This window comes from Trinickia sp. HAY1-2D (assembly GCF_056754935.1).
In genome coordinates, this window is sequence record NZ_JBPGWX010000002.1 from 451,398 (window position 1) to 564,726 (window position 113,329).

General features: G+C 62.9%; 98 protein-coding genes, 3 tRNA genes, 3 rRNA genes and 3 pseudogenes (1 of these 107 running past the window's edge). 59 read left to right on the plus strand and 48 right to left on the minus strand.

Annotation, left to right across the window (positions count from 1 at the left end; all coding sequences use genetic code 11):
- Positions 1-74, plus strand: partial view of an APC family permease gene (locus ACR9ZC_RS09105; RefSeq protein ID WP_331571707.1) — the end only. The gene continues 1,516 nt to the left of window position 1, outside the view; only the last 74 of its 1,590 coding nucleotides appear in the window; its start codon lies beyond the left edge, outside the window; the stop codon is at positions 72-74.
- A gap of 85 nt (positions 75-159) precedes the next feature.
- On the opposite strand, the gene ACR9ZC_RS09110 is transcribed toward ACR9ZC_RS09105, so the two are convergent.
- The 6 genes from ACR9ZC_RS09110 to hemA form a co-directional block, all read right to left on the minus strand.
- A complete protein-coding gene (locus ACR9ZC_RS09110) occupies positions 160-951 on the minus strand; it encodes a DODA-type extradiol aromatic ring-opening family dioxygenase (RefSeq protein ID WP_481580034.1) in 792 nt (263 codons plus the stop codon).
- A gap of 139 nt (positions 952-1,090) precedes the next feature.
- Positions 1,091-1,693 (minus strand): UbiX family flavin prenyltransferase, encoded by a 603-nt coding sequence (locus ACR9ZC_RS09115; protein WP_481580035.1) that lies wholly within the window; start codon positions 1,691-1,693, stop codon positions 1,091-1,093.
- 42 nt (positions 1,694-1,735) lie between these two features.
- Positions 1,736-2,047 carry a Grx4 family monothiol glutaredoxin gene (gene grxD / locus ACR9ZC_RS09120; protein ID WP_331571713.1) on the minus strand — a complete coding sequence of 104 codons (312 nt, stop codon included), beginning with the start codon at positions 2,045-2,047 and terminating at the stop codon, positions 1,736-1,738.
- Positions 2,048-2,169: 122 nt separating this feature from the next.
- On the minus strand, positions 2,170-3,060 hold the full coding sequence (gene prmC, locus ACR9ZC_RS09125; protein ID WP_481580036.1) for a peptide chain release factor N(5)-glutamine methyltransferase: 891 nt from the start codon (positions 3,058-3,060) through the stop codon (positions 2,170-2,172).
- A gap of 46 nt (positions 3,061-3,106) precedes the next feature.
- Complete coding sequence (gene prfA, locus ACR9ZC_RS09130) at positions 3,107-4,189, minus strand: peptide chain release factor 1 (protein ID WP_481580037.1); 1,083 nt, start codon at positions 4,187-4,189, stop codon at positions 3,107-3,109.
- Positions 4,190-4,277: 88 nt separating this feature from the next.
- A complete protein-coding gene (gene hemA / locus ACR9ZC_RS09135) occupies positions 4,278-5,564 on the minus strand; it encodes a glutamyl-tRNA reductase (protein ID WP_481580038.1) in 1,287 nt (428 codons plus the stop codon).
- A gap of 223 nt (positions 5,565-5,787) precedes the next feature.
- Between hemA and ACR9ZC_RS09140 the strand changes: the two genes are divergently transcribed.
- From ACR9ZC_RS09140 to ACR9ZC_RS09150, 3 genes are read left to right on the plus strand one after another with little or no spacing between them, the layout of a single operon-like run.
- Entirely contained in the window at positions 5,788-6,042 is a 255-nt protein-coding gene (locus tag ACR9ZC_RS09140; protein ID WP_331571721.1) for a hypothetical protein, read from the plus strand.
- Between the two features lie 14 nt (positions 6,043-6,056).
- On the plus strand, positions 6,057-7,883 hold the full coding sequence (locus ACR9ZC_RS09145; RefSeq protein WP_481580039.1) for an aminopeptidase P family protein: 1,827 nt from the start codon (positions 6,057-6,059) through the stop codon (positions 7,881-7,883).
- Between the two features lie 27 nt (positions 7,884-7,910).
- The gene (locus tag ACR9ZC_RS09150; protein WP_481580040.1) at positions 7,911-8,540 is read left to right on the plus strand and encodes an HAD family hydrolase; all 630 of its coding nucleotides are present in this window, start codon (positions 7,911-7,913) and stop codon (positions 8,538-8,540) included.
- 55 nt (positions 8,541-8,595) lie between these two features.
- Here ACR9ZC_RS09150 and ettA read toward each other — a convergent pair whose 3' ends face one another.
- A complete protein-coding gene (ettA, locus tag ACR9ZC_RS09155) occupies positions 8,596-10,263 on the minus strand; it encodes an energy-dependent translational throttle protein EttA (RefSeq protein WP_481580041.1) in 1,668 nt (555 codons plus the stop codon).
- A 183-nt stretch (positions 10,264-10,446) separates the two neighbouring features.
- Here ettA and ACR9ZC_RS09160 point away from each other — a divergent pair, with 183 nt between their 5' ends.
- Positions 10,447-11,715 carry a glycosyltransferase gene (locus ACR9ZC_RS09160; RefSeq protein ID WP_481580042.1) on the plus strand — a complete coding sequence of 423 codons (1,269 nt, stop codon included), beginning with the start codon at positions 10,447-10,449 and terminating at the stop codon, positions 11,713-11,715.
- Positions 11,716-11,740: 25 nt separating this feature from the next.
- On the opposite strand, the gene ACR9ZC_RS09165 is transcribed toward ACR9ZC_RS09160, so the two are convergent.
- The 3 genes from ACR9ZC_RS09165 to ychF form a co-directional block, all read right to left on the minus strand.
- Positions 11,741-12,661 (minus strand): hypothetical protein, encoded by a 921-nt coding sequence (locus tag ACR9ZC_RS09165; RefSeq protein WP_481580043.1) that lies wholly within the window; start codon positions 12,659-12,661, stop codon positions 11,741-11,743.
- A 107-nt stretch (positions 12,662-12,768) separates the two neighbouring features.
- A complete protein-coding gene (locus ACR9ZC_RS09170) occupies positions 12,769-13,068 on the minus strand; it encodes a hypothetical protein (RefSeq protein WP_481580044.1) in 300 nt (99 codons plus the stop codon).
- Positions 13,069-13,502: 434 nt separating this feature from the next.
- Entirely contained in the window at positions 13,503-14,597 is a 1,095-nt protein-coding gene (gene ychF, locus ACR9ZC_RS09175; protein WP_331570972.1) for a redox-regulated ATPase YchF, read from the minus strand.
- A gap of 775 nt (positions 14,598-15,372) precedes the next feature.
- Here ychF and ACR9ZC_RS09180 point away from each other — a divergent pair.
- The 8 genes and pseudogenes from ACR9ZC_RS09180 to ACR9ZC_RS09215 all read left to right on the plus strand — a co-directional run bounded on the left by ACR9ZC_RS09180 (position 15,373) and on the right by ACR9ZC_RS09215 (position 23,872).
- Positions 15,373-16,308 carry a hypothetical protein gene (locus ACR9ZC_RS09180; protein ID WP_481580045.1) on the plus strand — a complete coding sequence of 312 codons (936 nt, stop codon included), beginning with the start codon at positions 15,373-15,375 and terminating at the stop codon, positions 16,306-16,308.
- The gene (locus ACR9ZC_RS09185) at positions 16,305-17,570 is read left to right on the plus strand and encodes an MFS transporter (RefSeq protein ID WP_481580046.1); all 1,266 of its coding nucleotides are present in this window, start codon (positions 16,305-16,307) and stop codon (positions 17,568-17,570) included. Before ACR9ZC_RS09180 ends, ACR9ZC_RS09185 begins: the two co-directional genes overlap by 4 nt.
- A gap of 153 nt (positions 17,571-17,723) precedes the next feature.
- Positions 17,724-18,608, plus strand: a complete 885-nt coding sequence (locus tag ACR9ZC_RS09190) for a metal-dependent hydrolase (protein ID WP_481580047.1) — start codon at positions 17,724-17,726, stop codon at positions 18,606-18,608.
- Positions 18,605-19,084, plus strand: a complete 480-nt coding sequence (locus tag ACR9ZC_RS09195) for a YbgC/FadM family acyl-CoA thioesterase (RefSeq protein WP_481580048.1) — start codon at positions 18,605-18,607, stop codon at positions 19,082-19,084. The genes ACR9ZC_RS09190 and ACR9ZC_RS09195 overlap by 4 nt, the downstream gene beginning before the upstream one ends.
- A gap of 144 nt (positions 19,085-19,228) precedes the next feature.
- Positions 19,229-20,404, plus strand: a complete 1,176-nt coding sequence (locus tag ACR9ZC_RS09200) for a UbiH/UbiF family hydroxylase (RefSeq protein WP_481580049.1) — start codon at positions 19,229-19,231, stop codon at positions 20,402-20,404.
- A gap of 75 nt (positions 20,405-20,479) precedes the next feature.
- A complete protein-coding gene (locus tag ACR9ZC_RS09205; protein ID WP_481580050.1) occupies positions 20,480-21,205 on the plus strand; it encodes a DsbC family protein in 726 nt (241 codons plus the stop codon).
- Positions 21,206-21,274: 69 nt separating this feature from the next.
- Positions 21,275-23,094: pseudogene (locus ACR9ZC_RS09210) on the plus strand (M61 family metallopeptidase).
- Between the two features lie 178 nt (positions 23,095-23,272).
- Positions 23,273-23,872, plus strand: a complete 600-nt coding sequence (locus tag ACR9ZC_RS09215) for an FMN-dependent NADH-azoreductase (RefSeq protein WP_481580051.1) — start codon at positions 23,273-23,275, stop codon at positions 23,870-23,872.
- Positions 23,873-23,976: 104 nt separating this feature from the next.
- Here the strand turns inward: ACR9ZC_RS09215 and ACR9ZC_RS09220 are convergent, their stop codons facing one another.
- The 8 genes from ACR9ZC_RS09220 to rpe form a co-directional block, all read right to left on the minus strand.
- Entirely contained in the window at positions 23,977-24,780 is an 804-nt protein-coding gene (locus ACR9ZC_RS09220) for a uracil-DNA glycosylase (RefSeq protein ID WP_481580052.1), read from the minus strand.
- Positions 24,781-24,786: 6 nt separating this feature from the next.
- Positions 24,787-25,416: a CYTH domain-containing protein gene (locus ACR9ZC_RS09225; RefSeq protein ID WP_481580053.1), complete on the minus strand. Its 630-nt coding sequence runs from the start codon at positions 25,414-25,416 to the stop codon at positions 24,787-24,789.
- Between the two features lie 40 nt (positions 25,417-25,456).
- On the minus strand, positions 25,457-26,242 hold the full coding sequence (gene trpC / locus ACR9ZC_RS09230) for an indole-3-glycerol phosphate synthase TrpC (RefSeq protein WP_481580054.1): 786 nt from the start codon (positions 26,240-26,242) through the stop codon (positions 25,457-25,459).
- 47 nt (positions 26,243-26,289) lie between these two features.
- Entirely contained in the window at positions 26,290-27,321 is a 1,032-nt protein-coding gene (gene trpD / locus ACR9ZC_RS09235) for an anthranilate phosphoribosyltransferase (RefSeq protein ID WP_440560701.1), read from the minus strand.
- A gap of 50 nt (positions 27,322-27,371) precedes the next feature.
- Positions 27,372-27,962 (minus strand): aminodeoxychorismate/anthranilate synthase component II, encoded by a 591-nt coding sequence (locus tag ACR9ZC_RS09240; RefSeq protein WP_481580055.1) that lies wholly within the window; start codon positions 27,960-27,962, stop codon positions 27,372-27,374.
- Between the two features lie 13 nt (positions 27,963-27,975).
- The gene (trpE, locus tag ACR9ZC_RS09245; protein ID WP_331573430.1) at positions 27,976-29,469 is read right to left on the minus strand and encodes an anthranilate synthase component I; all 1,494 of its coding nucleotides are present in this window, start codon (positions 29,467-29,469) and stop codon (positions 27,976-27,978) included.
- A 292-nt stretch (positions 29,470-29,761) separates the two neighbouring features.
- Positions 29,762-30,517: a phosphoglycolate phosphatase gene (locus ACR9ZC_RS09250; RefSeq protein WP_481580056.1), complete on the minus strand. Its 756-nt coding sequence runs from the start codon at positions 30,515-30,517 to the stop codon at positions 29,762-29,764.
- Positions 30,514-31,206, minus strand: coding sequence for a ribulose-phosphate 3-epimerase (gene rpe, locus ACR9ZC_RS09255; protein ID WP_173261014.1), 693 nt, complete (start codon positions 31,204-31,206; stop codon positions 30,514-30,516). Before rpe ends, ACR9ZC_RS09250 begins: the two co-directional genes overlap by 4 nt.
- Between rpe and ACR9ZC_RS09260 the strand changes: the two genes are divergently transcribed.
- The 3 genes from ACR9ZC_RS09260 to mltA all read left to right on the plus strand — a co-directional run bounded on the left by ACR9ZC_RS09260 (position 31,205) and on the right by mltA (position 33,013).
- Positions 31,205-31,357: a hypothetical protein gene (locus tag ACR9ZC_RS09260; protein WP_481580057.1), complete on the plus strand. Its 153-nt coding sequence runs from the start codon at positions 31,205-31,207 to the stop codon at positions 31,355-31,357. The two genes, rpe and ACR9ZC_RS09260, sit on opposite strands and share 2 nt — an antisense overlap.
- A gap of 55 nt (positions 31,358-31,412) precedes the next feature.
- Positions 31,413-31,787 carry a Co2+/Mg2+ efflux protein ApaG gene (gene apaG / locus ACR9ZC_RS09265; protein ID WP_481580058.1) on the plus strand — a complete coding sequence of 125 codons (375 nt, stop codon included), beginning with the start codon at positions 31,413-31,415 and terminating at the stop codon, positions 31,785-31,787.
- Positions 31,788-31,888: 101 nt separating this feature from the next.
- Positions 31,889-33,013, plus strand: coding sequence for a murein transglycosylase A (gene mltA, locus ACR9ZC_RS09270; protein ID WP_481580059.1), 1,125 nt, complete (start codon positions 31,889-31,891; stop codon positions 33,011-33,013).
- 33 nt (positions 33,014-33,046) lie between these two features.
- Here mltA and paaK read toward each other — a convergent pair whose 3' ends face one another.
- The 5 genes from paaK to paaN all read right to left on the minus strand — a co-directional run bounded on the left by paaK (position 33,047) and on the right by paaN (position 38,806).
- Complete coding sequence (paaK, locus tag ACR9ZC_RS09275; protein ID WP_481580060.1) at positions 33,047-34,351, minus strand: phenylacetate--CoA ligase PaaK; 1,305 nt, start codon at positions 34,349-34,351, stop codon at positions 33,047-33,049.
- A 90-nt stretch (positions 34,352-34,441) separates the two neighbouring features.
- A complete protein-coding gene (paaI, locus tag ACR9ZC_RS09280) occupies positions 34,442-34,831 on the minus strand; it encodes a hydroxyphenylacetyl-CoA thioesterase PaaI (RefSeq protein ID WP_481580061.1) in 390 nt (129 codons plus the stop codon).
- A gap of 75 nt (positions 34,832-34,906) precedes the next feature.
- Positions 34,907-35,698, minus strand: coding sequence for a 2-(1,2-epoxy-1,2-dihydrophenyl)acetyl-CoA isomerase PaaG (paaG, locus tag ACR9ZC_RS09285; RefSeq protein WP_481580062.1), 792 nt, complete (start codon positions 35,696-35,698; stop codon positions 34,907-34,909).
- A gap of 85 nt (positions 35,699-35,783) precedes the next feature.
- Positions 35,784-36,995 carry a 3-oxoadipyl-CoA thiolase gene (gene pcaF, locus ACR9ZC_RS09290; protein ID WP_481580063.1) on the minus strand — a complete coding sequence of 404 codons (1,212 nt, stop codon included), beginning with the start codon at positions 36,993-36,995 and terminating at the stop codon, positions 35,784-35,786.
- A gap of 101 nt (positions 36,996-37,096) precedes the next feature.
- Positions 37,097-38,806: a phenylacetic acid degradation protein PaaN gene (gene paaN, locus ACR9ZC_RS09295; protein ID WP_481580064.1), complete on the minus strand. Its 1,710-nt coding sequence runs from the start codon at positions 38,804-38,806 to the stop codon at positions 37,097-37,099.
- Positions 38,807-38,949: 143 nt separating this feature from the next.
- On the opposite strand from paaN, the gene ACR9ZC_RS09300 reads away from it, so the two are divergent.
- The 6 genes from ACR9ZC_RS09300 (at position 38,950) to rrf (ending at position 45,641) form a co-directional block, all read left to right on the plus strand.
- Positions 38,950-39,726 (plus strand): enoyl-CoA hydratase, encoded by a 777-nt coding sequence (locus ACR9ZC_RS09300; RefSeq protein ID WP_481580065.1) that lies wholly within the window; start codon positions 38,950-38,952, stop codon positions 39,724-39,726.
- 470 nt (positions 39,727-40,196) lie between these two features.
- Positions 40,197-41,729, plus strand: a 16S ribosomal RNA gene (locus ACR9ZC_RS09305).
- A gap of 63 nt (positions 41,730-41,792) precedes the next feature.
- Positions 41,793-41,869: transfer RNA gene (locus ACR9ZC_RS09310), tRNA-Ile, on the plus strand.
- A gap of 107 nt (positions 41,870-41,976) precedes the next feature.
- A tRNA-Ala gene (locus tag ACR9ZC_RS09315) sits at positions 41,977-42,052 on the plus strand.
- A gap of 354 nt (positions 42,053-42,406) precedes the next feature.
- Positions 42,407-45,381: ribosomal RNA gene (locus tag ACR9ZC_RS09320) — 23S ribosomal RNA — on the plus strand.
- Positions 45,382-45,527: 146 nt separating this feature from the next.
- Positions 45,528-45,641 (plus strand): 5S ribosomal RNA (rrf, locus tag ACR9ZC_RS09325).
- The 16S, 23S and 5S rRNA genes sit together here with 2 tRNA genes alongside, the layout of an rRNA operon.
- 100 nt (positions 45,642-45,741) lie before the next feature.
- Here the strand turns inward: rrf and ACR9ZC_RS09330 are convergent.
- On the minus strand, positions 45,742-46,944 hold the full coding sequence (locus ACR9ZC_RS09330; RefSeq protein ID WP_481580066.1) for a M20 aminoacylase family protein: 1,203 nt from the start codon (positions 46,942-46,944) through the stop codon (positions 45,742-45,744).
- 155 nt (positions 46,945-47,099) lie between these two features.
- Here ACR9ZC_RS09330 and ACR9ZC_RS09335 point away from each other — a divergent pair, with 155 nt between their 5' ends.
- The 19 genes and pseudogenes from ACR9ZC_RS09335 (at position 47,100) to lpxC (ending at position 71,461) form a co-directional block, all read left to right on the plus strand.
- Positions 47,100-49,184, plus strand: a complete 2,085-nt coding sequence (locus ACR9ZC_RS09335; protein WP_481580067.1) for a molybdopterin-containing oxidoreductase family protein — start codon at positions 47,100-47,102, stop codon at positions 49,182-49,184.
- Positions 49,185-49,299: 115 nt separating this feature from the next.
- Positions 49,300-51,024, plus strand: coding sequence for a long-chain-fatty-acid--CoA ligase (locus ACR9ZC_RS09340; RefSeq protein WP_481580068.1), 1,725 nt, complete (start codon positions 49,300-49,302; stop codon positions 51,022-51,024).
- 146 nt (positions 51,025-51,170) lie between these two features.
- Positions 51,171-51,791 (plus strand): 2-polyprenyl-3-methyl-6-methoxy-1,4-benzoquinone monooxygenase, encoded by a 621-nt coding sequence (gene coq7, locus ACR9ZC_RS09345; RefSeq protein ID WP_481580069.1) that lies wholly within the window; start codon positions 51,171-51,173, stop codon positions 51,789-51,791.
- Positions 51,792-52,201: 410 nt separating this feature from the next.
- On the plus strand, positions 52,202-52,630 hold the full coding sequence (gene mraZ / locus ACR9ZC_RS09350) for a division/cell wall cluster transcriptional repressor MraZ (protein WP_173258026.1): 429 nt from the start codon (positions 52,202-52,204) through the stop codon (positions 52,628-52,630).
- A 131-nt stretch (positions 52,631-52,761) separates the two neighbouring features.
- Complete coding sequence (gene rsmH, locus ACR9ZC_RS09355) at positions 52,762-53,703, plus strand: 16S rRNA (cytosine(1402)-N(4))-methyltransferase RsmH (protein WP_481580070.1); 942 nt, start codon at positions 52,762-52,764, stop codon at positions 53,701-53,703.
- Positions 53,700-54,077: a cell division protein FtsL gene (gene ftsL / locus ACR9ZC_RS09360; RefSeq protein WP_481580071.1), complete on the plus strand. Its 378-nt coding sequence runs from the start codon at positions 53,700-53,702 to the stop codon at positions 54,075-54,077. The genes rsmH and ftsL overlap by 4 nt, the downstream gene beginning before the upstream one ends.
- Positions 54,074-55,813, plus strand: a pseudogene (locus tag ACR9ZC_RS09365) (peptidoglycan D,D-transpeptidase FtsI family protein); the annotation flags it as partial. The gene ftsL and the pseudogene ACR9ZC_RS09365, both read left to right, overlap by 4 nt.
- Before the next feature lie 80 nt (positions 55,814-55,893).
- The gene (locus ACR9ZC_RS09370; protein ID WP_481580072.1) at positions 55,894-57,420 is read left to right on the plus strand and encodes a UDP-N-acetylmuramoyl-L-alanyl-D-glutamate--2,6-diaminopimelate ligase; all 1,527 of its coding nucleotides are present in this window, start codon (positions 55,894-55,896) and stop codon (positions 57,418-57,420) included.
- Positions 57,417-58,901: a UDP-N-acetylmuramoyl-tripeptide--D-alanyl-D-alanine ligase gene (locus tag ACR9ZC_RS09375; protein WP_481580073.1), complete on the plus strand. Its 1,485-nt coding sequence runs from the start codon at positions 57,417-57,419 to the stop codon at positions 58,899-58,901. Before ACR9ZC_RS09370 ends, ACR9ZC_RS09375 begins: the two co-directional genes overlap by 4 nt.
- A 15-nt stretch (positions 58,902-58,916) precedes the next feature.
- On the plus strand, positions 58,917-60,086 hold the full coding sequence (mraY, locus tag ACR9ZC_RS09380; protein WP_173258015.1) for a phospho-N-acetylmuramoyl-pentapeptide-transferase: 1,170 nt from the start codon (positions 58,917-58,919) through the stop codon (positions 60,084-60,086).
- Between the two features lie 31 nt (positions 60,087-60,117).
- Positions 60,118-61,635, plus strand: a complete 1,518-nt coding sequence (gene murD, locus ACR9ZC_RS09385; RefSeq protein WP_481582630.1) for a UDP-N-acetylmuramoyl-L-alanine--D-glutamate ligase — start codon at positions 60,118-60,120, stop codon at positions 61,633-61,635.
- Positions 61,632-62,906 (plus strand): putative lipid II flippase FtsW, encoded by a 1,275-nt coding sequence (gene ftsW / locus ACR9ZC_RS09390; protein WP_331571461.1) that lies wholly within the window; start codon positions 61,632-61,634, stop codon positions 62,904-62,906. The genes murD and ftsW overlap by 4 nt, the downstream gene beginning before the upstream one ends.
- Complete coding sequence (murG, locus tag ACR9ZC_RS09395; RefSeq protein WP_481580074.1) at positions 62,903-64,009, plus strand: undecaprenyldiphospho-muramoylpentapeptide beta-N-acetylglucosaminyltransferase; 1,107 nt, start codon at positions 62,903-62,905, stop codon at positions 64,007-64,009. The genes ftsW and murG overlap by 4 nt, the downstream gene beginning before the upstream one ends.
- The gene (gene murC, locus ACR9ZC_RS09400) at positions 64,006-65,397 is read left to right on the plus strand and encodes a UDP-N-acetylmuramate--L-alanine ligase (protein ID WP_481580075.1); all 1,392 of its coding nucleotides are present in this window, start codon (positions 64,006-64,008) and stop codon (positions 65,395-65,397) included. The genes murG and murC overlap by 4 nt, the downstream gene beginning before the upstream one ends.
- 43 nt (positions 65,398-65,440) lie before the next feature.
- On the plus strand, positions 65,441-66,391 hold the full coding sequence (locus ACR9ZC_RS09405; RefSeq protein ID WP_481580076.1) for a D-alanine--D-alanine ligase: 951 nt from the start codon (positions 65,441-65,443) through the stop codon (positions 66,389-66,391).
- Positions 66,392-66,401: 10 nt separating this feature from the next.
- Complete coding sequence (locus ACR9ZC_RS09410; RefSeq protein ID WP_173258006.1) at positions 66,402-67,163, plus strand: cell division protein FtsQ/DivIB; 762 nt, start codon at positions 66,402-66,404, stop codon at positions 67,161-67,163.
- Between the two features lie 40 nt (positions 67,164-67,203).
- Entirely contained in the window at positions 67,204-68,436 is a 1,233-nt protein-coding gene (gene ftsA / locus ACR9ZC_RS09415) for a cell division protein FtsA (protein ID WP_173258004.1), read from the plus strand.
- 110 nt (positions 68,437-68,546) lie between these two features.
- Positions 68,547-69,752, plus strand: a complete 1,206-nt coding sequence (ftsZ, locus tag ACR9ZC_RS09420) for a cell division protein FtsZ (RefSeq protein ID WP_481580077.1) — start codon at positions 68,547-68,549, stop codon at positions 69,750-69,752.
- A 791-nt stretch (positions 69,753-70,543) separates the two neighbouring features.
- Positions 70,544-71,461: a UDP-3-O-acyl-N-acetylglucosamine deacetylase gene (gene lpxC, locus ACR9ZC_RS09425; RefSeq protein WP_440562239.1), complete on the plus strand. Its 918-nt coding sequence runs from the start codon at positions 70,544-70,546 to the stop codon at positions 71,459-71,461.
- A gap of 67 nt (positions 71,462-71,528) precedes the next feature.
- On the opposite strand, the gene ACR9ZC_RS09430 is transcribed toward lpxC, so the two are convergent.
- Positions 71,529-72,068, minus strand: a complete 540-nt coding sequence (locus ACR9ZC_RS09430) for a DciA family protein (RefSeq protein ID WP_481580078.1) — start codon at positions 72,066-72,068, stop codon at positions 71,529-71,531.
- A 255-nt stretch (positions 72,069-72,323) separates the two neighbouring features.
- Here ACR9ZC_RS09430 and secA point away from each other — a divergent pair, with 255 nt between their 5' ends.
- Genes secA through mutT form a run of 4 tightly spaced genes read left to right on the plus strand, consistent with a single transcriptional unit; the run spans position 72,324 to position 77,791 of the window.
- Entirely contained in the window at positions 72,324-75,137 is a 2,814-nt protein-coding gene (gene secA, locus ACR9ZC_RS09435) for a preprotein translocase subunit SecA (protein WP_481580079.1), read from the plus strand.
- 59 nt (positions 75,138-75,196) lie between these two features.
- Positions 75,197-76,426 carry a bifunctional glutamate N-acetyltransferase/amino-acid acetyltransferase ArgJ gene (gene argJ / locus ACR9ZC_RS09440; protein WP_481580080.1) on the plus strand — a complete coding sequence of 410 codons (1,230 nt, stop codon included), beginning with the start codon at positions 75,197-75,199 and terminating at the stop codon, positions 76,424-76,426.
- A gap of 52 nt (positions 76,427-76,478) precedes the next feature.
- Entirely contained in the window at positions 76,479-77,348 is an 870-nt protein-coding gene (locus ACR9ZC_RS09445) for an ATP-binding protein (RefSeq protein ID WP_481580081.1), read from the plus strand.
- Positions 77,345-77,791, plus strand: a complete 447-nt coding sequence (gene mutT, locus ACR9ZC_RS09450; RefSeq protein ID WP_440560829.1) for an 8-oxo-dGTP diphosphatase MutT — start codon at positions 77,345-77,347, stop codon at positions 77,789-77,791. The genes ACR9ZC_RS09445 and mutT overlap by 4 nt, the downstream gene beginning before the upstream one ends.
- Positions 77,792-77,810: 19 nt before the next feature.
- Here the strand turns inward: mutT and ACR9ZC_RS09455 are convergent, their stop codons facing one another.
- The 9 genes from ACR9ZC_RS09455 to ACR9ZC_RS09495 form a co-directional block, all read right to left on the minus strand.
- The gene (locus tag ACR9ZC_RS09455; RefSeq protein WP_481580082.1) at positions 77,811-78,005 is read right to left on the minus strand and encodes a DNA gyrase inhibitor YacG; all 195 of its coding nucleotides are present in this window, start codon (positions 78,003-78,005) and stop codon (positions 77,811-77,813) included.
- A gap of 58 nt (positions 78,006-78,063) precedes the next feature.
- Positions 78,064-78,819 carry a cell division protein ZapD gene (gene zapD, locus ACR9ZC_RS09460; RefSeq protein ID WP_173257988.1) on the minus strand — a complete coding sequence of 252 codons (756 nt, stop codon included), beginning with the start codon at positions 78,817-78,819 and terminating at the stop codon, positions 78,064-78,066.
- A 169-nt stretch (positions 78,820-78,988) separates the two neighbouring features.
- Positions 78,989-79,606, minus strand: a complete 618-nt coding sequence (coaE, locus tag ACR9ZC_RS09465; RefSeq protein ID WP_481580083.1) for a dephospho-CoA kinase — start codon at positions 79,604-79,606, stop codon at positions 78,989-78,991.
- 3 nt (positions 79,607-79,609) lie between these two features.
- Positions 79,610-80,485 carry a prepilin peptidase gene (locus tag ACR9ZC_RS09470; protein ID WP_481582631.1) on the minus strand — a complete coding sequence of 292 codons (876 nt, stop codon included), beginning with the start codon at positions 80,483-80,485 and terminating at the stop codon, positions 79,610-79,612.
- Between the two features lie 83 nt (positions 80,486-80,568).
- A complete protein-coding gene (locus tag ACR9ZC_RS09475; RefSeq protein ID WP_481580084.1) occupies positions 80,569-81,810 on the minus strand; it encodes a type II secretion system F family protein in 1,242 nt (413 codons plus the stop codon).
- Entirely contained in the window at positions 81,807-83,033 is a 1,227-nt protein-coding gene (locus tag ACR9ZC_RS09480) for a GspE/PulE family protein (RefSeq protein WP_481580085.1), read from the minus strand. Before ACR9ZC_RS09480 ends, ACR9ZC_RS09475 begins: the two co-directional genes overlap by 4 nt.
- A 122-nt stretch (positions 83,034-83,155) precedes the next feature.
- Positions 83,156-84,451, minus strand: a complete 1,296-nt coding sequence (locus ACR9ZC_RS09485; protein ID WP_481580086.1) for an HlyC/CorC family transporter — start codon at positions 84,449-84,451, stop codon at positions 83,156-83,158.
- A gap of 187 nt (positions 84,452-84,638) precedes the next feature.
- Positions 84,639-84,715: transfer RNA gene (locus ACR9ZC_RS09490), tRNA-Pro, on the minus strand.
- A 30-nt stretch (positions 84,716-84,745) separates the two neighbouring features.
- The gene (locus ACR9ZC_RS09495; protein WP_481580087.1) at positions 84,746-85,738 is read right to left on the minus strand and encodes a polyprenyl synthetase family protein; all 993 of its coding nucleotides are present in this window, start codon (positions 85,736-85,738) and stop codon (positions 84,746-84,748) included.
- A gap of 342 nt (positions 85,739-86,080) precedes the next feature.
- On the opposite strand from ACR9ZC_RS09495, the gene rplU reads away from it, so the two are divergent.
- From rplU to proB, 4 genes are all read left to right on the plus strand, one after another.
- Positions 86,081-86,392 carry a 50S ribosomal protein L21 gene (gene rplU, locus ACR9ZC_RS09500; protein WP_331571428.1) on the plus strand — a complete coding sequence of 104 codons (312 nt, stop codon included), beginning with the start codon at positions 86,081-86,083 and terminating at the stop codon, positions 86,390-86,392.
- A 24-nt stretch (positions 86,393-86,416) separates the two neighbouring features.
- The gene (gene rpmA / locus ACR9ZC_RS09505) at positions 86,417-86,680 is read left to right on the plus strand and encodes a 50S ribosomal protein L27 (protein ID WP_173257976.1); all 264 of its coding nucleotides are present in this window, start codon (positions 86,417-86,419) and stop codon (positions 86,678-86,680) included.
- A 205-nt stretch (positions 86,681-86,885) separates the two neighbouring features.
- Positions 86,886-87,998 carry an Obg family GTPase CgtA gene (gene cgtA / locus ACR9ZC_RS09510; protein ID WP_481580088.1) on the plus strand — a complete coding sequence of 371 codons (1,113 nt, stop codon included), beginning with the start codon at positions 86,886-86,888 and terminating at the stop codon, positions 87,996-87,998.
- Between the two features lie 101 nt (positions 87,999-88,099).
- Positions 88,100-89,218: a glutamate 5-kinase gene (proB, locus tag ACR9ZC_RS09515; RefSeq protein ID WP_331571424.1), complete on the plus strand. Its 1,119-nt coding sequence runs from the start codon at positions 88,100-88,102 to the stop codon at positions 89,216-89,218.
- A 50-nt stretch (positions 89,219-89,268) separates the two neighbouring features.
- Here the strand turns inward: proB and ACR9ZC_RS09520 are convergent, their stop codons facing one another.
- Together ACR9ZC_RS09520 and ACR9ZC_RS09525 are read right to left on the minus strand one after the other, a co-directional pair.
- Positions 89,269-89,838 carry a CNP1-like family protein gene (locus tag ACR9ZC_RS09520; RefSeq protein ID WP_481580089.1) on the minus strand — a complete coding sequence of 190 codons (570 nt, stop codon included), beginning with the start codon at positions 89,836-89,838 and terminating at the stop codon, positions 89,269-89,271.
- A 92-nt stretch (positions 89,839-89,930) separates the two neighbouring features.
- Positions 89,931-90,596: an RNA pyrophosphohydrolase gene (locus ACR9ZC_RS09525; RefSeq protein ID WP_331571481.1), complete on the minus strand. Its 666-nt coding sequence runs from the start codon at positions 90,594-90,596 to the stop codon at positions 89,931-89,933.
- A 255-nt stretch (positions 90,597-90,851) separates the two neighbouring features.
- On the opposite strand from ACR9ZC_RS09525, the gene ACR9ZC_RS09530 reads away from it, so the two are divergent.
- Positions 90,852-92,591, plus strand: a complete 1,740-nt coding sequence (locus ACR9ZC_RS09530) for a proline--tRNA ligase (protein ID WP_481580090.1) — start codon at positions 90,852-90,854, stop codon at positions 92,589-92,591.
- A 57-nt stretch (positions 92,592-92,648) separates the two neighbouring features.
- On the opposite strand, the gene ACR9ZC_RS09535 is transcribed toward ACR9ZC_RS09530, so the two are convergent.
- Together ACR9ZC_RS09535 and ffh are read right to left on the minus strand one after the other, a co-directional pair.
- Complete coding sequence (locus ACR9ZC_RS09535; RefSeq protein WP_481580091.1) at positions 92,649-93,200, minus strand: hypoxanthine-guanine phosphoribosyltransferase; 552 nt, start codon at positions 93,198-93,200, stop codon at positions 92,649-92,651.
- An 84-nt stretch (positions 93,201-93,284) separates the two neighbouring features.
- Positions 93,285-94,652, minus strand: coding sequence for a signal recognition particle protein (gene ffh / locus ACR9ZC_RS09540; RefSeq protein WP_331571416.1), 1,368 nt, complete (start codon positions 94,650-94,652; stop codon positions 93,285-93,287).
- A gap of 74 nt (positions 94,653-94,726) precedes the next feature.
- Here ffh and ACR9ZC_RS09545 point away from each other — a divergent pair, with 74 nt between their 5' ends.
- The 7 genes and pseudogenes from ACR9ZC_RS09545 to ACR9ZC_RS09575 all read left to right on the plus strand — a co-directional run bounded on the left by ACR9ZC_RS09545 (position 94,727) and on the right by ACR9ZC_RS09575 (position 102,541).
- Entirely contained in the window at positions 94,727-95,650 is a 924-nt protein-coding gene (locus tag ACR9ZC_RS09545; RefSeq protein ID WP_331571414.1) for a cytochrome C assembly family protein, read from the plus strand.
- Positions 95,651-95,653: 3 nt separating this feature from the next.
- The gene (locus tag ACR9ZC_RS09550; RefSeq protein WP_331571412.1) at positions 95,654-95,947 is read left to right on the plus strand and encodes a PP0621 family protein; all 294 of its coding nucleotides are present in this window, start codon (positions 95,654-95,656) and stop codon (positions 95,945-95,947) included.
- A 6-nt stretch (positions 95,948-95,953) separates the two neighbouring features.
- Complete coding sequence (ampD, locus tag ACR9ZC_RS09555) at positions 95,954-96,541, plus strand: 1,6-anhydro-N-acetylmuramyl-L-alanine amidase AmpD (protein WP_481580092.1); 588 nt, start codon at positions 95,954-95,956, stop codon at positions 96,539-96,541.
- Between the two features lie 478 nt (positions 96,542-97,019).
- Positions 97,020-100,013 (plus strand): ribonucleoside-diphosphate reductase subunit alpha, encoded by a 2,994-nt coding sequence (locus ACR9ZC_RS09560; protein WP_481580093.1) that lies wholly within the window; start codon positions 97,020-97,022, stop codon positions 100,011-100,013.
- A gap of 276 nt (positions 100,014-100,289) precedes the next feature.
- Entirely contained in the window at positions 100,290-101,516 is a 1,227-nt protein-coding gene (locus ACR9ZC_RS09565) for a ribonucleotide-diphosphate reductase subunit beta (RefSeq protein ID WP_481580094.1), read from the plus strand.
- A gap of 80 nt (positions 101,517-101,596) precedes the next feature.
- Positions 101,597-101,915, plus strand: a pseudogene (locus tag ACR9ZC_RS09570) (hypothetical protein).
- A 35-nt stretch (positions 101,916-101,950) separates the two neighbouring features.
- Positions 101,951-102,541 (plus strand): histone H1-like DNA-binding protein, encoded by a 591-nt coding sequence (locus tag ACR9ZC_RS09575; RefSeq protein ID WP_481580095.1) that lies wholly within the window; start codon positions 101,951-101,953, stop codon positions 102,539-102,541.
- Positions 102,542-102,702: 161 nt separating this feature from the next.
- On the opposite strand, the gene ACR9ZC_RS09580 is transcribed toward ACR9ZC_RS09575, so the two are convergent.
- From ACR9ZC_RS09580 to ACR9ZC_RS09625, 10 genes are all read right to left on the minus strand, one after another.
- The gene (locus ACR9ZC_RS09580) at positions 102,703-103,179 is read right to left on the minus strand and encodes an outer membrane lipoprotein (protein ID WP_481580096.1); all 477 of its coding nucleotides are present in this window, start codon (positions 103,177-103,179) and stop codon (positions 102,703-102,705) included.
- Positions 103,180-103,200: 21 nt separating this feature from the next.
- Positions 103,201-104,139 carry a carbohydrate kinase family protein gene (locus ACR9ZC_RS09585; protein WP_481580097.1) on the minus strand — a complete coding sequence of 313 codons (939 nt, stop codon included), beginning with the start codon at positions 104,137-104,139 and terminating at the stop codon, positions 103,201-103,203.
- 106 nt (positions 104,140-104,245) lie between these two features.
- Positions 104,246-104,746 (minus strand): thiol peroxidase, encoded by a 501-nt coding sequence (tpx, locus tag ACR9ZC_RS09590; RefSeq protein ID WP_481580098.1) that lies wholly within the window; start codon positions 104,744-104,746, stop codon positions 104,246-104,248.
- A gap of 87 nt (positions 104,747-104,833) precedes the next feature.
- Complete coding sequence (locus tag ACR9ZC_RS09595; protein WP_481580099.1) at positions 104,834-106,096, minus strand: DUF3426 domain-containing protein; 1,263 nt, start codon at positions 106,094-106,096, stop codon at positions 104,834-104,836.
- A 50-nt stretch (positions 106,097-106,146) separates the two neighbouring features.
- Positions 106,147-107,067 (minus strand): 50S ribosomal protein L11 methyltransferase, encoded by a 921-nt coding sequence (prmA, locus tag ACR9ZC_RS09600; RefSeq protein WP_481580100.1) that lies wholly within the window; start codon positions 107,065-107,067, stop codon positions 106,147-106,149.
- Between the two features lie 32 nt (positions 107,068-107,099).
- Positions 107,100-108,467 carry an acetyl-CoA carboxylase biotin carboxylase subunit gene (accC, locus tag ACR9ZC_RS09605; protein ID WP_481580101.1) on the minus strand — a complete coding sequence of 456 codons (1,368 nt, stop codon included), beginning with the start codon at positions 108,465-108,467 and terminating at the stop codon, positions 107,100-107,102.
- 124 nt (positions 108,468-108,591) lie between these two features.
- A complete protein-coding gene (accB, locus tag ACR9ZC_RS09610; RefSeq protein ID WP_481580102.1) occupies positions 108,592-109,053 on the minus strand; it encodes an acetyl-CoA carboxylase biotin carboxyl carrier protein in 462 nt (153 codons plus the stop codon).
- 67 nt (positions 109,054-109,120) lie between these two features.
- The gene (gene aroQ, locus ACR9ZC_RS09615; RefSeq protein ID WP_481580103.1) at positions 109,121-109,573 is read right to left on the minus strand and encodes a type II 3-dehydroquinate dehydratase; all 453 of its coding nucleotides are present in this window, start codon (positions 109,571-109,573) and stop codon (positions 109,121-109,123) included.
- Positions 109,574-109,768: 195 nt separating this feature from the next.
- A complete protein-coding gene (locus ACR9ZC_RS09620; protein ID WP_481580104.1) occupies positions 109,769-110,353 on the minus strand; it encodes a TlpA family protein disulfide reductase in 585 nt (194 codons plus the stop codon).
- A 21-nt stretch (positions 110,354-110,374) separates the two neighbouring features.
- Positions 110,375-111,037, minus strand: coding sequence for a UDP-N-acetylmuramate--alanine ligase (locus ACR9ZC_RS09625; RefSeq protein ID WP_481580105.1), 663 nt, complete (start codon positions 111,035-111,037; stop codon positions 110,375-110,377).
- A 132-nt stretch (positions 111,038-111,169) separates the two neighbouring features.
- On the opposite strand from ACR9ZC_RS09625, the gene mpl reads away from it, so the two are divergent.
- A complete protein-coding gene (gene mpl, locus ACR9ZC_RS09630; RefSeq protein WP_481582632.1) occupies positions 111,170-112,642 on the plus strand; it encodes a UDP-N-acetylmuramate:L-alanyl-gamma-D-glutamyl-meso-diaminopimelate ligase in 1,473 nt (490 codons plus the stop codon).
- Positions 112,639-113,217, plus strand: coding sequence for a YqiA/YcfP family alpha/beta fold hydrolase (locus ACR9ZC_RS09635; RefSeq protein WP_481580106.1), 579 nt, complete (start codon positions 112,639-112,641; stop codon positions 113,215-113,217). The genes mpl and ACR9ZC_RS09635 overlap by 4 nt, the downstream gene beginning before the upstream one ends.
- Positions 113,218-113,329: the final 112 nt, after the last annotated feature.

Sequence of the window (113,329 nt, forward strand, 5' to 3'; positions counted from 1 at the left end):
ATACCGGGTATCGCACGCACTACCTGGATGAGCGCGAGCCCGAAGAGGAAATCATGCAAGGCGTGGGCGTGTGAGCGCCGCGAGGCTTGAGCTTTCGATCGGTAACGCGTTCGATGCGCCTCCGCCCGGCCTTCCCGGGCCGGGCGGGGCGCGCTGACTTTACGGAGCCGGCGTGTCGAACACGTAGTTCGTCATCGCGAGCGCGCGTTGATAGGTGCCCAACGAGTCGATCTCGAGCGAGTAATCGTCGGGCGCCGCACCGAGCGCCGCGTAAACCGGGAGCAAATGCTCGTCGCTCGGATGCATCAGCGCCGCGTACGGTGCCTGCCGCCGGTAGTCGAGCAGCGCATCGATATCGTGCGAGGCAAGCCTCGCCTCGAACCAATCCGTGAACTCCGCCACGCGCGGATCGACATCGTCCGGCCCGGCGTGGAAATCCGCTGCCCGCAGGTTGTGGGTGATCTGGCCCGAGCCCACGATCATCACACCGCCGTCCGCAAGCGGACGCAACGCACGTCCCATCTGAAAGTGATGCATCGGGTCGCGGTGCGGCTGGATCGACAGTTGTGCGACCGGCACATCGGCTTGCGGAAACATCAATAGCATCGGCACCCACGCGCCGTGATCGAGCCCGTGCTCGATGGTCGCGGCATCGATGCCTTGCGCCTCGAGCAACGCGACGGCCTCGCGCGCAACGTCGGGCGCACCCGGCGCCGGGTAGTCGATCTCGTAGAGCGCACGCGGAAACCCGTGAAAATCGTGGATTGTCGCCGGCGAGGCTGCGGTACTGGCCAGAGGCTTGGCCGTACCCCAGTGCGCCGAGAGCATCAGAATCGCACGCGGGCGCGGCAGTCGGGCCGCCAGCGTGCCGAATGCCGCCGAGGGTAGGGTGGGATCGATCGGCAGCGTGGGCGCGCCGTGGGACAAATAAAGCGAGGGTAGACGGGACATGATCGGAGCGCCGCGCAATGCGGCAAAAGAGGATTTGCCTCGACTATAGGCGCACCCGTCGCCGCGATAAATCCGTCTTCATGAAACGCATCGTATCGCGCTGGTTGGCAATGGACGCCGATACGTGCCCGACAGACGACTAGTCGGTCGATTCGCCGCGCAACCCGGGCCACGCCGCTGCGAGTGGGTGGCCCAAGCCGAACAGGTCGAGCACGCGTGCTACGGTGTCGTCGACGATCTCATCGATCGAAGCGGGCCGATTGTAGAACGCGGGCAGCGGCGGAAAGACGATCCCGCCCATTTCGGTGACGGCCGTCATATTGCGCAGATGCGCGAGGTTCAGCGGCGTTTCCCGCACGAGCAGCACGAGCCGGCGCCGTTCCTTGAGCGTGACGTCCGCGGCGCGTGTAATGAGGTTATCGGCGAAGCCATGGGCAATGCTCGCGAGCGTCTTCATCGAGCAGGGTGCGACGATCATGCCGTCGGTCGCGAACGATCCCGATGCGATGCTGGCGCCGACGTCGCGCACGGAATGCACGACGTCGGCGAGCGGATGTACGTCGTCTTTGGTCAACTGCAGCTCGTGCTGCAGATTGAGCCAGCCGGCGCTCGAAATGAGCAAATGCGACTCGATCCCGCCTAGGCGGCGCAGCGTTTCGAGCAGCCGCACGCCGTAGATCGAACCGGTCGCTCCGGTGATGGCGACAATGAGCCGGCGCGGCGGCGCGCTGGGCGATGGCATGGCACGCAGTCGATCAGGCGGCGCGACGCAGCGCGCGCGGCGTCAAGCGGCCGTGAAGAGCTGTTGGAGTTCGCCCGATTCGTACATCTCCATCATGATGTCCGAGCCGCCGACGAATTCGCCCTTCACATAAAGCTGCGGAATGGTGGGCCAGTTCGAATATTCCTTGATGCCCTGGCGAATTTCGTCGTCTTCGAGAACGTTGACCGTCTTGAACTCGCCGACGCCGCATGCTTTCAGAATCTGCACGGCGCGCCCGGAAAAGCCGCACATCGGGAATTGCGCATTGCCCTTCATGAAGAGCACGACCGGGTTTTCGTCGACGATTTGCTTGATGCGTTGTTGCGTGTCCATGACTGACCTTGAATCCGTGACAGGCACGGAATGTGGGAGAGATAGAGCGAAATGATAACGGATTTCGCACTCGGCGGCCGGGGCCGCCTCGCGCCGTAGGGGCCGCGACGCTGCGGCGGGGGTTACGCCGGCGCGGCGCCGCCACTCGCTCGCTCGATGCCGGCCAGATCGGCCAGCGAGCGGACGTTCTCGAAACCATGCTTCGCAAAGAGTGCACGGACGGCTTCCGCTTGATCGTAGCCGTGCTCGACCCAAACCTGGCCGCCTCGTGCGACGAATCGGCGCGCCCCGTCCACGATGGTCCGGATCGCCGCGAGTCCGTCGGCTTCGTCAGTCAACGCGTCGCGCGGCTCGAAGCGCAAATCGCCCTGCGCGAGATGCGGATCGCCAGCGGCGATGTAGGGTGGGTTGCCGACAATGATATCGAATGCGAGCGCCGGGTCGAGCGCGGCGTACCAATCGCTTTTGACGAGTGTCGGCGCACCGCCCGGGCGGCGAGCATCGAGCAGCTTCGCAGCGTTGCGCGCGGTGACGGCGAGCGCCGCGGCCGAGCGATCGAGCGCCCAGATGCGAGCGTCGGGCCGCGTCGCGGCGATGGCCACGGCGATGGCGCCGCTGCCTGTACCGAGGTCCAGCACGCGCGGCATGGCAATGCCGACGATAGCCGCGAGCGCCGTTTCAACGAGCAGCTCGGTTTCGGGGCGCGGGATCAATACGTCCGGCGTGATCTCGAACTGAAGGCCGAAAAACTCGCGGCTGCCCGTCAGTTGTGCGACCGGCTCGCCATTCATGCGGCGCGCTTCGAGCGCGCGATAGCGGTGAAGCGCCTCGTTGTCGAGCTGCTCGTCGCCGCGCGTGATGAGCTCCGTGCGCCGCCAGCCTAGCGCGTGAGCGAGCAGAATGCGCGCTTCGAGTGCGGGCAAGCGCGTCGCGCGCAGCAGCGCGGCGGGGGTGGCCGGTAGGGGCGGCTCGGCTGCGCGATCGGGCGCTGCGGCGGGGCTTCGGGTCGTCATGGTGGCGGATCGGTCGTACCGTGCGGAAAAAAGGGCGCGGGCGTGCTCATTCTGCATCGCCGAGCGAGGCGAGCAGCTCGGCCTGATGTTCGCTCACGAGCGCGGCGATCAGATCGTCCAGATCGCCGTCCATGATGGCTTCGAGCTTGTAGAGTGTCAGGTTGATGCGGTGATCGGTGAGCCGGCCTTGCGGGAAGTTGTAGGTCCGGATGCGTTCCGAGCGGTCTCCCGAACCGATCAGGCTTTTGCGCGTGGCGGCTTCCTTCGCGTGTTGCTCGTGGTACTGCTTGTCTTTGATGCGTGCTGCGAGGACCTTGAGCGCGCGGTCCTTGTTCTTGTGCTGCGACCGATCGTCCTGGCATTCGACGACGATGCCCGTCGGCAAGTGCGTGATGCGCACGGCCGAATCGGTCTTGTTGATGTGCTGACCGCCCGCGCCCGACGCCCGGAACGTATCGATGCGCAAATCGGCCGGATTGATCTCGACTTCGCCGATCTCATCGGCCTCCGGCATGACCGCGACCGTACATGCCGAAGTGTGGATGCGGCCCTGGGTTTCCGTGGCCGGTACCCGCTGCACGCGATGACCGCCCGACTCGAACTTGAGCCGCGAGTAGGCACCCTGACCCGCAATCCGGACGATCACTTCCTTGTATCCGCCGAGATCCGAGACGCTTTCCGAAATCATTTCGACCTGCCAACGCTGGCGCTCGGCGTAGCGCAGGTACATGCGCAGCAGGTCGCCGGCGAACAGCGCGGATTCGTCGCCGCCTGTCCCGGCGCGGATTTCGAGGAAGATGTTGCGCTCGTCGTTCGGATCTCTCGGCAGCAGCATCGTGCGCAGCTCCGATTCGAGGCGACCCATGCGTTCTCGCGCGGCGCGCGCTTCTTCTTCGGCGAACTCACGCATCGACGCGTCGGCCAGCAGCTCCTGCGCCGTTGCCGCGTCGGTGCGCGCCTGGCGCCATTGGCCGTAATGCTCGACGACTGGCCCGATCTCCGCATGTTCGCGCGTGAGCTTGCGATATTGGTCCAGATTGGCCGTCACGTCGCCACGGCTCAGCAAATCGTTGAGTTCGGCCAGCCGGGTGGTCAACTGGTCGAGCTTCTGTTGCATGCTCGTTTTCATGGTCTGGAGCGGGGCTCCTGAAAGGAAGAGGAATCGGGGACAGTGCTCGGGTGGGGGTGCCCGCGCCGGCGCGGCGTTTGCCGCGACGCTAACGATCGGAGGGCTTCGCGTGCCGGTATACGCCGCCGAGCAACTCGACGAGCGCGGCCCGGTCTTCGCTGCTCGCGCGGTTGAGCGCGTGCGTCGGGCCGTGGATCAGCTTGTTGGTGAGCGATTGCGACAAGGCTTCGAGCACCGCTGCCGGGTCGTCACCGCGCGCGAGCATCTTTTGCGCGCGCTCGAGTTCGGCGCGCCGCAGCACGTCGGCCTGCATGTGCATGTGGCGGATCACCGGCACGGCGCTGCGTGCGTCGAGCCACTGCATGAAGTGCTGTACGCGCGTCTCGATGATCGCTTCCGCCTGGGCCACCGCCGCTTGTCTGGAAGCGTTGCCTTCGCGAACGATCGCACCGAGATCGTCGACGGTATAGAGGAAAACGTCTTGCAGCTCGGCCACTTCGGGTTCGATGTCGCGCGGCACCGCGAGATCGACCATGAAGATCGGCCGGCGCCGCCGCGCCTTGACAGCCCGTTCGACGGCGCCGAGTCCGATGATCGGCAGCGTCGACGCCGTGCACGAAACGATGATGTCGAACTCGTGCATCCGCGTGGGCAGCTCGGCGAGTGCCATCGAACGTCCGCGAAAGCGTTCGGCCAGCTTCGCGCCGCGCTCCACGGTACGGTTCGCGATGACCAACTCGCGCGGTTCCTGTGCGGCGAAGTGCGCGGCGCAGAGTTCGATCATCTCTCCCGCGCCGATGAAAAGCACGCGCTGGTTCGAGATTTTGTCGAAGATGCGCTGGGCGAGGCGGACCGCCGCGGCGGCCATCGAGACCGACTGGGCCCCCACGGCCGTCGTGCCGCGCACTTCCTTCGCGACCGAGAACGTGCGCTGGAAAAGCTGATTGAGGTAGGTGCCGAGCGCCCCCGCGTCGGAAGCGGCACGCACGGCGTGCTTCATTTGTCCGAGGATTTGTGTTTCGCCGAGCACCATCGAATCGAGCCCCGAGGCAACGCGAAAAGCGTGGCGCACGGCTTCCGACTGCGGCAGCGCATAGACGTGCGGAGCGAGATCGGCAGCGTCCATGCCGTGATAGTGCGCAAGCCATTCGATGGCGGCTTCGCGCGGCGCGCGGTCGTCAGTCGCGCAATAGAGCTCGGTCCGGTTGCAAGTCGACAGGATCGCCGCCTCGGGAGCCCCGAGCGCCGGCCGCCCCAGCCACAGCGATCTGAGCGCGGCGAGCGCCGGCTTGATCTCTTCGAGCGGAAACGCCACACGTTCGCGCAGTGCGACGGGCGCCGTGTGGTGATTGATTCCGATCGTTAGCAGTTGCATATGCGGGGTGCATTGCCGCCAGGTTGACAGGGCGGCGCTAGGATTTCAGCCGGGTATTATAACGGTTCCATGCTTTGGGCACGTCCGCGTCAATCCCGGGCGCGGGCCCCGGAGCGTCCCTTTTCCAACCCTCTCCGTCATCGAAAAAGACCGCCATGCGATCGACAGGTTCATACCATTTCCGCGTGTTTCGACCGGTACGGTCGACGGCGGGGCGCGGCTGATGGGGTGGCCCGGACTCGTCGTGCTCGGCATCGTGGTCGGGCTGGCCGGCTGGCGCTTGCACCCGCTCTATCGCGCGAGCCGCGTGCGCTGGTTCATTGCCGTTGGCGTCGGCATCGTGGCCGCCGCGGCCGCGAAGATGGCCGGCAACGTGTCCGGGCTTTTCTACGATGGCGGGGTGTTCGAGTGGCCGGTCTGCACGGCCGTCGCGTTCATCGCCGTGGCGGTGACCGTCGGTCTGGCGACTCGACGATAAATGAGGCCTGATTCATGAACGACCGACCTACCGAGACCGCCGACCCCACCCTCGACATTGCCGCACGCATCGCGCGCTTGCGCGATGCCATGGCGCGCGAGCGGCTGGACGCCTACGTCGTGCCGTCCTCCGATCCGCATCTGTCCGAATATCTGCCCGCACGCTGGCAAGCCCGGCAGTGGCTCTCGGGCTTCACGGGTTCCGCTGGCACGCTCGTCGTCACAGCGGACTTCGCTGGCGTGTGGACCGATAGCCGCTATTGGGTGCAAGCCGCCGCCGAACTCGAGGGCAGCGGGGTCGAGCTCATGAAGATGACGGCGGGGCAGCAATCGCAGCCGCATGTCGATTGGCTCGCGCAGCGGCTGGCCTCCGGGTCGAACGTGGGTGTCGACGGTGCCGTGCTGGCGCTCGCAGCCGCACGTGCATTGGCCGATGCGCTGAGCGCGCGAGGCATCGGGCTGCGGACCGACCTCGATCTGTTGGACGCGGTGTGGGCAGACCGTCCGGAACTGCCCTCAGCGCCCGTTTACGAGCATCGAGAGCCGCACGCGTGCGTCGCGCGGGTTGAAAAGCTCGAAGCCGTGCGGCGGGCGATGCGCGAACAGGGCGCGCAGTGGCATTTCGTCTCGACGCTCGACGATCTCGCCTGGCTCACGAATCTGCGCGGTGCCGATGTCAATTTCAATCCCGTCTTCGTCGGCCATGCGCTGATCGGTCTCGAGTCGGCCACGCTGTTCGTCGGCGCAGGCAAGGTGCCGCCCGATGTCGCCGCCAGCCTTGCGCGCGACGGCGTGGCGATCGAAGCGTACGAGCGGGCGTCTGCCGCGCTTGCGGCGCTGCCGGCCGGCGCGACATTGCTCGTCGATCCGCGGCGCATCACCTACGGCTTGCGCGAGGCGGTCCCGCAGTCGGTCGACGTGGTCGAGGCGGTCAACCCGTCCACGTTCGCGAAGTCGCGCAAGACTGCCGCCGAGGCCGAGCACGTGCGCGCGACGATGGAACAGGACGGCGCCGCGCTGGCCGAGTTCTTCGCCTGGTTCGAAAACGCGCTTGGGCGGCAAACGCTGACCGAGCTCATCGTCGACGAACGGCTCACCGCCGCGCGAGCGCGCAGGCCCGGCTACATCTGCCAGAGCTTTGCCACCATTGCCGGCTTCAACGCGAACGGCGCGATGCCGCACTATCGTGCGACCGAGGCATCGCATGCGCACATCGCGGGCGATGGATTGCTGTTGATCGACTCGGGCGGACAGTATCTGGGCGGCACGACCGACATTACGCGGGTGATGCCGATCGGCTCGATCACCGACCCGCAACGACGCGACTTCACGCTTGTGCTCAAGGGCATGATCGCGCTCTCGCGCGCCCGTTTTCCGCGCGGTATCCGTTCGCCGATGCTCGATGCCATCGCGCGTGCGCCGATCTGGGAGGCGGGTGTCGACTACGGGCATGGCACAGGGCATGGCGTCGGCTACTTCCTCAACGTGCATGAAGGTCCGCAGGTGATCTCGCACTATGCGCCGGCGGAGCCTTATACGGCGATGCAGGCGGGGATGATCACGTCCGTCGAGCCCGGTATCTATCGACCGGGGCAGTGGGGCGTGCGAATCGAGAATCTCGTTCTGAGCCGAGCGGCGGGCGAGACGGAGTTCGGCGCGTTCCTCGACTTCGAGACGCTGACTCTGTGCCCGATCGATACACGCGCCATAGCGCCGGCGCTGTTGCGCGACGACGAGCGCGCATGGCTCAACGGCTATCACGAGACAGTGCGTGAACGCATTTCACCGCATGTGACGGGTGAGGCCCGAGCCTGGCTCGAGGCCCGCACGCGAGCGATCTGATCTTTGCACGACGAGGGAGAGCGTTGCATGGCAGCGAAGGTGGTGGTCTTCGATTTCGGCGGGGTGCTCATCGACTGGAACCCCGAGTATTTATACCGTCGGTTGATTCCCGATGAAGGAGAGCGCCGCCGCTTCCTGACCGAGGTGTGCTCGATGGACTGGGTCGTGCAGCAAGATGGCGGTCAGTTGATCGAGACGGGGACCGCGGAGCTTGTCGCGCGTTTTCCGCAGCACGAATCGTTGATTCGTGCGTTCTATGCGCGCTGGCACGAGATGATCGGTGGAGTGATTGCCGACGGTGCTGCGCTCGTCGAAAAGCTCGAGGCTGCGGGGGTGCCGCTCTTTGGGCTCACGAATTGGTCGGCTGAGACGTTCCCATATGCCTGGGATCGTTTCGACGTGCTGCGGCGCTTTCGCGACATCGTCGTATCGGGCCGCGTAAAGCTCGTGAAGCCCGATCCGGCGATTTATGCCGAGATGTTTTCCCGCATCGAGCGGCATGTGCCCGGCGTGGCGGCCCATGAGCTCGTCTTCATCGACGACAACATCAAGAACGCGCACGCCGCGGCAGCGCTCGGATGGCACGGCGTGCACCACACGAGCGCGGCCGCCACCGAGGCACGGCTGCGGGAGCTGGGCCTCGCGCTGGGCACCTGAATGAGCGCGCCCGGTTGACCGGGCGCTTGCCGCTTCCCGCGCGCGTATCAGCGCATCAGCGCGTGATCGGCTTATAGCGGATGCGTTTGGGCTTGGCCGCTTCTTCGCCCAGGCGCTTGCGCTTGTCCGCTTCGTACTCCTGATAGTTGCCGTCGAAGAACACCACCTGCGAGTCGCCCTCGAACGCGAGGATGTGGGTGGCGATGCGATCGAGGAACCAGCGATCGTGCGAGATCACCATGACCGACCCTGCGAATTCGAGCAGTGCGTCTTCGAGCGCGCGCAGTGTCTCGACGTCGAGGTCGTTCGACGGTTCGTCGAGGAGCAGCATGTTGCCGCCGGCGATGAGCGTCTTCGCCAGATGCAGGCGCCCGCGCTCGCCGCCGGAGAGATTGCCGACGTTCTTTTGCTGATCGGCGCCCTTGAAGTTGAAACGGCCGATGTAGGCGCGCGAGGGCGTTTCGTATCTGCCGACCGTCAGGACATCGGCGCCGCCGGAGATTTCCTCGAAGACGGTCTTCGAGCCGTCGAGCGCGTCGCGGCTCTGATCGACATAGGCGAGCTTGACCGTCGGTCCGATATCGATGGTGCCCGAATCGGGCGTTTCGCGGCCCGTCAGCATGCGAAAGAGGGTGGACTTGCCGGCGCCGTTCGGGCCGATGATGCCAACGATCGCGCCGGGCGGCACCTTGAAGCTCAGATTGTCGATGAGCAGCCGGTCGCCATAGGCCTTGGTGACGTTCTTGAATTCGACCACTTCGTTGCCCAGCCGGTCGCCGACGGGAATGAAGATTTCCTGCGTCTCGTTGCGCTTTTGGTAGTCCTGGCTGCTCAATTCCTCGAAGCGGGCAATACGCGCCTTCGATTTCGCCTGACGGCCCTTCGGGTTCTGGCGCACCCACTCGAGCTCTTTCTTGATCGCCTTTTGGCGCGCCGATTCAGCCGTTTCTTCCTGTTTCAGGCGCGTTTCCTTCTGATCGAGCCAACTGCTGTAGTTGCCCTTCCACGGAATGCCGTAGCCACGGTCGAGCTCGAGAATCCACTCGGCCGCGTTATCGAGGAAGTAGCGATCGTGGGTGACGGCTACGACCGTACCCGGGAAGCGCGTGAGGAACTGTTCGAGCCATTCGACGGATTCGGCGTCGAGGTGGTTGGTGGGCTCGTCGAGCAGCAGCATGTCGGGCTTTTCGAGGAGCAGCTTGCACAGTGCCACGCGGCGCTTTTCACCGCCCGACAGATTCGCGATTTTCGCGTCCCACGGCGGCAGGCGCAGCGCGTCCGCGGCGACTTCGAGTTGCTGCTCGGGGCTGCCGCCGTCGCTTGCGGCGAGGATCGCTTCATACTTCGCCTGCTCGGCAGCGAGTGCGTCGAAGTCGGCATCGGGTTCGGCGTAGGCCGCGTAGATTTCGTCGAGCTTCTTTTGCGCGCTGAAGATATCGCCGAGGCCTTCTTCGACGGCCTCGCGCACGGTTTTTTCCGGATCGAGCTGCGGCTCTTGGGGCAGGTAGCCGATGTTCAGATTCGGCATGGGCGTCGCTTCGCCTTCGATGTCCCGGTCGACGCCGGCCATGATGCGAATGAGCGTCGATTTGCCCGAGCCGTTCAGGCCGAGCACGCCGATTTTCGCGCCGGGGAAGAACGAGAGCGAGATGTCCTTCAGGATTTGACGCTTGGGCGGCACGATTTTGCCGACCCGGTTCATGGTGTAGACGTATTGGGCCATGTGCGGGGAAACGGAAATTGAGAGAAAACGCTAGTCTTACACGTTACCGGGTGGGCGCGCAAAGAAGCGTGCGTTTCGGTGGGGGCGTGGCCGAGTGCTCAGGGGCAAAGGATGGACCGGATCGCAGGCCGCGCCGGCGTCATAACGAAAAGCCGGCGCCAGCCGGCATTGGAAGAGCACACGATGAAATTTGCCGTGGTGACTTATGGAACCGAGGGGGATACGCGGCCGCTCGCCGCACTGTGCCGCGCGCTGATCGATGCGGGTCATGAAGCGCGTATTTTGGCCGATGCATCGACGCTGACGAGTGCGGCGGCGCTTGGCGTACCCGCATCGCCGCTGATGGGCGACATCAAGCGAGCCTTGATGCCGGGCGAGGCGTTGTCGAATGTCGTTGGCGGTAAAACGAATTTTTCGAACACGGCCCGCGCCCTGGCGGAAATCGCGAACGCGAATACGATGGTCTGGGTGCGCGAGACCCTGGACGCGGCGCGTGGCTGTGATGCGCTGATCGTATCGGCGCTGGCGTCGTTTGTCGGGCTGTCTGTAGCCGAGTGCCTGGGCATCCCCGCTATCGGCGCCGGTATGATCCCGATTACGCCGACCGCTGATTTCGCGTCACCGTTTTTGCCGCCCGGCAAGCTGCCGGGCTGGCTCAACCGCGCGAGCCATCGTTTCGTCAATGCGATGCTCTGGCGTGCGTTTCGCAAAGCGACGAACGCGGCGCGAGCGAGCGTTTGTGGGCTCCCCGCACGCGAGCGCGTGTGGACTGAACACCCGATTCTTTACGGTGTGTCGCCGAGCCTTTTGCCACAGCCTCACGATTGGCCGCCGCAGGCGCGTATTTGTGGGCAATGGAGACCGCCGGGTGCGCGCGAATGGTCCGCTCCGAAGCCCCTCGCCGATTTCCTAGCGGCGGGGGAGGCACCGATCTATATCGGGTTTGGCAGCATGGCGGGCTTTAATCGGCGCAAACTTGGCGAAGCGTTGATCGGGGCCGTCGGGGGGCGCCGCGCCCTCTTTTACCCGGGGTGGAGCGGCATAGATGGTAACGCGCTGCCTTCGAATTTCCATGTGGTTGGAGATACGCCGCATGAGTGGCTCTTTCCGCGCACCTCGATGGTCGTTCACCATGGGGGAGCCGGTACATCTCACTCCGCGGCGCGTGCGGGGGTGCCTTCCGTCGTCGTTCCCTTTGCGGCCGATCAATTCTTTTGGGCCGATCGACTCGCTAAGCGCGGCATCGCACCGGCAGCCGTGCCAGGAAAGCGGGTATCGGCGGCGGCGCTGGCACACGCCATCGACTTCGCGTCGCGTGCGCAAGTGCGCACGCGCGCGGCCGCAATCGGTGCGGCGATGGCGCAAGAAGACGGCCTCGGCGAGGCCGTGCGGACGATCGAGTCGATTGCGCGTGCGGGGAGTCGGGCCGGGTTGGCGGAGCTCAGATGTTGAAGTGGCACCCCGCGGTGTTGGTCTTTCATGACGATTGCGCGCCTGGAGATATTTCAGCCGCAGGTCTGGGTGCAGCAGCGTAGAACACGCGGAACCACATTCGGTGAGCCACGCCAATTCCGGCGAGAAGTGTAACGATCAGCATGCCGGACATCGGATTAACCGTGCCAGGCACGTCGCCCAATACGCGCAGAGCCCCATAAGCCAGCAGCGAAACAGATGCCATCGCCGCAAGCGACGCCCCCAGTAGACGCCAGCCGTGCAGTCGGCTGAGATCACGCGGCAGGCCGAGCATCGCGCCCGCGAAGACCAAGGCTGTCGGAACGGCAACCGTGCCAATGTAGTCAAACATCACGAGCTTGAGATCATCGTCAAAGTAGTCGAGCAACATAGGCGTCGCTTGTGTCATAAACGACAGTAGTACGGTAGCGAACATCCAAGCCGCGAGGCCGGCAATGCGCCGCCGTGCGTTAGCGGGCGGTGCCAGCGGTAATGCATCTTTGCGCAGCATGTGTGTAATGAATCGCCACGTCAGCCAAGCCACGAGCGCGTACAGAACGACATTCAGCAAGCTGATGATCGTCACGATGAAATTCAGCATGGCGGAGCCGTCGTTCAAATGTCGAATCAGCGCTTCGAACATCAATCTTTGCGCGATCTCCCAACCCACCAGGCATGATGCGTAGATCGTCAGCAGCAACGCCGGGCGACGGAATGCAAGCTGACCCCGCTGTTCCCCGTGCCATAGAACAATCAGGAAAACCAAACCGGTTCGATACACCAGGCTACTAATAAGATTGGTCAGGTTCACGGCCAATACGTCCGCGGACAGAAAAGATGCCTTCGCCAGGCCGTAGTAGCCATATAGAAACGGCGCAGCGGCGATGGCCGCCGCGATGACTGCGGCTGTACGGGGCAACGAGCCGGGGCGGGATTGTGAATTCATGTTGACTCCGGTGGCAAGCGAGGTCTCGCGTTCGCACTCGTTTCATAAGGCATCTCGTCGAACGACAAAAGCGGGTCGCTTTCGTCCTTCATCGCATTTTTTCAGTTCTAGAGGTTCGATAGCGCTTGCATAGCAGTGGTCTTGCCATGCAAGCGGATCACGCCGACAGCCAGCTTCATCCGCCGATCGTGTATCGACATTACCCCGCGGGAGTGCGGATTGCGTATAACTCTGCTCTCCGGTGCTGAACCTGCATCGTGCGATAGGTATTCATCGCCTTCGATGCAGTTCGCCAACAAGATGTTGCACGACGCATCACTTTGCGGAAACACCAACCTTAATAGCCGGTTGTTCCGCATCCCGGTGGCGATTTTCCGAAGGTCTTGAGCAGACAAGTCGGTATTCATTGGCAAGCCTGACGGATAAGCCGGAATTCGGAGTCGGGCGATTTTACACGGAATTACTTCATGGCAAAACAGGCTCAATCATTATTGGCATCGGCTGCTATTTTTAGAAAAAATTGCCGATTTATTTGAGATTGCGGTAGTTATTGCTAATTCATGCTTGCCGTTCTCATGGCAGCGGACCCACGCCTCTTACCGGCTCGCCCCGCTACAGATCAGGTCCGTCGGGGCGAACTGTTACGGCTTCGCGTTCGGCTTGGCATGCCGGCACTGCCTATCATTGAGCACGTCTGCCACCACTGTGGCAGGCGTACCCGGTTTGATTCGTTACTTCAATGCGCCACTTGATACCCCGTGCAAGGATGGGACTTAAGTGGCGTAGGCATTTGATGGGGATTTTGGGGCGTCGTGATGCCCCGTGAAAGAGCAGGTTTTGCTTAGACGTTGAACAGGAAGTTCATGACGTCGCCATCGTGCACGACGTACTCTTTGCCCTCGGCGCGCATCTTGCCGGCTTCCTTTGCGCCTTGTTCGCCTTTATAGGCAACGAAGTCATCGAACGAAATCGTCTGTGCGCGGATGAAGCCGCGCTCGAAGTCTGTATGAATGACGCCGGCCGCTTGCGGCGCTGTATTGCCGATATGGATCGTCCAGGCGCGTACTTCCTTCACGCCTGCGGTGAAGTACGTCTGCAGACCCAGCAGCTTGAAACCGGCACGGATGACACGGTTCAGGCCCGGCTCGTCCATTCCCATATCGGCGAGGAACACTTCCTTGTCCTCGTCGGCCAGATCCGCAATCTCCGCTTCGATCGCCGCGCACACCGCGACGACGGGCGATTTCTCGGCATCGGCATGCCGGCGCACGGCATCGAGGTAGGGGTTGTTCTCGAAGCCGTCGTCTTTCACGTTGGCCACATACATCGTCGGTTTCGCGGTGATGAGGCAAAACGGCTTGATGAGCGCGGCCTCGTCGTCGGACAACTCGAGCGCGCGGATCGGCTTGGCCATATCGAGCTGCGCGCGGGCCTTCTCGAGTACCGCGGCGAGTTTGACGGCTTCCTTGTCGTTGCCCGATTTCGCGGCTTTCGAATAGCGGGCGAGCGCTTTCTCGACAGTGGCGAGATCGGCGAGCGCCAGTTCCGTGTTGATGACTTCGATGTCGGAGAGCGGATCGACCTTGCCGGCCACGTGAATCACGTTTTCGTCTTCGAAGCAGCGCACCACATGCGTGATCGCATCGGTTTCGCGGATGTTGGCGAGGAACTGGTTACCGAGGCCTTCGCCCTTGCTCGCTCCGGCGACGAGGCCCGCGATATCGACGAATTCGACGACGGCCGGCACGACGCGCTCAGGCTTGACGATCTCGGCGAGTGCTTTCAGCCGCGCATCCGGCACTTCCACGACACCGACGTTCGGCTCGATCGTGCAGAACGGATAGTTCTCGGCGGCGATGCCGGCCTTCGTCAGTGCATTGAAGAGGGTGGACTTGCCGACGTTCGGCAGGCCGACGATGCCGCATTTGAGACTCATGGAAGACCTTTCTGGATCGATCTGTTGCGGTTGCTCGCCGCTTCTTCCGTTGTCCGGCAATGGACCGAAGCGCGACAGCCGCAAGGTGAATTCGGGTACGAGACGGAACGGGCACGGATCGGGCGCTTGCCGTCCATGGTTCGTGCTCGTCTTCGACTCGTGAAACGGCAATTGTAACGCTTTCGGGGGCTTCGACCGGCTGGCGATGAGATGACTTGGAGCTAACAGTGAGCGCTGAGCGAATGAGGTGCCTACAGACTCGTGGGGCGCGAAGGGCGTCGGTTCCATCCACCGTTCAGGTGGATAGGTATCATTACATTTTGTTTACATGGTAATTCAATTTCATTACATTTGAATCGACAGCAGCTCTGCTGTCACCCGTCCAATAAATTTTTGAGGGCCTAAATCATGCAAGGGAAATCGATTTTCGACGCAGCGAAGCTCCCCCGTCAGGCGTCGCCGGAGCTTGCAAAATTGCAAACGACAACCGCGGAGCCCGCGTTCGAGCGTCTTCTCGGCTCACTTCGTTTGAATTTCACTCAGCCAGAATGCACAGATGGTAATCGAAACGGATAAGCATAAAAGTGGTTGATGATTTTAAATAAAACTACGGGCGGGTCGAATTAATCATCGTTGTTGACCCGCCATCTGTCAAATTGATCTAAAGGGGCATGTCGTCATGATCGCGTGTGATTCCGGCTTGGTTGATACGGGAGCTAGTAGTTCGCTTACACCGAAGATCCACATTATTGGATTAAATTTGTATGAATTATACATGGAGTTGGCCGTCGAGCTTGCCCGCGCGTCACCAGATATTTCCCGGCTGACAAGCGAACTGATAAGCGAGAAATCAAAACCAATCGCAGGTCGATTGTTTGCATCTTTGCTGGATGAGTTTAGGTCCGATCTCGCGAATCCGGGAATTGGAATGGCGGTTGTCGACATACCAGAGAGCCGAGCTTGCGATACCACTCAGAACGCCTTCTGGGGCGTAGCGTTAGCACTAGGTCTTGGTTCAAACATCTTTTCGTTAGGTCGAGATCGCATCAATGACACTCCGTACACGGTCTATGCAGCGTCATACCGAAAATCAAAACATTTGGCGGATCTTGGGCTACAACCTATCGCTCCAGAGACAAAACTTGGCTTCCACACTGATGGGTTGCTGGCTGAAGACAAGGTATCGATGCCGCACAATATTATGCTTTATAACATCGATATCGCATATCGCAAGCCAGGAAATTTTCACTGGGTTCCATTCTCTATGTGGGGCGAGAAGGACCTTTATATGAGGCGTATCGGGGTAGGCAGGCCGTATAACATCAAGGTCACTCCAAGCGTTTACGAGGGGGATGATGGCAATCTCGAAATAGTGTCCCCGCGACACGTGATCGCACCGATTTTCATTGAAACAGAATCCGTCGGTACTACCCTCTACTTGAATGGCGATGTTACCTCGGCCGCTGGAGATCCGGATTTTGATTTGGCCGCGATAGATGGCTTACGGAGCTCGCTCGCAGCTAACGCCGTGCGATTTTCGGTGCCGCAAAAGTCGCGTCGTCTGATTTTTGTACGTAACGTATTGGGCGCCCATGCGCGCGACGTTTTCGATGAGCCCAGTCCGGACGCATTGTACACGCGAGTTTTTTTGCGCTCCGTCGATGACAATTGCATCGAGCTTGTAGGCGGGAAGGAAGAGCCGCGCCCATGATCAATGATGCGGTCGATGTCGAATGTCCGCGCCGGGCGTCCGCCTTGGCGCGCAGCCCGTCCATCAAACTATTCGCGGCACTGGCCGCGATCAACTTCTTGCGAATCGGCTATCAATTGGTCGTGGTCGCATGGTCGGCGGTGCAGAGCACAGGGCGTGCTGATGCTGCCGGAAAGATTCTGTTGATCTCGACGGTGGCCAGCCTGGTTCTCTCGCCGATTCTGGGCGCAACGGTCGACTACTTCGCCAGAAAAAAAGCAATGCTGCTGTGCGGTCATCTAGGCATCGTCGTTTCGGGCGGGATCCCGCTTCTTACGCAAGCGACGCTGACCGACGAGACGATGTTCGAGGCCATCGCTGTCGCCGTAGTCCTGGCTACTGCCTCCAGTTCTGTCCTAGGCGGCGCAATGGATTACTTCCTGAAGACTCATCTTCAGCACTCCGAACGACCTCGGCACTTGGCGACCCTCAATTCCACCGCTCAAATCGCGCTGATTTTCGGGACGGCGTTGGGCGGCCTGGTTGTTTCTCAAGCCAACCTCGTTCACGCTTTCCTCTTCATTTCTGCCTGTGGTGCGCTTCTGGCCGGAATCAACTGGTGGTTGCTGCCTGCCTTGTATGTGGAGCGCGATAGCGCTTCGCCCACGTGGAAACGGGGAGCATTTTCCGCAGGGCCGATGCTCTACCTTCGGCACCGCCGATTGTTCGCGATAGCAACCTGCGCGGCACTGGCGTTTTCGATCGGGCAGATCACGAATACATTGCTACCGGCGCTTATCGCCTTTTATTTCCGCGGCACGAGCGCGGACTATTCGATGATAGAAGCAGCGTGGTCGATCGGCGCACTCCTTGTCGGCGTGTGGCTAGCAAAGTTTGCGGCGAATTCGCCGGGTACCGTGCGCCTCGATTTCATCGTAGTTGGAACAATGGCGATCGCTCTCGCGGCGATCCCGCTTCTTTCCGCTTTTCCGGCTCTGCTGACAACGCATTTCTTTCTCGGCGCCGGTTTCTCCCTGGTACGCATACGAAGCGAGACCCGGTTCCTGGCGGAGTGTCCGAGACACTTGCTAGGTCGTTTTCGCGCCAACAGCGTGCTGATGACGAGCGGCATTGGATTGCTGATCTTTTCCGCGCCGACCGTGTACGGCGGGGCTTCGGTTGCCGGCCTCTACGTTGCGATGGCCAGCGTCGTCGCTGTTTCGGCGCTCGGCTTGCTGCTCGTGACGAAGCCGAGCGGTCGCCCGCCCGGGTCCCCGGCTTAGCAGCAAACGTCACCTGAGAACCGCTCCTTCGCACTGCGCGCGTCCGTTCGGGGTGTTCGCTACGAAAGCGCGTACTCAGCACCCGATGCGCAATATCTAATATGGATATCCCTACGCTACGCGCTTTGCCGCATATACAACGTCGGAGACGCCATGTTACGACGCGATATCGCAACTGTTGCGATGGTTGTGGAAACAACAAAATGCGCAGATCATCGCGATCAGATATCACTGCGAGACATATCGTTCGACCTCGCTCGCGGCGACGTTTGCAACTGGCACTCAGCCGGAAGTGCTGTGTCGCGCTTCTACAATGCAATGTCGCTGTTTTTCCCTAAAGGGGAAAAATTCTTCATCAACAGCGTGCGTGAACACCGCAAGCATGTGAAAGAAGAGCGCCTGCTCTCGGATGTCAGCGGCTTCATGCAACAGGAGGCCGCTCATAGCCGGGAACATCGCGAGTATATCGGTGCGATGGTCGCAAGCGGTTATGAAGTCGACACGCTCGACATCAGGATGTTTTCCAAGCCGCTCGAAAAGGTTGCGCCGCGGCGGAGGCTTGCGATGACGGTCGCGATGGAACATTTCACGGCGTCGCTGGCGCATCAGATTCTGTCGAGCGCCGCCATCATGCGAGGCGATAGCGAGTTTGGCGCGTTGTGGCGCTGGCACGCCGTCGAGGAAATCGAACACAAATCGGTGGCGTTCGACGTCTTCACCTCGGCATACGGTCGGGGAGTGGGGGCATACTTTCTTCGTTGTTCCGCGGCGATACAGGTGACGATGGGCTTTATGCGAAGGCTGTTCGTCAACGTTGCTCGTCTGGCGGAGCAGGACGGCGCTTCATGGAGAAGCTGGCTCGCGTTGTTGCGCTACCTGTGGGTGGCGCCGGGCTTGTTTCGCCGTATGACGCCGGCTTTTTTTGTCTACTTTCACCCGAAGTTTCACCCTTCCAATACGGACGACCGTCGCCTGATCGCCGCATGGCGTGACGCGGCCGCAAGTTCCGCTTCGCACGAGTGGGGCGGCTGCTCATGAGTGTCGCGTCGACCATCGAGCTGCCCGTGTACGCCGTCCGTGTCTACTATGCGGACACGGACGCGGGCGGAGTGGCTCATCACACCGCCTATTTAAGGTGGTTCGAGGCAGCCCGCTCAGAATGGCAGTGTGCAGTCGGGTGCTCGGCTCGCGAGCTTCAGGACATCTATGGCGTTGCACTCGCGGTAGTGGATGCAACTCTTCACTATCTAAAGCCCGCGGCGCTGGACGAGCGGCTGTTGGCGCGCGGAAATGTCTCCGCGGCCAGCCGCTGCAGCCTGCTCGTCAGTCAGACGCTGATGCGAAACGAGACTCCGTTGGCAGCTGCCGAGTTCAGACTCGCCTGCGTCAATGTCGCGACGCAACGTCCCGCGCCATTGCCCGATGCTTTGAAGGCCGCGCTTTCACACGAGACTTGCCGCACCCGTTGCGACATGAAAACCGGCATCGTCGCGGGCCGCGCGTTCACGGCCTGAATCGCCGGTAGGCTCTGGCGTCGACGGGTTAGTTGCAGCCTGTCCCGAGCAGCCAGCCTCCGCGCCGGCAGAACTGTGACCTGCCGCACGTCCTAATTTCCCGCCGCGCCAAGCTGCACGGTCCAGCGCAGATATAATGCGCTAATGACCGCCCATCATCAGACGTTTCACGTCGCCGTCGTCGGCGGCGGCCTCGTCGGCAAATGCGCCGCGCTTGCGCTCGCACAACACGGACTGCGTATCGCCCTGATCGCGCAGCCTGCCGCGCCGCGTCCGGCCGACGTGCTTTTCGATGCACGCATCTACGCGCTCTCAGCGAGTTCTCAGGCACTGCTGGAACGTCTGCGGGTCTGGCAGGCGCTCGACCACGATCGTCTGTCGCCCGTCTACGACATGCGGGTCTATGGCGACGCGCAAGCGGAACTCCATTTCTCGGCGTTCCAGGCGGCTGTGCCGCAGCTCGCCTGGATCGTCGAATCGTCGCTGGTCGAACATTCGCTCGATGCCGCCTTACGCTTCCAGCCGCACGTGACCTGGTTCGACACGCGGGCGCAAGGGCTCGATGTGAAAACCGATGCCGCCATGCTCGCACTGGCCAACGGCGTCGTGATCGAAGCCGATCTCATCGTCGGTGCGGACGGTGCGCATTCGTGGGTGCGCGCCCAGATGGGGGCCGAGGTGACGCGGCGCGACTACCGGCAAACCGGTGTCGTGGCGAACTTCAAAGCATCGAAGCCGCACGGCGAAACCGCCTACCAGTGGTTCACGGAAGATCGCGAGATCGTCGCGCTGCTGCCACTGCCGGGCGGCCATGTGTCGCTCGTCTGGTCGGCTCGCGCCGACCATGCGCGCGAGCTCGTCGCGCTTGCGCCGGCACAGCTCGCAGCCGCGGTCGACCGGGCAACGCATGGCCGGCTCGGAGAGCTCGAATGTGTCGGCGCCGCGCACGGTTTCCCGCTTTCGCTGCAGCGTGTCGATCGCCTCGTCGCGCCGCGCGTGGCGCTCGTCGGCGATGCCGCGCATCTCATTCACCCGCTCGCCGGGCAGGGGATGAACCTGGGCCTGCGCGATGTGGCATCGCTCGCGGACGTCCTCGCCAAAAAGGAGCCGTTTCGCGATCTCGGCGATCCGGTATTACTGCGTCGCTACGAGCGCTCGCGCCGTGAAGACATCGGCGCGCTCACCGCTGCGACCGACGGGCTGCAGCGCCTCTTTTCCTTTCCAGGCTTTTTCGCCCGTACGTTGCGCAACGCCGGCATGTCGCTGGTCGGCGCGCAGCCGCTCGTGAAGCGCTGGCTGGTTTCCGCGGCGCTCGGCTAGGCGGGACGGACCGACACGAATTCATGCACCGCGCCGGAACCCCGCGCGGCGAACGATCAGAAGGACTTGTAAACCATGGCTACTTTCCTGCGCGGCGCCCTGAGCGCTGCCCTTATCGCCGCGATGGCACTTGGATGCTCCGCCCACGCCGACCAGACGACGGACAAGCTCAAGGCGACGCTGCAGGCCCGCCTGCCCGATCTCCAGATCAAAAGCATCACCAAGGCACCGGTCGCCGGGCTTTACGAAGTGAACGTCGGCGCACAGCTGATTTATAGCGATGCCAATGGCGATTATGTTTTCGTCGGCGATCTGCTCGACACGAAAGCACACGCGAATCTCACCGAGGCGCGCCTCGCCGAAATCAACAAGGTCGATTTCGCAAGCCTGCCGCTCGCCAACGCAGTCAAAGTCGTGAAGGGCAACGGCAGCCGCAAGATCGCCGTGTTCTCGGATCCCAACTGCCCGTACTGCAAGCAGCTCGAGGCATCGCTCAAATCGATCGATAACGTCACCGTCTATACCTTCCTTTACCCGGTGCTGTCGGACGATTCGACCGCGAAAGCCAAGGCCATCTGGTGCTCGGCCGATCGGGCCAAGACGTGGGAAGCCTGGATGCTCGAACGTCGTGCTCCGTCGGGTACCGGTAGCTGCGACACGAGCGCGATCGACAAGAATCTCGCGCTCGGCCGCGGCATGAATGTGACCGGCACGCCGACGATCATCCTGGCGGACGGTCGCCGTCTGCCGGGTGCCGTATCGGCCGATGCGCTCGAGCGTGCGCTCGGCAAAGCGCGTTGAACCGGTTGCGCCAGCGTTGAGCAAACCGCCCGCATTCATTCTCTTCCCGCCAATTTCGCTTAGCTGCCGATGAAGCCGATCCGCTACGTCATCGTTCCCAAGCAACCTGCCGCGCATATCTTCGAAGTAACGCTGACGCTGGCCGATCCCGATCCCGCCGGCCAGCGTTTTTCGTTGCCGACCTGGATACCGGGCAGCTACATGGTGCGGGAGTTCGCGCGCAACATCGTTTCACTGCGGGCTTTCAGCGAAAACGGGCGCAAGGTCCGGATCGACAAGCTCGACAAGCAAACATGGCAGGCCGCGCCGCTAAAAGGCGGCGCGCTCACGCTGCGTTACGAGGTCTACGCATGGGACCTGTCGGTGCGGGCAGCCCATCTCGACGATACAACGGGCTTTTTCAACGGCACGAGTGTCTTTCTGGCAGCGTTGGGCCATGAAGCAGCACCGTGCCGCGTCGAAATCCGCAAGCCCGCCGGTGCGGGCTATCGGAACTGGCGCGTGGCGACGGCGCTCACCGAAGCGCGCGGCACCAAGCGGTACGGTTTTGGCGAATATCAGGCGCAGAACTATGATGAGCTCGTCGACCATCCGGTCACGCTGGGTGAATTCGAGCTTGCCACGTTCACGGCGCATGGCGTACCGCACGACATCGTTATTTCCGGTCACACGACGCGTGTCGACATGGAGCGGCTCTCGGCCGATCTGAAGCGTATTTGCGAGGCTCAGATCGCGCTTTTCGAGCCGCGCTCGAAAAAGGCACCGGTATCGCGCTATGTCTTCATGACGCTGGCGGTGACCGACGGCTACGGGGGCTCGAGCACCGCGCCTCGACGGCGCTCATCTGCAATCGCACCGATTTGCCGGTGGCGGGCCGCACCGAAATGACCGATGGCTATCGCACCTACCTGGGCCTGTGCAGCCACGAATACTTCCATACGTGGAACGTCAAGCGCATCAAGCCAGCCGCTTTTGTACCCTACGACCTCTCGCGCGAGAACTACACCTCGCTGCTGTGGCTTTTCGAGGGCGTGACGTCCTACTACGACGATCTGATGCTCGTACGCAGCGGCGCGATGTCGCCCAACGAGTACTTTGCCCAACTCGGCAAGACGATCGGCGGCGTGCTGCGGGGCAGCGGACGGCTCAAGCAAAGCGTGGCGGAAAGCTCGTTCGACGCCTGGATCAAGTACTACCGCCAGGACGAAAACGCACCGAACGCAATCGTCAGCTACTACCAGAAGGGTTCGCTCGTCGCATTGGCCTTCGATCTGGCCATCCGCGAACGCACGAATCACCGCAAGTCGCTCGACGACGTCATGCGGCTGCTCTGGCAACGCTACGGTCGCGACTTTTACCGGAACGGGCACGAGGCGCAAGGCGTCGGCGAGGATGAGGTGAGGGCACTGATCGAGGAGGCGACGGGCGTCGATCTCGGGTCGTTTTTCGACGAAGCCGTTTATGGCACGCGCGATCTGCCGCTCGAGGCGCTCCTCGCGCCGTTCGGCGTCGAGCTGCGCCCCGATTTCGGTAACGGGGACGCAGGGCGGCTCGGCAAGCCGTCACTGGGCGCTCGCGTACGAGCGGCGGGCACCGATTGCGCTGTTGCGGCCATTCATGACGGCGGCGCGGCGCAAAAGGCGGGGCTGTCGGCGGGCGATATTCTTGTCGCACTCGATGGCTTGCGTATCACCGGCTCCAATCTCGACACGCTGCTCATGCGCTACCTGCCGGGTGCAACGGTCGACATCCACGCATTTCGCCGCGATGAACTGCGGGTGGTGCGGGCAAAGCTCGACGGTCCCGAGGTCACGCGCTATAAGCTCGTGGCCGATGACAAGGCGCGCGCGCCGGTGCGCCGAGCACGCGAGCGCTGGCTGCTCGGTTGAGCCGCGCCGGACGGCACGGCAGGCTCGGCACGCATCGCGGCGAGCTTCCGCCGCGATGCGTCGATTGTCCCGCTGGTGCAACAATGCGTCGCCGCGGCCCTACTTTCTGAGGCGCCGCAAAGTAAACACAATGGCTCCACTCGCGCGGCAAACGCGCAACCCTATAGACGGAGCCAAGATGACCACGATCCTGCAACTGAATTCGGCCGCTCGTTCGCAAGGCGCGAACTCGACGCTGCTCGCCACCGAACTGACGGAAAAACTGCGCAGCGCCAACCCGGGAGCGAAGGTCGTCGTGCGCGACTTGCTCGCCAACGCATTGCCGCACCTCGACGATTCGGTTCTCGGCGCCTTTTTCACGCCGGTCGAGCAGCGCACGCCCGAGCAGGCCGCGATCATCGCGCGCAGCGATGCGCTGATCGCCGAGCTGCAGGCCGCCGACATCATCGTCATCGGCGCTCCGATGTACAACTTCGGTGTGTCGTCGCAGCTCAAGGCTTATTTCGACTGGATTGCGCGCGCCGGCGTGACCTTCCGCTATACAGAGAACGGTCCCGAGGGTCTCGTGAAAGGAAAGCGTGCGTTTATCGTCTCGGCTCGCGGCGGCAAGTACGCCGGTACGCCGGCCGACAGCCAGGCGCCGCACATTCAGACATTTCTCGGTTTCATCGGTATCACCGATGTGAGCTTCATCTATGCCGAAGGGATGAACATGGGCCCCGATGCGGCAAACGCCGGACTGGCCAGCGCCCGGGAAGCGATTGCTGCAGCAGCCTGAGGCCGTAAAAACGCGGGGGGTCGCGGCGCAAGTTCGCCGCCCCGCCGTGCGACGGCCGCGCAATCCCCGTCGACCGGGCAAACAAGCGTGAGTGCGGGACGGTGTTACGCCTCGTCGCGAAGCTGCCAGTCGATCGGCTGGCGGCCGTGTGCCGCCAGATATTCGTTCGCAAGCGAAAAGTGGCGGCAGCCGAGAAAGCCGCGATGCGCCGAAAGCGGCGAGGGATGCGGCGCTTCGAGTACGCAATGCGGTCTCGCGTCGAGCAGCGCACGTTTGGCCTGCGCATGGGCGCCCCACAGCATGAACACTAGCCCCTCGTGCCGATGCGCGAGTTCATGAATCAGCGTATCGGTGCATTGCTCCCAGCCACGTTTGGCATGGCTGGCGGCTTTTCCGCGCTCGACGGTCAGCACCGTGTTCAACAGCAGCACGCCTTGCCTGGCCCATGCGTCGAGGCACCCCCGCCGCGGCATTTCGCAACTGAGATCGGCCGCGATCTCCTTGAAGATGTTGCGCAATGAAGGCGGCGGCCGCACCGGTTCCGGCACGGAGAAGGCAAGCCCGTGGGCTTGCGGGTGCCCGCCGTCGTCGCCGTGATAAGGGTCCTGTCCGACGATCACAACTTTGACGGCGTCGGGGCGGGTGAGGCGTAATGCTCTAAATACATCAGCTGGATAGACCGTTTTGCCCGAGGCGAGTTGAGCGTCGACGAAGCGGCAGAGCGGCCCATAGGCTTCGCTTTCAAGGAAAGGCCTGAGATGTTCGCGCCACTCGGTCGGTAGCGTATCGAACTGCGCCTCGAGCGGCGCGCTTAGACCGGGCTGCGAAATCGCGGGCGGTGCGGCGGGGACGTCGAAGAGCGACGCTTGCGCCGAATCCGAACTCTGGGGGGGGCGTGCGCGGGCCATCGCGAATCAGCCGCCCGCTCGCAAAGCGTACCCGCGCTGCGCCTTGTTGACATTCTCGGGCACGAGGCCCGGCACGTTCGCGGATAGCTTGGCAGCGAACGAAGCAAGCGCGGATTCCTCGCCGTCGATCAGTTCGAGTTCGATCTCGCTGATGGGGGCACGGCGGACAACGCCGTCCACTTCCGCGGTGACTTCTCCGCGATCGATGGCCGCCTCGATCACCGCGCCGGCCACGACCATGCGCCACAGACGCCGGACGAACGTCGTACGGAAGAGTGCGACGAGTTCCGGCTCGGCGCGTCGCAACACGGCGAGCGCTTGCGCGTCGTCGCAGACCTCGGCGAGCACATCGGTTTCGAGCGAGGCACCGGCCACGGGCGTTTCCCATTCATGGCGGCTATGCAGGCCTTCCTTCGCTGTGCCGGCGGCTTTGAGCGTCTGCAGCCAGCCACTCGGCGTCTTGCGCAGCCTGAGCGCAATCCTTGCCTGGGTCAGCGCGAGCGCGGGCGTGTCGAAATAGATGTTTTCGAGCGGCAGGTCGCGGCCAGCCTCTCCGGTCTGCTCGACGAGGTAGCACTCGGCTGTCGGGGCTTGATCGGGTGGCAGTGCCAGCTTGATTTCGCGTTCTATAGCCATAGCGATCGGATGGCCGCGGGCGGTGCGGCGTAGCAATACATCAGAAGAACATGCGCGCGAGTTCCGCGCCCGGGTCTTCGGCGCGCATGAACGCCTCGCCGACGAGGAACGTATGGACCGAACGTTCACGCATGCGCTCGACGTCCGCGCGCCCGAGGATACCCGACTCGGTGACGACGATGCGGTCGTCGGGCACCCTCTCGAGCATATTCAGCGTCGTGTCGATGGACGTCTCGAACGTGCGCAGATTGCGGTTGTTGATGCCGATGAGCGGCGTCTTCAATGTCAGCGCCTCGGCGAGTTCGGCCTCGTCGTGCACTTCGACGAGCACCGCGAGGCCCAGCGAATGGGCGAGTGCTTCAAGGTCCTGCATTTGCGGTGTCGACAGTGCCGCGGCGATCAACAGGATGGCGTCGGCGCCCATCGCGCGCGCTTCGACGATCTGATAGGGATCGACGATGAAGTCCTTGCGCAGCACGGGCAGCTCGCAAGCGGCGCGCGCCTGTTCGAGGTAAGCGACGCTGCCCTGAAAAAAGCGCACGTCGGTCAGCACGGACAGGCACGCGGCGCCGCCGCGCTCGTACGAACGCGCGATATCGGCGGGCACGAAGTGCTCGCGCAGCACGCCTTTCGAGGGACTTGCCTTTTTCACTTCGGCGATGACCGCGGGCTGCCCGGCCGCATGCTTGGCGCGCAAGGCGCCGACGAAATCGCGCAGGTCGCGGGCCGATGCGTCGAGCCGCAGCGCTTCGAGCGGGGCGCTCAGTTGCGCGGCAGCCACCTCTTCATGCTTGACCGCGATGATGCGTTGGAGAATATCGCTCATGGCAAATGTAGATGTCTGGTGTTCTTCGTTCGATTCGCGCTCGAACCTCAGCGCGCAAATTGCTGTGTGAAGCGAGCCAGTTCGTCCACTTTGGCGCGGGCGCGGCCCGATGCAATCGCTTCGCGCGCAAGCTGAATACCGTCGGCAATCGAGGCGGCAACGTTCGCGGCATATAGGGCGGTGCCGGCGTTGAGCGTGACGATCTCGCGCGCGACGCCCGGGCGGTTCTCGAGCGCTTCGATCAGCAGTTTCTTCGACTCGGCCGCATCGCTCACCTTCAGCGTCCGGTTGGACACCATCTGCATGCCGAAGTCCTCGGGGTGGATCTCGTACTCGTGGATTTCGCCGTTGCGCAATTCGCCGACGAGCGTGGCCGCACCGAGCGAGACTTCGTCCATGCCGTCCTTGCCATAGACGACGAGCACGTGACTCGCGCCGAGCCGCTGCATGACGCGGACCTGGATACCGACGAGATCGGGATGGAAGACGCCCATCAGTTGGTTCGGTGCGCCGGCAGGATTGGTGAGCGGGCCGAGAATGTTGAAGATCGTTCTCACACCGAGTTCGCGTCGTACCGGAGCGATATTTTTCATCGCCGGATGATGGTTCGGCGCGAACATGAATCCCATGCCGGTCTCCTCGATCGAGGCGGCGACTTCTTCGGGCTGCAGGTCGATGTTGACGCCGAGCGCTTCGAGCACGTCGGCACTGCCCGACTTGCTCGATACGCTGCGCCCGCCATGCTTGGCGACCTTGGCACCGGCGCCCGCCGCGACGAACATGGTGGCCGTCGAGATATTGAAGGTGTTCGCGCCGTCGCCACCCGTGCCGACGATATCGACGAAATTCGAGTTGTCCGCCACATCCACGTGCTTCGCGAACTCGCGCATGACCGTTGCCGCCGCCGCGATTTCGCCGATCGTTTCCTTCTTCACGCGCAGACCTGTGATGATCGCCGCCGCCATGACGGGCGACAGATCGCCCCGCATGATGAGCCGCATCAGATGCAGCATTTCGTCATGAAAGATTTCGCGGTGCTCGATCGTGCGCTGCAGCGCTTCTTGCGGGGTGATCGTCATGATCTCGTCCTTGTTTTCGCCGGCGTAACGGGTTCCGAGGTCGTACACGGCTAGACGGCGACCGTCCGTCCGGCCTGCGCCATCTTGAGGAAGTTCTCGAGCAACGCGTGGCCGTGCTCGGAAAGGATCGATTCGGGATGAAACTGTACGCCTTCGACGAGCAGCTCCTTGTGACGGACACCCATGATCTCGCCATCGTCGGTCCACGCCGACACCTCGAGGCAATCGGGCAGCGTATCGCGCTCGATCGCGAGCGAGTGATAGCGCGTTACCGTGAAATGCTTCGGCAGGTCGGCGAATACGCCCTTGGTATCGGTCTCGATCCGGCTCACCTTGCCGTGCATGATCGTCTTTGCGCGCACGACGCGGCCGCCGAATGCTTCGCCGATGGCCTGATGTCCGAGGCAGACGCCGAGAATCGGCTTGGCGCCTGAGAAGCGGCGAAGGACGTCGAGCGTGATGCCCGCATGCTGCGGATTGCTCGGCCCCGGCGAAAGGCAAATGGCGTCCGGGTTTAGTGACGCGATCTCGTCGAGCGTGATTTCGTTGTTGCGGTAGGTGCGCACGTCTTCGCCGAGCTCGCCGAAGTACTGGACGAGGTTATAGGTGAACGAATCGTAGTTATCGATCATCAGCAGCATGGTCTTTCTCCGCTCAGAAGTCGGCATCGAGGCCGTCTTGCACCTGCTCCGCCGCGCGCAACACGGCGCGCGCCTTGTTTTCCGTCTCTTGCCATTCCGACTCGGGAACGGAGTCGGCAACCACGCCTGCCGCGGCCTGCACGTACAAATTGCCGTTATGAACGATGCCCGTCCGGATGGCAATGGCCAGATCCATCTCGCCCGTGAAGGAAAGATAGCCCACCGCGCCGCCATAGAGGCCGCGCTTGACGGGTTCCAGCTCGTCGATGAGCTCCATCGAGCGCACCTTCGGTGCCCCCGAGAGCGTGCCTGCCGGGAAAGTCGCGCGTAGAACGTCGAAATTCGTCACGCCGGGTTTGAGCCGGCCTTCGACGGAGCTCACGATATGCTGCACATGCGAGTACTTTTCGATGACCATCTTGTCGGTCACGGCCACCGAGCCCGTCTGTGCGATGCGGCCCACATCGTTGCGGGCGAGATCGATCAACATCACGTGTTCGGCGACTTCTTTCGGGTCGTTCAAAAGCTCCGTGGCCAGTTCGGCATCGCGCTCGGGCGTATTGCCGCGCGGACGCGTCCCGGCGAGCGGTCGGATCGTCACGATTCGATCGTCGCCGCGCTTTTCCTGCCGAACGAGGATCTCGGGCGAGGCGCCGATGACCTGGAAGTCGCCGAAGTTATAGAAATACATGTACGGCGACGGATTCAGCGAACGCAGCGCCCGGTAGAGCGAGAGCGGGTTGTCGCGGTAGGGCTTGATGAGCCGCTGGCCGACCTGGACTTGCATGAGTTCGCCGGCCGCGATGTATTCCTTCGCGCGTCGGACGGCGGCGAGGTAGTCCTCGCGCGCGAATTCGCGGTAAATATCGGTGCGCACGCTGGGCGTTGTAACCGGCGGTTGAACCGTCGCGCGCAAACGGTGACGCAACTCGCGCAGACGCTGCTTGCCGCGCGTGTACGCTTCCGGCGTCGACGGATCGGCATAGACGATCAGATAGAGCTTGCCTGCGAGGTTGTCGATGACGGCAAGCTCTTCGGTCAGCAGCAGTTGGATATCGGGAAGGCCGAGATCGTCGCGCGGCGCCGAATGCGCCAGCTTCTTTTCGATATAGCGGACGGCATCGTAGCCAAAATACCCGGCCAATCCCCCGCAAAAGCGCGGCAGACCGCTCGTATGCGCCACCTTGAAGCGGGCCTGGAACTGATCGATGAAATCGAACGGGTCGCCCTCGTGCGTCTCGACGACCTCGCCGTCGCGCACGACTTCCGTCTTGCCGCTCATGGTGCGCACGAGCGTGCGGGCGGGCAGCCCGATGAACGAGTACCGACCGAACCGCTCGCCGCCGACAACGGATTCGAGCAGGAACGAGTTCGCGCCTCCGCGCTCGGCTTGAGCGAGCTTCAGATAGAGCGAAAGCGGAGTCTCCAGATCGGCCAGCGCTTCGGCGATCAGCGGGATGCGGTTATAGCCCTCGCTTGCAAGGGACTTGAATTCGAGTTCGGTCATGTTCCGATCCTGTTCGTATGAGCGGCGCTTCGGCATTGCATGGGTGCGGCGGGAAGCGCACGGCAAACCGTTGGACCGCGAGCCCGGGCGGCGACTCGGAAGTCACTTCGGCCCGAAACGATCCGGGCGATGCGGCAATGGGAGCGTGGCTGCGCGGCAAAGCAAAAACGGTACTGGGCCTCGGGCCCAGCATACCTCGGGGAGAGGTCAGTGCGACCAGCGACGCCAGGGCCAAGCTCCCCGGTCGATGCTGCTCAGACTCCGTTTTTTGCTCAGAAACATGAGGTGATAACTATGTCGTCGATGATGGAGTGCTTGCCTCTAAATTCGCGTGATGGCGGACGATCGCCGTCGCGGCTGCAAGCAACGTGCCGACTATACCATCGGAATTTATCGTTTGTATAGCCTTGCCGTGGTTGTACCCGTACGGCACCGTGAGCGTTGCCATGCCGGCTGCGCGCCCCGCGAGCGCGTCGTTTTCGGAGTCGCCGATCGCCACTGCCTCGGACGGTGCAACCCCGAGCGCCGCACACGCCGCCAGCATCGGCGCCGGATCCGGCTTTTTGCGAGGCAGGCTGTCGCCGCCGAAGATGATCGAGAAATACTTCGCGAGCCCATGTTGCTCGAGCAACGCGACGGCGAATCGGCGCGGCTTGTTCGTCACGCAGGCCAGTTTGAGCCCCGCATCGTGCAACGCGGCGAGACCGCGTTCGACATCGGGATAAAGCTGAGTGTGGCGTCCATTGATCTGCGCATAGTGGCTCTGATAGCAGGCCAGCGCCGTCTCGAAACAGGCTTCGGTCTCTTGCGGCGAAAACCGCGCGGCGAGCACGCTGCGGATCAAATGCTCGGAGCCTTTGCCGACATAGCCGACGACTTCGTCGCGCGTGACGGGCAGGGCCGCACCGATCTCGGTCAACATGCCGTTGATGCAGACGGTGAAGTCGTCCGCCGTATCCACCATCGTGCCATCGAGATCGACGACGGCGGCTCTCAGGCGCAGGCTTGCGAAGCGCGGCGCCGCTTGGTTGGGAAGCGCGGCACTCATGACGGGAGCGCCTCCGTCGTGGCGAGTTGACGGCGCATTTCATCGATGACCGCGCGATAATCGGGTTTGCCGAAGATCGCCGAGCCCGCGACGAAGGTATCGGCGCCCGCGCGCGCAATTTGCGCGATGTTGTCCACCTTCACGCCGCCATCGATTTCGAGATGAATCTGCCGACCCGTCTGCTCGCGGTACGCATCGATGCGCGCGCGCGCGGCGCGCAGCTTGTTCAGCGCTTCGGGAATGAACGACTGGCCGCCGAAGCCCGGGTTCACCGACATGATGAGCACCAGGTCCACGCGGTCCATCACGTGGTCGAGATAGTTGAGCGGCGTGGCAGGGTTGAACACGAGGCCGGCCTGGCATCCGTGATCGCGGATCAGCGAGAGCGTGCGATCGATGTGCTCGGACGCTTCCGGGTGGAAACTGATGAGATTCGCACCGGCTTTCGCGAAATCAGGCACGATGCGATCAACGGGGCGTACCATCAAATGCACGTCGATCGGCACCTGGACGTGCGGGCGGATGGCTTCGCATACGAGCGGCCCGATGGTCAGATTCGGGACGTAATGGTTATCCATCACGTCGAAATGAATCCAGTCGGCGCCGGCGGCGACGACCTGGCTGACTTCTTCGCCCAGCCGGGCGAAATCAGCCGACAGAATGCTGGGGGCGATACGGAATTGCGTCATGGCGCGTCAATCCTCATTGTCGGCGGGCGGCGGCAGGGAAAGGGTCATTTTACCGCGCGTTGCTATGTGGCTGGCCGATCATTGCTCGGTTGCGGGCGAGGGCGCCATCGCGCAGAATGCCAATCCGAAACAGAGCGCGAACGTCGTGTGACGTCGCGTCTCGTTTCGGCTTCTTATCAGAACGAAACGATGGAACCTGAATCACGATGAGCCAGTATCAATTCAGCGTGGCGGCGCAGACGCGTTATCTGCCGGAGCAGTCGGACCCGGAGCACCGTCAATACGCGTTCGCTTACACGCTGACGATTCGTAATATCGGTCAAGTGCCGGCGCAACTGATCGCACGCCATTGGATCATTACCGACAGCGATGAGCAGGTCCAGGAGGTCAAGGGATTGGGCGTCGTTGGTCATCAGCCGTTGCTGCAGCCGGGCGAGCAATTCGAGTACACGAGCTGGGCCGTCATCGCGACCCCTGTCGGCACGATGCGCGGCGAGTACTTCTGCGTGGCGGAGGACGGGGAGCGTTTCGAGGCCCCGGTGCCCGAATTCACGCTCCAGATGCCGCGCACGCTGCATTGACCGGGGCACGGGAACGCCCAGGCGTGCAACGCGCCAGGCCCCGGCGAAATGATCGCCAGGCAAGTCCGGGCACAAGACTTCATCAAACAATGAGCAAACGTATGCGCATCGATCTGAGGGCGGCAGGACGCGCCGTGGCAGCAGCCTGCGCGGTGCTGCTGGCCGCTTGCGGCGGCAACGGCGTCGTGCGCCCGAGCGCGACGGCGCCGGCTTCGGCACCCATCGTTTCGGGGCAGCTTGCGACCGCCCGTCTGACGCCTGTTGCGTGGCAACAAGTCCCGGGTTGGCAGGACGATTCTTTGATCGGCGCGGCCGAGGCGCTACGCGAAAATTGCGCACGCCTCGGGCGTGAGCCCCGCTGGAAGAATGCTTGTTCAGCAGCAGCGCATCTCGACGATCTCGATGTCGCCAGCACCCGCACTTTCTTCGAAACCTATTTCACTCCCTTTCAATTCGCGAACGGCGACGGCACCCTCGATGGCCTCGTGACGGGATATTACGAGCCGCTGCTGCACGGGTCGCGGGTGCGCCGCGGAGCCTATCAGTTTCCGCTCTATCGTTGGCCCGCAGCCTATCGCCCTGGCGCAGCGCTACCGCCGCGCGCCGAGCTGGAGCGCTCGGGCACGTTGGTGGGCAACGAACTCGTCTGGGTCGACGATCCGATCGAAGCGTTTTTTCTGCAGGTGCAAGGCTCGGGACGCATTGTGCTCGACGACGGCAGCGTGATGCGGGTCGGTTTCGGCGGAAGCAATAATCAACCTTACAAGTCGATCGGCCGATGGCTGCTCGATCACGGCGAATTGACGCCTTCGCAGGCGACGATGCAAGGCATCAAGGCGTGGGCGCGCGCAAATCCGTCGCGCCTCGACGCGCTGCTCGACACCAACCCGCGTTTCGTATTCTTCCGCGAGATGCCCTTGACTGATCCGGCGCTCGCGGGGCAGGAGAAAGGCCCGGTGGGCGCGCTTGGCGTGCCGCTTACGCCGCAGCGCTCGATCGCCGTCGATCCTGCCTCCATTCCGCTTGGGACGGCGGTGTTCTTGCAGACCACGCGGCCGATGACGAACGCCCCGATGAACCGGCTCGTTTTCGCGCAAGATGTCGGAACGGCGATCAAAGGCGGTGTCAGGGCCGATTATTTCTGGGGCCTCGGAGACGACGCTGGCGATCTCGCCGGCAAGATGAAGCAGAGCGGACGCATGTGGCTGCTGCTGCCGAACTCCTAGCGCATGAAGGTCGCGTCGTCGCGCGCCCGGTCTTCAATTGCCGGACCGGCGCTTATCCACGACGCGGCGCGCTTTTCCCACAGAACGTTCGATGCCGCCAACGGGTAACAGATTGACGGACGCCGAAATGCCGATGAGCGCCTTGATGTCGTAGCTGAGGGCCGAGCGCGCCGCATCGAGTGCCGCGATGTTTCCATCGGCTTCGGGGGACGGCTCGACGTTCAGCGTCATGACGTCGAGCGGGCCGTCTTTCGTCAGTACGATCTGGTAGTGCGGCGCCAGTGCGCGTTGCTTGAGCAGCAACTCCTCGATCTGGGTGGGAAACACGTTGACGCCGCGCACGATCATCATGTCGTCGCAGCGGCCCGTGATTTTTTCCATGCGCCGCATCGTGCGCGCGGTACCCGGCAGGAGGCGCGTCAGATCGCCTGTCCGATACCGGACGATCGGCAAGGCCTCTTTTGTCAGCGATGTGAACACGAGCTCGCCGAACTCACCGTCCGGTAGCACCGCGCCCGTTTCAGGGTCGACGATCTCCGGATAGAAGTGGTCTTCCCAGATCGTCGGGCCGTCTTTCGTCTCGGCGCACTCGGAGGCGACACCCGGACCGATGACTTCCGAAAGCCCGTAGATGTCCACCGCATCGATACCCATCCGCTGTTCGAGTACGAGGCGCATTTCGTTCGTCCATGGCTCCGCGCCAAATATGCCGATGCGCAGCGACGATTGAGCGGGATCCAGGCCTTGACGCTCGAATTCGTCGGCAAGAGCAAGCATGTAGCTTGGCGTTACCATGATGATGTCGGGCTGAAAATCACGAATCAGCTGCACCTGTTTCTCAGTCTGTCCGCCCCCGAACGGGATCACAGTCAATCCTGCCCGCTCCGCGCCGTAGTGAGCGCCCAATCCGCCCGTGAACAGCCCGTATCCGTAGCTGACGTGGACTTTATCGCCGCGTCGCGCACCCGCAGCGCGGATCGAGCGCGCCACGAGGCCGGCCCAGGTGTCGATGTCGCGAGCGGTATACCCGACGACCGTGGGCTTGTCCGTCGTACCCGATGAGGCATGGATACGCGCGATGCGGTCCTGCGGCACGGCGAACATGCCGAACGGATAGTTCTCGCGAAGGTCGCTCTTCTTCGTGAACGGGAAGCGCGCGAGATCGGCTAGCGTGGTCAACTCGTCGGGGTGTATGCCAGCCTCATCGAACTTGCGGCGATACACCGGCGAGTTTTCGTAGGCGTGCTTGAGCGACCATTTAAGGCGTTCGAGCTGCAGGTTCGCCAGTTCGTCACGGCTGGCGTTCTCGATCGGTTCGAGCGGCAAAGCGGTATCCATGAATGTCTCCATCTCCCGTGTTGCGGGTTCCCACGTTCGCCGTGTGTCCCGTCATGTTTCAGCTGTTTGCGATTTGGGGAAGATTGCACGTCAACTCCCCGCGATGACACTCCCACGAATTTGAGTGGACTTGCCTCTGAACATCGCCACCGTTTCGCCGGCGCGATTGGTTACACGGATGTCATAGATTCCGGTGCGTCCATTCAGCGTTTGCTCGATGGCTTCGGCAATCAACACATCGCCGCCATGGACCGGGCGCAGGAATTCGATCGAACAGCCGGAGGCGACGGTATTCACGTTGTACGAATTGCAGGCAAACGCGAAAGTTGAATCCGCGAGCGTGAAAATGAGGCCGCCGTGACAGATATCGTGGCCGTTGAGAAAGTCGGGCCGCACCGTCGCGCGCATTCGTGCATAGCCGGCGCGTACCTCGAGCAACTCGAAGCCGAGTGCGCGGGAGCATGCGTCGGCCCGATACATCGCCGCTGCGACGGCGTGCGCGAGTTCGTCGCCACAGAGGTTTTCGGCATGGGCGGGGGACGGGCTTCGGACATGTCAGCGTCCCTCGAATCGTGGTGCACGCTTTTCGATAAACGCGGCGACGCCTTCCGCATAGTCGCGCGAGGCACCCAGTTCGCGCTGCAAGTCACGCTCGAGATCGAGCTGCCGATCGAGCGTTTGCGTCGTACTCGCACGCATCGCGCGCTTGATCGCCGCGATGGCTCGCGTGGGCTGCTGGGCAAGCCGGCTGGCCAGGCGCGTTGCCGTTTCCATAAGTTGTTGATCGTCGACGACCTGCCAGATGAGCCCCCACCGCTCGGCGTCTTCGGCGCCCAGCTTGTCGCCGGTCAGCGCGAGGCCCAGTGCGCGCGCCATGCCGATGCGCTGTGGCAGCAACGCGGTGCCGCCCGAATCGGGAATGAGGCCAATCTTGACGAACGATTGGACGAAGCTGCTCGAGCGGGCCGCGAGGGTGATATCGCAGGCGAGTGCCAGATTTGCTCCCGCGCCCGCAGCGATACCGTTGACTGCCGCGATCACGGGCAACGGGAGATTCTGTAACCGCCTCACGAGCGGATTGAAGTTTTCGTCGATGAGTGCGCCGAGATCCGTCATGGCGCCGGGCTCGAAGCTTAGATCGGCGAGATCCTGGCCAGCGCAAAAGCCGCGTCCCGCACCGGTCAGTATGAGCGCACGCGCGCCGGACGATTCAATGTTGTCGAGCGCCGCGCGCAGTTCGGCGTGCATCGCTCGAGTGAAACTATTGAGCTTGTCCGGTCTGTGGAGCGTCACAGTGGCGACCTGCGAGGCGGCGTCGAGATCGACGCGAATCGCTTCATTGAGCATCGGTTGTCTCCTGGCTGCTTGATATCGATGAACTGGCGTGCGTGACAAAACCGCTTTCGGTGTTGCTGACGTTCCGGGGCTGCGCTTACGCGTTCTCGATCCGCTCGATGGCAAGTGCAATGCCTTGCCCGACCCCGATGCACATGCAGCACAGCGCGTATTTGCCCGATATACGTTCGAGCTGGTGGAGCGCGGTCGTGACCAGCCTCGCGCCGGACGCCCCGAGCGGATGCCCCAATGCAATCGCACCCCCGTTCGGATTGACGCGTGGGTCGTCGTCGGCAAGGCCGAGCAGGCGCAGCACGGCCAGACCCTGTGCGGCGAACGCTTCGTTGAGTTCGATGACATCGAAGGCTTCGAGCGTCATATTGATGCGAGCCAGCAGTGTCTGGACAGCCGGCGCGGGGCCGATGCCCATGATTCGCGGTTCGACGCCCGCTGTCGCCATGCCGAGAATGCGTGCGCGCCTGCGCAGGCCGTACTGTTTTGCCGCTTCTTCGTTGGCGAGCAAGAGCGCACAGGCGCCATCGTTGACGCCGGATGCGTTTCCGGCGGTAACGGTGCCATCGGGACGGACGATACCCCTCAGTTTTGCGAGCGCTTCGAGCGAGGTTTCTCGCGGATGCTCGTCACGTGTCACATGAACCGTTTCGCCGTTCTTTTGTGGAATGGCGACAGGGACGATTTCCTGGGCGAGCGTGCCGTCGCGCTGGGCACGTGCGGCTTTTTGCTGGCTGCGCAGCGCGAACGCGTCTTGATCGGCCCGGTCCACCTCGAATTGAGCCGCCACATTCTCGGCGGTTTCCGGCATGGAGTCGATCCCGTACTCGCGCTTGAGCGCGGCGTTCACGAAGCGCCAACCGATCGTCGTGTCGTGGATCTCCGCCTGACGAGAAAATGCACTGGATGCTTTTGCCATGACGAACGGCGCGCGAGTCATGCTTTCCACGCCGCCGGCGATCATCAGTCGGGCTTCGCCCGCTTTGATTGCACGCGCCGCAGTGCCGATTGCGTCCATGCCGGAGCCGCATAAACGGTTCAACGTCGCGCCGGGGACCTCCGTCGGCAAACCTGCCAGCAGCGCTGCCATTCTCGCCACGTTACGATTGTCTTCCCCAGCCTGATTCGCGCAACCGTAGATGACATCGTCGAGCGCGCGCCAGTCGACGCCACCATTGCGTTCCACGATGCTTCGGATGGGAACGGCCCCGAGGTCATCGGGCCGGACGTCTTTCAACGCGCCGCCGTAGCGCCCGAACGGAGTGCGAATCGCATCGCAAATGAAGGCATCGTGCATCGCTGGTTCCTATTGCTGCAAAGACGTGCCCGCACCGGAGCGGGCGAAAGTTCGAATCATCGTAGTGGCGCGTGCGGTGGCGCGCCATTCGACCGTTCGGTCTATGCCGTTTGGCCAGCTGGCGTTGCGCTGTTGGTCGGCGCAACATGGACGCGGCTTTGAACGACGCGGAATCGGTTGGCAACGAACGCCGAATCCGTCAGGGCAGCATTGGCTGCGGGGTTGGCGCCAGTCCCGTGAAAGTCCGAGAAAGCGGCCGACTGATTGACGAAGACGCCGCCGGTCAGATTGATCGACAGTGCGACTCCCCCGTGGATCGCCGCTTCGTGTGCTGCATCGATCACGGCCTCGTCGGTGCTGTAGACGGACAGCGTCAGTGCCCCGTGCTCGCGAGCAATCGAGCTGGCGAGCTCCAGAGAATGGCTGGTCGAGTCGGTCGCGATGACGAACGAGACCGGGCCGAACCACTCGCTACGGGCTGTGGCGAGATCGCTGGACGCGTCGAGCTGCACCAGCAGGGGCGTGCGTATGCGCGCGCCGGGAAAGGCGGGATGTTCTAGCGCGACGCTATCCGCGAGCACGCGTCCGAGCGAGCGCGCTTCATCGATGCGGCGGGCGACGCCCTCATTCTGGATCGCGCCGAGCACCTCGACGGCGCGCGCGGGGTCCGCGACGAGCTTTTGGACGGCCGAAGCGAGCGCCTGTGCGACGTCGTCGAAGCTCAGGTGTCCCTCGGATGTCCGGATTCCGTCGCGCGGGACGTAGATGTTTTGCGGCGCGGTGCACATCTGGCCGGAGTACAGCGCGAGAGAGAACGCGATATTGCGCACGGCGGCCTTCAGATCGTCGACGGAGTCGATCACGATCTGGTTCACGCCGGCCTTTTCGGTAAAGACGTACGCCTGGTGTGCGTTACGTTCGAGCCAGGTTCCGTTTTGCGTACTGCCGGTGAAATCGATGAGCTTGATCTCGGGCCGTACCGCGAGGGCCTGGACCAGCGGGCCGTCGTTCGGCGCCGTGGCGAGCAGCGTCACGACGTTGGGATCGAAGCCGGCCTCGCGCAGCACTTCGCGCGCGATGCGAACGGTAATCGCCAGCGGAAGGATTGCGCCCGGATGAGGTTTGACGATGACTGCGTTGCCGGTCGCGAGATCCGCGAAAAGCCCCGGGTAGCCGTTCCAGGTCGGGAACGTGCAGCAGCCCAGGACAAGCCCGATGCCCCGCGGTGCGATCGCATAGTGCTTTTTCATCGCGAGCGGCGGATTTTTGCCCTGCGGCTTTTCCCAGTGAGCCTCGGTGGGTACGCGGCGCAACTCGTGCCAGGCGTAGGCGATGGCTTCCAGCGCCCGATCCTGCGCATGTGGGCCGCCGGCCTGAAAGGCCATCATGAAAGCCTGACCGGTGGTATGCATGACGCTATAGGCGATCTCGAAGCTCGCGCGATTGAGCCGCGCGAGAATTTCGAGGCTTACGCCGATCCACGCCTCGCGGCCGGCGCGGCGCCAAGCGTCTTGAGCGGCAACTGCTGCCGGGATGAGCGTATCGGCACTCGCCTTCGGATACTGGACATCGAGCGCAAACCCGTATGGCGATACCTCGGCGCCGACGGTCTCGCCGGTGGCCGGTTGATCGAGCTCGAACGTGCGATGAAGATGGGCTTTGAATGCTGCTTCGCCTTCTGCGTTGCTCGTTTCCCCGTACACTCTGGGGCTCGGCATTTCCGCGAAAGGGCTCCAGTAGCCGCGCGTTTCGATAGCGGCAAGGGCGTGCTTCAGCGTGTCTTCGTGCTTCGCAAAAAGTGGATGTGTCATGGCGGAGACAGAGCGGGCCTAAGTTGAAGGAGGCAGTGCGGCCATTCATTGACCGACCGGTTGGTTTGCGAATGTTACCATCGTTCGCGCGACGATATCGGGCGTTTTTTGGGGATTCCCGGGTGAAAAAGATAGGAGGTGAAATGGAATACGAAAACATCTTGGTCGAGACGCGCGGACGCGTCGGGCTCATAACGTTGAACCGCCCGAAGGCGCTCAATGCGCTCAACGATGCGCTGATGGACGAGCTCGGCACGGCACTCAGGGCTTTCGAGGCCGATGACGGCATCGGAGCCATTGTTCTGACGGGCAGCGAGAAGGCGTTCGCTGCGGGGGCCGATATCGGAATGATGTCCAAGTACTCCTATATGGACGTGTACAAGGGGGACTACATCACGCGCAACTGGGAGGCGATCAGCACGATCCGCAAGCCGATCGTTGCGGCGGTTGCGGGGTTTGCGCTAGGTGGCGGCTGCGAGCTCGCGATGATGTGCGACATCGTCTTCGCCGCGGACAGCGCGAAATTCGGTCAGCCGGAGATCAAGCTCGGCGTGATGCCGGGTGCGGGCGGCACGCAGCGCTTACCGCGGGCGGTCTCCAAGGCGAAAGCGATGGACTTGTGCTTGACTGCCCGGTTCATGGATGCGGCCGAAGCGGAGCGGGCAGGGCTGGTCTCGCGGGTGTTGCCGGCCGCGACGCTGCTCGACGAAGCGATCGCGGCGGCGGCGACCATCGCGGAGTTCCCGCTGCCGGCCGTCATGATGGTCAAGGAATCGGTGAATCGCGCCTACGAAACGACGCTTGCGGAAGGGGTTCGTTTCGAGCGTCGATTGTTCCATTCGCTTTTTGCAACGGAAGATCAGAAGGAAGGAATGGCGGCGTTCGTCGAGAAGCGCAAACCCGTCTTCAAGCATCGATAGCGCCGGTGCGCGAATGGGCTTGCAAGGTGCGCGGAACGGGCCTAGAATTGCGCCCTTTCGCGCATTCGGCAACGAGGCGCGAAGCTTGGGAAGTCGATGTGCAGCGCGGGTTTGGCCGGTTTTGGGATAGCAGCAAGGTGGCGCCAAAAACCTGTTGACGATGTACGAGAAGGGCTGCATAATCTCGCTTCTCTGCTGCTTAAGCAGCAACGCAAGACGGTGAGCCGGGTGGTGATGACGGCAAGCGGTTGAGCGACGCGATCTTTAACAATTCACAGTCGATAAGTGTGGGCACTTGATGCGGCGAGCGGCACGTGACTCTTCGGAGTGATGTGCCTAAGCGAAAGTATCAAGTCTCACACAGTATTGAGGAAGGTTTCGAGCTATCCAGCAATGGATGGAATCGAAAACACGTCAGTACGTTGAGTGAGCGACCGACTCGTAAAGAGTCGAAAACAGTAACAGGTATTGAACTGAAGAGTTTGATCCTGGCTCAGATTGAACGCTGGCGGCATGCCTTACACATGCAAGTCGAACGGCAGCACGGGGGCAACCCTGGTGGCGAGTGGCGAACGGGTGAGTAATACATCGGAACGTGTCCTGGAGTGGGGGATAGCCCGGCGAAAGCCGGATTAATACCGCATACGCTCTATGGAGGAAAGCGGGGGACTCGCAAGGGCCTCGCGCTCAAGGGGCGGCCGATGGCGGATTAGCTAGTTGGTGGGGTAAAGGCCTACCAAGGCGACGATCCGTAGCTGGTCTGAGAGGACGACCAGCCACACTGGGACTGAGACACGGCCCAGACTCCTACGGGAGGCAGCAGTGGGGAATTTTGGACAATGGGGGCAACCCTGATCCAGCAATGCCGCGTGTGTGAAGAAGGCCTTCGGGTTGTAAAGCACTTTTGTCCGGAAAGAAAACTCTCGTCCTAATACGATGGGGGGATGACGGTACCGGAAGAATAAGCACCGGCTAACTACGTGCCAGCAGCCGCGGTAATACGTAGGGTGCGAGCGTTAATCGGAATTACTGGGCGTAAAGCGTGCGCAGGCGGTTTGCTAAGACCGATGTGAAATCCCCGGGCTTAACCTGGGAACTGCATTGGTGACTGGCAGGCTAGAGTATGGCAGAGGGGGGTAGAATTCCACGTGTAGCAGTGAAATGCGTAGAGATGTGGAGGAATACCGATGGCGAAGGCAGCCCCCTGGGCCAATACTGACGCTCATGCACGAAAGCGTGGGGAGCAAACAGGATTAGATACCCTGGTAGTCCACGCCCTAAACGATGTCAACTAGTTGTTGGGGATTCATTTCCTTAGTAACGTAGCTAACGCGTGAAGTTGACCGCCTGGGGAGTACGGTCGCAAGATTAAAACTCAAAGGAATTGACGGGGACCCGCACAAGCGGTGGATGATGTGGATTAATTCGATGCAACGCGAAAAACCTTACCTACCCTTGACATGGACGGAAGGCCGCTGAGAGGTGGTCGTGCTCGAAAGAGAACCGTCGCACAGGTGCTGCATGGCTGTCGTCAGCTCGTGTCGTGAGATGTTGGGTTAAGTCCCGCAACGAGCGCAACCCTTGTCCTTAGTTGCTACGCAAGAGCACTCTAAGGAGACTGCCGGTGACAAACCGGAGGAAGGTGGGGATGACGTCAAGTCCTCATGGCCCTTATGGGTAGGGCTTCACACGTCATACAATGGTCGGAACAGAGGGTTGCCAACCCGCGAGGGGGAGCTAATCCCAGAAAACCGATCGTAGTCCGGATTGCACTCTGCAACTCGAGTGCATGAAGCTGGAATCGCTAGTAATCGCGGATCAGCATGCCGCGGTGAATACGTTCCCGGGTCTTGTACACACCGCCCGTCACACCATGGGAGTGGGTTTTACCAGAAGTGGCTAGTCTAACCGCAAGGAGGACGGTCACCACGGTAGGATTCATGACTGGGGTGAAGTCGTAACAAGGTAGCCGTATCGGAAGGTGCGGCTGGATCACCTCCTTTCTCGAGCTAGTGCTCAAAGCTTAAGTGCTCACGCTTATCGGCTGTGAAGATTGACAGACTCAGGGGTCTGTAGCTCAGTCGGTTAGAGCACCGTCTTGATAAGGCGGGGGTCGTTGGTTCGAATCCAACCAGACCCACCATTGCGATGATCGTTAGTGCTTTAGCACTTACGAGCATCTCACCCCCGAAGGGGGTTAAGCGGTGGTGATAAGCGACGGAGTTATCTGAGTCTCGAATTGGTTATGCTGGGGGCATAGCTCAGCTGGGAGAGCACCTGCTTTGCAAGCAGGGGGTCGTCGGTTCGATCCCGTCTGCCTCCACCATCCCCGCCCTCGTTGGCGCTTTAGCGCTTACGAGGGGGCGATCCCCGAAGGGGGAATCATCAATGGGAAGTGTTTGAGCGAGAGCGGCAAGGTTCTCGCGCGAGTCGAATATTTGTCATTGGCGATTGAGCCAGTCAGTGCGATGTAGTTATCGACTGTCGATCTTTAACAATCTGGAAGAAGTAGTAATGGATATTGGAAGCGTCTGTGAGATGGACGTGGAAGATATCAGGGTAGTGATTGTATCAGTATGAAAAGTGATCGAAAGTTCACTTGGAATACGGCAAACGCGAGAACTCAAACCTGTAGCGACGCGTGTCGAGCCCCGTAAGGGATGAGACGCTCTCGTTATAGGGTCAAGCGAACAAGTGCATGTGGTGGATGCCTTGGCGATCACAGGCGATGAAGGACGCGGTAGCCTGCGAAAAGCCCCGGGGAGCTGGCAAACGAGCTTTGATCCGGGGATGTCCGAATGGGGAAACCCACTCCGTATGGAGTATCCGTAGCTGAATACATAGGCTGCGAGAGGCGAACGCGGTGAACTGAAACATCTAAGTAACCGCAGGAACAGAAATCAACCGAGATTCCCAGAGTAGTGGCGAGCGAAATGGGAAGAGCCTGTACGAGTTAGCTGTGCTGTTAGCTGAACGCTCTGGAAAGTGCGGCCATAGCGGGTGATAGCCCCGTAAGCGAAAACAGTGTGGTGGGACTAGGCGTACGACAAGTAGGGCGGGACACGTGAAATCCTGTCTGAAGATGGGGGGACCATCCTCCAAGGCTAAATACTCGTGATCGACCGATAGTGAACCAGTACCGTGAGGGAAAGGCGAAAAGAACCCCGGGAGGGGAGTGAAATAGATCCTGAAACCGCATGCATACAAACAGTCGGAGCCTGGAAACGGGTGACGGCGTACCTTTTGTATAATGGGTCAGCGACTTACGTTCAGTAGCAAGCTTAACCGATTAGGGCAGGCGTAGCGAAAGCGAGTCCGAATAGGGCGTTCAGTTGCTGGGCGTAGACCCGAAACCAGATGATCTATCCATGGCCAGGTTGAAGGTGCGGTAACACGTACTGGAGGACCGAACCCACTAACGTTGAAAAGTTAGGGGATGAGCTGTGGATAGGGGTGAAAGGCTAAACAAATCTGGAAATAGCTGGTTCTCTCCGAAAACTATTTAGGTAGTGCCTCGTGTATCACCTTCGGGGGTAGAGCACTGTCATGGTTGAAGGGTCCATTGCGGATTACTTCGCCATAGCAAACTCCGAATACCGAAGAGTGCAATCACGGGAGACAGACATCGGGTGCTAACGTCCGGTGTCAAGAGGGAAACAACCCAGACCGCCAGCTAAGGTCCCTAAATATGGCTAAGTGGGAAACGAAGTGGGAAGGCTAAAACAGTCAGGAGGTTGGCTTAGAAGCAGCCACCCTTTAAAGAAAGCGTAATAGCTCACTGATCGAGTCGTCCTGCGCGGAAGATGTAACGGGGCTAAGCCATATACCGAAGCTGCGGATGCGTGTACTCCTTCAAGTGCACCAAGCTTGTCGCCACGTCAGTGGCGACAAAGCGCTCAACAATGATCGTTGGGTGTAATGCAAGGTGGATTTGAAGGAGTACACGCATGGTAGGAGAGCGTTCTGTAAGCCTGCGAAGGTGTCTCGGAAGGGATGCTGGAGGTATCAGAAGTGCGAATGCTGACATGAGTAGCGATAAAGGGGGTGAAAGGCCCCCTCGCCGTAAGCCCAAGGTTTCCTACGCAACGTTCATCGGCGTAGGGTGAGTCGGCCCCTAAGGCGAGGCAGAAATGCGTAGCTGATGGGAAGCAGGTCAATATTCCTGCACCATTGTGAGATGCGATGGGGGGACGGATCGCGGAAGGTTGTCCGGGTGTTGGACGTCCCGGTCGCTGCATTGGAGAAGGCGCTTAGGCAAATCCGGGCGCGTAATTCAAGGGTGTGGCGCGAGCGGCTTTAAGCTGCGAAGCAATCGGAAGGGGTCCCAAGAAAAGCCTCTAAGCTTCAGTCTCATGATGACCGTACCGCAAACCGACACAGGTGGGCGAGATGAGTATTCTAAGGCGCTTGAGAGAACTCGGGAGAAGGAACTCGGCAAATTGGTACCGTAACTTCGGGATAAGGTACGCCCTGGTAGCTTGACTGGCTTGCGCCAGAAGGGTGAAGGGGTTGCAATAAACTGGTGGCTGCGACTGTTTAATAAAAACACAGCACTCTGCAAACACGAAAGTGGACGTATAGGGTGTGACGCCTGCCCGGTGCCGGAAGATTAAATGATGGGGTGCAAGCTCTTGATTGAAGTCCCGGTAAACGGCGGCCGTAACTATAACGGTCCTAAGGTAGCGAAATTCCTTGTCGGGTAAGTTCCGACCTGCACGAATGGCGTAACGATGGCCACACTGTCTCCTCCCGAGACTCAGCGAAGTTGAAGTGTTTGTGATGATGCAATCTCCCCGCGGCTAGACGGAAAGACCCCATGAACCTTTACTGTAGCTTTGCATTGGACTTTGAACCGATCTGTGTAGGATAGGTGGGAGGCTATGAAAGCAGGACGCTAGTCTTGCTGGAGCCGTCCTTGAAATACCACCCTGGTTTGTTTGAGGTTCTAACCTTGGGCCCTGAATCGGGCTCGGGGACAGTGCATGGTAGGCAGTTTGACTGGGGCGGTCTCCTCCCAAAGCGTAACGGAGGAGTACGAAGGTACGCTAGGTACGGTCGGAAATCGTGCTGATAGTGCAATGGCATAAGCGTGCTTAACTGCGAGACCGACAAGTCGAGCAGGTGCGAAAGCAGGTCATAGTGATCCGGTGGTTCTGTATGGAAGGGCCATCGCTCAACGGATAAAAGGTACTCTGGGGATAACAGGCTGATACCGCCCAAGAGTTCATATCGACGGCGGTGTTTGGCACCTCGATGTCGGCTCATCTCATCCTGGGGCTGTAGCCGGTCCCAAGGGTATGGCTGTTCGCCATTTAAAGAGGTACGTGAGCTGGGTTTAAAACGTCGTGAGACAGTTTGGTCCCTATCTGCCGTGGGCGTTGGATATTTGAAGGGGGCTGCTCCTAGTACGAGAGGACCGGAGTGGACGAACCTCTGGTGTACCGGTTGTCACGCCAGTGGCATCGCCGGGTAGCTATGTTCGGAAGAGATAACCGCTGAAAGCATCTAAGCGGGAAACTCGCCTTAAGATGAGATATCCCCGGGGACTTGATCCCCTTGAAGGGTCGTTCGAGACCAGGACGTTGATAGGTCGGGTGTGTACACGCAGTAATGCGTTCAGCTAACCGATACTAATTGCCCGTACGGCTTGATCCTATAACCGGAGCGTTTTATATGCCCAGGTTGTGATCCGCGCTTTGCCCTAGTGAACTCCTCACTAGCGATACGTCACTACCCCCCATTACACCCCCACTTCTTCCCAGATTGGCTGTGCAGCCCAAGCCGCACAGCAACAAGTCATGCCTGATGACCATAGCGAGTCGGCCCCACCCCTTCCCATCCCGAACAGGACCGTGAAACGACTCCACGCCGATGATAGTGCGGATTGCCCGTGTGAAAGTAGGTAATCGTCAGGCTCCCTACAGAAAAACCCCCGGCTCGCCTTGCGCAGCCGGGGGTTTTGCTTTGGGCGCCCGACGGGACAGACCGCGCTGACCCCGTCTGTCCCAATCCCGGCTAACCGTGTTTGCCGGGCGCCAGGAATCGCTGGGCGAGCCGTACCCAATACGTCGACCCAACCGGCAACAACGCATCATTGAAGTCGTAACTTGCGTTGTGAAGCATGCAGGGCCCGGCGCCATGTCCCATCTCGCGGTGCATGCCGTCGCCGTTGCCCAAAAACGCGTAACAACCTGGCTTCGCCTGCAGCATGAACGAGAAGTCCTCGGCGCCCATGGTTGGTTCGATGGACGTATCGACCCGTTCGGAGCCCACGACCTCGCGCATGACCTCGGCGGCAAAGCGCGTCTCTTCGGAACTGTTGATCGTCGGCGGATAATTCCGATGGAATGTCACAGTAGCCGAGCAATCGTAAGCTGCAGCCGTCGCTTCCGCGATCTTGTGCATCTTCGATTCGATCAAATCGAGCGTTTCCGTCGTGAATGTGCGGACCGTTCCCGCGAGCCACGCTTCGTCGGGAATGACGTTGACGGCATCCCCGGCATGGATCTGAGTGATCGAAAGTACCGCAGTATCGATCGGTTTCTTGTTCCGCGTGATGATGCTCTGAAGCGCATTCGCAATCTGGACCGCCGCAAAAACCGGATCGCGGCCGTTATGCGGCAGCGCTGCATGGGCGCCCACGCCGCGAACATCGATCCGGAATTCGTTGCTCGACGCCATGATCGGCCCCTCGGTGACGCCGAAAGACCCTTCCGCCAAACCCGGCCAATTGTGGATGCCGAACACCGCGTCGACGGGAAACCGGGAAAACAGGCCGTCCTCGATCATCGCTCGCGCCCCGGCTCCACCTTCTTCTGCCGGCTGAAAAATAAAAACGACCGTACCGTCGAACTCACCGTGTTTCGCCAAATACTGCGCCGCGCCCAGCAGCATTGCGGTGTGTCCGTCATGCCCGCAGGCGTGCATCTTTCCCTCGTTCTGGGAACGGTGGCCGAAGCTGTTGAGTTCGTGGATCGGCAGAGCATCCATGTCGGCGCGCAGGCCGACGGAGCGAGCCCCGGTGCCGCGCTTCAACACCCCTACCACGCCTGTTTTGCCAAGCCCCCGGTGAACTTCGATGCCCCATTGTTCGAGCTGTCTCGCAACAAGCTCGGAAGTGCGGACTTCCTCGTAGCGCAATTCCGGATGGGCATGGATCGTTCGTCGTAACGACTGGATTTCCTCGCGCGCAGCGAGGACTTCAGGAAGGAGTTTCATGATACGTTCGACTTCGGTAAGTGGTTCGAGACTAAATAGCCGTAGTCCCATCCATTCTACGCCGAACTCGATCACCGCCAATTTGGCCCGGCCACCGCGGCGGAAGTAATAGAATTGGCGGCACTGGCTCATTGCATCGCCAAGGAACCTTCCTCATGAACGCTCCCCTTGAGTTTGCCCGCGCGGTTTGCCCCCACGATTGCCCCGATACCTGTGCGATGCGCGTGACCGTCGTGGATGGGAAGGCCGTCAAGGTAGTGGGCGATCCCGATCATCCGCCCACACAGGGTGTGCTTTGCACCAAGGTGAGCCGATATCCCGAACGCGTCCACCATCCCGCACGGTTGACGACTCCGCTCAAGCGAGCCGGGAAAAAGGGTGAGGGACGATTTGTGCCCATCGGCTGGGATGAAGCGCTGACGCTGGCGGCCAGCAGGCTGACCGAGGTCGTTCGCCGTGAGCCGGAAGCCCTGGTGCCCTATAGCTATGCCGGCACGATGGGATTGGTCCAGGGCGAGAGCATCGCACAACGGTTCTTTCATAAGCTCGGCGCATCGCGGCTCGAGCGGACGATTTGCTCGGCAGCCGGCGCAGCCGGCCTGCGCTACACCTACGGTGCGAGCGTGGGCATGCACCTCGAGTTCTTCGAGCAAAGCGAACTCATTCTGATATGGGGCGGCAATCCGATCGCCTCGAGCCTCCACTTCTGGACTCGCGCCCAGGAGGCGAAGCGCCGCGGCGCGATGCTCGTTGCCATCGACCCTTACCGCTCGCTCACGGCTGAGAAGTGTCATCGTCATATTGCGCTGCGTCCCGGCACGGACGCCGCACTCGCGCTCGGCATGATCAACGTTCTGATCGCCGAAGATTTGATCGATCGCGACTATGTGGACGCTTACACGGTCGGTTTCGACGGGCTGCGTGAACGTGCGCTGGCTTACTCTCCGTCGCGTGTCGCGCAGATCTGCGGCATCGAAGAAGACCAAGTCGTCGAACTCGCGCGTCTCTACGGAAAGACGCGCAAGGCGGCCATCCGACTCAACTACGGCATGCAGCGCGTGCGTGGCGGTGGAAACGCGACGCGCGCCATCGCCTGTTTGCCGGCGCTGACCGGAGCCTGGCGCGAGCCCGCCGGTGGCCTGCTGTTGTCGGCATCCAATTGGGCTCCGGTCAACCAGCAGGCGCTGCAACGGCCCGATTTGTTGCCGGGCTGGCCGACGACGCTACCGCGCGCCATCAATATGAATGCGATCGGCGATGCCCTGCTTCATCCGGGTGACGCTGTCTTCGGCCCGAAGGTCGAAGCCATCGTGGTCTATAACTCGAATCCTGTTGCGGTTGCCCCCGATTCCGAGCGCGTGGCTGCAGGCTTTGCACGGGAAGATCTATTTACGATCGTGCTCGAGCACTTCCAGACCGATACCGTCGATTATGCCGACCTCGTTCTGCCCGCGACCACGCAGCTCGAGCACCTCGACATTCACAAGTCGTACGGCCACACCTACGTCATGCTGAACCAGCCCGCGATTGCCCCTGTCGGACAAGCCCGGCCGAACAGCGAGATATTCCGCGGCATTGCGCGCCGCATGGAAATCGATGAGCCGGCGCTTTATGAAAGCGACGAAACCATCGCGCGCGCCGCCTTGCGGTGGGACGATGCGTCGCTGCGCGGCGCCTCATGGGAGGCGCTCGTAAAGCAGGGGTGGCTCAAGCTCGACATTCCCGAGGCACCGTTTGCGAAGGGCGGTTTTCCGACGCCCTCGGGCAAGTGCGAATTCGCGAGTACGTTGCTCGCCAAGGAAGGGCGCGATCCACTGCCCGACTACCTGCCGCCCTATGAATCGGCCGAGGCCGCGCCGCAACTGGCGGCCCGCTATCCGTTGGCCATGATTTCGCCGCCGGCGCGTAACTTCCTGAACAGCAGTTTCGTGAACATCGATAGCCTGCGTGCCACGGAGGGCGAGCCGCATCTCGACATCCATCCGTGCGATGCAGCACCGCGCGGCATAGCGGATGGCGATATCGTGCGGGTATACAACGACCGTGGCTCGATGAAGGCCCGGGCACGGGTGACCGACCGCGCACGCACGGGAGTGGTGGTGGGCCTTTCGATCTGGTGGAAAAAGCTCTCGCCCGACGGCTGCAATGCCAACCAGGTGACGAGTCAGGCGCTGACCGATCTCGGGGGATCGGCGACTTTTTACGACTGCCTGGTCGAGGTGGAAGGCGTCCGAGTCTGACGCCCAGCTCCCCACTTCGAGTTGGAAGTCGATGTCTAATCCGGTTGTTTCGCGGGGGGCGACCGGCTAGGATGCGCTTTTTCGCACGATCATTCGAAAAACAGGGAGACGCCGCATGGAAAAGATCTGGTTGAAGTCGTATCCGCCCGGCGTCCCCGCCGAAATCGATGCGACAAGCTACGACTCGGTGAGCCAGATGCTCGAAGAAAGCTTTCGCGAGCACAGCGGCAAACGCGCTTTTGTGTGCATGGGCAAGTCGTTGACCTACGGCGAGCTCGATGCGATGTCGCGCAGACTCGGCGCATGGTTTCAATCGAAAGGGCTGGCCAGCGGTGCGCGCATCGCGATCATGATGCCGAATGTCCTTCAATATCCCGTCGTCATCGCTGCTATTTTGCGGGCCGGCTATGTCGTCGTGAACGTCAACCCGCTCTACACCCCCCGCGAACTCGAGCACCAGCTCAAGGACAGCGGTGCGGAAGCCATCGTCCTGCTCGAAAACTTCGCCGCAACGCTGCAAGCGGTGGTGAGCCGTACTGCGGTCAAACATGTGATCGTCGCGTCGATGGGCGATCTCATGGGTGTGAAGGGCGTAATCGTCAATTTCGTCGTGCGGCGGGTGAAGAAGATGGTGCCTGCGTGGAATCTGCCCGGGCACGTCAAATTCAACGAGGCGTTGGCCACGGGGGCACGACAGCCATTTGCGCCCGCCCGGCTAAGCCGTTCGGATATCGCGTTTCTGCAATATACGGGCGGGACGACCGGGGTCGCCAAGGGCGCGACGCTGACGCACGGCAATATCGTGGCGAACGTGTTGCAATCGGCCGCCTGGCATGAACCGGCCCATGCGCTGCATGCGGACGTCGAGCAGATCATCAACGTTTTCGCGTTGCCGCTCTACCATATTTATGCGCTGACCGTCTGCTTCTTGCTGACGGTGCGAAGCGGAGGCCTCGGCATTCTGATCCCGAATCCGCGCGATATCGGCGGCATGATCAAGCAATTGCAAGGCTACCCGATCAATACCTTCCCGGCCGTCAACACGCTCTACAACGCAATGCTCAATCATCCCGATTTCGGCAAGCTCGATTTCTCGAAGCTGCTCGTCGCCAATGCGGGAGGGATGGCCGTCCAGGACGCGGTCGCGCGGCGTTGGTTCGAGCGTACCCACGTGCCGATTATCGAAGGCTACGGTCTGTCGGAAACTTCGCCTTCGGCGGTGTGCAATCCGGTTACCGCCACGGAGTACAGCGGCACGATCGGTCTGCCGCTGCCGTCCACCGAGGTGTCGATTCGCGATGACAACGACAACCCCGTGCCCGTCGGACAGCCCGGCGAGATTTGCATTCGAGGTCCGCAGGTGATGGCGGGCTATTGGAATCGGCCGGACGAGACGGCCAAGGTCATGACGGCCGACGGGTTTTTCAAGTCGGGCGATATCGGCGTCATGGATGAGCGAGGCTATTTCAAGATCATCGACCGCAAGAAGGACATGATTCTGGTTTCCGGCTTCAACGTCTATCCGAACGAGATCGAAGACGTGGTGGCGCAGCATCCGGGTGTTTTCGAAGTCGCAGCCGTCGGCGTGCCGGACGAGCATTCGGGCGAGGCCGTCAAACTCGTTATCGTCAAGAAGGACGCCGCGCTCACGGAAGCCGATATCCTGGCTTTCTGCAAGACGCAATTGACCGGATACAAGCGGCCGAAGATCGTCGAGTTCCGCAGCGAACTGCCGAAAACCAACGTCGGTAAAATCTTGCGCCGCGAACTGAGGGGCGATATTGCGCTCACATCGGCGGCCACGCCTTGTACCCCCGTTGCGGCCGAACGTCACGGGTGAGGACTTGCACCTCGCGTAGCACACCTTTGCGAACATCGTCTAAAATGCCCGGTTAGCCCCTCTTTTGCACTGATCTTTGCGAAAGCTGGGGCGCGATGAAGTCGCCACGCGCATCTTGCGCCGGAGACTATGCAAGGGAGGATCGGATGATATTGGACGAATGGGTCACGGAATTCGACCGTGGGCTGCGTTCGATCGCGGGAGTCAGCCGGATGAGCCGGCCTGTGCCGACGGCCCCCGCCGGCGCGGAAATGACGCTTGCCGAGCGCGCGCACGCGGCCGGCCTCATGCGCGTCAACCATGTCGGCGAAATCTGCGCCCAGGCGCTTTATCAGGCTCAAAAACTGGCCACGCGCTCGCCTGCGCTGAAAGACGCGTTCGAGCAGGCGGCCCGCGAAGAGGAAGATCATCTCGCCTGGACCTCGCATCGCCTCAAGGAGCTCGACTCGCGTCCAAGCCTGCTCAATCCGCTTTGGTATGCCGGTTCGCTCGCGATCGGATTGGCGGCGGGTGCGCTCGGGGATAAAGCGAGCCTCGGCTTCATGGCGGAGACGGAACGGCAGGTCGAACACCATCTCGATGGGCACCTGCAAGCGTTGCCTGAAGCCGATCTCTCCTCCCGCGCCATAGTCGACCAGATGCGTGCCGACGAAATGAAGCACGCCAAAGCCGCTACCGATGCGGGCGGCGTCGAACTGCCTTTCCCGGTTCGGGCACTGATGCGCGCCGCATCCAAAGTCATGACGAGCACCGCTTACTACATTTGAAGCACCCGAAACGCTAGCGATCCCGATGGGGCGGCGTGAGGTCCGCCGCCCGCGTCGAGTGAGCACTGCCTCTCCAATTTCCGCGCCGTTCTCCCCGCATTCCGCCACCTCTCAGCGCTTTTCGGCCCGACGCTTATTGCGAGCTTCTCAGGTATCACCTTCACAAGATGCAGTAGTTCATTCATTTTTAACGCTTTTCCATTTTAAGCGCCACGTGAACGGTGACACGTAAGTCCTTGTTCTTACAAACAAAATTAGTGCAAAAAACGGGCTTCTCCCTTGACCGCCCCATGCCCTTACTCTAAAGTGGGAGACAGTGTGAGAAAGTGTATTTTTGTGGATTGATCCGACGTTTTTCGATCGGATTTCGAGTGTGACGGATGGGGCGTGCGCCCCGAGGGGAAGAGGACGTGTTCCAAGGGGCGTCGGCGCTGACGCTCGATGCGAAGGGCCGGATGTCGGTGCCCTCTCGTTATCGCGAAGCGCTGCAAGGCGAGGCACAAGGACGGGTGACGCTCACAAAGCACCCGGACGGGTGCCTTTTGCTTTTTCCGCGCCCCGAGTGGGAAGTGTTTCGCGCCAAGATCGCCGCGTTGCCGATGGACGCGCACTGGTGGCGGCGAATCTTTCTCGGCAACGCCTCGGATGTCGATCTCGATAGCGCGGGACGCATTCTGGTTTCGCCGGAATTGCGCATGGCGGCAGCGCTGGAGAAGGAAGTCATGTTGTTGGGCATGGGAAGCCATTTCGAACTCTGGGACGCCCAGACATACGCGGCCAAGGAGCAGGCGGCGATGGCTCAGGGCATGCCCGAAGCGTTGAAGAATTTCACTTTCTGATCGCTGTTGTGAGTGCCCCGGGACGTGCCGCTTCGCGTCAGGTCCGCTCGAGGGCGCAATCCCCCAAGGGAATTCCCGCGGGGCGGATGCATGGGACGGCCCGGCGTTTTCTTGGGAACTTGGACGCTGCGATGGGAAATACGCTGCAGCATCAGACGGTGTTGCTGGATGAAGCGGTAAATGCGCTCGTGACGCGAGTGGACGGCGTCTATGTGGACGGTACGTTCGGGCGTGGCGGGCATAGCCGGGCGGTGCTGGCAAGGCTGGGCGAGGCGGGGCGCTTGATTGCGTTCGACAAGGACCCGCAAGCGATCGAAACGGCGCGTGCGATCGACGACAAGCGGTTCGAAATCGTGCACGACAGTTTTGTCGGCCTTCGCGAGGCGATGGGCGCGCGCGGTATCGCGCGGCTTTCCGGGGTATTGCTGGATTTGGGTGTGTCGTCGCCACAGCTCGACGATCCCGAACGAGGTTTCAGCTTCCGCGCCGACGGTCCGCTCGACATGCGAATGGACCCGACGCAAGGAGAATCCGCGGCCGAGTGGCTGGCCCGGGCAACGCAGCAGGAACTGACGGAGGTCATTCGAGATTATGGGGAAGAACGGTTTGCTGTTCAGATTGCAAAGGCGATTGTTGCTCGCCGGGCAGAGTCCAGTCGTCTCGGGCCTCTCGACAGCACGGGCGAGCTTGCCGAAATCGTGGCTCACGCCGTCAAGACACGTGAGAAGGGTAAGGATCCGGCAACCCGCACCTTTCAAGCTATACGGATTCACGTCAATCAAGAGCTTGCGGAGTTGCAAGTCGTTTTAGAGGCTGCATTGTCGTCGTTGGAGCAAGGGGGGCGGCTGGTGGTCATCAGCTTTCATTCGCTCGAAGACAGAATCGTGAAGCGATTCATGCAGGCGCACGCGAGTGCGCCTGCTGTCGATCGTCGCTTGCCGATTCGCGCCGTCGATTTGCCGAGCCCTCCGCTTAAGATAGTCGGTCGGGTGTTTGCCAGCCCTGAAGAGGTGCAGGCGAATGCCCGCGCCCGCTCGGCGGTGATGCGCGTCGCGGAGCGCGTCGCGCCATGAGCCGCCTCAATATCTTCCTGCTCATCATTGTTCTCGGTTGCGCGTTGTCGGTCGTCAATGCGACGAACCAGCAGCGGCGGCTGTTCGTGCAACTCGAGCGTGCGCAGGCCGAGGAGCGTCAGCTGCAGCAGGACTACGCGCAGCTGCAATACGAGCAAAGCGCGCTCTCGAAGACCTCGCGCATCGAGCAAGTCGCCACAGATTCGCTCAAGATGCGCTCCATCGTGAGCGGCGGTACCCAATACCTGACGTTGGCCCCCGGTGCGTCCGAGGCGAAGGAAGTCGCCATTCCGAGCGTTGCGGCCAGTGCCAGCGTGGCGACCGCGCGTGCGCCGAAAGCACGTGGTGCGGCCAACCGCGGAGGCGCGCGATGAAGCAAGGCAGCCGTCGCAAGGGCGTAACGTTTTCCGCGAGTCCGGTACTGTCGGTACGCTTGCCGATGTGGCGCTCGAAGCTGGTCGTATTTCTGCTGTTCGTCGCTTTCTTGGCGCTCGTCGCGCGTGCGTTCTGGATCCAGGGGCCCGGCAACGCGTTCTATCAGAAGCAGGGTGAAAGCCGCTACCAGCGCACAATCGAGTTGGCCGCCACGCGCGGGAAGATTCTCGATCGCAATGGCCTCGTGCTCGCCACGAGCTTGCCTGTGCGCGCTATCTGGGCGATTCCGGAGTCGGTGCCCGAAGACATCGACAACGAGAAGCTCGCGGCGCTGAGCTCGCTGCTCGGTCTCACGCGCAAGGAACTGCGCACGAAACTTTCGGGCGACAAGACCTTCGTATACGTGAAGCGCCAGGTATCTGTAGAAACTGCGGACAAGGTGATGGCGCTCGGCATTCCGGGCATCTATCAGCGCGAGGAATACAAGCGCTTTTATCCCGAAGGCGAAATTACCGCCCACCTGGTCGGCTTCACCAATGTCGAAGACGAGGGCCAGGAAGGCATCGAGCTCGGCGATCAGAAGCTCCTCGCGGGCGTGACGGGCATGCGCCACGTCATCAAGGACCGCATGGGCCGCATCATCGAGGATGTCGATCAGCAAGTGCCGCCGCACAACGGCAAGGACGTCGACCTTTCGATCGACAGCAAGATCCAGTACATCGCCTATGCGGACCTGAAGGCCGCCGTCGAAAAATCGAAAGCGAAGGCGGGCGCGGCCATGGTCATCGATGTGCGTACCGGCGAAGTGCTGGCGCTCGTCAACTATCCGACCTACAACCCGAACGACCGGTCGCACCTGACCGGCGAGCAATTGCGCAACCGGATTCTCACCGACGTTTTCGAGCCGGGCTCGATCATGAAGCCGTTCACGGTTTCGCTTGCGCTCGACTTGCATCGCGTCACGCCCAACACGCTCGTCGATACGGGCAACGGCCATTTCGTGCTGGATGGCGCGCAGATCACGGACGACAGCGGCTTCGGCGTGCTGACGGTCGGCGGCGTGATTCAGAAATCGAGCAACATCGGTGCGACGAAGATCGCCATGACGCTCAAGCCCGAAGAGATGTGGAATATGTATACCGGCATCGGGCTCGGTCAGGCGCCCAAGGTTGGATTTCCGGGCGCCGCCGCGGGCCGCTTGCGGCCGTGGAAGAGCTGGCGGCGCATCGAGCAGGCCACGATGTCATATGGCTACGGCCTTTCCGCGTCGCTCTTTCAGCTCGCGCGCGCCTATACGGCCATCGCGCACGATGGCCAGCTGATGCCGGTGTCAATCTTCAAGACGAATCCCGATCAACCCGTCGCCGGCACGCAGATTTTCTCGCCGACCACGGCCCGCGAAGTGCGCACGATGCTCGAGAGTGTCGTCTCGACGCAAGGTACGTCGCCCGAGGCAGCGGTGCCGGGCTATCGTGTGGGCGGCAAGAGCGGCACGGCCTACAAGCACGGCGCGCATGGCTACGATCATTCGAAGTACCGCGCGTCGTTCGTCGGCATGGCGCCGATGCCCAACCCGCGTATCGTCGTCGCCGTATCGATCGACGAGCCGACCGCGGGCAGTCACTTCGGCGGCTATGTCTCCGGGCCGGTCTTCGCCTCCATCGTCGGCGATACGCTGCGCACGCTCAACGTGCCGCCGGACATGCCGGTGAAGCAGCTCGTCGTCTCCGACGATGTAACGAAGTCGCCGGCCGCCGCGCAGGAGCGCACGGTCGCCGTCTCCAACGATCCTCGCAGCCGTCCGGGAGTGGTGCGATGAGCGCCGCCGTCAACCGTCACGTCGCCGATGCGATCGGATGGCTGCGTTTGCAGGCGCGCTCGGGCGCGCACCTGCACGCCGACACCCGCACCCTTGCGCCGGGGGACGTGTTTTTGGCCTATGCCGTCGACGGCGCGGACAGCCGGCCGCATATCGCGCGCGCTTTCGAACGCGGCGCTGCTGCCGTGCTCTATCAGCCGGAGGGATTCTCGGGCGAGGTCGACGCGGCCCACGCGCTCGCGGTACCCGCACTGAACGAACTGGCGGGCGAAATCGCGAGCGGCTGGTATGGCGAGCCGAGCCAGTCGATGCGCGTGATCGGCGTGACGGGCACGAACGGCAAGACCTCCTGTACGCAATGGATCGCGGCGGCGCTGAGCTCGCTCGAGGGCCCCTGCGCGGTCATCGGCACGCTCGGTACGGGCATGCCGGGACGGCTCGCGCAAACGGGCTTCACCACACCCGATGCGCCGCAATTGCAGCGCAGTCTTGCAGCGTTGGCTGCGGCGGGCGCCAAGAGCGTCGCCATGGAGGTGTCCTCGCATGCGCTGCATCAGGGGCGGGTGAACGGAACCGCCTTCGACATTGCCGTCTTCACGAATCTCACGCAGGATCATCTCGACTATCACAGGACCTTCGAAGCCTACGAGGCGGCGAAGGCCCGGTTGTTCGACTGGCCCACGCTGCAAGCGGCTATCGTCAATCGCGACGATGCGGCCGGTCAGCGTTTCATCGCGCGCACGATGGGTCGTGTGCGCACGATCTCGTACGGCATCGGCGCCGCGCCGCCGGCCGGGCACGCCGATGCGTCGATTTGCGCGACCAATGTGTGCGCCACTGCCACCGGCACTGCCTTTCATCTGTCGTCCGATTGGGGCACGAGCGAGGTCGAGGTCGGCACGCTGGGTTTGTTCAACGTCAGCAATCTGCTCGCCGTGCTCGGGGCGTTGCTTGCCAGCGGCGTGCCGCTCGCCGCCGCGCTCACGCAGCTTGCCAAGCTCGAACCCGTCAATGGCCGCATGCAACGGCTCGGCGGGCGGATCGCGAACGACGAGCCGCTCGTCGTCGTCGACTATGCGCATACACCTGACGCACTCGAAAAGACGCTCGACGCGCTGCGCCCGATCGCACAAGCACGGGGCGGCAAGCTCGTTTGCATGTTCGGCTGCGGTGGGGACCGCGACGCGACCAAGCGCCCGCTCATGGGCGCGATCGCGGAGCGACTCGCGGATGCGGTTGTCGTGACGAGCGATAACCCGCGCAGCGAGACGCCGCAGTCGATCATCGGGCAGATTCTCGCCGGCATGACCGAACCGGGCCGCGCTCGCGCCATCGAGGATCGCGCGAGTGCGATTCTGCAGGCGGTGCGAGGAGCCGCCCGCGAGGACGTCGTCGTGCTCGCCGGCAAAGGGCACGAAGCCACACAGGAAATCATGGGTAAGAAACGGGTCTTCTCAGACCAGGATCACGCGCGCCTCGCATTGGCATCGCGCGCCACACAGGCACGCGGGGGCGGCGAATGACGATGCTTTCGCTCGCTCGAGCCGCTTCGCTGATTCCGGGCGCGACCGTGTCCGGCGACGGCGCCGTTGCGTTCGACCGTATCAGCACGGACAGCCGGACGACGGGCCCCGGAGATCTCTTCGTCGCGCTCAAAGGCGAGCGGTTCGACGCGCACGATTTTCTGGCCGATGTGGCGCGCCGCGGAGTGAGCGCCGTACTGGTTGCGCGGCTGCCGGAGGGGCTCGGCGTGCCGGCGATCGTCGTAGCCGGCGACGGCGATACACGCGTTGCGCTCGGTGCACTCGCGCGCGGCTGGCGCCGGCAGTTCGCGATCCCGCTCGTCGCGGTGACCGGCAGCAACGGAAAGACGACGGTCAAGGAGATGATCGCCTCGATCTTTGCCGCTGCATGCGGCGAAGACGGGCGGCTCGCGACGGCCGGCAATTTCAACAATGACGTCGGCCTGCCCTTGACGCTGTTGCGCCTGAGCGCGGCGCACAAGCTTGCTGTAGTAGAGCTGGGCATGAACCATCCGGGCGAAACGTCCACGCTCGCCAAGCTTGCCGAGCCGACCATCGCGCTCGTCAACAACGCGCAACGCGAGCACCAGGAATTCATGGCGACGGTCGAGGCGGTCGCGCTCGAGCACGCCAGCGCGATTCACGCGCTCGGCCCCGACGGCGTCGCGGTGTTTCCCGCGGACGACGCCTATGCCGGTATCTGGCGTGTCGCGGCCACCGGGAATCGCGTTATCGACTTCGCGCTTCGCGATCGCAGCGCGGTAACGGGGGCGGCTACCGGTGCCACGGCGGCGCCCTCCGCGGCGGTGACAGGCGAATTCATCGGCAATTGCCTGAAAGTGGACTCCCCCGCCGGCGCATTCGAAGCCACATTGCAAGTGCTCGGCGCGCACAACGCCCGCAATGCGCTTGCCGCGACCGCCGCGGCGCTTGCCGCGAATGTTCCGCTCGATGCGATCCGCCGCGGGCTCGAAGCGTTTTCGCCGGTCAAAGGGCGTTTGCAGGTCAAGCGCGCCGCGACAGGCGCACTGGCCGGCGCGACGGTCGTCGACGATACCTACAACGCCAACCCCGATTCGATGCGCGCCGCGATCGACGTGCTTGCCTCGATGCCGGCGCCGCGTGTGCTCGTGATGGGTGACATGGGCGAAGTGGGCGATCACGGCCCCGAGTTTCACCGCGAGGTCGGGGCGTACGCGCGCGAGCGCGGCATCGATGCGCTGTATGCGCTCGGCGATGCGGCCCGTGCGAGCTGTGCGGCGTTTGCTGCCGCCAACGAGCCGGACGCTGCGGCGCGCGAGCGCCTGGCGCACCACTTCGACGATGTGGATACGCTCCTCGCCCATCTGCTGCAAGCCGGATTCGGCGGCGGCACCACGCTGCTCGTGAAGGGCTCGCGTTTCATGCGTATGGAGCGCGTCGTCGACGCGCTGACGCAATTGCAACCCTGCGCACCGGGCGCCGCGCCCGGCGCGCACTGAAAAAGAAGGACAAGCATGCTGCTGGCGCTGGCGCAATGGCTGCAGAACGATGCAAGCTTTTTGCGTGTAATCGGCTATCTGACGTTTCGCGCTGTGATGGCTTCCATCACCGCGCTCGTGATCGGTCTCGTCTGCGGTCCGTGGGTGATCCGCAAGCTGACCTCGATGAAAGTGGGGCAGGCCGTGCGCACGGACGGCCCGCAAACGCACTTGGTGAAGTCGGGTACGCCGACGATGGGCGGCGTGCTCATTTTGCTCGGTATCGCCGTTTCGACGCTGCTGTGGGCCGATCTCACCAATCGCTTCATCTGGATCGTAATACTCGTCACGTTCGGGTTTGGCGTGATCGGCTGGGTCGACGACTACCGCAAGGTCGTCTACAAGGACCCGCGCGGCATGTCCTCGCGCGAGAAGTATTTCTGGCAATCGGTCATCGGACTGTTCGCCGCGGTCTATCTGGCGTTCAGCGTGTCCGAGGCCAATAACGTGCGCGTTTTCGACCTGTTCATGGCCTGGGTGCGCAGCGGCCTGTCCATGGGATTGCCGGCGCGCGCGGACCTGATGCTGCCGTTCTTGAAGTCGATCACTTATCCGCTCGGCGTATGGGGCTTCATCGCGCTCACCTACTTCGTGATCGTCGGCGCGAGTAACGCCGTCAATCTGACGGACGGCCTCGATGGTCTCGTCATCATGCCCGTCGTCCTCGTGGGCGGCTCGCTCGGCGTTTTCGCCTACGTGATGGGCAGCTCGATCTATTCCAAATATCTGCTGTTTCCGCATATTCCCGGCGCCGGCGAACTGCTGATCTTTTGTTCGGCGATGGGCGGCGCCGGACTCGCGTTTCTCTGGTACAACACGCACCCCGCACAGGTGTTCATGGGCGACGTCGGCGCGCTGGCGCTGGGCGGCGCGCTCGGCACGATCGCGGTCATCGTGCGCCAGGAGATCGTCCTGTTCATCATGGGCGGCATTTTTGTGGCGGAAACCCTTTCGGTGATGCTCCAGGTGGTCTGGTTCAAATACACGAAGCGCCGGTTCGGCGAGGGGCGGCGCATTTTCAAGATGGCGCCGCTGCACCACCACTTCGAGCTGTCCGGATGGAAGGAGACGCAAGTCGTCGTGCGCTTTTGGATCGTGACGTTGATGTTGTGTCTGTTCGGTCTGTCCACACTGAAACTGCGGTAAAGGAAAGGAAAAGCAAGCGATGTTTGGCGAGATGTTTCGAGATCGGCATCCGATGGTGCTCGTGCTGGGGCTCGGCGCTTCGGGCCTCGCGATGGCGCGCTGGTGCGCGCGCCATGGGTGCCGGCTGCGCATTGCCGATTCGCGCGAGGCACCGCCGAATCTGCCGCTGCTCGAGGCCGAGCGCATCGATGCCGAGTTCGTCGGCGGCGCGTTTTCGCCAGCACTGCTCGAGGGTGGAGTCGAGCTCGTCGTCGTGAGTCCGGGGCTTTCGCCGCTTTCGCCGGAACTCGCCCCGCTGTTCGCCAGCGCACACGAGCGCGGCGTGCCGGTCTGGGGCGAACTCGAATTGTTCGCGCGGGCGCTCGCGCATCTCGGCGAGAGCGGTTATGCGCCGAAGGTCATCGCCGTGACGGGCACCAATGGCAAGACCACGACCACGAGCCTCACGGGGCTGCTCTGCGAGCGTGCCGGCAAGGCGGTCGCGGTGGCCGGCAATATCGGCCCGACGATGCTCGATACGTTGTCCGACGCGATCGACCGCACCGCGCTGCCCGAGGTGTGGGTGCTCGAGCTGTCGAGCTTTCAGCTCGAGACGGCACACACGTTCGATCCCGATGCCGCTGCGGTGCTCAACATTACTCAGGATCATCTCGACTGGCACGGCAGCTTCGAAGCCTATGCGGCGGCCAAAGGCCGAGCTTTCGGCCCGCATACGGTGCGCGTGCTCAATCGCGACGACGCCGGAACGATGGCGTTCGCGTCCGCCGATAAGGCGCCCGATGCGCCGCACGGTGTGCAGGTTGTCACGTTCGGGCTCAACGAGCCGCTGCGCGCGGGAGACTATGGGCTTTTGCGAGAGGCGGATATCAATTGGCTCGTTCACGCTGAAGAGCGCGACCCGGCGGATGAAACATCGTCATCGCGCCGCCGTCGGCAGGAAGCGGCGGCTCCGGTCGAACTGACGATGAAGCGATTGATGCCGGCCGACGCCTTGCGCATTCGCGGACTGCACAATGCGGCGAATGCGCTGGCCGCGTTGGCACTGGCTCGTGCGATCGGCCTGGCCGCCGCGCCGCTGCTGCATGGACTGCGTGAATATCGCGGCGAGCCGCATCGCGTCGAACTCATCGCTTCGATCGACGGCGTCGACTATGTCGACGACAGCAAGGGCACCAACGTGGGCGCAACCGTCGCCGCGCTCGATGGTCTTGCGCAGCGCGCCGTATTGATCCTCGGCGGCGACGGCAAAGGGCAGGACTTCGCGCCGCTTGCGCGCCCCGTCGCGCGATGGTGCCGGGCGGTCATGCTGATCGGGCGCGATGCGCCGGCGATCCGTGCCGCGCTGGCCGACACGGACGTCGTGCTCAGCGAGCATCCGACGCTCGAAGCGGCGACGCTCGAGGCCAGTGCGATCGCGCAACCGGGTGATGCGGTACTGCTTTCGCCGGCCTGCGCGAGTTTCGACATGTTCAAGGACTATTCGCATCGCGCGGATGTATTCCGCGGCGCGGTGCAAGACATTGCGGCGCAACGGGGGACGATGCTATGAGCTGGTCCGACCGCATCACCCAACGGTTTTTCACGGAACGCGGCGCGGGTTCCGGCACGCGCAAGGAAACGGCGGCCCGCACGGCTGCGGGCGGGCTTGCGAGCGCGGTCAGCGGAATCCGTCCGCTGCGCTCGCGCATGCTCGATTACGACCACTCGCTGTTGTGGGCCGCGATTGCACTGATCGGCCTGGGCGTCGTCATGGTTTATTCGGCGTCGATCGCCATGCCCGATTCGCCGAAATACGCCGCTTATCGCGACTACGCGTTCCTCGTGCGGCACATTGCCTCGCTCGTCGTCGCGACGATCGCCGCGGCGGTCGTATTCCGCATTCCGATCTCCGTGTGGGACAAGTACGCGCCGAAGTTCTTCCTTATCACGCTCGTGGTGCTCGTGATCGTGCTCGTACCGCATATCGGCAAGGGCGTGAACGGCGCGCGCCGTTGGCTGCCGCTCGGCATCATGAACATGCAGCCGTCCGAGATCATGAAGCTGGCCGTCACGATCTACGCGGCGAATTACACCGTGCGCAAGCAGGAATACATGCAGAGCTTTGCCAAAGGCTTTTTGCCGATGGCGCTGGCCGTCGGCTTCGTGGGCGCACTGCTGCTGCTCGAGCCGGACATGGGTGCGTTCATGGTCATCGCAGCCATTGCGATGGGTGTGCTCTTCCTCGGTGGCGTGAACGGCAAGCTCTTCGGCGGGCTCGTGGCCACGGCGGTCGCGACGTTCGGATTGCTCGTCTGGGCGTCGCCGTGGCGGCGCGAGCGGATCTTCGCCTATCTCGACCCGTGGGACGATCGCTACGCGCAGGGCAAGGCCTATCAGCTGACACACTCGCTGATCGCATTCGGGCGCGGGGAATGGTTTGGCGTGGGACTGGGCGGCAGCGTCGAGAAGCTCAACTATCTGCCGGAAGCGCATACCGACTTCATTCTCGCCGTGATCGGCGAGGAACTCGGCTTTGTCGGCGTGCTCATCGTCATTCTGCTGTTTTACTGGATCGTGCGGCGCTCGTTCGAGATCGGTCGGCAGGCGCTCGCGCTCGATCGAACCTTTGCGGGACTCGTCGCGAAAGGCGTCGGACTGTGGTTCGGCGTGCAAACGTTCATCAATATCGGCGTCAACCTCGGCATCTTGCCGACGAAGGGGCTGACGCTGCCGCTCGTCAGCTATGGCGGCTCCGGCATCGTGCTCAACTGTGTCGCGCTCGCGGTGCTGATGCGTGTGGACTACGAGAATCGTGTGCTCATGCGCGGAGGGAAAGTATGAGCACGACTCCCCAACGTACGTTGATGGTGATGGCCGGCGGTACCGGGGGACACGTGTTCCCCGGCCTCGCCGTCGCGCATCGGATGCGTGCGTGGGGGTGGCGTGTCGTCTGGCTCGGCAACCCGGTGGGGATGGAAGCCTCGCTCGTGCCGAAGCACGGCATTCCGATGGAGTACGTGCGCTTTGGCGGATTGCGCGGCAAGGGGCTCAAGACGAAGCTTTCGCTGCCCTTGAATCTGTTGCGGGCCTGCCTCGAAAGCCGTCGTGCCTTGAACCGCGTGCGTCCCGATGTCGTGCTCGGCATGGGCGGGTACATCACATTTCCAGCCGGTGTCATGACGGCGCTGGCGCGGCGGCCGCTCGTGCTGCACGAGCAGAACTCGGTGGCGGGGCTGGCGAACCGGGTGCTGGCCAAGCTTGCGCGGCGCGTGCTCGTGGCGTTTCCCGATGCGCTGCCCGGCGCCGAGTGGACCGGCAATCCATTGCGCGACTCCGTCACGCAGGCCGACGAGCCAAAGCTGCGGTATGCGCGCCGCAGCGGGCCGCTCAAGCTGCTCGTCGTGGGCGGCAGCCTCGGCGCCGCCGCGCTCAACGAAGTGGTGCCGCGCGCGCTCGCGTTGCTCGCCCCCGAGGCGCGTCCGCACGTCGTGCACCAGGCGGGCGCGAAACATATCGAGGCGTTGCAGGCGAACTATGCCGCGGCGGGATTGACGGAAGAAGGAACGCTCGCGCTCGTGCCGTTCATCGACGATATGGCGACGGCGTACGCCGACGCCGACGTCGTGATTTGCCGCTCGGGCGCGATGACTGTCGCGGAAATCGCGGCGATCGGCGTGGCGGCCCTGTTCGTGCCGTTCCCCCATGCCGTGGACGATCACCAGACCACGAACGCGGAATTTCTATCGAAGCACGACGCGGCCGTGCTGGTGCAGCAACGCGATTTGTCGCCGCAGGCGTTGGCCGATTGGCTTGGCACGCTTACGCGGGAAACGCTCGCCGAAATGGCTGAGCGGGCGCGCTCGCTGGCCAAGCCCGACGCCACCGATCGTGTCGCGCAAGTCTGCGCGGCCGTGGCGCTCGCGCGTCAGGAAGGAAAGCAATGAAACACATCGTCAAACATATTCATTTTGTCGGCGTCGGTGGCGCCGGCATGAGCGGTATCGCGGAGGTACTCGCCAATCTCGGCTATCAGGTGAGCGGCTCGGACCTCGCGAAGAGCGCGACGACCGAGCGGCTCGCTTCGCTCGGTGCGCGTATTTCGATCGGGCATGACGCCTCGAACATCGATGGCGCGGACGCCGTCGTCGTGTCGACGGCCGTGCGCAGCGACAACCCCGAAGTGCTTGCCGCTCGGCGGCTGCGTGTGCCGATCGTGCCGCGCGCGGTCATGCTGGCCGAGTTGATGCGCTTGAAGCAGGGCATTGCGATCGCCGGCACGCACGGCAAGACGACGACCACGAGCCTCGTGGCCAGTGTGCTCGCGGCAGGTGGGCTCGATCCGACGTTCGTCATCGGAGGGCGCCTCACGAGCGCCGGGGCCAATGCGCGGCTCGGCACGGGTGACTTCATCGTGGCCGAGGCCGACGAGTCCGACGCATCGTTCTTGAACCTGCTGCCCGTGATCGAAGTCGTGACCAACATCGACGCCGATCACATGGACACCTACGGGCATGACTTCGCCCGGCTCAAGCAGGCGTTCATCGAATTCACGCACCGGTTGCCGTTTTATGGCATTGCGGTGCTCTGCGTCGACGATCCGAACGTGCGCGAGATCTTGCCGTTTGTCTCGAAGCCGGTCATCCGCTACGGTTTTGCGGCCGATGCGCAGGTGCGCGGCGTCAACGTCGTGCCGCGCGAAGGCAAGATGTACTTCACGGCAATGCGCGAGGATGCGCCGCCGCTCGATATCGTCCTCAACATGCCGGGCTTGCACAACGTGCAAAACGCGCTCGCGGCGATTGCGATTGCGACCGAGCTCGAGGTGCCGGACGCCGACATTCAGCGCGCGCTCGCGGAGTTCACCGGTGTAGGACGGCGTTTTCAGCGCTACGGCGACGTGGCCATCGCGGCAGGCGGGCACTTCGCGCTCATCGACGATTACGGCCACCACCCCGTCGAGATGGCCGCGACGATCGCGGCAGCGCGCGGCGCTTTTCCCGACAAGCGGCTCGTGCTCGCGTTCCAGCCGCACCGGTATACGCGCACACGCGATTGTTTCGAGGATTTCGTCAACGTTCTGTCGAGCGTCGACGCCCTCGTGCTGACCGAGGTCTATGCGGCCGGAGAAGCGCCGATCGTCGCGGCGGACGGGCGCGCGCTCGCGCGCGCGGTTCGCGTGGCAGGCAAGGTTGAACCGGTATTCGTCGAAACGGTCGACGACGTACCGGAGGCGCTGTCGACGCTCGTGCGCGACGGCGATGTAGTGATCACGATGGGCGCGGGATCGATCGGTACCGTGCCGGGACGAATCGCGCAAGAGGTGAATACATGACCCCCCAGCTCACTATCGTCCGCTGCTCCCGTGGGAGACTGGCATGAGTGGCAGCAAGACTATCGATCCGAAACGTTTCGGCAAGGTTGCCGTCCTGATGGGCGGCGTGTCGGCCGAGCGCGAGGTTTCGCTCAATTCAGGGCGGCTCGTGGTCGAAGGGCTGCGCAATGCGGGCGTCGATGCTCATCCGTTCGATCCGGCCGAGCGCGAGCTCTCGGAGCTGAAGGCGCAGGGCTTCGCGCGTGCGTTCATCGCGCTGCACGGCGGCTACGGCGAGAACGGCCAGCTGCAGGGCGCGCTGGACTTCTACGGCATCCGCTATACGGGCAGCGGCGTACTGGGCTCGGCGCTCGGGCTCGACAAATTCCGCACGAAGCTCGTCTGGCAGCAGACGGGCGTGCCGACACCGCCGTTCGAGACCGTACTGCGCGGCGACGATTATGCGGCTCGCGCACCCGAGATCGTCGCGAAGCTCGGGCTGCCGCTCTTCGTGAAGCCGGCGAGCGAGGGATCGAGCGTCGCCGTGACGAAGGTCGCTCGCGCCGAGGCACTGTCGGCCGCGCTCGAGGAGGCGGCCAAATTCGACAAGATCGTGCTCGTCGAGAAGAGCATCGAAGGCGGGGGCGAATACACGGCCTGCATTGCGGGCGACCTCGATTTGCCGATCATTCGCATCGTACCGGCGGGCGAGTTTTACGACTATCACGCGAAGTACATCGCGAACGACACCCAGTACCTGATTCCGTGCGGGTTGCCCGCGAGCGAGGAGGCGCGGCTGAAGGTACTCTCGCGCCGCGCGTTCGACGTGCTCGGCTGCTCCGATTGGGGCCGTGCCGATTTCATGCTCGATGCGGCCGGCAACCCGTTTTTTCTCGAAGTGAATACGGCCCCGGGTATGACCGATCACTCGCTGCCGCCGAAAGCGGCGCGCGCCGTCGGCATCAGTTATCCGGAACTGGTCGTCGCCGTGCTGGCGCTGACCCTCGAGGACTGAGACAACGATCATGTGGAGCAACGTTCGCCAGCTCAATCTCGCCGCCAACGTGCTGTTCGCGCTGGTGCTCGTCGCGCTCGTCGCGGCGGGCGGGATTTGGCTCGCGCAACGCCCGTCGTTCGCGCTGGCGGCCATTCGCATCGACGGCGACACGGAGCACATCAACACGCCGATCGTGCGTGCGGGTGTCGTCGGTCATCTGCGGGGCAACTTCTTCACCGTCGATCTCGATGCGGCGCGCCAGGCGTTCGAGCAAATGCCGTGGGTGCGCCGCGCGAGCGTGCGCCGGGTCTGGCCCAACGCGCTGGCCGTGACGCTCGAGGAGTACAAGCCGCTCGGGACCTGGGGCAGCGATCAGCTCGTCAGTGTGGACGGCGATCTCTTCACCGCGAACCAGGGCGAACTCGACGAGGAACTGCCCGCGTTCGACGGCCCTGCCGGTACGTCGAAAGAGGTCGTCGCCCGCTATTTCGATTTCAAGAAATGGCTCGCGCCGCTCGGCGCCGTGCCCGACGAAGTCACGCTTTCGCCGCGTTATGCATGGACAGTGAAACTGTCGAACGGTATGCAGATCGAATACGGCCGGGAGCGCAATCCGTCGACGCTCGCGGAACGCTCCAACCGGCTCAGCGCTGCATGGAAGGCTGTCACGGCGCGCTGGGGCAACGACATCGAATATGCGGACCTGCGCTATCCGAACGGCTTCGCGATCCGCGCCGCGGGGATGCGGTTTCTCGACGATGGCGGCACGAAGGGCAAGGCCAAGAAATAACACATGAAGCACGACAAGACATCACACGCACGAGCACGCTATGAGTAAAGACTATAAGGATCTGCTGGTCTCCCTCGACATCGGTACCGCGAAGGTCGTAGCGGTCGTCGCCGAGCTGAGGGGCGAAGGCCATTACGAGGTGATCGGTCTCGGGCAGAGCGAATCGAAGGGGCTCAAAAAAGGCGTGGTGGTGAACATCGAGGCCACCGTGCAATCGATTCAGCGCGCGCTCGAAGAAGCGGAACTGATGGCCGATTGCAAGATCACTAACGTGTTCACCGGCATTGCCGGGAGTCACATCCGCAGCTTCAATTCGAGCGGAATGGTGGCGATCAAGGACAAGGAGGTGACGCAGGCCGACGTGGCGCGCGTCATCGAAACGGCGAAGGCGATCAACATCCCGACGGATCAGCAGGTGCTGCACATCCTCACACAGGAATTCATCATCGACGGGCAGGAGGACGTGCGCGAGCCCATCGGGATGAGCGGCATCCGTCTGGAAGTGAAGGTTCACATCGTGACCGGTGCGGTGTCGGCGGCGCAAAACATCGTGAAGTGCGTGCGGCGCTGCGGGCTCGAAGTCAACGACCTGATTCTGCAGCCGCTCGCGTCGTCGCTGGCTGTGCTGACCGAGGACGAGAAGGAACTCGGCGTGGTGCTCGTCGACATCGGCGGCGGCACGACGGACATCGCGATCTTCAGCGAAGGTGCGATTCGCCATACGGCGGTCATTCCGATTGCCGGAGATCAGGTGACGAGCGACATCGCCATGGCGCTGCGCACGCCGACGCCCGACGCCGAGGACATCAAGGTCGGCTACGGCATTGCGAAGCAGGCACTGGCCGATCCGGACGAGATGATCGAAGTGCCGGGGCTCGGCGAGCGCGGGCCGCGCACGCTGTCGCGCCAGGCGCTTGCGGCCGTGATCGAGCCGCGCGTCGAGGAGCTCTTCTCGCTCGTGCATCAGGTCGTGCGCGAGTCCGGTTACGAGGAGCTGTTGAGTTCGGGCGTCGTCTTGACGGGTGGCGCATCGATGATGCCGGGCATGGTCGAGCTCGGTGAGGACATTTTTCTCAAACCGGTGCGCATCGGCGTGCCGGAGTATGCGGGCGGACTCGCCGACGTCGTGCGCAATCCACGCTATTCGACGGCGATGGGGCTGCTCGTCGAGGGCTCGTCGCAGCGGATGCGCGGACGCAAGGTCGCTGTCCAGTCGGGCTCGATGGGGCAGGTATTCACTCGCATGAAGGATTGGTTCCTGGGCAATTTTTGAAGTCTTTTTGAATTCGCGCCGGTGCCGGCGGCTTGCGCGCGACAGGGGGTTGCCCGATTCCCTGCCGAATAACGGCCGAAGAGCGGGATCTTTTTCTTGACGGAGGCAATATGGAATTCCAGATGTTGGAAACGGAAACCAGCGGCACCATCATCAAGGTGGTGGGCGTTGGCGGTGCCGGCGGCAACGCTGTGCAACACATGATCAACAAGGGTGTGCAAGGCGTCGATTTCGTCGTCATGAACACCGATGCGCAGGCCCTCTCGCGCTCGCGTTCGCCGAGCGTGATTCAGCTCGGCAGCACGGGTCTCGGTGCGGGCGCAAAGCCGGAAATGGGGCGCGCCGCGGCGGAAGAAGCCCGCGAGCGGATTGCCGACGCGCTGCGCGGCGCGCACATGGTCTTCATCACGGCCGGCATGGGCGGCGGAACGGGTACGGGTGCTGCACCGGTCGTCGCGCAAATCGCGAAAGAGATGGGCATCCTGACCGTCGGTGTCGTGAGCAAGCCGTTCGAGTTCGAAGGCGGCAAGCGCATGCGCGTGGCAGAAGCAGGTTCGCAGCAACTGGAGGATCACGTCGACTCGCTGATCGTCGTCCTGAACGACAAGCTGTTCGAGGTGATGGGCGATGACGCCGAGATGGACAAGTGCTTCCAGTGCGCGGACGACGTTCTGAACAACGCGGTGGCCGGCATTGCCGAAATCATCAACGTGGACGGTCTCGTCAACGTCGACTTCGAAGACGTGAAGACGGTCATGGGCGAGCAGGGCAAGGCGATGATGGGCACGGCGACCGTCGCCGGCGTCGATCGCGCACGTCTCGCGGCGGAGCAGGCCGTTGCGAGTCCGCTGCTCGAAGGCGTCGATCTCTCGGGCGCGCGCGGCGTGCTCGTGAACATCACGTCGAGCCGTTCGCTGCGCCTGTCCGAAACGCGCGAGGTGATGAACACCATCAAGAGCTATGCGGCGGAAGACGCAACGGTGATTTTCGGTGCGGTCTACGACGACGCCATGGGCGATGCGCTGCGCGTGACGGTCGTCGCCACGGGCTTGGGCCGTACGGCGGCTAGCGTGGCGAAGAAGCAGCAGCCGGCGCCGATGACGCTTTTGCGCACCGGTACCGACAACCAGCCGGTCGCGGCTGCGCAAAACGGCTACGCGAGTTCGCGCACGGCGTCGGGCGACTACGGTGCGTTCGATGCACCGGCCGTGTGGCGCAATTCGCGCGAGACGGCTGCTTCGCATGTCCAGGCGCTCCAGGAAAAGGGCGTCGAGACGTACGACATTCCGGCGTTTTTGCGCAAACAGGCCGATTAAGGCGTGCGACGCCTCGCGCGTCGCACGTTTTTTCGGCGCGATGAAGCGCACGAGAAGGGCTGAGCATGTTGAACGGCAACGGCGCAAGGCGGCCGCGTCCCCTAGGGCGCGCGCTCGCAGCGGTCGTGCGCGGCGCATCGCCCAAACGTGTCGAGCGGTTATCGACGCGCACGGGGCCGGTGGCCGCGGCACGGATGGGCACCGTGCGGCGCACGCGGGTTTGCGAGTCGCTCTGCGACAGGCGTACGTGGCAACGAGCGGCCAGATGAGGGACGGCGGGCGCCTTACGCGCTGACGCATGTCTTTCGGGCGACACCGGCGCATCGCGGGCAAGATGCGCGGTTTCGCAGGCCAACTGCGGCTGGTAACGCCTGCGCTGAACGGGCAGCGCAAGTCGACGGTTGTCACCGCTGGCGCGTGGCGGTCGTTTTTTGCGCACTGCGGCAACCGCATTCGCCTTTCGGCGTAGTCAAGACGCCGGGATACGAGTGCCGGATCGGCGCCTGCTCAGGGCGCTGCGTAGCCGTGCGCCATCGGCATCGTTGCGTTGCGTCGCAGCAACAACGCAAGCGCGGCGTTTGTGATGGTGGGTAACAAGCAGTAATGGGCCGACGTCCGGGAATGCCTCCATTCCGGGCGTTGGCCCACGTTTTGCATGCAAAGCGGTTTAAGCGGGTAACGTCGGGAAACAGACTGAAACGTTCCACGCCCTGTCAGCCTGTTCGGGATGGAGTATAATCGCTCCTATGAAATAAGAAGGCTCGATTGAATTTAGCAATCGACAAACCACTATGCTGAAGCAACGCACCATCAAATCGATCGTCAAGACCGTTGGCATCGGCCTGCATTCGGGCCGCAAGGTCGAATTGACGCTCCGCCCGGCCGCCGAAAACACCGGTATCGTGTTTTCACGCGTCGATCTTCCTACGCCTGTCGACATCCCGGCGTCCGCGATGTCCATCGGCGACACGCGTCTTGCATCGGTACTGCAAAAAGACGGTGCGCGCGTTTCGACGGTGGAGCATTTGATGTCGGCCTGTGCGGGCCTCGGTATCGATAATTTGTATGTCGATGTGACGGCAGAAGAAATCCCGATCATGGACGGCAGTGCGGCTTCATTCGTATTTCTGATGCAGTCGGCCGGCATTCTCGAGCAGAACGCGGCGAAGAAATTCATCAAGGTCACGAAGCCGGTCGAGGTGCGCGATGGCGACAAGTTCGCACGCCTCGAGCCGTATTTCGGGTTCAAGCTGCAATTCACGATCGATTTTCGGCACCCCGCGGTCGACAAGACGGGTCAGGCGCTGGAAGTCGATTTCGCGACTACTTCGTACGTGCGCGAGATCGCGCGTGCGCGTACGTTCGGCTTTGCGCATGAAGTCGAAACGATGCGCGAACTGGGCCTCGCTCGCGGCGGCAGTATGGATAACGCGATCGTGCTGGACGAATACCGCATCCTCAACAACGACGGCTTGCGCTACGACGATGAATTCGTGAAGCACAAAATGCTCGACGCGATCGGCGATCTCTATGTGGTGGGGCATTCGCTGCTCGCTTCATACACTGCGTATAAATCGGGGCACGGCCTGAACAATATGCTGCTGCGTGAATTGCTTGCTCACGAGGACGCGTACGAGATCGTCACGTTCGAAGACGCGCAACATGCGCCGCGCGGCTTCGGTTACGACGCGCAGACGGCATTTGCCTGACGAGAAGCGCCTGCCCGTCGCGGCGTAACCCGCCGGGCGGACGAAAAATAAGCGGCTTTCGAGCCGCTTATTTTTTTGTATCGATGGGCGCCGGTGCTTCCGCCCCCTGCCGAGCACCGTCCGGCTGCGCTTTGCTATGGCGAGCGGCCATCCGCGCGAGTGCCGCCTGGAGCGGGGAAGGTGGCAATGTCTCGCTCAGCGCTTGCAGTGCTTGTGCCCCTTGGGGCGTCATGCGCGCCGTCTTGGGTCTCGGCGGTTCCGCTGCAGCCCGGGGTCGTACTTTCACGGCAAGTGTGCGGATATTCCATCCCCGCTGCTGCAAATCCGCGATGAGCCGTGGCTCGAGATGCCGCAGACGGGCCGCCAGCGCGCTATGCGCGGCGAACAAGGTCAGTGCGCCGTCCCTCACGAAGCCCGGCTCGATGCTCGTCGCGAGATAGGCCGGCAAAAGCTCGCTCAGCGCACGCTCGAGCGCCGCGGTCTGCTCGACGCCCGCGCGCAACGCCGCGAATGCGTCGGTGCGCCCAAGCACTTCGGCCACAGGCCGTGGGACAGGCGCGGCTCGCGGCTTGGGCGAGGGTGAAAAGCGGGACGAAAAGCGGCTCATTCGTAGTCTGGGGGAACGTGTACGGCGGCACACGGGGCTGAACGCACACATTGTACCTGGGCCGCCCGCCGCGGCGGTCCGATGCGCACTTGCGCGACACGGTGGATTAAGGCTCGCGTGCTAAAATGCGCGATTCGAATTCACTCATGGAATAAGCCGCCGAGGCACTCGGATCCGGTACGCCAGCGGGCCCTCCCGCAGGCGCGGCGCGCGACGCGCGCGGTACCGGCCCGGTCGCGGCGCACACCCGACCCGATGACCACCGGTTTTCTCCAAAAGATCTTTGGCAGCCGCAACCAGCGTCTGATCAAGCAGTATCAAAAGACCGTCGCGGTGATCAATGCGCTCGAGCCGCAGATCGAGCAGTTGACCGACGACCAGCTGCGCGCCAAAACGGAGGAGTTTCGCCAGCGCGTGGCGAGCGGCGAGTCGCTCGACAAGCTGATGCCCGAGGCGTTCGCGGTGTGCCGCGAGGCGAGTCGCCGCGTGCTGAAAATGCGGCACTTCGATGTCCAGTTGATCGGCGGGATGGTGCTGCACTACGGCAAGATCGCGGAAATGCGCACGGGCGAGGGCAAAACGCTCGTCGCGACACTCGCGGCCTACCTGAACGCACTGTCGGGGCGCGGCGTGCATGTCGTCACGGTGAACGACTATCTCGCACAACGCGACGCCGAGTGGATGGGCAAGCTCTACAACTTCCTCGGCCTCACCGTCGGCGTGAATCTTTCGCAGATGGACCATGCCACGAAGCAGGCCGCTTACGCTGCCGATATCACCTACGGCACGAACAACGAATTCGGGTTCGATTATCTGCGTGACAACATGGTCTACGAGACGGACGCGCGCGTGCAGCGTTCGCTCAATTTCGCGATCGTCGACGAAGTGGACTCGATCCTGATCGACGAGGCGCGCACGCCGCTCATCATCTCAGGCCAGGCGGAAGACCATACCGATCTTTACGTTCGCATGAACGCACTGCCGCCGCTGCTCGAGCGCCAGATCGGCGAGGAGCGCGCGGACGGCACCGGTGTGGAAAAGCCGGGCGACTACACGCTCGACGAAAAAGGGCGCCAGGTTTTCCTGACCGAATCGGGGCACGAGAAGGCCGAACGCATGTTGGCCGAGTGGGGCTTGATCGGCGAGGGCGAGAGCCTCTACGCACCGCAGAACATCACGTTGATGCACCACGTCTATGCCGCATTGCGCGCGCATACACTGTTTTTCCGCGATCAACACTACGTGGTGCAAAACGGCGAGGTCATCATCGTCGATGAATTCACGGGCCGCCTCATGCCCGGACGCCGCTGGTCGGACGGCCTGCATCAGGCGGTGGAAGCCAAGGAACACGTGAAGATTCAAAGCGAGAACCAGACGCTCGCTTCGATCACGTTCCAGAACTACTTCCGGATGTACGTGAAGCTGTCCGGCATGACCGGTACGGCCGATACGGAGGCGTACGAATTCAACGAGATCTACGGGCTCGAGACGGTCGTCATTCCGACGAACCGACCGCCGAAGCGAAACGACCTCCAGGACCAGATCTACAAGACGGCGCGCGAGCGCTACGACGCGGTCATTCGCGACATTCGCGAATGCTACGAGCGCGGCCAGCCGGTGCTCGTCGGCACGACATCGATCGAAAACTCGGAGTTGCTCTCGAACCTGCTGACCAAGGCCGGTTTGCCGCACGAGGTGCTCAACGCCAAGCAGCACGAGCGCGAAGCCGCCATCGTCGCCGAAGCGGGGCGCCCGAGGCGCATCACGATCGCCACGAACATGGCGGGCCGCGGAACCGATATCGTGCTGGGCGGCAATGCCGAGAAGCAGGCCTCGCTCATCGAGGCTGACGAGTTGATTCCGGCCGAGGAGAAGGCGAGCCGAATCCAGGCCTTGCACGACGAATGGCAGGCGTTGCACGATCAGGTGAAGGCCGCGGGCGGTTTGCACATCATCGGCACCGAGCGTCACGAGTCGCGCCGTATCGACAACCAGCTGAGAGGCCGCGCGGGCCGCCAGGGGGACCCGGGCTCGTCGCGCTTTTATCTGTCGCTCGAAGACCCGCTGTTGCGCATTTTCGCGGGCGATCGCGTGCGCGCGATCATGGACCGGCTGCGCATGCCCGAAGGCGAGGCGATCGAAGCCGGCATCGTCACGCGATCGATCGAATCGGCGCAGCGCAAGGTCGAGGCGCGCAACTTCGATATTCGCAAGCAATTGCTCGAATACGACGACGTTGCCAACGATCAACGCAAGGTGATCTATCAGCAGCGCAATGAATTGCTCGAAGCGCACGACATCACGGAGACGATCACCGCGATGCGCCATGCGGTCGTCACCGACGTCGTGCACCAGTTCATTCCCTCCGGCAGCATCGAAGAACAATGGGACGCGCCCGAACTCGAGGAAGCCTTGCGGACCGATTGGCAGCTCGATCTCGCGGTTCAGGAAATGATCAACGAGTCGCAGTCGCTCGATGCCGACGACATTCTGGACGCGGTGCTGTCGGCTGCCGACGAAAGCTATGAAGCCAAGGTCGCGCTCGTCGGACGGGAGTCGTTCAGCGCATTCGAGCGCTCGATCATGCTGCAAACGCTCGATCGCTCGTGGCGCGAACATCTCGCCGCGCTGGATCATCTTCGCCAGGGCATTCATCTGCGCGGCTATGCGCAGAAGAACCCGAAGCAGGAATACAAGCGCGAGGCGTTCGAGCTCTTCGAAGCGCTGCTCAACATCATCAAGACCGAAGTCACCCGCATCGTCATGAACGTGCGGATCCAGTCGCCCGAGCAACTGGAGGAAGCGGCCGAGCAGTACGAGGAGCAGGGCAGCCACGTGGAGAACGTCGAGTTCCGCCACGCGGAGTTTGCCGAGGCGGCGTCCGCGGCCCCCGCGGCGATGGCGGTCGACGCCGCGACCCAGATGGTCGATCAGGCGATGAGTCGCGGCGGCCACGGCGGTGCGGGCGCGGCGAGCGCCGAAGCCGGCATACCGAAGGTGGGGCGCAACGACCCATGCCCGTGCGGCAGCGGCAAGAAATACAAGCAGTGCCACGGCAGGCTTGCTTGAAACCGGATACGGCGCGCACGATGCGCGCCGTTTTTACATTCCCGACAGGTTCCCAGACGATGGCAGTCAACTTTCCTTCGATCGATCCTTCGCAACTCCATCCGGTTCCGGGCGTGACGCTAGGCTGGGCCGAGGCGAACATTCGCAAGCCCAATCGCAAGGACGTCCTCGTGATGTCGGTCGACGAGGGGGCCACCGTGGCCGGCGTATTTACCTCCAATCGGTTTTGCGCCGCACCGGTTACCGTTTGCCGCGAGCACCTTGCAAGCAGCCGGGGCATCCGGGCACTCGTCGTCAATACGGGCAATGCAAACGCGGGCACCGGCGAGTCCGGCCTCGCACATGCTCGTGAAACCTGTGCCGAGCTTGCGCGCCTCGCTGGCATTGAGGCCGAGCAGGTCTTGCCATTTTCGACGGGCGTCATTCTCGAACCGCTGCCCATCGAACGCCTCAAAGCCGGGCTGCCCGCCGCGCTCTCCAATCTTCGCGCCGCGAATTGGTACGAAGCCGCCCAGGCCATCATGACCACCGACACGCAGCCGAAGGCGGCATCGCGGCAAGTGACGATCGACGGGCACACCGTGACGCTGAGCGGTATCAGCAAGGGTGCCGGCATGATCAAGCCGAACATGGCGACGATGCTCGGCTTCCTGGCTTGTGACGCCGCCGTTGCCCAGTCCGTGCTCGACGTGCTGGTGAAGGAGGTGGCGGACCGGTCGTTCAACTGCATCACCGTCGATGGCGATACGTCGACGAACGATTCATTCATCCTTGTCGCCACGGGCAAGTCCAGCCTGCCGCCCATCGCATCGACAGATACTCCGGCTTATGCCGCGCTGCGCCAAGCCGTTACCGACGTAGCCGAACGCCTGGCGCAGATGATCGTGCGCGACGGCGAAGGGGCGACGAAGTTCATCACGATCCGAGTGGAAGGCGGCGCGAGCGTAAGCGAGTGCCGGCAGATCGGTTATGCGATCGGCCACTCGCCGCTCGTGAAAACCGCGTTTTATGCGTCGGATCCGAACCTCGGCCGTATCCTCGCCGCGATTGGCTACGCGGGGGTCAGCGATCTCGATGTCGCGAAGATCGACCTCTATCTCGACGATGTTCATGTCGCGCAGGCGGGAGGCCGTCATCCCGAGTACCGCGAAGAGGACGGTCAGCGCGTCATGAAGCAAAGCGAGATCGTCATTCGTGTCGTGCTCGGACGCGGCAATGCCAGTGCAACCGTCTGGACCTGCGATCTGTCGCACGAGTACGTGAGCATCAACGCCGATTACCGCTCGTGACATCGGGCAGCTCGCCGCCGCAGCGGCGAGCGCTCCGGAAGCCTCTTTTGCCATGGACAAACTCGACCGTTTTCTTACCCGCGCCGAAGCCGTGCTGACGCGCCTCGAGGCGATGCTGCCGCCGACGATGCCCGATGTCGACTGGTCGTCCGCCGTTGCGTTTCGTTGGCGCAAACGCCAAGGGCGCGGCTATCTGCAGCCTATCAAGGCCGTCTCCGCCATTTCGCTCGATGACTTGCAAAACATCGATCGTCAGAAAGCGCTCATCGAACAGAACACGCACCAGTTCGTGAACCAGCTTCCCGCGAACAACGTGCTGTTGACGGGCGCGCGGGGGACAGGCAAGTCCTCGCTGATCAAGGCGTGTCTGAATGCCTATGCGGATCGGGGGCTGCGCCTCATCGAAGTCGACAAGGACGACCTGCACGATCTCGGCGATATCACGGACCTGATCGCGCAGCGGCCGGAACGCTTTATCGTGTTTTGCGACGATCTCTCGTTCGAGGAAGGGGAGTCGGGCTACAAGGCACTCAAAGTTGCGCTGGACGGCTCCATCTCGGCGCAATCGGACAACGTGCTCATCTACGCGACGTCTAACCGCCGCCATTTGCTGCCCGAGTACATGAGCGACAACGAGACCTACAAGCACATGCCGGATGGCGAAATCCATCCCGGTGAGGTCGTCGAGGAAAAAATCTCGTTGTCCGAGCGGTTTGGCCTATGGGTCAGTTTTTACCCGTTCAAGCAGGACGATTACCTGACGATCGTCGGCCACTGGCTGCGCCATTTTGGCTGCAGCGAGACGGCGGTTGGCGACGCGCGCGGCGATGCGCTCGTGTGGGCGCTCGAGCGCGGCTCGCGCTCAGGGCGTGTCGCCTGGCAGTTCGCACGCGATTGGTCGGGCAAGCGGGGCGGGCAATGAACGAAGCAAGCGGATTTTCCCCCGCAACGACAGATGCCCGGCCGCAGCGGCCGGTGACGGAAGTGGCGGTGGGTGTGCTCGTGCAGCCCGACGGCCGCTATCTGCTGGCTCAGCGTCCGGCCGGTAAGCCTTACGAGGGCTATTGGGAGTTTCCGGGAGGCAAGCTGGAGGCCGGCGAGACGGTCGAAGCAGCGCTGGCGCGCGAGTTGCACGAAGAGCTTGGTATCGTCGTCACCGCATGCCATCTTTGGCATACGTTGGAACACGACTATCCGCACGCGTACGTGCGCCTTTATTTTTGCAAGGTGACGGACTGGACCGGCGAGCCGCATGGCCGCGAAGGGCAGGCGTTCAGTTGGCAGAGCCTGCCTGTGAACGTGGACCCACTGCTGCCCGCCGCCATTCCTGTGTTGGAGCTGCTGGCGGCAGACAGCGCAGCTTGAGCGCTTCGCCGGGCGCCAATCAGTTCTTAAGGTCTTCGCCGGGCGAATCGTCGGCGGACGGCGGGGGTTCACCGCCCTCGATCCGGTATTTCTCGGTCGCCCAGGCGCCAAGATCGATCTGCTTGCAGCGCTCGGAGCAGAACGGGCGGAAGCGGTTTTCGGGGACCCAGCGGACAGCCTTGCCACAGGTCGGACATTTGACGACAGCAATCATACGTTTGGAGCAATGGTCATGATGCGCGGCGGCCCGTGCGGCGCGGCACGCGCGAGGGCTACAAGCTGCAGAGCGTCAGTTGGAACGGCACGTCGACATCGACAGCGCGGGGCCGCATATCGCCATCTTGTACCGTGAAACGCACCCACAGCATGTACTTGTTGGCGCTTGCTTCCGGTATGACGCGCAAATCCGGCGCAACGCGCACCTGCATCAATTGATAAGTGCGGCCCGACAGCATCTGCTGATAGCTGCCTTGCATCGCCATGACCTTCGAAGCCTGCCCCGATTCGCGGGCGAGCCGCAATACAATTGCGGCCGCGTCGCGCAGCGGCAATAACGGCATGATCCATTTGGCGATGTCCTGACGGCGCTGGTCAGGATGTGTCTGTTGCCATGCGAAATATGACGGTAGATCGAACTTGCAAGTTCCGCCCGGAATGATCGCCCGGCTGCGAATGCTGGCTAGCCACTCGTTGTCCGTGAGGTGTTGGCCGGTCTTTCCCTGCATCTGTGCAAGGCCGTTGAGCGTTTGCTCGATTTCGCCCAGCACGACTTCGAGCGCGTTTTGTTCGATACCAGGGTTACCCCGGAACGGTGCCAGGGTCTGACGCTGGCGCTCGAGCTCCTTCATCAGATCCGACTTCAAATCTGCCCGGCCGGTGACCTCGGCAATTTCGAACAGCGTGGTCAATGCGACGTGATGTTCTCTCGCGTCGTCTTGATTGAGAAAAAACGTGAAGCGCTCGAATAGGTCTTCGAGACGCAGCAGCGTGCGAATTCGCTCGTTGAACGGATACTCGTAAAGAATCAAGCGCGCTCGCCTCAGGCGTCGAGAATAGGGATTGCAGGACATTCTAATGCTGCAAATGCCCCCCCGCAATCGCTCAATGGGATACGACGCGTACCTTTTTCGCCGCATCCGCGGATTGTTCGACACCCGCGTGTCGGCGTTGTTTCGACGGACGTGCCGTTTGCTCCGCTCAATTCGATGACCCGGCGCCCGCCGCGAGGGACAGGTAGTGGGCGTGGAGATGGCCGATTTCCTCATTCAGGCGCTCCGCGCCGATGTTTTCGTTGACCAGGACATCGTCGGCGGCAGCGAGCCGGGCCTCGCGCGGGGCCTGACGTTGCACGATCGCAAGAACCTGCTCGCGCGAGAATCCGCTACGCCGCATCACGCGCGCAACTTGCGTTTCGACGCTACAGTCGACGACGAGCACGCGGTCGACGCGGGAGCGCCACACCCCGGATTCGACGAGAAGCGGCACCACCACGATCACATAGGCCGCGCGTGCCGCCTTGATTTCCCCTTCGGTTTCTGCCCGGATCAAGGGATGCGTGAGAGCTTCGAGGCGAGCACGCGCCGTATCGTCGGCGAATACGAGCGCACGCATTCGAGCGCGATCGAGCGAGCCGTCCGCGGCAACGAACGCCTCGCCAAACTCACGCGCGATGAGCGGCATGGCGGCGCCGTGCGGTGCCGTGATGCGGTGCGCGATGCGGTCCGTATCGACGATGGCTACCCCCCGCGCCTCGAAGAGATCGGCGACGAACGTCTTGCCGCTGCCGATGCCGCCGGTCATTCCGACGAGGTACATGATTCAACCTCCGAAGACATGAAAAAGCGGCGTACCGAGAAAGAGCGTCACCACGCCGCCCGCGGCCAGGAATGGTCCGAACGGCAGCGGTTCTTCGAAGCGCATGCGGCCGAACCCGGTGGCGACGAGCCCGACGATGGCTCCAGTCACCGCCGAGATCAAAACGATCTGCGGCAAGGCCGTCCAACCGAGCCACGCACCGAGCGCGGCCAGCAGCTTGAAGTCGCCGTAACCCATGCCTTCGATGCCGCGCACGAGTCGGAACAACCAGTAAATGCACCAGAGGAACACGTAGCCGGCGATCGCGCCCGCGACGGCGGTCCGCAGGCTCGCGAAGGTATCGCCGAAATTGACGATCAGTCCCGCCCACAACAACGGCTGCGTGAGCGAATCGGGAAGCAGGCGTGTATCGATATCGATTGCGCTCGTCGCGAGCAGTGTCGCACAGAGAACGAATGCCGCGAGCGCGGCGCCGGTGGGGCCGAACGTGACGAGCGACAGCGCGGCGAACGCGGCGCTCGCAAGCTCGACGAGCGGATAGCGAAGACCGATCGGTGCCCGGCAGGCCGAGCAGCGTCCGCGCAGCAGCAGGTAGCTCAGCACCGGAATGTTTTCCCAGGCGCGCAGCACGTGGCCGCATTGTGGGCAGCCGCTGTGTGGCAACCATAGGTTATAGCGCTCGGGCATCCCATCGTCGACGGCCGCTCGATCGCCATCCTCGCTTGCCTCGTTTACTTCCGCGCGCCACGCGCGTTCTAGCATGATGGGCAATCGATGGATGACGACATTGAGAAAGCTGCCGATCACCAGTCCGAACACTGCCGCGAACGCGAGTTGCCACGCGGCCGATAGTGCGCCGAATGCCGCGCCGAAGTGCATCGAGGCTTGCGAAAACGGTTCGGCCAGGGGGTGCGCGTACACGGGTGAAGTCGCTCCGTTGACAAGTCCGATTGGGCTGGATGCTACACCACGTTGCCAAGCTCGATCACGGGAAGGTAGAGCGCGACGACGAGCACCCCGACGAGCACCCCCAATACGATGACGACCGCCGGCTCCGCGAGGCTCGCCATCAGGCCGGCGGCTTCCTCGACCTCGCGTTCGGCTAGCGCCGCGACGTCGAGCAGCATCGTATCGAGCGAGCCCGACTCCTCCGCGATCGCCACCGGCTGTACGAGCGCGGGCGGAAAACACGCGGCGGCCCGCATCGCCGCCGCGAGCCGTTCTCCGCGATCGAGCCGCGCGGCGATATCCGCGCTGGCGGCGTCGAATATCGCATGGCCCGTCGCATGCGCCAAAGAGGCCAGCGCGTCGGCGAGCGGCGTGCCCGCCCCCAGCAGCGTGCCGAGCGCCCGGCACCAGCGCGCCGCTGCCACCAGGCGAGAGATCCGCCCGACGAAAGGAACGGCAAGCGCGAACCGCCCGAGAGCGATGCGGGCGGCCGAAGAACGGCGAAGCACGCGTGTTGCCATCAGATGCAGTGCGCCGGTGACTGCGAGACATGCCGGGCCGCGATGCACCGTGGCGTCGGACAACGCGACGACGGCGCGGGTGAGCGGAGGCAATGGCGCACCGAAGCTTTCGAAGGCGAGCTGGAACGCCGGGACGACCCACACCAGGAGCGCCGCCGCAATCGCTACGGCGAGCACCAGCACGGCGGCGGGATAGACGAGCGCCGCGCGCATCCTGGCGCGTTGTGCCGCCATGCGTTCGCGCTCTTGCGCGAGCCGCGCAAGAACATGGGCCAGGGTGCCTGAGGCCTCGCCGACAGCGGCGAGCTGCCGATAAAACGGATCGAAGTGTTGGGCAAACGCGCCGAGGCCGGCGGCAAAACCTTGACCGTTGGCGAGCTGGTGCGCGAGGGTGGCGGCAATGCGCGCCACGCCGCCGCGTGCCGGGGTGTGCGCGATCAACTGGAGCGCCTGCGCGAGCGGCACGCCCGCGCCGAGGAGACCGGCCAGATGGCGTGTAAATGCGGTGATCTCGCGCGCGGTGGCCCGCGGCGACGGCGCAGGTCCGCGCACCTCGAGCGAACCGGCGAGGATGCCGCGTTCCCGGAGTGCGGCGCGAGCCGCAGCCAAGTGCGGCGCAACGATCTTGCCGCGGCACTGCGTGCCATCGAGTTTCATGCCGCGCCAGGCGAAGCGCCGCTCCGCGAATGCGGGCGCGGCTTGCCCTTCGCCGCTGTCGCTGTGCGTCTGCTTCATTGCGCCTCCGTCGATGCGACAGCTTCGGCGAGCGAGGTGACGCCCTCCCGTACACGGTCGAGCGCGGCGCGGCGCAGTGACGCGATACCCTCGGTGCGTGCTTGCCGCGTGAGCGTGTCGTGGCTCGTGCGCGAGACGATCGACTCGCGCATCGCGGCGGATATCGGCATGATTTGATGCACGCCGACGCGCCCGCGATAGCCGATGCCATGACAGGCATCGCAACCGGACGCGGACGTCGGAGCCCAGGCGCCTGTTTCGGCCTCGTCGAAGCCGGCCGCGCGCAGCTCGTCGGGTGACGCGGCCGTGGGCGTGGCGCAAATGGGGCATAGGCGGCGGACGAGCCGCTGCGCCGTGACGAGCCGCAACGCGGTGGCGACGTTCAGCGGCGCCACGCCGATATCGATGAGGCGCGCGATGGCGCTCGGTGCATCGTTCGTATGCAGGGTCGACAGCACCAGATGGCCCGTTTGAGCAGCTTTCACGGCGACATCGGCCGTTTCGCCGTCGCGGATTTCGCCGATCATGATCACATCGGGGTCTTGGCGCAGCAATGCGCGCAGCGCGGTAGCGAACGTCAAGCCGGTCTTGTCGCGTACGTTGAGCTGATTGATGCCGGCGAGCTCGATTTCGACCGGGTCCTCGACGGTGCAGAGGTTGCGCGACGCGGTGTTGAGCATCTGCAAGAAGCAGTAGAGCGAAAGTGTCTTTCCGCTGCCTGTCGGTCCCGTCACGAGGATCAGTCCGTGCGGCGCGCGGATGGCCGCTTCGACGGCCGGTCTTTGCCACGCGTCGAAGCCGAGTGCCGCGAGCGATAGATCGGCGGGCAGCGCTTGCATCCGGCGGAGCACGAGTTTTTCGCCGAATATCGTCGGCAGAGAACTGACGCGATAGTCTTGCGCCGCATCCGCGGCGAATGCGAGCCGCAGCCGCCCGTCCTGGGGCAGGCGGCGTTCGGCGATATCGAGCTTCGCGAGCACCTTCACGCGTGTCACGAAGGCGTCGCGCAGATGCGGCGGTGGTGCCGACGCCTCGTGCAGCACGCCGTCGATGCGCAAGCGAATGCGCCAGGTGCCATCGCCCGGTTCCACGTGGATATCGGACGCACCGAGTTGCGAGGCGCGCGCCAGCGTGTCGGCCAGAAGACGCACAGCCGGCGCGTCGTCCCCGTCGGACGGGAGCGGCGCGGCAGCAGGAAGAGGGAAGGGAAGCTGGGAAGACATCGAATGTCGGGTCAGTGCGGGATGCAGTCGTTCGAAAGCGATGAAGTCATCATCGCGTGAACGGCTGGCCGCCGACATTCGGCCGATCGGTCAGGGGCTGTCCGTCATCGGAGGGCAGTGCGTCAATCGCGTGCCGGTTTCGCCGCCGGCTGTGCTCTCGGTTTGAAGACCTTCACGGTGCGGATGGCCTGATCGTCGCTTTGCATCACTTCCAGCGGGATATCGCCGATGCGCACGCAGACGTCGCCTTCGGGAATTTCCTCGAGCGTTTCCAGAATGAGACCGTTGAGCGTCTTCGGGCCGTCTGTCGGCAGGTTCAGCTGCAGCCAGCGGTTGAGTTCGCGCAGCGGCATGCTGCCCGCGACGATGCATTCGCCTTGCTCGTTCCAGCCTCGCCGGGAGCCGGCGCTGCGTGGAATGGATGTCGTGAATTCGCCGATGAGCTCTTCCAGGATGTCCTCCGGCGTGACCATCCCTTGCAACTCGCCGTACTCGTCGACGACGAGCGCCGTACGCTGCCGCGTTTCCTGAAAGTACTGGAGTTGCTGGAATACGGGGGTGCCCGATGGAACGAAGTACGGCTCGGTGAGCAGCTCGCGCAGCGTTTCGCGTTCGAGTTCCTGCTTATGCAGCGCGGCAAGCGTCTTGCGCACATGCAATACGCCGAGTACGCGGTCGATATCGCCCTGATAGACGATCAGCTTGTTGTGATAGCAGGTTTCGAGTTGCCGCATGATGTCTTCGAACGGTGCGTCGAAATCGAGCGATTCGATGCGACGGCGCGGAATCATCACGTCGTCGACGGAGATGTTTTCGAGGTCGAACAGGTTGAGCAGAATGCTGCGGTGCTTGGTCGGCATGAAGCTGCCGGACTCCAGTACGATCGTGCGCAGCTCTTCGGTCGAGAGACGCTGATCGCGCCCGCCCTTGGTATTGATGTGCAAGAGCGCCAGAATCGCGTTCGAAAAAAGATTGACGAACCAGATGACCGGTTTCAGCGCACGCATGAGCGGTGCGATGATGAAGCCGGCAGGCAGCGCGATTTTCTCGGGGTAGGTCGCGCCGACGATCTTCGGCGTGATTTCGGCGAATACGATGATGAGAAACGCGACGATGCCGGTCGCGACGGACAACACGAGGTTGTTGCTGCCGAACGTGCGCAGCGCGATCGAGGTGGTCAGCACCGGGATGATCGTGTTGAGCAGATTGTTGCCGATGAGGATGACGCCGAGCAGTTCATCGGTGCGCGCGAGCAGGCCCTGCGTTGTCTTGGCGCCGAACGCGCCTTTGGTGACCAGATGTTTGAGGCGATGGCGATTGAGCGCCATCATCGCGGTTTCCGAGATCGAGAAGAAGCCGGAAACGAAAAGGAGTACGAAGACGGCGCCGACTTGCGCCCATAAGGGGAGGTGTTCCACGCGTAGCGAACAGGCCGAAAAGGGGATGGCGACAATATAGCAGAGCGCTGCGCGTGCCTAGGCGGGCTGCAGGCCACTGCCTCGAACGACGCCAGGTCGCAAGACGATTTGCCGCGAGAATGCCGAAGTGGCGTGTACAGGGGTACAAAATAAAACAGCGGGATGCACCCGCTGTTTTATAGAAACCTGGTCGGGGTGAGAGGATTCGAACCTCCGGCCTCTACGTCCCGAACGTAGCGCTCTACCAGGCTAAGCTACACCCCGAATTGGACTACTCAAGCAGATCAGTCGCTTTCAGGACTGCCTCGCCGTCGAGTAAGAGCATAATTCTAGCAGGCTTTCCTTGTAATGGGAATCCGGGAACGATGAAATTGCCGCGGCCGCTGCCTGTGCCTCGCGCTTCGCACATTCGAGCGTATGGTCGAGCGCACCCGAGCGGGTAATGGCATCGAAGATCGTTTCGAACCGGTCGGTGCCGCCGTGCTCGATCGCTTGACGGGCAAGCGCCGATTGCTCCGGCGTGCCGCGCTCGATCAGATAGATGAGCGGCAGCGTCGGTTTCCCCTCGCGCAAATCGTCGCCGGCGTTCTTGCCCATCGATTCGGCCGTACCGGTGTAATCGAGCCAGTCGTCCATGATCTGGAAGGACGTGCCGATGCGGCGCCCAAACTCCGCGGCGGCCGCTTCCGTGGTGGCGTCCGCTCCCGCGAGTACCGCGCCGAGCTGGGCAGCGGCCTCGAATAGCTTGGCCGTCTTGTAACGAATGACCTGCATATAGCGGGTCTCGTCGACATCGGCGTCATGCATATTGAGCAGCTGCAGGACTTCGCCCTCGGAAATGATGTTCGTCGCTTCAGAGAGGATCTCCATGACGCGCATCTTGCCGACGCCGACCATCATCTGGAACGATCGCGAGTAGAGGAAGTCGCCGACGAGCACACTGGCCGCGTTGCCGAACAGCGCATTGGCCGTCTTGCGGCCGCGGCGCAGGTCCGATTCGTCGACGACATCGTCGTGCAGCAGGGTGGCCGTATGAATGAATTCGACGACGGCCGCGAGCTCGTGCCGGTGACCCGTGGTGTCGCCGAGCGCGCGCGCGACGAGCAACAGCAGCGCCGGACGCAGTCTTTTGCCGCCCGCGCCGATGATGTATTCCGAGATCTGGTTGATCAGGAACACCTCGGAGGCCAAACGTTGCCGGATGACGCGATTGACCTGCTCCATATCTTCGGTGATAGGGGCAAGCAGGTTGGCTGCGCTGGGAGGGGAGGTGGCGGTCGACGACATGATGAGAAAAATGGGTAGTGCCGCGGATTATAAAGGGTTATCAACGGTTCCGAGGCGCATGCGACGTACTCGCCCCGGCGAATCGAGCCGCCGCGCCGGCATGATTGGGGTCGCATCGGAAGCGCCGCGGGACGGAAAGAGGATCGGACCGCTGAAAGGCGGGTTACGCCGGAAGTTTTGACCTTGCAGCTAACCCCATGTATAATCACGCGTTTTCACGCGCGGTGCGTGAAAGAGGAATGCTGTTGTGCGGGCGACGTCCCCGGCACGCGTCCTGGATGTTCAGGCGGCGGAACGATGGGCGGAATCGGTGCAACGGCGGAATACAGAGTGAGGTTATCAATGTACGCGGTCATAAAAACCGGTGGCAAGCAGTACAAAGTTGCCGTCGGCGAAAAATTGAAAGTAGAACAGATACCGGCAGACATTGACGCTGAAATCACGCTGGACCAGGTGCTCGCAGTGGGCGAAGGTGAATCGATCAAATTCGGTTCTCCGCTGGTCAGTGGGGCTTCCGTCAAGGCTACCGTCGTATCACACGGTCGGCATCCGAAATTGACCATCTTCAAGATGCGTCGCCGGAAGCACTACCAGAAGCACGCTGGTCACCGCCAGAATTACACCGAACTGCGCATTGACGCGATCAACGCGTAAGCGCACCGGTCAAGGAGCAATCAGATGGCACACAAGAAAGCAGGCGGGTCTTCCCGCAACGGCCGCGACTCCGAGTCGAAACGCCTCGGTGTGAAGGTGTACGGCGGCCAGGCGATCAACGCAGGCGGCATCATCGTTCGCCAACGCGGCACGCGTATGCACCCGGGCGACAACGTCGGTCTCGGCAAGGACCATACGCTGTTCGCGCTGGTCGACGGCCACGTCAAGTTCACGACGAAAGGCGCAGCCAAGAAGCACATGGTCAACGTCATCCCGGCTGCGGTCTGAGTTCGACCGGACACGGGTGCGATAAACCGAGAAGGCCCCGCGAAATGGCGGGGCTTTTTTGTTGCAAGCGCAGTTTGCGCTTTGGCTCAGGCAGGGCTGCAAGCCCACGCGAAGTGGCGTCCCTGTCCCGCTGGCATGGCGTTGGCCGGCTTGGTCATCGTCGGCCGGCGCGGCACAATATCGAAAACACGGGACGGAGCAATAGATGAAGTTCATTGACGAAGCGCGGATCGAGGTGATCGCCGGCGACGGCGGCGACGGCAGCGCGTCGATGCGCCGCGAGAAATTCGTTCCATTCGGCGGGCCCGACGGCGGCGACGGTGGCCGTGGCGGCAGTGTCTATGCCATCGCGGATCGCAACATCAATACGCTGATCGACTACCGCTACGCGAAGAAGCATCAGGCGCGCAACGGCGAGAACGGGCGCGGCTCGGATTGCTACGGCAAGGGCGGCGACGATATCGTCCTGCGTATGCCGGTGGGCACGGTCATCACCGATCAGGACACCGGCGAGCTCATCGCGGATCTCACCGAACACGAGCAGACGGTCCTCGTCGCCCAGGGCGGCGCCGGCGGCCTCGGCAATCTCCACTTCAAGTCGAGTACCAATCGCGCGCCGCGGCAAAAGACCGAGGGCAAGCCCGGCGAGCGGCGTATGTTGCGGCTCGAACTCAAAGTGCTGGCCGACGTGGGCCTGCTCGGCATGCCGAACGCCGGCAAGTCGACGTTCATTTCTTCGGTGTCGAACGCCAGGCCGAAGATTGCGGACTATCCGTTCACGACGCTCGCGCCGAATCTCGGCGTGGTGCGGGTGGGCCCCAGCAAGAGCTTCGTGATTGCCGACATTCCCGGCTTGATCGAGGGCGCGGCCGAAGGTGCGGGCCTCGGTCACCAGTTTTTGCGTCACCTGCAGCGCACCGGCTTGCTGCTGCATCTCGTCGATCTCGCGCCATTCGATGAAAGCGTCGATCCCGTCGCGGAAGCTCGCGCGATCGTGGGCGAGCTGCGCAAGTACGACGAAGCGCTCTTTCAAAAACCGCGCTGGCTCGTGCTCAACAAGCTCGATATGGTGCCGGAGGACGAGCGGCAGGCGCGGGTTGCGGATTTTCTCGCGCGCTTCGAATGGACCGGCCCCGTTTTCGAGATTTCGGCGCTCACCGGTTTCGGTTGCGAAAACCTTTGCTACGCCATCTACGATTACCTTGCCGCCCACTCTGACGCCCATCGCGCGGAGCAAGCCGAGGATCTCGCTGCCGACGTACGATTTCGCGATGGACCTTCGTCGACTGAACCGGAGGGCGGCGCGCCGAGCGCATAGCGGTCGCTTCACGATCGCGGCCGGCGGCGCGGCGGACACGCGCGCCGCAGCGTTGCGCAGGCCGCTTTACCCCGCGCTATTCAATTGGAGACTTTCGCACGATGCGCTCTGTCATTGCCGATTCGAAACGCCTGGTAGTCAAAGTGGGTTCGAGCCTCGTCACGAATGACGGGCGGGGACTCGACCAAGCCGCCATCGGGCGCTGGGCTGCGCAGATCGCGCAGTTGCGTGGGCTTGGCAAAGAGGTGGTCCTCGTGAGCTCGGGTGCCATTGCCGAGGGAATGCAGCGCCTCGGCTGGGTGAAACGTCCGAGGGAAATCGACGAGCTCCAGGCCGCTGCCGCGGTGGGCCAGATGGGCCTCGCTCAGGTCTACGAAAGCCGGTTTGCCGAACACGGCATCCGGACCGCGCAGATCCTGCTCACGCACGCCGACCTCGCCGACCGCGAGCGATATCTGAATGCGCGCTCGACGCTGCTGACGCTCCTTGCACTCGGGGTCGTGCCGATCATCAACGAGAACGACACCGTAGTCACCGACGAGATCAAGTTTGGTGACAACGACACGCTCGGCGCGCTCGTCGCCAACCTGATCGAGGGCGATGCGCTAATCATTCTCACCGATCAGCTCGGGCTTTTCACAGCGGACCCGCGCAAGGACGCCGCCGCCGAGCTGGTGCGCGAGGCCGATGCCGGAGCGCCGGAGTTGGAGGCAATGGCGGGCGGCGCCGGCTCCAGTATCGGCCGAGGCGGCATGCTCACCAAGATTCTCGCGGCCAAGCGGGCGGCAGGCAGCGGCGCCAATACCGTGATTGCAAGCGGGCGGGAGGCCGATGTTCTCGTGCGGCTGGCAGCCGGCGAGGCCATCGGCACGCAACTCGTCGCGCGCACGGCCCGGCTCGCCGCACGCAAGCAGTGGATGGCCGATCATCTGCAAGTGCGTGGACATGTCGTCATCGACGATGGCGCGGTCGAAAAACTGACCGCCGGCGGCAAGAGTCTTTTGCCGATTGGTATCGTCGATGTGCATGGCGCGTTTGCGCGGGGCGAAGTCATCGCGTGTCTCAACGCGGCTGGACGCGAAATCGCGCGCGGTATCACCAACTACAGCAGCGCGGAAGCGAAGCTCATCCATCGCAAGCCCAGTGCCGAGATCGAGTCGATCCTCGGCTACATGCTCGAGCCCGAGCTGATTCACCGCGACAATTTGGTGCTGGTCTAGAGAGACTGATGGCGGCGCAATCGTGGTTTGCATGCGCCGCAGGTGTCCCGTCAATGAATCAATGACGCTGCCGTACGCCCGTAGCGGATATTGTTGACGATGGTTTTCGCCGAGGCCGCCGGCAACTTGTTCGCGCAGAAGTAATCTTTGTAGAGCGTGGCCTGATAGGCGTTGAGATCGCCGTTTTCGATGCGGCGCCAGCGCGTGGCAACGCTGCTGTCCCAACCGTTGTGATCCGCGTTCAACCCCGCGTATTGCCGCCACTCGTAGTTGTCGCAGCGAATGCCCTCGTAATTGATGTTCTGCGCGCCCGAGGGGCTCGTGACCACGATGGTGTAGCGCACGACGCCGTCCGAGCCGACATCGATCGATTTAGCGTCGACCGCGAAGCGCAGCGGCGTATTTTGCGAAACCTCGAAAGGCAACAAATTGGCCGATTGCGGCAATGGCGGCAGCGCATCCAGCTTGTTTTCGGTCCACTTCGACTGGCGTTCGAGCAGGTAAGTGAAGGTGCTCTCGTCCTTGTCCGAGGCTTCGGTTTGGGACTTGGGCGTGTGCGAGCAGCCGGCCAGCACGGCGCAGGCCGCCAGCGCGGCCATGGCGAGAGTCGTCGCTTTCAATATGGGTTCCTCGAAAAACGGGCACGATGATTCGGAGAACCGAATGATAGCGCCCGTTCGCGACTTTCCGGCTATTCCATTACCGCCGCGCGCTACTCGGGGGCAGTGACGGCGGACGGGCTCGATGGGCAGGGCATGTCGGCCGACGCATCGACTGTCGCTTCGATCATGACGACGCCCGCGCCCGCCGAGAGCACCGCGGCGAGGGCCGGCTCGGATTCGGAGCAGGCCGGCGGCTGCTTCGATTGTCCGTTCTTGCCGCGCGGCTTGTCATGCCTTGGCGCCGGGCGACGCAAAAACCGCGACAGCTCGGTCAACGCCAACTGATAAACATCCCGCTTGAACTCGATGACGGCATCGAGCGGCACCCAGTATTCGTTCCAACGCCAAGCATCGAATTCCGGATGGTCGGTGGCGCGCAGGCAGATGTCGCAATCGCGGCCGACCATGCGGAGCAAGAACCAGATCTGCTTCTGGCCGCGATAGTGCCCGCGTACTTCGCGCTTGATGAACTTGTCCGGCACCTCGTAACGCAGCCAGTCGCGCGTGCGACCGATGATTTTGACGTGTTCCGGACGCAGGCCGGTTTCTTCGTGTAACTCCCGATACATCGCTTGCAAGGGCGTCTCACCATATTTGATGCCGCCTTGCGGAAACTGCCAGGAATGTTCACGCAGCCGCTTGCCCCAAAACACCTCGTTGTGCGCGTTCAAGAGGATGATGCCGACGTTCGGGCGAAAGCCTTCGCGATCCAGCATACAACCACCTTCGAATCCTTTAAAATTGCTTTGATTATAAACAGATAACGAGTGTTCCGCATCGGCAAGTACCAGCACGGCCCGGACGTCTTGCGAGGCTTACCGCCCCGCCTGTTCCGGCCGCATGCCGGACGAATCGTCATCTGGGGTATGGGCAGGCGGCTCGCGTGCGGCGCGACGGGCCTGCCCGGCCCCGAATCCGCTCGTTCCCTTCTTTTGGCGGCCCGCCTTGGGCCGCCGCTTTTGGAAAACTGAATGAAAGCGTCCCGTTTTTTTATCGGCACCCTGAAGGAAGCTCCGGCCGACGCGGAAGTCGTCAGCCATAAATTGATGGTCCGCGCGGGCATGATCCGCCGAGTTGCGGGCGGCATTTACAGCTATCTGCCAGTCGGCCTGCGCTCGATTCGCAAGGTGGAAGCCATCGTGCGCGAGGAGATGAACCGCGCAGGGGCGCTCGAGCTGCTGATGCCCGCTGTGCAGCCCGCCGAGCTCTGGCAGGAGTCGGGGCGATGGAAGCAATACGGACCGGAATTGCTTCGCTTCAAGGACCGCAAGGACGGAGACTTCGTGATGGGGCCGACGCACGAGGAAGTCGTCACCGATATCGCGCGCAATCAGATCAAGAGCTATCGGCAATTGCCGGTGAACTTCTATCAGGTGCAGACGAAGTTTCGGGATGAGATCCGTCCTCGCTTCGGGGTGATGCGCGGGCGCGAATTCACGATGAAGGACGCGTATTCGTTCGATAAGGATCAAGCTGGGCTCGACGAGTCGTATCGCAAGATGTACGAGGCCTACGTGCGCATCTTCACGCGCATCGGCCTCGAGTTTCGCGCGGTTGCGGCCGATAGCGGGGCCATCGGCGGCAACAAGTCGCAGGAGTTCCACGTGATCGCCTCGACAGGCGAGGATGACATCGCCTACTGTCCGACTTCCGATTTCGCGGCGAACGTCGAGGCTGCCGAGGCACTGCCGCTCATCGCCGAGCGCGCCGCGCCGCGCGAGGCGATGACGAAAACCGCTACGCCGGGCAAGGCGAAATGCGAGGCGGTGGCGGAGCTCCTTGGCATTCCGCTCGAGCGGACGATCAAGTCGATCGTGCTTGCGACGGACAATGAGGGCGCCGAACCCACGATCTGGCTGCTGATGTTGCGCGGCGATCATGATCTCAACGAAATCAAGACCGCCAAGCTGCCCGGGCTCAAGGATTTTCGTTTCGCGACCGAAGAGGAGATCGTTCAGTGGTTCGGTACGCCGCCCGGCTATCTCGGCCCGATCGGCACCAAGAAGCCCGTGAAAGTCATTGCGGACCGGACCGTTGCGCGGATGAGCGATTTCGTCGTCGGCTCCAACGAAATCGACTACCACACGACGGGCGTGAACTGGGGCCGCGATCTGCCCGAACCCGAGGTGGCCGATATCCGCAACGTCAAACCGGGCGATCCGTCGCCCGACGGCCGCGGCACGCTCGAGATTTGCCGCGGGATCGAGGTCGGGCATGTCTTCCAGCTTGGCACGAAGTACTCCGACGCGATGGGCGCGAGTTTTCTCGACGAGACCGGCAAGCCGCAATCCATGGTGATGGGTTGCTACGGCATCGGTATCACGCGGATCCTCGGCGCTGCCATCGAGCAGAACAACGACGAGCGCGGCATCATCTGGCCCGAGGCGATCGCGCCGTTCGAACTCGTGTTGTGCCCGATGGGCTATGAGCGCAGCGAGGTCGTGCGCGAGGCGGCGGACAAGCTCTACGCGCAGCTCATCGAAGCCGGTGTCGACGTGATTCTCGACGACCGCGGCGAGCGGCCCGGTGTCATGTTTGCCGATTGGGAATTGATCGGCGTGCCGCATCGGCTCGTCATCGGCGAGCGTGGCTTGAAAGACGGGAAGATCGAATATCAGGGCCGGCGCGAGACCGAGCCGACGCTCGTGCCTGCCGATGAAGCGGCGGCGTTCGCCACCGCGCGGGTGCGCTCGGCAATGGCGGTTCGCTGAAAAAAGCACGGGCCCGCTTGGTTGGGGCCCGTATACGCTGGGGGAGCGCCGAGCGCGTCAGGCGCCTTCCGTCAGCGCCCGAATGGCCGGCAGATTGCGCCAGTAGCCGCGCGCATCCATGCCGCAGCCGAACACATACCGATCGGACACTTTGAATCCACAGAAGTCAGGGTAGAGCGGCTTGCTCTTTTGCAGGGTCTTCTCGCAGAGCACCGCGCTCATGAACCGCTTCGCGCCCATCGCGAGGATGCGGTCGCGGATCGCGGCCATCGTTTCGCCTTCGTCGAGGATGTCGTCGAGCACGAGCACGACGCGGTCTTTGACCGATTCGGCCGGCGCGACGCGCCATTGCATCTCGGCACTGCCCTTCGTGGTGTTGCGGTAGCGCGTGAGATGGATGTAATCGAACTCGAGGGGAAAGTCGAGATGAGGCAGCAGCATGCCGGTAAAGACGGCGGCACCGCCCATCACCGACAGCACGAGCGGGAAATCGTCGCTCATCTGGGCCCGCATCTCCTCGGCCATGCGCGCAATCGAGGCGCTCACTTCGTCGGCCGGGACGATTTCTTCGGAGTGGCTGAAGATATGGAAAGCTTCTTCGCGATTCATGGTGGCGTCGAACGAGCGGTGTCTATCGTCTATATATAGTGCGGCACGGCGGCGTATGCCACCTGTTTGCCCATAGCGCTGGCTTCAGCGCATACCCGGCAGCATACCCTTCATGCCGCGCATCATCTTCTGCAGGTTGCCGCCTTTGAGCTTTTTCATCATCGTGCGCATCTGCTCGTATTGATTCAGCATGCGGTTGACCTCCTGCACCTGGACGCCCGCGCCCGCGGCGATGCGGCGTTTGCGCGTGGCCTTGATGAGCTCGGGCTTGGCGCGCTCGCGCGGGGTCATCGAGTTGATGATGCCTTCCATCCGGCGCATCTGTTTTTCGGCCTGGCTCATGTCGGCGCCGGCAGCCGCCTGCTGGAACTGGGCCGGCAGCTTGTCCATCAGCGTCGAAAGCCCGCCCATGTTCTTCATCTGCGAGAGCTGCGCGCGAAAATCGTTGAGGTCGAAGTCGCCGCCCTTTTTGACCTTGTCCGCCAACTTCTGGGCAGCTTTTACGTCGACGTTGCGCTGCGCCTCTTCCACGAGCGCAAGAATGTCGCCCATGCCGAGGATCCGGTTCGCCATCCGCTCCGGATAGAAAATCTCGAGCCCGTCCAGCTTTTCGGCCACGCCGACGAACTTGATCGGCTTGCCGGTGATGTGGCGCACCGAAAGCGCGGCGCCGCCGCGTGAGTCGCCGTCCAGCTTCGTGAGCACGACGCCGGTCAGCGGCAGGGCGTCGTTGAACGCCTTCGCCGTGTTGACGGCGTCCTGGCCCAGCATCGCATCGACGACGAAAAGGGTTTCCGCCGGCTTCAGCGCGGCGTGCAGCGCGGAGATTTCCTGCATCATCGCTTCGTCGATGCCGAGACGGCCCGCCGTATCGACGATCAGGACGTCGTGATAGTGGCGCTTCGCCCAGTCGACGGCGGCAACAGCGATGTCGACGGGTTTTTGGTCCGGCTGCGAGGGAAAGAATTCGGCGCCGACTTGCTCGGTGACTGTTTTCAACTGCGCGATCGCGGCCGGCCGGTAGACGTCGCACGAGACGGTCAGCACTTTCTTCTTGTACTGCTCGCGCAACAGCTTGGCGAGCTTGCCGACGGTCGTGGTCTTGCCGGCGCCTTGCAGGCCGGCCATGAGAATGACGGCAGGCGGCGTGACGGCGAGATCGAGTTCGGCGGCCTGTCCGGCGTAATCGCCACCGATGACCGCGGTCAGCTCGCGCTGCACGACACCGACGAGCGCCTGGCCCGGCGACAGACTGCCGACGACGTCTTCGCCGAGCGCCTTTTCTTTCACCTTGGCGACGAAATCGCGCACGACAGGCAGTGCGACGTCGGCTTCGAGCAGCGCCAGGCGTACCTCGCGCAGCATGTCCTGCGTATTGGCTTCGGTGAGGCGGGCTTCTCCGCGCAGCGTCTTGACGACGCGCGCCATCCGTTGAGTGAGAGTGTCGAGCATGGGAGGCGGGAAAACAGAACGTGAACGGTGCGGGCCGGTCGAGCCGGTGCGGCCGCTAGTGTAAACTGCGGAACATGGACATTGTACTGTATGCCCTCACCGCACTCTTGTACGGCGGCCTCGCCGTAACGGGTTGGCGCGCTTACCGCACCGTCGCGGCAGGCGGGCGTGGCGGCGCTCCCGCGATGTTCCCGAACGTCGCGCACGTGGGGGCCAGCTCGCTGCGCGCCGCGGCATCAGGCATGACGCCGACGGAACGGGGCCTGCTGTGCGTGGCGCTCGTGGTACATGGGGTGCTGCTGCACACGACCATTTTCCCGCGCGACGCGATGGTGTTCGGCTTCGCCTTCGCGCTGTCGGCGATGTTCTGGCTCGGCGCCGGCATTTACTGGATCGAAAGCTTTTTCTTTCCGCTCGACGGGTTGCGCCTGCTGGTGCTGCCGCTGGCCGCCGCTGCGTCCTTGCTGCCGCTCTTTTTCGGCGGCGTGCGCGTGCTTCCGTACGCCGCCGCGCCGCTATTCAAATTGCATTTCATCATTGCGAACGTGGCCTATGGCCTCTTCGCGATCGCCGCGCTGCATGCGGTACTGATGCTGTTTGCCGAACGGCGGCTGCACGCCATGCGCGGCTCCATCGAACGGCACGCGGCCGGTGGCTGGCTTGCGAGCTGGCTCGATACCTTGCCTGCGCTGCTGACGCTCGAAAAGCTGCTGTTCAGGCTGATCGCAGCGGGTTTCGTGCTGCTCACGCTGACGCTGCTGTCGGGCATTCTCTTTAGCGAGCAACTCGTCGACCGCGCGCTCACGCTCGACCACAAGACCGTCTTCGCGTTGCTCTCGTGGGTGATGTTCGGTGCGCTGTTGACGGCGCGGCGTGTGTCGGGGTGGCGCGGACGTGCTGCGCTGCGGTGGGTGCTGGCGTCATTCGCGGCTTTGCTGCTCGCCTATGTCGGCAGCCGTTTCGTTTTCGAGGTGCTTTTGCATCGCCCGGTGGTGTGACCGATGCGACAACTTCTACTTCTCATTGTCTTCGTGCTGGCGGCTCGCTGGCTCGTCAAACTGCAACGGGCGGGGCAGGCGCGCGGCAATGCGCGCGCCGATGCGGGGCGGGGCGCGTCGTCCTCCGCTCGCAGCGCGCGGCGTCGAAACACGCCGTCCCTCGCGGAGCCCGTGGAACGGTGCGCGGCCTGCGGCGTCCATGCGCCCAGGAGCGAGTCGGTCCTCGTCGGCCAACAGTACTTTTGCTGTGCGGAACATGCGCGTCCCTACACTGCGCGCGCGGCGGGGACACGGTGAACGCGGATGCGCGGTGAGCGTGTCGCCGTCGACACGGACGGTTGGGTCAGCGTGGCGCATATATCGCCGTCGCCTAATTGCGAGGCGCGGCCCGAGGGCGTCGCACCTTCGCTCATCGTCATCCATAACATCAGTCTGCCGCCCGGCGAGTTCGGCGGCAGCGCCATTACCGAACTGTTTCAGAACCGGCTCGACTGCTCGGCCCACCCGTATTTCGACGAACACCTGCGTGGGCTGCGCGTGTCCTCGCATTTCCTGATCGCGCGCAGTGGGGCGCTCGAGCAGTTCGTATCCTGCGAGGCGCGCGCGTGGCATGCGGGGGCGTCGGACTTTTTCGGGCGGCCGCGCTGCAACGATTTTTCCATCGGCATCGAGCTGGAGGGCACGGACGATGTCTGCTTCGAGCCGCCGCAGTACGAGACGCTCGCCGAACTGGTGAGAGCGCTCGCGGCGCGCTATCCCATCGATGCGCTGGCCGGTCACGCCGACATCGCGCCAGGCCGAAAGACGGACCCGGGACCGTCTTTCGATTGGGACCGACTGGCTCGCGAGGCCGGTCTCGCCGATCGGTATTTCCCCTACCGGCATCGCTGAGCGCGTGCGGACAAAGCACCTTCCGATGGTGCCGAAACCCGCGCCCCTCTTGCGTTTTGCCCAAGCCCTTGCCCTGTCTCGAATAATCAAAAGTCAAGTGTCGCGCGCCAAATAAACCTTTTTGAGTTGGCCCATCGGTCTACTATACTTGGTGTGGTCGACGCTGAAATTCACAATATGTTGTGTCGGCGCGCCGGCGGTGCTTTCGATCGGGGTAAAGCGCCGCAGCGCTCGAAGCGTTGCAAAAGACGCGGGCGGTGGGTACCGGACATCGTTTCCGGGCCCGCCACCCTTTCGGGGAAAGAGGCGTTCACATGGCTAGAACAATGAAGGCCATCGTCCATTGCGCGTCGTGTCGGCTCTCGGCAGCCGAATTGCGTCTCTTCCATTCCCGCACCTCATCGTTCGCGCTCGGGGTAGCGCGGCGGTTGTTCCAATCCGCGGCATGTCCGCACATCGAAGATCAGGAGCTTTGCACATGCAAACGACCGACAACATGACGAGCCAGCAGGGCGCGGCAACGGGCCGCCCCGTCGGTGGACAGGCAGGCCATCCGCAGCCGCTTGCGCCTCAGGCGACGTTCGCCGATTACAAGGTGATCCGCCGCAATGGCAGCGTCGTGTCGTTCGAGCCGTCGAAAATCGCGATCGCCGTGACGAAAGCCTTCCTCGCCGTCAACGGTGGGCAGGGCGCCGCATCGGCGCGCGTGCGCGAACTCGTCGAGCAGCTCACGCAGAGCGTCGTGCGCGCGTTGCTGCGCAGCCGTCCGAACGGCGGCACGTTCCATATCGAGGACATCCAGGACCAGGTCGAACTGGCCCTCATGCGCGGCGGCGAGCACAACGTCGCCCGAGCCTACGTCCTTTATCGCGAAAAGCGCACGCAGGAACGCGCGCAGGAGCACGAAGAGGCCGTGCAATCGTCCGGGCTCAACGTCGTCGACAACGGCATCAGCCGCCCGCTCGACATGAAGGCGCTGACGGGGGTGATCGAGTCGGCCTGCGAGCATCTCGGCGATGCGGTGAGCGCCGAGCCGATCGTGGCCGAGACGGTCAAGAACCTCTATGACGGCGTGCCGATGAGCCAGGTCTACGACTCGGCGATTCTCGCGGCGCGCACGATGATCGAAAAGGACCCGGCCTACAGCCAGGTCACGGCACGCATTCTGCTGCACACGATCCGCCGCGAAATTCTGGGCGAGGAAGTGACGCAACGCGAAATGAGCGAGCGCTACGCCGAATATTTCCCGCAGTTCATCAAGCGCGGCATCGAGGCCGAGCTGCTCGACGAAAAGCTGCAGCAGTTCGATATGAAGCGCCTCGGCGCCGCGCTCGACGCGAGCCGCGACCTGCAGTTCGGCTACCTGGGCTTGCAAACGCTGTACGACCGCTACTTCCTGCACGTCGATGGCACGCGAATCGAAATGCCGCAGGCATTCTTTATGCGCGTGGCAATGGGCCTGGCGCTGAACGAGATCGATCGCGAAGCGCGCGCCATCGAGTTCTACGACGTACTCTCGACGTTCGACTTCATGAGCTCGACGCCGACGCTCTTCAACTCGGGCACGCGCCGCTCGCAGCTTTCGTCGTGCTATCTGACGACGGTTGCGGACGACCTCGACGGCATTTACGAAGCGCTCAAGGAAAACGCGCTGCTCTCGAAGTTCGCGGGCGGCCTCGGCAACGACTGGACGCGCGTGCGCGCGCTCGGCTCGCATATCAAGGGTACCAACGGCAAGTCGCAGGGCGTCGTGCCGTTCCTGAAGGTCGTCAACGATACGGCGGTGGCGGTCAACCAGGGCGGCAAGCGCAAGGGTGCGGTGTGCGCCTACCTGGAGTCGTGGCACCTCGACATCGAGGAATTCCTCGAGCTGCGCAAGAACACCGGCGACGACCGCCGCCGCACGCACGATATGAACACGGCGAACTGGATTCCCGACCTGTTCATGAAGCGGGTCATGGAAGGCGGCGACTGGACGCTCTTTTCGCCGTCCACCTGCCCCGATCTGCACGACAAATTCGGCACCGAGTTCGAGGCGGCTTATACGGCTTACGAAGACAAGGTCGCGCGTGGCGAGATCAAGCTCTTCAAGCGCATCCCGGCTGCGCAACTCTGGCGCAAGATGCTCGGCATGCTGTTCGAGACCGGGCATCCCTGGATTACGTTCAAGGACCCTTGCAATTTGCGCTCGCCGCAGCAGCACGTCGGTGTCGTCCATTCGTCGAACCTGTGCACCGAGATCACGCTGAACACGAGCGACACCGAGATCGCCGTGTGCAATCTCGGCTCGGTGAACCTCGTCGCGCACATGACCCGGCAGCCTGACGGCAGCTATCTGCTCGACCATGACAAGCTCAAGCGCACGGTGAGTGTGGCGATGCGCATGCTCGACAACGTCATCGACATCAATTATTACGCGGTGCCGAAGGCGCGCAATTCGAACCTCAAGCACCGGCCGGTCGGTCTCGGCATCATGGGTTTCCAGGACTGCCTGCACCTGCTGCGTACGCCGTACGCGTCCGACGCCGCGGTCGAGTTTGCCGACCGCTCGATGGAAGCCGTCTGCTACTACGCCTACTACGCGTCGACGGAGCTCGCCGAGGAGCGCGGCCGCTACTCGAGCTACCGCGGCTCGCTCTGGGATCGCGGCATTCTTCCGCAGGATACGTTGAGGCTCCTGGCCGAGGCGCGCGGCGGCTATGTCGAGATCGATTCGAGCGAATCGATGGATTGGACGACGCTGCGCTCGCGCATCGCCACCCATGGCATGCGCAACTCGAACTGCGTGGCGATCGCGCCGACGGCGACGATCTCCAACATCATCGGCGTGTCGGCCTGTATCGAGCCGACTTTCCAGAATCTTTATGTGAAGTCGAATCTGTCGGGCGAATTCACGGTCGTGAACGACTACCTCGTGCGCGATCTGAAGGCTCGCAACCTCTGGGACGAGGTCATGGTCGCCGATCTGAAGTACTTCGACGGCACGCTTTCACGCATCGATCGCGTCCCGGCCGACCTGCGCGCCATCTATGCGACGGCGTTCGAAGTCGATCCGAAGTGGCTCGTCGAGGCGGCCGCGCGCCGGCAGAAGTGGATCGACCAGGCGCAGTCGCTCAATATCTACATGGGCGGCGCGTCGGGCAAGAAGCTCGACGAGGTCTACAAGCTGGCGTGGGTGAGGGGCCTCAAGACTACTTATTACCTGCGAACGATGGCAGCAACGCACGTCGAGAAGTCGACGGTCGCGCATGGCGCGCTCAACGCGGTGCCGTCGAACGACGGTGGCCTCGGCGGCGGTGGCGCGGCGGGCGGCTTCGGTGCGAGCGGCGGTGCCATGGGCGGCGCGACGGGTTCGACCTCGGGCGGTCTCGATGCGGCGGCGGCAGTGGCGGTAGAGCCTCAAGCCGATGGTCCCGTATGCATGATGCGTCCGGGCGACCCGGGCTTCGATGAGTGCGAGGCTTGTCAGTAGCAAGGACAACGGCCGGCATCGACGCGCTGCTCGCTCGGCTTGGCGAGCGGCGCAAATCGAGAGCAGGCATCGACGATGCTGCACATCTGAGAGAGAAGAAATCGAACTGAGCGCATGCGTCGTCGAGTCATCGAGCGTGCTCGACTGCCCGAGGCATCGATCAAAGTGTTGTATGCAGGTCGCAGCGTGAATCGAAAACAGGAATTTTCATGAGCGAACCCTTTTATCGCTCGTGAAAAGATGGTACAAACCGTTCTAAATTGATGGTGAGAATTTATGCTCAACTGGGATGACGAGACGACTGCCGTAACTCCCTCGAGCGGTTCGCAAGCGAATGCGTTGCGTAACCCCGCAGGGCCGGTTGTCGGAACGCAAGCAGCGTCGCATCGCGCGACGCAGGCTCCGTTGGCGCAAGACATCTTCGCGGGCGATATCGCGGTCGCCCCCTATGTGACGGCCGAAGCCGCGCCGGCTCCTGAGGCCGAAGCGCGGGTGAACGTGGCCGACAAGCGCATCATCAACGGCAAGACAGACGTCAATCAGCTCGTGCCGTTCAAGTACAAGTGGGCTTGGGAGAAGTATCTGGCCGGCTGCGCGAATCATTGGATGCCGCAGGAAATCAACATGTCCCGCGACATCGCCCTGTGGAAGGATCCGAACGGGTTGACCGAGGACGAGCGCCGCGTCGTCAAGCGCAATCTCGGCTTCTTCGTGACAGCGGACTCGCTGGCAGCGAACAACATCGTGCTCGGCACCTACCGGCACATCACGGCACCGGAGTGCCGGCAGTTCCTGCTGCGCCAGGCGTTCGAAGAAGCGATCCACACCCACGCATACCAGTACATCGTCGAATCGCTGGGTCTCGACGAAGGCGAAATCTTCAATGCCTATCACGAGGTTCAGTCGATCCGGGACAAGGACGAATTCCTGATCCCGTTCATCCATACGCTGACCGATCCGGCCTTCAAGACGGGCACCCTCGAAGCGGATCAGCAACTGCTCAAGTCGCTGATCGTCTTTGCCTGTGTGATGGAAGGGCTCTTCTTCTACGTCGGGTTTACGCAAATTCTTGCGCTCGGCCGGCAGAACAAGATGACGGGTGCTGCGGAGCAATATCAGTACATCCTGCGTGACGAGTCGATGCACTGCAACTTCGGTATCGACCTCATCAACCAGATCAAGCTCGAGAACCCGCACTTGTGGACCCCGGCATTTCGCGAGGAGATCCGCGCGGTGTTCCGGCATGCGGTCGATCTCGAGTATCGCTACGCGGAAGACACGATGCCGCGCGGCGTGCTGGGACTGAACGCCTCCATGTTCAAGAGTTACTTGCGCTTCATCTGCAATCGGCGGTGCCAGCAGATCGGCCTCGATCCGCTGTTCCCGAATGAGGAAAACCCGTTCCCGTGGATGAGCGAGATGATCGACCTGAAGAAGGAGCGCAACTTCTTCGAGACGCGTGTCATCGAATATCAAACTGGCGGAGCGCTTTCCTGGGAATGACAGGAAACGCTCGCGAAACGATTGGCTGGGGTGGCCGCGGCGCGAACCGCGGCGGATATGGTTAGGAGCAAGAACGCCTGATGCAGAGCGTGCCCGGCGGCAGGTCCGCCCACAAACATGATAGGCACTTTGCGAACCCTTCAGTGGGACGGGCGAACTACCCCTCGAAAAAGCTGGCGGCCGCGCGGCCGTCAGCTCGACTCAAGCGATTGCCGGCAGGCGCGAGCGCGGTGCGCTGCGTTGCCGACTTGATTGGGCGTGCTGTGCCGTCGGGCACGGCACGCCTTGCCGTATTCATTAGCGTAAGCGCGCTGCATTCGCGTACGCCGATGAATAGCCCGCTTCGCAGCGCGCGCCCTGACCGGCGCGCAGCGGGAAGCGGGTTTTGATGAGGTGTAGTTCAAATTGACTCTCGAAACCTGAAGGAGAAAACAATGGCAACTGCCAAGAAGAAACCCGCTGCAAAGAAAGCTGCTCCGGCGAAGAAGGCCGCTGCGAAGAAGGCGGCTCCGGCCAAGAAGGTTGCAGTGAAGAAGGTCGCGGCGAAGAAGACGGTAGCGAAGAAGGCTGCTCCGGCGAAGAAGGCCGCTGCGAAGAAGGCAGCTCCGGCCAAGAAGGTTGCAGCGAAGAAAGTCGCGGCGAAGAAGACGGTAGCGAAGAAGGCCGCTCCGGCGAAGAAGGCCGCTGCGAAGAAGGCCGCTCCGGCGAAGAAGGCCGCTGCAAAGAAGACCGCGGCGAAGAAGGCTGCGCCTGCGAAGAAGGCTGCCGCCAAGAAAACCGCTGCGAAGAAGGCCGCGCCTGCGAAGAAGGCCGCTGCGAAGAAGGCCGCCGCCAAGAAGGCTGCCCCTGCGAAGAAGGCCGCTGCGAAGAAGGCTGCCCCTGCGAAGAAGGCTGCCGCGAAGAAGGCTGCGCCTGCTACGCCTGCTGCCCCTGCGGCGCCCGCTGCCTCGCCGGCCGCGCCGGGCGTCAAGACGGCACTGAACCCGGCTGCGGCTTGGCCGTTCCCGACGGGCTCGCGTCCGTAAGCGTCGTTGCAGGAAAGCGCGGCCGCGGCGTGGTTGTCGCGGCCATGCAGTTAAAAACCCGTCACCAGCGACCGGTGACGGGTTTTTTTATGCAGCGTCCGAGCATCGCATCCGCCCGTCGCGCTCTGCGACAGCCCAGCTGCGCCACCGACGCGCGCGGCTCAGTGCGTGACGCGCGTTACGCCGCCGCTCGAAAGCAGCCGCACGCGATCTCCTGCTTGGAAGATTTCGCCGGTCGCGCTTTGCGTGATGGCGCGCAAGTCGCCGTTGTCGAGCCGGACGGTGATCTCTACCCCGGAACGCTTGGCGACGCCATTCTCGACGGCATTGCCCGCGACCGCGCCGACGAGACCGCCGGCAATGGCTGCGAGAATCGCCCCCTTTCCGCCGCCGATCGTACTGCCCGCGACCGCGCCGGCAGCACCGCCACCGAGTGCGCCGATTCCGGTCGGCTGGCCGTTGTCGGAGCTGATCGTCACGCCCCTGACGCTTTCGACGGTACCCATGCGCACGGTTTGCTCGCGCTGCGCCTGGCCGGCGGTGTAGACGTCGGCCGAGCTGCTGTTGTAGGCGCACCCCGTCATCGCCAGTGCGCTGACGAGCACCGTGGCGAATGCCACACGAGCCGATGTTTTCATTTTGTTTTGCTCCTCGAAGTATTACGGCAGGCGGTAACCGAACGCCTGCTCGAACCGCTCACTGATCTCATCGCGCGATGGCGAATAGGTTTGCGGGCCCGAATGTTCAATTTTGAGCGAGCCCATGAGACTTGCCAAGCGGCCCGTCGTGGCCCAATCGAAGCCACGTTCGATGCCGTATAGCAAGCCGCCGCGAAACGCATCCCCGCAGCCGGTCGGATCGACGACGCGTGCCGCCGCGACGACCGGAACGGTTTCACGGATTCCGGAATGATGGATGTGCGCGCCGTTTTCACCGTAGGTCACGATGAGCGCGTCAACGCGGCTGGCAATGTCGTCGAGCGTCCAGCCCGTCTTGTTGCAGACCAGTTTCGCTTCGTAGTCATTGACTGCGACGTATGTCGCGAGTTCAATGGCGCGCCGCAGTGCCTCGCCCGTGAAGAGCGGCAGGCCCTGACCTGGATCGAAGATGAACGGGATGCCGGCGGCCGCCAGTTTCTCCGTGTGCTGGACCATCCCCTCGAAGCCATCCGGTGCGACGATCGCAAGGCGGACGCCGGGCGCTTCGTCGGCGCGATTCAGGTGCGATTGCATCATCGCGCCCGGATGAAACGCGGTGATCTGGTTGTCGTCCAGGTCCGTCGTAATCATCGCCTGCGCGCAGTAGGCGTCCGGCACGATACGGACATGATCCGTTGCAAGGCCGAGGCTCGCGAAGCGATCGAGATACGGTTGCGCATCCATTGCGCCGAGCGTCGCCATGATGCGGGCGTCCCCGCCCAGAAGGTTCAGCGCATAGGCGATGTTGCCCGCGCAGCCGCCGAATTCCCGGCGCATCGTGGGCACGAGAAAGCTGACGTTCAGGATATGGACCTGTTCGGGGAGGATGTGGTCGCGAAATCGCCCCTGAAAAGTCATGATGTTGTCGTAGGCGAGCGAGCCGCAGATCAGCGTAGCCAAGGCAGAAGTTCCTCGTCGGGTCGAAAGATGGGTCTGTCGGCAGTGCACCATGACAAAGCGCCGCGCTTTTACTGCGCGGCGCTGCGTCCATCAATGCACGGGCCTGTTACTTCAAAGCACCGAGGGCCGCGTCGTAGTTCGGCTCGTTCTTGATTTCCTCGACCAACTGCGCGTGCACGACTTTGTCGTTCTCGTCGATGACGACGACCGCGCGCGCCGTCAATCCGGCAAGCGGCCCGCTCTTGATATCGACCCCGTACGCCTGTGCGAACGCCGGCGTGCGGAACGTCGATGCGGTGACGACGTTCTCGATGCCTTCGGTCGTGCAAAAGCGCGTTGCGGCGAACGGCAGATCGCCCGATACGACGATCACGGCGGTATTGGCGAGCTTCGCCGCGGCTTCGTTGAACTTGCGCGTGGAGGTCGCGCAGGTGGGCGTGTCGAGGCTCGGGACGATGTTCAGCACTTTGCGCTTGCCGGCGAAATCGGCCAGCGTGACCGTCTTCAGATCCTTGCCGACCAGCGAGAATTCGGGCGCCTTTTGGCCCACCGACGGGAACGTGCCGCCGACTTCGATGGCGTTGCCGCCCAGCGTAACTTGACTCATGTTGTGCTCCGGAAATTCGACTCGGGTTATCGCGGTTGCGACTAAAGGGCCGACCGGCCTCGCGCCGGCTGGCCCGCGGTTGTCCTACTACGGGTAGAAAATCTGCACGCGGAAGTTCGTGGCGATGGCGTTGCCGCTATCGAGCCGCACGATCATCGTTTGCGAGGTGCGCGGCGGCAAGCCGTTCGCGAGCGTCGTGCCGGGCGGCAGATAGTCTTGCGGCCATAATACGCGCCGGATCGCGACCTCGTTCTTCGCGTCGAAGAGCGTCAGCTCGATGGCCGGATACGCGAGCGCGACGCTGTAACGGTTGCGCAAAGGCACGCGCAATTCGAGTTTGTGCGGGCCGTCGATCTGGCGCAAGTCCGAGGCCTCGACTTGCAGGCCATCGATGTCGCGCGGTGGTGAAATCAGGCAGCCGAACTGCGCGCATACGCGGACGAACAGCGGCTGCGATCCGGGCCAATAGACCATCACGGTTTCGCGTTGCCACCAGGCAAGCTGCGCGACGAGCAGCACCGCGAGTGCGAGAGACAGCAACGTACCGAGGACGCCGCGCAAAAAGTGCCGCGGGGCATTCGCGCGCCTTTCCCGTGTCACGGCGAAATGCGGGCCTCCATCGGCTGGTGTTGCGCTCGGTATCCCGAAGCCCTCGCCAACGGACGCGGTGTGCGACGGGCCGGGCTCGGCATGTGGCGGAATGCGAAAGCGCGGTTCCGGGTCGGCCTCCCATCGCGGGACAGCCGGCTCATGGGGTGCGAATCGCGGCTCGTCATCGGGCAGGGGGCTGGGCGATTCGGGCTCGGCGCGATGCGGCGGTTCCCGATGGGGCTCGTCGTGCGGGGCTTCGTTGCGCAGCGGTTCATGCTGCGGCTCGGCAAAGGATTCGGACAGAGGCGAGAGCGTCGGTTCACGATGCTCGCCCAACGGCACCTCATGCGGCACGGAATTCATCCGATGGCCAAGATCCGGCGTTTCGTGCGTTTCGTGAACAGCGAGCGGTGCGGTGGGGACTTCGATCGTCGTTTCGGCCGGCGTCTCGGCCGATGGAATCTCGGGCGCCACAGCGGCCGCTTCGAAGCCGGCCTCGGGTTCAGTCGCGTGCGAGGGCGCTGCCTGGGCGGGAGCCGGCGTCTCAGCCGGTGGCTCCTGCGGTTGCCGTTCGGGCGAGGCCTCAGCGGGCGCGTGCTCGCTGGTTTCCGAGCCGGCCGCGGGACCGAGCAGGTTTTGCGATGCGTCGAATACTTCCTGGCAATGCCCGCAACGCACGCGCCCGTGGGAGCGGGCGAGCTGTGCGTCCTGTACGCGGAAGACCGTTTCGCAGTGGGGACAGCGGGTGGCAAGAACCATAATGGACCGTGGCCGGCCGCAAGGACCGGTGCGTGGATCGATACGCTATTCTAAAGGCTTTCCCGGCGTACCCCCGATACGTCGCGGGTTCCGGTCAGACAAACCCAGCCGTCGAGTTCACGCCAGACGCCGAGTTCGAGCCACGGCGCATACGCGGCGGCAACTTCATCGGCTTGTCGCGCCAGCACGCCCGAAAGCGCGAGCCGGCCACCCGGTTTGACCTTCGACGCCAGCATGGATGCCATCAGCTTGAGCGGATTGGAGAGAATATTCGCGACGACGATATCGAATGCTTGGGCAGGGCAGGCATCGGGCAACGCGAACATGACATCGGCCCGATTGCGTGCGCTGTTGTCCCGCGCCGATTCGACGGCTTGCGGGTCGATATCGATGCCGAAGACCGGATCCGCGCCGCATTTTTTGGCGAGGATCGCGAGAATACCCGAGCCGCAGCCGTAGTCGAGCAGGGACTGGCCGAGCGTCACCGATTGCTCGATCCATTCCATGCAAAGCCGTGTCGTGGGGTGGCTACCGGTGCCGAACGCAAGGCCGGGATCGAGTTCGAGTATGAGCGCGTTCGGATCGGGCGCCGCGTGCCACGACGGCACGACCCAGATGCGCTCGCCGATGGCGATCGGTTCGAACTGCGACTGTGTGAGCCGTACCCAATCCTGGTCCTCGACTTCACGGACGTCGAAATGCGGCACGGTAGCCAGCGCGAGCACATTCGCCGCGGCTGCGGCCAGCACGGCGGGATCGTGTTCGGGTGCAAGCAGTGCGACTACGCGTGAGCGCTGCCACGCGGTGCGCTGCGGGGTGAGACCCGGTTCGCCGAAAAGCGGCTGCTCGTCGGGCGTATCGGCATCGGCGTCTTCGACCGACACCGACAGCGCGCCGAGATCGATCAGCGCATCGGAGTACGCCTCCGCTTGTGCGCGGTCGAGCTCGACGATCAGTTCCCGGTAGGCCATCTCAGTATCATTCCCGATGAGAGCGTCGCCGCTCACGCTTCTTCCGGCGCAGCCTGCTGCTTTTCCGCGAGGCGGTGTTCGAGATAATGGATGCTCGTGCCGCCTTCGACGAAGCCGCGGTCGAACATCAGTTCGCGATGCAGCGGAATGTTCGTCTGAATGCCCTCGACGACCATTTCCGACAGCGCGATGCGCATGCGGCGAATAGCCTGCTCACGGGTTGCGCCGTAGGCGATCAGCTTGCCGATCATCGAATCATAGTTCGGCGGAACGAAATAGCCATTGTAGGCGTGCGAATCGACGCGAATGCCCGGCCCGCCGGGCACGTGCCACGAGGTGATGCGGCCCGGCGACGGTGTGAACTTGAACGGGTCTTCCGCATTGATCCGGCATTCGATCGCATGGCCGCGAAAGACGATGTCGCGCTGGCGGAACGCGAGCTTCTCGCCCGCGGCGACGCGAATCTGTTCCTGAACGATGTCGATTCCGGTAATGAGTTCCGTGACCGGATGCTCGACCTGAACGCGCGTATTCATTTCGATGAAGTAGAACTCGCCGTTCTCATAGAGGAACTCGAACGTGCCGGCGCCCAGATAGCCCATCTTTTTGCAGGCGTCCGCGCAGCGATCGCCGATCCGATCGATGAGGCGGCGCGCGATGTTCGGCGCCGGCGCTTCTTCGATCACTTTTTGATGGCGGCGTTGCATGGAGCAGTCGCGCTCGCCGAGCCAGACGGCGTTCCTGAACGAATCGGCGAGCACCTGGATTTCGATGTGACGCGGATTCTCGAGGAACTTCTCCATGTAGACCTGCGGGTTGCCGAACGCACGGCCGGCTTCCTCGCGGGTCGTATTCACGGCGTTCACCAGCGCGGCTTCGGTATGCACGACGCGCATGCCGCGCCCGCCGCCGCCGCCCGCGGCCTTGATGATGACGGGATAGCCAACCGCACGCGCGATCTTGACGATCTCTTTCGGGTCGTCGGGCAGTGCGCCTTCCGATCCGGGCACGCAGGGCACCCCCGTTTTGATCATCGTTTGTTTGGCGATGACCTTGTCGCCCATCATGCGGATGGTCTCGGGGCGCGGGCCGATGAAAGTGAAGCCCGATTGCTCGACACGCTCGGCGAAATCCGCGTTCTCCGACAGGAATCCGTACCCCGGGTGGATGGCTTCGGCGTCGGTCACCTCGGCCGCGCTGATGAGCGCCGGCATATTCAGATAGCTCTGGGGCGACGGTGCGGGGCCGATGCAGACGGCCTCGTCGGCGAGCTTCACGTACTTCGCTTCCCTGTCCGCCTCGGAGTAGGCGACAACCGTCTTGATGCCCAGTTCGCGGCACGCGCGCTGGATGCGCAGAGCGATTTCGCCGCGATTGGCAATGAGAATTTTTTCAAACATGGCGATGGTTGGACTCTTCAATGGGCGCCGTGCGCGCCTCATGGGGAATGCGGCGGCCGGAGGGGCGAGCGTGGCGCAGGACGTCAGCCGGCGGGGCGTGCGGCTCGCACGTGGCTTGCCGGTTTCAGCCGATCACGAAGAGCGGTTGGCCGTATTCGACGGCCTGCCCGTTTTCGGCCAGGACTTCCTTGACGACGCCGTCCTTGTCGCTTTCTATCTCGTTCATGAGCTTCATCGCTTCGATGATGCAAAGGGTCTGGCCTTCCTTGACGGTATCGCCGATCTTGACGAACTCGGCAGCGCCCGGCGAAGGCGCGCGGTAGAACGTGCCCACCATCGGCGACGTGACGACGTGGCCTTGCGGTTGGGCGGCGACCGGCGCCGGAACGGCGGCGGCATCGAGGGGGGCGGCGCTGGCTGCGGGCGCCGCGGCCATCTGCGGGCTGTAGGACGTGGAGGGCTGAACGTAAACCGGCGGCGCATTCTTGACGATGCGGACTTTGCCCTCGCCTTCGGTCACTTCGAGCTCGGAGATGCCCGATTCGGAGACGAGGTCGATCAAAGTTTTCAGCTTACGTAGATCCATAGGGAATCCCCTTGTTTGTTGCATGAGGCGCCGGCCCGCAGCCCGCGCCGATTGGTGTTGTTGAGAGTCAGCTGCGCTCGCCGGCGGCGAGCCGGTCGAGCGCAAACTCGAGCGCGTACAGATATCCCTTCCACCCGAAGCCGCAGACGACGCCCTCGGCCACATCGGAGAAATAGGAGTGATGTCTGAACGGCTCGCGCCGGTGCACGTTCGAGAGGTGAATCTCGACGAATGGAATATCGACGCCCTTGAGCGCATCGCGGATCGCGACGCTCGTATGGGTGTAGGCGGCCGGATTGATGAGCACGAATTCGACGCCCTCCGCGCGGGCAGCATGGATGCGATCGACGATCTGCCCTTCGTGATTGCTCTGGAAGGTGGCGAGCTCGACCCCGGCAAGCTTGGCCCGTTCGACGAGCGCCTCGTCGATCTGCTGCAGCGTCACGTTGCCGTACACACCCGGCTCGCGCGTGCCGAGCAGGTTCAAGTTGGGGCCGTGCAGTACCAACAGTCGTGTCATGGTGGCTTGTCTTTCCGCGGAATTGCGCGAACTTTAGCGCTGTTTAGCGAAACTTGTCCAGCAACAACGGTTGTGGTGGCGGAAACGGCAGGGCTGCCGAATGGGCCGGGCGCCGCCGGTTTTCGCTAAATTCCGGCAACGCGCAGGCCGATGTACCGAATTTCCGCTAAGTTGTGCGCAAAGTGAGGGGCCGCATTATATCGCATCGAGCGCACGGCGCAGCTCGGCGGGTGTGACTTCGCCTAATTTTGTCGAACGTACGGCGCCGTTCGCATCAATTACGACCGTAAAGGGGAGGCCGCCGGCAGTATTGCCGAAGCGTCGCGCGATGTCGGCGCCGCCGAATCCGCTAACGAAGACCGGGTAGTCCACCGGGACTTTCTGCAAGAAGGTCTGGATGTTCTGCTGCGAGTCCACGCCGATGCCGACGAACCTCACGCCCTTGCCGGCATATTGGCGCGCGAGGCCTGACAGGGCCGGCATTTCTCGGACGCAAGGCGCGCACCATGACGCCCAGAAATTGACCACGAGCACCTTCCCCTTGAACGGCGCCAGCTTCTCTGGTGTGCCGTCGGGCGCCGTCAGCGCGCTGGCAAAGAGTTGCGATACGGCATCGGGTTGCACCTCGCCCAGCGCGGCCCGGTCTTGCGCGGCGAGCGCCTGGGGCGCCGATGCCTCGGGCTTGGTGGGCGTACCGCCGCGTAATGCGTGGGACGCCATGAGGCCGATGGCGGCAAGCGCGATCAGTGCGAGCGCTGCGCTGGCAAGTCGATTCTTCATCGTCTTCGATCTCAAATTCGGTCAATCGCCGGAGCGCCCCGGCGGTGCGGCCCGGTCCCGGTCTATGCCATCGAGTAGGGCCCGGACGGCCTCCGCGTTGGCGCGCGGCGCCCGACCGCGCGCGTCGGCACGGACGGCGCCGCGCAGATCGTCGGTGTCGTAAAGCGCGATGTGCACCCCGACCGGCGGTTCGTGGGCCGTAGCCCGCGCGAGAAAGCTCAGCGTCTCCACGCTGCCGCGACCGCCGAAATGGCGCGTCTCCGAAACGTCATACTGGACGTTCGCATTGAGCAGGTGAATGGCGACTTCTTTTGGATTGTCGCAAAACACCTGCAAATGGATATCCGAGTGTTCGCCCGCCGTGCCGTTCAACACCGCGCCCGTCAGATAAGGATTGAATGCCGCGAGCCGCTCCATCCAATCGAGCGCGACTTCGCGCAGATGGCGCAGCACTGCAGGCTGACTCTCGGACTGGAAGATGGACTGGTACTCGCGGATTTCCTCTTCGATCTGATCGTTGTCGGGCAACCATTCGCCCGCCACACGCGCTTGTCCGAGCACCTGCCGCGCCGCTTTGCGCTTCGCGCTGGCGTAGTCGAGCCCTTCCTCCGCGATCAGCCGCGCCGCGGCGATCGCAATCTCTTCCCGCACCCGCTGCGGGTCTGCATGAAATCGGCGAACCATCAGGCAATCATACCCGATCGGCGCGCGACGGCCGTCCGGCGCGCTGCCGCACGAGAGGCGTCGGGTACAATAACGGCCTTTTCCGAGATGCGCTCGAGCGAGCCGCGGCGCCCGAGCAGGGTCGCCGCGCCGATGCCCGGCGGCTGCTCCTCCTTTTTTTGCGACATCACCCGCGCTCGGCGGCACCTTATCGTTATGCACATCCATATTCTCGGCATCTGCGGCACGTTCATGGGCGGTCTCGCGGTACTCGCGCGCGCCGCGGGCCATACGGTCACGGGATGCGACGCCGGCGTCTATCCGCCGATGAGCACCCAGCTCCAGGCGCAGGGCATCGAACTCGTCGAAGGGTATGGCGCCGAGCAGCTCGATCTCGCCCCCGATCTTTTCGTCATCGGCAATGTCGTGACGCGCGGCAACCCGCTCATGGAAGCGATTCTCGATCGCGGCTTGCCCTATGTGTCCGGGCCGCAGTGGCTCGGCGAGCATGTATTGGCCGGCAAGTGGGTGTTGGCCGTGGCCGGCACGCACGGCAAGACCACGACGAGTTCCATGCTCGCCTGGCTGCTCGAGGATGCGGGGCTGAATCCGGGCTTTCTCATTGGCGGCGTGCCACTCAATTTCGGCGTCTCCGCGCGACTGACCGATTCGAGTTTCTTTGTGATCGAGGCGGACGAGTACGACACGGCTTTCTTCGACAAGCGCTCGAAGTTCGTCCACTACCGCCCGCGCACGGCCGTGCTCAACAATCTCGAATACGATCACGCCGATATCTTTCCCGATCTCGCCGCTATCGAGACGCAATTCCACCACCTGGTGCGTACTGTGCCTAGCGTCGGCCGTCTCATCGTCAATGGCCGGGACGCCGCGCTCGAGCGCGTGCTGGCCCGCGGCGTATGGAGCGAGGTCGAGCGCTTCGGCGTCGAGGGCGGATGGGTCGCGCGGCCGGCGGCCGAGGGCGTCGAGGTCGACGAGAGTTTCGCCGTTTATCGGCAGGGCGAGCGCGAAGGCCTCGTGCAGTGGCAGGTGCAAGGCGAACATAATCGCTTGAACGCGCTGGCGGCCATCGCGGCGGCGCGGCATGTCGGCGTGCCGGCTGCTCAGGCGGCGCGTTCGCTGTCGGCGTTTCGCAACGTCAAAAGGCGAATGGAGGTGCGCGGCAGTGTCGACGGCGTGACGGTCTACGACGACTTTGCGCATCACCCCACCGCGATCGAGACGACGATCGCGGGCTTGCGCACCCGCATCGGCGCGCAGCATGCGCGCATCCTGGCGGTGCTCGAGCCGCGCTCGAACACGATGAAGCTTGGCGTCATGAAGGCGCAGTTGCCGATCAGTCTCGCCGATGCGGATCAGGTGTTCGGCTACGGCGCACCAAGCGGGCGCGATGCGTTGGGCTGGGATCTCGCCGCCGCGCTCGCGCCGCTAGGCGCCAAGGCCCAGGCCTTCGACGATCTCGATGCGCTGGTCGCCGCGGTCAGCGCAGCGGCGCGGCCGGGCGATCATATCCTCGTCATGAGCAACGGCGGATTCGGCGGCGTGCACCAAAAGCTGCTCGACGCGCTCGGACGTCGCGCGAATGGGCGCGAGCGGAGCGCTACGTGATTCTTTATCTGCACGGCTTTCGTTCTTCGCCGAATTCGTTCAAGGCGCGTCTTTTGGCGGCCCGCCTGGCGGAGCTGGGCCGTGCCGACGAGTGGCGCTGTCCGATGTTGCCCGTATCGCCGCTCGACGCGGTCGCGCTCGTCGAAAAGACGGTCGCGGGCGCCCAGGACGTCACGCTGATCGGCAGTTCGCTGGGCGGCTACTATGCGACCTACCTCGTCGAAAAGCACGGCTGGCGTGCGGTATTGCTGAACCCGGCCGTGTTGCCGCAGCGCGATCTCTCGGCGTACCTGGGCGAGCAGCCGCTTTGGCATGGCGGCGGCAGTATCGTCGTCACGCCGCGCCATCTCGAGGAGCTCGGAATGATCGGGGTGGCGTCCGTGACGCGGCCGGAACGCTATTATCTGATCGCCGCCACAGGCGACGAGGTGCTCGACTATCGAGACATGCTCGCGCACTATCCGGGCGCCCGAACGAAGCTGATCGAAGGAGGCGATCATGCGATCAGCGATTTTGCGGATCATGCGGACGACGTGCTCGCCTTTTGCGGGGTCGAGCCGGCTCGCAGCGCTTGAGGCGAGTTCGAGAAGAGCTCCAGGCGCGCCGCGCTATCCGATGAATTGACACCGCAGCGGGCGCGCGATTTGCGTAACGCCTGCACGCTGCCGAAAACAAGTCCCAGCGAGA

What these genes read in the sequence shown, in the direction of transcription:
- ACR9ZC_RS09300 (WP_481580065.1), top strand. Translation starts at nt 38,950, where the DNA reads ATGGAATACGAAAACATCTTGGTCGAGACGCGCGGACGCGTCGGGCTC.
- ACR9ZC_RS09140 (WP_331571721.1), top strand. Translation starts at nt 5,788, where the DNA reads ATGGGGTGGCCCGGACTCGTCGTGCTCGGCATCGTGGTCGGGCTGGCC.
- ACR9ZC_RS09205 (WP_481580050.1), top strand. Translation starts at nt 20,480, where the DNA reads ATGGCTACTTTCCTGCGCGGCGCCCTGAGCGCTGCCCTTATCGCCGCG.
- ACR9ZC_RS09430 (WP_481580078.1), bottom strand. Translation starts at nt 72,068, where the DNA reads ATGAGCCGCTTTTCGTCCCGCTTTTCACCCTCGCCCAAGCCGCGAGCC.
- paaG (WP_481580062.1), bottom strand. Translation starts at nt 35,698, where the DNA reads ATGCTCAATGAAGCGATTCGCGTCGATCTCGACGCCGCCTCGCAGGTC.
- ACR9ZC_RS09110 (WP_481580034.1), bottom strand. Translation starts at nt 951, where the DNA reads ATGTCCCGTCTACCCTCGCTTTATTTGTCCCACGGCGCGCCCACGCTG.
- ftsA (WP_173258004.1), top strand. Translation starts at nt 67,204, where the DNA reads ATGAGTAAAGACTATAAGGATCTGCTGGTCTCCCTCGACATCGGTACC.
- ACR9ZC_RS09535 (WP_481580091.1), bottom strand. Translation starts at nt 93,200, where the DNA reads ATGAATCGCGAAGAAGCTTTCCATATCTTCAGCCACTCCGAAGAAATC.
- proB (WP_331571424.1), top strand. Translation starts at nt 88,100, where the DNA reads ATGCGCTCTGTCATTGCCGATTCGAAACGCCTGGTAGTCAAAGTGGGT.
- lpxC (WP_440562239.1), top strand. Translation starts at nt 70,544, where the DNA reads ATGCTGAAGCAACGCACCATCAAATCGATCGTCAAGACCGTTGGCATC.
- ACR9ZC_RS09180 (WP_481580045.1), top strand. Translation starts at nt 15,373, where the DNA reads ATGGAGTTGGCCGTCGAGCTTGCCCGCGCGTCACCAGATATTTCCCGG.
- ACR9ZC_RS09170 (WP_481580044.1), bottom strand. Translation starts at nt 13,068, where the DNA reads ATGAATACCGACTTGTCTGCTCAAGACCTTCGGAAAATCGCCACCGGG.
- ACR9ZC_RS09560 (WP_481580093.1), top strand. Translation starts at nt 97,020, where the DNA reads ATGCAAACGACCGACAACATGACGAGCCAGCAGGGCGCGGCAACGGGC.
- ACR9ZC_RS09530 (WP_481580090.1), top strand. Translation starts at nt 90,852, where the DNA reads ATGAAAGCGTCCCGTTTTTTTATCGGCACCCTGAAGGAAGCTCCGGCC.
- ACR9ZC_RS09335 (WP_481580067.1), top strand. Translation starts at nt 47,100, where the DNA reads ATGAACGCTCCCCTTGAGTTTGCCCGCGCGGTTTGCCCCCACGATTGC.
- trpD (WP_440560701.1), bottom strand. Translation starts at nt 27,321, where the DNA reads ATGACGATCACCCCGCAAGAAGCGCTGCAGCGCACGATCGAGCACCGC.
- ACR9ZC_RS09145 (WP_481580039.1), top strand. Translation starts at nt 6,057, where the DNA reads ATGAACGACCGACCTACCGAGACCGCCGACCCCACCCTCGACATTGCC.
- trpE (WP_331573430.1), bottom strand. Translation starts at nt 29,469, where the DNA reads ATGACCGAACTCGAATTCAAGTCCCTTGCAAGCGAGGGCTATAACCGC.
- ACR9ZC_RS09455 (WP_481580082.1), bottom strand. Translation starts at nt 78,005, where the DNA reads ATGATTGCTGTCGTCAAATGTCCGACCTGTGGCAAGGCTGTCCGCTGG.
- ftsL (WP_481580071.1), top strand. Translation starts at nt 53,700, where the DNA reads ATGAGCCGCCTCAATATCTTCCTGCTCATCATTGTTCTCGGTTGCGCG.
- murC (WP_481580075.1), top strand. Translation starts at nt 64,006, where the DNA reads ATGAAACACATCGTCAAACATATTCATTTTGTCGGCGTCGGTGGCGCC.
- ACR9ZC_RS09260 (WP_481580057.1), top strand. Translation starts at nt 31,205, where the DNA reads ATGGCGCGTCAATCCTCATTGTCGGCGGGCGGCGGCAGGGAAAGGGTC.
- ACR9ZC_RS09215 (WP_481580051.1), top strand. Translation starts at nt 23,273, where the DNA reads ATGACCACGATCCTGCAACTGAATTCGGCCGCTCGTTCGCAAGGCGCG.
- rpmA (WP_173257976.1), top strand. Translation starts at nt 86,417, where the DNA reads ATGGCACACAAGAAAGCAGGCGGGTCTTCCCGCAACGGCCGCGACTCC.
- ACR9ZC_RS09370 (WP_481580072.1), top strand. Translation starts at nt 55,894, where the DNA reads ATGAGCGCCGCCGTCAACCGTCACGTCGCCGATGCGATCGGATGGCTG.
- secA (WP_481580079.1), top strand. Translation starts at nt 72,324, where the DNA reads ATGACCACCGGTTTTCTCCAAAAGATCTTTGGCAGCCGCAACCAGCGT.
- ACR9ZC_RS09550 (WP_331571412.1), top strand. Translation starts at nt 95,654, where the DNA reads ATGCGACAACTTCTACTTCTCATTGTCTTCGTGCTGGCGGCTCGCTGG.
- ychF (WP_331570972.1), bottom strand. Translation starts at nt 14,597, where the DNA reads ATGAGTCTCAAATGCGGCATCGTCGGCCTGCCGAACGTCGGCAAGTCC.
- argJ (WP_481580080.1), top strand. Translation starts at nt 75,197, where the DNA reads ATGGCAGTCAACTTTCCTTCGATCGATCCTTCGCAACTCCATCCGGTT.
- accB (WP_481580102.1), bottom strand. Translation starts at nt 109,053, where the DNA reads ATGGATCTACGTAAGCTGAAAACTTTGATCGACCTCGTCTCCGAATCG.
- ettA (WP_481580041.1), bottom strand. Translation starts at nt 10,263, where the DNA reads ATGGCCCAATACGTCTACACCATGAACCGGGTCGGCAAAATCGTGCCG.
- ACR9ZC_RS09200 (WP_481580049.1), top strand. Translation starts at nt 19,229, where the DNA reads ATGACCGCCCATCATCAGACGTTTCACGTCGCCGTCGTCGGCGGCGGC.
- ACR9ZC_RS09340 (WP_481580068.1), top strand. Translation starts at nt 49,300, where the DNA reads ATGGAAAAGATCTGGTTGAAGTCGTATCCGCCCGGCGTCCCCGCCGAA.
- mutT (WP_440560829.1), top strand. Translation starts at nt 77,345, where the DNA reads ATGAACGAAGCAAGCGGATTTTCCCCCGCAACGACAGATGCCCGGCCG.
- ACR9ZC_RS09150 (WP_481580040.1), top strand. Translation starts at nt 7,911, where the DNA reads ATGGCAGCGAAGGTGGTGGTCTTCGATTTCGGCGGGGTGCTCATCGAC.
- ffh (WP_331571416.1), bottom strand. Translation starts at nt 94,652, where the DNA reads ATGCTCGACACTCTCACTCAACGGATGGCGCGCGTCGTCAAGACGCTG.
- rsmH (WP_481580070.1), top strand. Translation starts at nt 52,762, where the DNA reads ATGGGAAATACGCTGCAGCATCAGACGGTGTTGCTGGATGAAGCGGTA.
- accC (WP_481580101.1), bottom strand. Translation starts at nt 108,467, where the DNA reads ATGTTTGAAAAAATTCTCATTGCCAATCGCGGCGAAATCGCTCTGCGC.
- ACR9ZC_RS09220 (WP_481580052.1), bottom strand. Translation starts at nt 24,780, where the DNA reads ATGGCCCGCGCACGCCCCCCCCAGAGTTCGGATTCGGCGCAAGCGTCG.
- mltA (WP_481580059.1), top strand. Translation starts at nt 31,889, where the DNA reads ATGCGCATCGATCTGAGGGCGGCAGGACGCGCCGTGGCAGCAGCCTGC.
- ACR9ZC_RS09480 (WP_481580085.1), bottom strand. Translation starts at nt 83,033, where the DNA reads ATGTCTTCCCAGCTTCCCTTCCCTCTTCCTGCTGCCGCGCCGCTCCCG.
- ACR9ZC_RS09445 (WP_481580081.1), top strand. Translation starts at nt 76,479, where the DNA reads ATGGACAAACTCGACCGTTTTCTTACCCGCGCCGAAGCCGTGCTGACG.
- coaE (WP_481580083.1), bottom strand. Translation starts at nt 79,606, where the DNA reads ATGTACCTCGTCGGAATGACCGGCGGCATCGGCAGCGGCAAGACGTTC.
- rplU (WP_331571428.1), top strand. Translation starts at nt 86,081, where the DNA reads ATGTACGCGGTCATAAAAACCGGTGGCAAGCAGTACAAAGTTGCCGTC.
- rpe (WP_173261014.1), bottom strand. Translation starts at nt 31,206, where the DNA reads ATGACGCAATTCCGTATCGCCCCCAGCATTCTGTCGGCTGATTTCGCC.
- ACR9ZC_RS09160 (WP_481580042.1), top strand. Translation starts at nt 10,447, where the DNA reads ATGAAATTTGCCGTGGTGACTTATGGAACCGAGGGGGATACGCGGCCG.
- prmC (WP_481580036.1), bottom strand. Translation starts at nt 3,060, where the DNA reads ATGACGACCCGAAGCCCCGCCGCAGCGCCCGATCGCGCAGCCGAGCCG.
- coq7 (WP_481580069.1), top strand. Translation starts at nt 51,171, where the DNA reads ATGATATTGGACGAATGGGTCACGGAATTCGACCGTGGGCTGCGTTCG.
- ACR9ZC_RS09225 (WP_481580053.1), bottom strand. Translation starts at nt 25,416, where the DNA reads ATGGCTATAGAACGCGAAATCAAGCTGGCACTGCCACCCGATCAAGCC.
- ACR9ZC_RS09195 (WP_481580048.1), top strand. Translation starts at nt 18,605, where the DNA reads ATGAGTGTCGCGTCGACCATCGAGCTGCCCGTGTACGCCGTCCGTGTC.
- mpl (WP_481582632.1), top strand. Translation starts at nt 111,170, where the DNA reads ATGCCCGGCGGCTGCTCCTCCTTTTTTTGCGACATCACCCGCGCTCGG.
- ACR9ZC_RS09470 (WP_481582631.1), bottom strand. Translation starts at nt 80,485, where the DNA reads ATGCACTTCGGCGCGGCATTCGGCGCACTATCGGCCGCGTGGCAACTC.
- trpC (WP_481580054.1), bottom strand. Translation starts at nt 26,242, where the DNA reads ATGAGCGATATTCTCCAACGCATCATCGCGGTCAAGCATGAAGAGGTG.
- tpx (WP_481580098.1), bottom strand. Translation starts at nt 104,746, where the DNA reads ATGAGTCAAGTTACGCTGGGCGGCAACGCCATCGAAGTCGGCGGCACG.
- ACR9ZC_RS09545 (WP_331571414.1), top strand. Translation starts at nt 94,727, where the DNA reads ATGGACATTGTACTGTATGCCCTCACCGCACTCTTGTACGGCGGCCTC.
- cgtA (WP_481580088.1), top strand. Translation starts at nt 86,886, where the DNA reads ATGAAGTTCATTGACGAAGCGCGGATCGAGGTGATCGCCGGCGACGGC.
- ACR9ZC_RS09575 (WP_481580095.1), top strand. Translation starts at nt 101,951, where the DNA reads ATGGCAACTGCCAAGAAGAAACCCGCTGCAAAGAAAGCTGCTCCGGCG.
- ftsW (WP_331571461.1), top strand. Translation starts at nt 61,632, where the DNA reads ATGAGCTGGTCCGACCGCATCACCCAACGGTTTTTCACGGAACGCGGC.
- ACR9ZC_RS09330 (WP_481580066.1), bottom strand. Translation starts at nt 46,944, where the DNA reads ATGAAACTCCTTCCTGAAGTCCTCGCTGCGCGCGAGGAAATCCAGTCG.
- ampD (WP_481580092.1), top strand. Translation starts at nt 95,954, where the DNA reads ATGCGCGGTGAGCGTGTCGCCGTCGACACGGACGGTTGGGTCAGCGTG.
- ACR9ZC_RS09475 (WP_481580084.1), bottom strand. Translation starts at nt 81,810, where the DNA reads ATGAAGCAGACGCACAGCGACAGCGGCGAAGGGCAAGCCGCGCCCGCA.
- ACR9ZC_RS09495 (WP_481580087.1), bottom strand. Translation starts at nt 85,738, where the DNA reads ATGTCGTCGACCGCCACCTCCCCTCCCAGCGCAGCCAACCTGCTTGCC.
- ACR9ZC_RS09410 (WP_173258006.1), top strand. Translation starts at nt 66,402, where the DNA reads ATGTGGAGCAACGTTCGCCAGCTCAATCTCGCCGCCAACGTGCTGTTC.
- ACR9ZC_RS09185 (WP_481580046.1), top strand. Translation starts at nt 16,305, where the DNA reads ATGATCAATGATGCGGTCGATGTCGAATGTCCGCGCCGGGCGTCCGCC.
- ACR9ZC_RS09165 (WP_481580043.1), bottom strand. Translation starts at nt 12,661, where the DNA reads ATGAATTCACAATCCCGCCCCGGCTCGTTGCCCCGTACAGCCGCAGTC.
- ACR9ZC_RS09240 (WP_481580055.1), bottom strand. Translation starts at nt 27,962, where the DNA reads ATGCTGCTGATGATCGATAACTACGATTCGTTCACCTATAACCTCGTC.
- ftsZ (WP_481580077.1), top strand. Translation starts at nt 68,547, where the DNA reads ATGGAATTCCAGATGTTGGAAACGGAAACCAGCGGCACCATCATCAAG.
- ACR9ZC_RS09565 (WP_481580094.1), top strand. Translation starts at nt 100,290, where the DNA reads ATGCTCAACTGGGATGACGAGACGACTGCCGTAACTCCCTCGAGCGGT.
- ACR9ZC_RS09115 (WP_481580035.1), bottom strand. Translation starts at nt 1,693, where the DNA reads ATGCCATCGCCCAGCGCGCCGCCGCGCCGGCTCATTGTCGCCATCACC.
- murD (WP_481582630.1), top strand. Translation starts at nt 60,118, where the DNA reads ATGTTTCGAGATCGGCATCCGATGGTGCTCGTGCTGGGGCTCGGCGCT.
- ACR9ZC_RS09525 (WP_331571481.1), bottom strand. Translation starts at nt 90,596, where the DNA reads ATGCTGGATCGCGAAGGCTTTCGCCCGAACGTCGGCATCATCCTCTTG.
- ACR9ZC_RS09190 (WP_481580047.1), top strand. Translation starts at nt 17,724, where the DNA reads ATGTTACGACGCGATATCGCAACTGTTGCGATGGTTGTGGAAACAACA.
- ACR9ZC_RS09580 (WP_481580096.1), bottom strand. Translation starts at nt 103,179, where the DNA reads ATGAAAACATCGGCTCGTGTGGCATTCGCCACGGTGCTCGTCAGCGCA.
- ACR9ZC_RS09595 (WP_481580099.1), bottom strand. Translation starts at nt 106,096, where the DNA reads ATGGTTCTTGCCACCCGCTGTCCCCACTGCGAAACGGTCTTCCGCGTA.
- grxD (WP_331571713.1), bottom strand. Translation starts at nt 2,047, where the DNA reads ATGGACACGCAACAACGCATCAAGCAAATCGTCGACGAAAACCCGGTC.
- apaG (WP_481580058.1), top strand. Translation starts at nt 31,413, where the DNA reads ATGAGCCAGTATCAATTCAGCGTGGCGGCGCAGACGCGTTATCTGCCG.
- ACR9ZC_RS09250 (WP_481580056.1), bottom strand. Translation starts at nt 30,517, where the DNA reads ATGAGTGCCGCGCTTCCCAACCAAGCGGCGCCGCGCTTCGCAAGCCTG.
- murG (WP_481580074.1), top strand. Translation starts at nt 62,903, where the DNA reads ATGAGCACGACTCCCCAACGTACGTTGATGGTGATGGCCGGCGGTACC.
- hemA (WP_481580038.1), bottom strand. Translation starts at nt 5,564, where the DNA reads ATGCAACTGCTAACGATCGGAATCAATCACCACACGGCGCCCGTCGCA.
- ACR9ZC_RS09375 (WP_481580073.1), top strand. Translation starts at nt 57,417, where the DNA reads ATGACGATGCTTTCGCTCGCTCGAGCCGCTTCGCTGATTCCGGGCGCG.
- prmA (WP_481580100.1), bottom strand. Translation starts at nt 107,067, where the DNA reads ATGGCCTACCGGGAACTGATCGTCGAGCTCGACCGCGCACAAGCGGAG.
- pcaF (WP_481580063.1), bottom strand. Translation starts at nt 36,995, where the DNA reads ATGCACGATGCCTTCATTTGCGATGCGATTCGCACTCCGTTCGGGCGC.
- paaN (WP_481580064.1), bottom strand. Translation starts at nt 38,806, where the DNA reads ATGACACATCCACTTTTTGCGAAGCACGAAGACACGCTGAAGCACGCC.
- ACR9ZC_RS09620 (WP_481580104.1), bottom strand. Translation starts at nt 110,353, where the DNA reads ATGAAGAATCGACTTGCCAGCGCAGCGCTCGCACTGATCGCGCTTGCC.
- prfA (WP_481580037.1), bottom strand. Translation starts at nt 4,189, where the DNA reads ATGAAAACGAGCATGCAACAGAAGCTCGACCAGTTGACCACCCGGCTG.
- ACR9ZC_RS09625 (WP_481580105.1), bottom strand. Translation starts at nt 111,037, where the DNA reads ATGGTTCGCCGATTTCATGCAGACCCGCAGCGGGTGCGGGAAGAGATT.
- paaK (WP_481580060.1), bottom strand. Translation starts at nt 34,351, where the DNA reads ATGGATACCGCTTTGCCGCTCGAACCGATCGAGAACGCCAGCCGTGAC.
- aroQ (WP_481580103.1), bottom strand. Translation starts at nt 109,573, where the DNA reads ATGACACGACTGTTGGTACTGCACGGCCCCAACTTGAACCTGCTCGGC.
- ACR9ZC_RS09405 (WP_481580076.1), top strand. Translation starts at nt 65,441, where the DNA reads ATGAGTGGCAGCAAGACTATCGATCCGAAACGTTTCGGCAAGGTTGCC.
- mraY (WP_173258015.1), top strand. Translation starts at nt 58,917, where the DNA reads ATGCTGCTGGCGCTGGCGCAATGGCTGCAGAACGATGCAAGCTTTTTG.
- paaI (WP_481580061.1), bottom strand. Translation starts at nt 34,831, where the DNA reads ATGTATCGGGCCGACGCATGCTCCCGCGCACTCGGCTTCGAGTTGCTC.